The sequence below is a fragment of the Pantoea sp. GCM10028869 genome (genome assembly GCF_042666835.1).
Lineage (GTDB): Bacteria > Pseudomonadota > Gammaproteobacteria > Enterobacterales > Enterobacteriaceae > Pantoea > Pantoea leporis.
The window spans coordinates 1-115,343 of record NZ_JBHTGO010000010.1 but is presented as its reverse complement, the minus strand read 5'-3'; the positions used below and the strand labels follow the sequence as shown (position 1 = coordinate 115,343).

The window sequence follows — 115,343 nt, the reverse complement described above, 5'->3', positions numbered from 1 at the left end:
ACTGGCGGCCATTGAGTCGGTAATCAGCTGATAAGGAATGTTTAGCTCACCCAGCTCCCACGCGGTTAAACGGCCACCTTGCAGCAGCGGCCGCGTCTCATCCACCCAGACATTTTTCACCAAACCTTGCTGGTGGGCATAAGCGATAACGCCGAGCGCCGTGCCGACGCCGGCCGTCGCCAGCCCACCGGTATTGCAGTGCGTCAGCAGCTGGCTGCCCGGTTTTACCAGCGTGCTGCCGGCGCGGGCGATGTTGTCACACAGTTGCTTATCTTCGGCCACCAGACGCAGTGCTTCGCGGCTCAGCGCCGTGACGAAATCACTTTCGGCCAACGCAGTTTTCATGCGATCAAGGTTATTCATCAGGTTCACCGCCGTTGGGCGCGCCGCGCGCAGCACCTCAAGCGCCGTCACTAATTCTGCGCGCGCTGCGCCTTGCTCACCCAGCAGCGCCAGCAGCAAGCTGGCTGAGAGGCCAATCAGCGGCGCACCGCGCACGCGCAAGGCATGAATGTGTTCGACCAACTGCGCGACGCTGTGCGCGGGCAGCCAATTTTGTTGTTGTGGCAGCGCCTGCTGGTCAAGGATCCACAGTTGATTATCGCGGACCTCAAGGCTGGTGGTACGAAGTGTTTGCATGGTGTGAAATCCCTGTTGCGTTAATGCTGGCTATTGTGCCAACATGCGTAACGGATGTATAGACGTCTGAACGGCTTATTACTATCGATAATCGAGGAACAGGCAATGTCGCAATACCGTACGTTCAATGCTGCCGATGCTGTGGAATATGCTCAACAATTTGGCGGCGTGGACGATCCGTCAGCGCTGGTGAGCGCCGAGGAGATCGGGGATGGCAATCTCAACCTGGTGTTTAAAATTTTCGATAATCAAGGCCGCAGCCGCGTGGTGGTAAAACAGGCGCTGCCCTATGTGCGTTGTGTCGGTGAATCCTGGCCGCTCACGCTGGATCGTGCGCGTCTCGAAGCGCAGACGTTGATTGAGCACTACAAACATTGCCCGCAGCACACCGTCAACGTCACTCATTACGATGCCGAATTGGCGGTGATGGTGATGGAGGATCTCTCCAGTCATCGTATCTGGCGGAGCGAATTGGTGAAGGGCGCGTATTATCCGCAGGCCGGTCGTCAGGTTGGCGAATATCTGGCGCAGACGCTGTTCCATACCTCCGATTTCTTCCTGCATCCGCATAAGAAAAAAGCCGAAGTGGCGCGTTTCATTAATCCGGAAATGTGCGAAATCACCGAAGATTTATTCTTCAACGATCCGTTTATTGACCATGAGCGCAACAAATATCCTGCGGCACTGGAATCGCTGGTGGTCAGCCTGCGCAGCGACGATGCGCTAAAAATCGCCGTGGCCGGTCTCAAACACCGTTTCTTCGCCGATGCGGAAGCCTTGCTGCATGGCGATGTACACAGCGGTTCCATCTTTGTCGCCGATGGCAGCCTGAAAGTGATTGATGCGGAGTTTGGTTACTTTGGGCCGATAGGTTTTGATGTCGGCAGCGCGATTGGCAACTTGCTGATCAACTACTGCTGCCTGCCGGGCTTGCTGGCACCGCGTGAGGCAGCAGAAGGGCGTGAACGTCGTCTGAGTGACGTGCAGGATATTTGTAATCAGTTTGCCAGCCGCTTCCTGGAATTGGCGAAAGAGAAAACCCGCGATGTGGCGCTGGCCTATCCCGGTTACGCCGAATCTTTCCTGCGCAAAGTGTGGCGCGATACCTTGGGTTATTGCGGTACCGAGTTGATCCGCCGCACGGTGGGAATGTCTCACGTTGCAGATTTCAAACAGATTGAAGATGAGACCATGCGCACCGAGTGCATTCGCAGCTGTATCACATTGGGACGCACGCTGATTCTGGCTGCCGATCATGTTGCTGATGTGGATGCGCTGATTGCGCGGATTCGTCAGGCGGGTTAATGCTGGCGTATATGAAATAAAAAAGCCTCCATGCGGAGGCTTTTTTGTTTTAAGCGGCTTCACTGGCCCGCGGGTTGGCTTTCGTCTGCGGCTTTGGCTCCGCCAGCGCTTCCGGCGCGAAATCATCGACGTTAATCGCTTTCAGGCGGCTGGCTTCCGCACGGATCAAGACCTGCGCTTCGCTCTCATCAATCCAGCCCGCTTTCAGGCCCTCTTGTGCCAGCGCATCCAGTCGGGTAAATGACAGATGCTTTTTCTGCTGCTTGCATAAACGATCGTGAATCACTTCGGCGGCCATCACATCCTGCAGCGCCTGCTCCAGCTGACCGGCAGGATTATGTGCGCTTGGTGCCAGATATTGGCCGCGGCCCAAACGGGTACGGGTCGCAGAAGGCAGCTGCAGCAGTTTCGCCAGCTTGTGGTCCAGTTTATCTGACGGTGCCGGGCAGTGATGACCACCGGCGAAAATCACCAGTCGCAGCGCACCGGCCACCATGCGGTTCGGGAAGTTACGCAGCAAATCATCCATCGCCACTTCGGCCTGATGCAGCGCATCCTGCACGCCCCAATGTACCAGCGGCAAATCGGCTTCGTTGCGGCCTTCATCGTCATAGCGCTTCAGGGTGGCGGAGGCCAGATACATCTGGCTCAGCACATCGCCGAGACGCGCCGAGATACGTTCACGACGTTTCAGGCTGCCGCCCAGCACCGCCATCGATACATCTGACAGCAGCGCGAGGTTGGCGCTCAAACGGTTAAGGTGCTGATAGTAGCGGCGCGTGGCGTCGCGGGTTGGTGTGGCGCTAGTGCGGCCGCCGGTTAAGCCCAGCCACAGGCTGCGTACTTTATTACTGCCTACGTGGCCAATGTGGCTGAACAGCGCGCGGTCAAAGGTCACCAAATCGTTTTTCGCTGCGGCGTTCATCTCTTCCAGCACCCATGGATGGCAGCGGATCGCGCCCTGGCCGAAGATGATCATGCTGCGCGTCAGGATGTTAGCGCCTTCCACGGTGATGGCGATCGGTGCGCCCTGATAAGCCCGCGCCAGGAAGTTGTTTTCGCCCAGCATAATGCCTTTACCGCCAGCGATATCCATCGCGTCGATAATCGCGCGCTGACCGCGATGGGTGCAGTGATACTTCACAATCGCCGATAGCACCGCAGGTTTTTCACCGAGCATAATGCCGCTAGTGATTAGCGTTGCGGCAGCATCCATCACGTAGGCGTTACCAGCAATGCGTGCCAGCGGCTCTTCGATCCCTTCCATCTTGCCGATAGAGACTTTGAACTGACGGCGGATGTGCGCATAGGCACCGGTCGCCAGTGCAATGCTTTTCAGGCTGCCGGTTGAGTTCGAAGGCAGCGTGATGCCGCGACCGACTGAAAGACACTCCACCAGCATGCGCCAGCCCTGGCCGGCCATGGATGGGCCGCCGATGATGTAGTCGATGGGTACGAAAATGTCTTTACCGCGCGTCGGACCGTTCTGGAACGGCACGTTAAGCGGGAAGTGACGTTGGCCAATCTCTACGCCAGGCGTGTGCGTTGGGATCAGTGCGCAAGTGATGCCAAGCTCTGTAGTCTCGCCCAGCAGATGATCCGGATCGGAGAGTTTGAACGCCAGGCCTAACACGGTGGCAATCGGTGCCAGCGTGATATAGCGCTTGTTCCAGGTAAGACGCATGCCCAGCACTTGCTGACCTTGCCACTCGCCCATGCACACCACGCCGGTATCGGGAATCGCGCCGGCATCCGAACCCGCTTCCGGGCTGGTCAGTGCAAAGCACGGGATCTCATCACCGCGCGCCAGACGCGGCAAGTAATGATCTTTCTGCTCATCGGTACCGTAATGTTGCAGCAGTTCGCCGGGGCCGAGTGAGTTCGGTACGCCAACGGTGATCGCCAGAATGCCGGAGACGCCCGCCAGTTTCTGCAGCACGCGCGCCTGCGCATAGGCGGAGAATTCCAGGCCGCCATACTCTTTCTTAATGATCATGGCGAAGAAGCGATGCTGTTTCAGATACGCCCACAACTCCGGCGGCAGATCGGCCATTTCATGGGTGATTTCGAAATCGTTCGCCATGCGGCACGCTTCTTCGACCGGACCATCGATAAAGGCCTGCTCCTCTTCGGTCAGGCGCGGCTGCGGATAGTTGTGCAGCTTCTGCCAGTCCGGTTTGCCGCGGAACAGGTCGCCTTCCCACCATGTGGTGCCGGCATCGATCGCCTCTTTTTCAGTGCGCGACATCGGCGGCATCACTTTCTGGAAGCTGTGCAGCGCCGGTTTCGAGAACAGGCTGCGACGCATCACCGGCAGGTTAAATGGCAGCAGAATAATCGCCAGCGGCAGCAGCATCCATGGCGTCCATAGGTCAGCGGCCGCCAGCGCGCCGGTCCACAGCAGCAGAATTACGCTGCTCAGCTGAAGCGTAATTTGGTGGTAGAACAACACGCTAAGCAGGATTAGCGTCGCAACGATTGAGGCAACCAACATAATGAACCACTCCATAAGTAGTAAGAGGTCTGACCTGTTATGGGTGTAGGTTTAGAATATGGGGCAAAATTTATCAATCTGTTTACATCGCAATTACAACACATCTCACAAATTCGTTGCACGATGCGCAACAACTGCCAAACTTCCTCGAGACGCCGCGCTTTTCCTTAAGGCAGGCGCTTTGCGGCTTAGCCCCATTCCGTTAAACTTGCCGGGTCAATCTTTCCTCTAAAGGACATCTCTATGTATCAGGACATTATTCGCTCAGAACTCAATGAAGCAGCCGATACGCTCAACACGTTCCTGAGTGACGAAGCCAACATTCACGCCATTCAGCGCGCCGCAGTTCTGCTGGCCGATAGCTTTAAAGCGGGCGGCAAGGTGCTCTCCTGCGGTAACGGCGGCTCGCACTGCGATGCGATGCATTTTGCTGAAGAGCTGACTGGACGCTACCGTGAAAACCGTCCTGGCTACCCGGCGATTGCCATTTCTGATGTCAGCCACCTGTCGTGCGTCAGTAACGATTTTGGTTATGACTATGTGTTCTCACGCTATATCGAAGCGGTAGGCCGTGAAGGCGATGTGCTGCTGGGTCTTTCTACGTCCGGTAACTCTGCCAACATCATCAAAGCCGTGGAAGCTGCGCGCGCGAAAGGCATGAAAGTGATTACTCTGACCGGCAAAGATGGCGGCAAGATGGCAGGTTCCGCGGATATCGAAATTCGTGTGCCGCACTTTGGCTATGCCGACCGCATTCAGGAGATCCACATCAAAGTGATCCATATTCTGATGCTGTTGATTGAAAAAGAGATGGTTAAGTCATGATGCGTTCCTCTCGCCGCGCGCGAGAGGATCTAACTTAAGGCGGTTGCTATGTGCGAATTGCTCGGGATGAGCGCCAATGTCCCCACGGACATCTGTTTCAGTTTTACCGGTCTGGTGCAGCGTGGCGGTGGAACCGGGCCGCACAAAGATGGTTGGGGCATCACGTTCTACGAAGGAAAAGGGTGCCGCACCTTCAAAGATCCGCAGCCGAGCTTTAACTCGCCGATAGCCCGTTTGGTGCAGGAATACCCGATCAAATCGCATTCGGTGGTGGCGCATATCCGCCAGGCGAATCGCGGTGAAGTGTCGCTGGAAAATACCCATCCGTTCACGCGTGAGCTGTGGGGCCGCAACTGGACCTACGCACACAATGGTCAGCTCAAAGGTTATCGTCAGCTGGATACCGGGCCATTTCGTCCGATTGGTGAAACCGACAGCGAGAAAGCATTTTGCTGGATGCTGCACAAACTGACCGAGCGTTATCCACGCACGCCGGGCAACTGGCCAGCGGTGTTCCGCTACATTGCCGAGCTGGCAGCAGAAATGCGTGAGAAGGGTGTCTTCAACATGCTGTTATCGGATGGGCGCTATCTGATGGCGTTCTGTTCGACCAATCTCTACTGGATTACGCGCCGTGCGCCGTTTGGCAAAGCGACGTTGCTCGATCAGGATGTGGAAATTGATTTTCAGCAGCAGACGACGCCGCAAGATGTGGTGACGGTGATTGCTACGCAACCGCTGACGGGCAATGAAACCTGGCACCGGATAGTGCCAGGCGAGTGGGCACTATTTTGCCTGGGTGAGCGCCAGGAATGATTTCGAGGCAGCATCCGGTGTAGCGATCACCGGCGTGCTGTTCACCGCATATTGGCCGGTGGCCGTCACGTTCACGGTAGGCGGCACACGGTACTTAGCGAAGTACGCATAGCCCGGCTGCAGTTCACGCCAGAAGTTAATGTACGTCGAGTATTTATGACGCTGCATATTGCTGTCTGTCATGCGGAACGGATAGATATTGACCTGAATCTCCTGCTGACCATTACGCAGCGCGGCGTTGGTGTAGGCGAAGATCTCATCCATCGATGCATCCGTCATTGCGTAGCAGCCCACTGACACGCAATCGCCGTGAATCATTAAATAGTTACCGTTATAGCCTTTAGCGCGATCGTACTGATTGGGAAAACCGGTATTAATAGCGCGATAAAAACGGCTATCCGGTTTTAACTGGTTCAGCTTAACGTTATAAAAGCCTTCCGGACTTTTGAAATCGCCCTGACGACGTTTAGGTCCTAAACCGCCAGAGAAATTACAGATGCGATAGCTGTCCAGCAGACGATATTCATTCCCGATTTTGCCGTACAGTTCCAGCGTACGCTCTTCCTTGAAAATCTGAATAAAAACGGGGGTGCCAATTAGTTGTTTCTTTAACTCTTTGCTCACCGGAGCCAGCGGTTGCGTAGGCTCGGGGTTCATTGCCCAGCTAAGGAGCGGCATAAGAATCATCGCAAGCGTTAATGCGATTCTGCCCATTCTGTAGATACCTTGATGTGGAGAGAGACGATGACGCTGTGCGTCCGGGTATTGCATTATCGGAAATATCCGCTATCGCAGCGCAACATTAACATTGTCTGGCTTTTAATCAAGCCAGTGTCCGAGAAAATGGCGCGTTCCTAAAAGGAATACGACCACTAATTTGTAAACTTTAATCTCGCTCTCAACAAATATTGCCGATATTTTTCGCTGCTGTATACTTATCCAGTATCTGGGAGGGCGTATGCGCAAAATTATTCATGTCGATATGGACTGCTTTTATGCAGCGGTTGAGATGCGCGACGATCCCTCTTTACGTGATATTCCTATCGCCATTGGCGGCAGCCGCGTGCAACGTGGCGTGATCAGCACCGCGAACTATCCTGCACGTAAATATGGCGTGCGCAGCGCGATGCCGACCGGCATGGCGCTGAAACTCTGCCCGCATCTGCGGCTGCTGCCTGGCCGCTTTGATGCCTATAAAGAAGCCTCCCGCCAGATCCGCGACATCTTCTCACGTTACACCTCGCTGATTGAACCGCTGTCGCTGGATGAAGCCTATCTGGATGTGACCGACAGCCTGCACTGCCATGGCTCGGCGACATTAATGGCGCAGGCTATTCGCACCGATATCCTGCGTGAAACCGGGTTGACCGCTTCCGCCGGCATCGCGCCGATCAAGTTTCTCGCCAAGATCGCTTCCGATCTCAACAAACCCAACGGGCAATATGTGATTACGCCGGACGCGATGTCCGATTTTCTACTGACGCTGCCGCTCAGTAAAATTCCTGGCGTGGGTAAAGTGGCGACTAAAAAGCTGGAAGAGATGGGCTTGCGCACCTGCGCGGATGTGCAGCGCGCCGATTTGGCGCTGCTGCTTAAACGCTTTGGCAAGTTTGGCCGTATTTTGTGGGAACGCAGCAACGGCGTGGATGAGCGCAATGTGGTGGTTGAGCGCGAACGCAAATCGCTCGGCGTTGAACGTACCCTGATGGAAGATATTCACAGCTGGGAGCAGTGTCTGGAAATTATTGATTTTCTCTATGCGGAGTTGGATCGCCGCTTAACCGCCATCAAGCCGGATAAGCAGATCGCCCGGCAAGGCGTGAAACTGAAGTTCAATGATTTCCAGCAAACCACGCAGGAGCACGTTTGGCCGGTGCTAAATAAAGACGACATGATCGCGGTGGCGCGTCAGGCGTGGGATGAACGCAGAGCAGGGCGCGGCGTACGGCTGGTGGGATTGCATGTCACGATGGTGGATCCGCAGTTGGAGCGGCAGTTGGTGTTGGGGTTGTGAGATTGTGCGCGCTGCCCCTCATCCCGGCCTTCTCCCGCCAGCGGGAGAAGGAGTAAAACAAACCGCGCCTATCGGTTCCCTCTCCCGCCAGCATGAAAGCGAGAAGACAACGCCGATCGGTTCCCTCTCCCACATGTGGGAGAGGGTTAGGGTGAGGGAAAACTACTTCTTACCGTACTTCGCTTCCAGCGTTGCAAACCATGGCGCGATGAAATCGTTATTTTCGCCCCAGCCCGGAATGATCTTATTCAGCGACGCCACGTTGACCGCGCCTTGCTGGCTATTCAACTGCTGCTGAGAAATCGATGACGCTTTAAACTCGTAAGTCGCCGGTGTGGTTTCGCCTGCAATCTTGTTCGCCACCAAACGCATATTCACTGCGCCAATGGTTTTCGGATCCACCGCCACGGTTTGTACCCACGGGCTGTTTTTCTCGTGCATCAACTGCAGATCCTGATTGGATACGTCGATGCTATACAGTTTGATCTCGCTACGACCATTCTCCTGCAGGGCTTTATACGCGCCCTGGCTGAAAGCATCCCACGAACCCCAGATCGCATCGATCTTGCCTTTCGGGTATTTCGCCAGAATCGCGCCAATCTTGTTGGCGGTATCGCCCTGTACATCAGATGAAACCGCGCCAATCGACTCCAGCTGATGAATGCCCGGATTCTCTTTCAGCAGCTTCTCATACACCACCTGACGACGATCCATCGCCGGGAAACCGGCCACCCACAGCTTGACGATATTCGCCTTACCGTTGAAGTCTTTGATTAAGCTGCCGAGTGATTCCTGCGCCAGCGAAGCATCATTCTGCGCCGTCACGGTGACGCCCTCTACCGGCGTATTAACCGGCGTATCAAACACCGACAGCTTGATGCCCGCTGCGGCAATACGCTGCACCAGCGCCGTGGAGTAGGGATCTTTACCGTGCGACAGGATAATGCCGTCATATTTCTGGCTAATCGCCTGGTTAACGAAATCCTGGAAGCGCGCATCGTCGCCATTGCTGAGGAAAGTGCTGACCTTAAAGCCCAGCTGGCGGCCTTGCTGAATCGCACCGGCGACAAACTGCGTGGTGTTATCGTCCGAACCCAGGTTGCGGATGATGGCGATGCGTACCGGGCCTTCATGGTTAGCGATAACCTCAGGCACTGCGGCATCGGCGAAGGCGGCGCTGGCGTTGAGCAGGCTAACCGCCAGCAGCGAAAGGGTAATTTTTTTCATTATGATCTCTTTCTGATTAAACGCGCCTTAACGGCGCTGGATGTAAGTCATCGCCAGCGCCAGCGCCAGTACCAGACCTTTAATAATGTCCATCGCGTAATAGGGCACCGACAACATCACCAGCCCGTTCTGCAACACACCAAGAATGATGGCGCCCACCAAGGTACCCAGCGCATTCGGTTTGCCCGAACCGGCCAGCGAGAAGCCGATCCACGCTGCGGCAACGGCATCCATCAGATAACCGCCGCCGGCATTCACCTGCGAAGAGCCGATGCGTGATGCCAGCAAAATGCCGCCCAAGCCAGCCAGCAGCGAGGCAAGCACATACGCCAGCACGCGATAGCGCGTGGTACGAATACCGGAGAGACGCGCCGCTTCAGGATTGCCGCCCAGCGCATACATACGACGGCCATGCTTGGTCAGCGACAGCGCCAGCTGCGCCACAATGGTGACCACCAGCATGATAATCACGATGGTCGGCACCTGGCCGAGCAGGCCAAAGGCGGCAGGAATGGTGCCTTCGGCCATGTCGCCGCTCGGCAGCACCATATTCTCGGTAATGGAACCACCAAAGCTGTAGGTCATCGCCACGCCCTGAATCACAAACAGCGTGGCGAGGGTGGCGAGCATGTCGGGAATACGTAGCACCACAATCAGGAAGCTGTTGAACAAGCCAACCAGCGTACACAGCAGTAGCGTAATAATGATGGCTTCTGTGGTGCCAAAGCCGTGCCAGACGAAAAGCGAAATCACCAGCGCATTGGCCAGCGAAGCGGTGGATCCCACCGACAGGTCAAAGCCGCCAATGGTCAGCGAAATCGACACGCCAATCGCAATCACCGTGACGATGGCAATCGAGCGCAGGATGTTAATGATGTTGGTCGGTTCGAGGAAGCTGTCCGAAGCAAGACCAAATGCGGCAATCAAAATCACCACGGTCAGCAACATGCCCCACTTATAGAGGAAATCAAACAGCTGATGGCGCAGAGAAGGCTGCGAGTTTAGGGATAGTTCTTTGCTGCTCACGCAGGTGTTCCTCCGGTGGAATAAAGCAAAAGTGCCTCTTCTGTGGCGGTGTTGCCCTCCATCTCTGCCACAATGCGCCCATCCCAGAGCACACAAATGCGGTCGCACAGACCGACCAATTCAGAAAACTCGCCCGAGGCATAAATGATGCCTTTGCCCTCACGCGCTAAGCCATCGATCAGCGTGAACAGATCGGTTTTGGCTTTGATATCGACGCCTTTCGTCGGCTCATCAAAAATCAGCACATCGGCGTTGTTGCGTAGCCACTTGCCAATCGCCACTTTCTGCTGGTTGCCGCCCGACAAACGACGCAGGATTTGCCCCGGTCCGGTGGTGCGCACATTCAGGCGCTGAATCACCGCTTCCGCCCAACGCCACGCCTGGCGATGACCAAACAGGCTCCAGCGCGAGAAGCTGTTATCGGCGCTGATGCTCAGATTCATGCTCACCGGTTCATCGATGAAAATGCCCTCTTTGCGGCGCTCTTCCGGCACCAGCGCCATGCGGTTTTCTACTGAATCATGCGGTGAACGCGGTCGCCACGGTTTGCCGTGCAGTTCGCCCTTTGTCACGCGGCTTTTGCTGGCACCAAACAGCGCTTTACACAGCTCGGTTTTACCGGCACCCGCCAGACCAGCAATGCCCAGAATCTCCCCTTTGTGCAGACGCAGCGAAATATCCTGCAGTAGCCGATCGTCGTGTAAGCCTTCCACCGACAGCAGCAGCGGCAGAGTCGCACGGGCGCGACGCGGCGGAAAAACATCATCCAGCCGATGTCCGAGCATTTTTTCCACGATCTGCTCGCCACTCAGCGCCGCCATCGGGCTGCTTTCAATCAGACGACCATCGCGCAGCACCGTTAAGCGGTCGCAAATCGCTTTCAGTTCGTGAATGCGGTGCGAGATAAACACCACGCCAATGCCGCTGGACTGCAAGCGGCGCACCACGGTAAACAGGCGCTCGCTCTCATGCTGATCGAGCGGGGCGGTGGGTTCATCCAGGATCAGAAAGCGGCAGTGATGGGACAGGGCGCGCGCCAGCAGGATTTGCTGCTTCTCTGCCAGCGAGCAGCGCTCCACCAAACGGTTGACGTCGATGTTCACTTCCAGCTGCGCCAGTAACGTACGCGCCTGGCGGCGAATCTCACGCCAGCTGTAGACGTGACCCGGTTCGGCTAAACGATCGAGCAGAATGTTTTCGGCCACGCTGAGCTGTGGCACCAGCGCCACATCCACTTCCTGCTGCACCAGATGAATGCCGAGCTTTTTGGCATCGCGCGGTGAGCGAATAGTGACCGGCACATCATCCAGCAGAATCTCACCGCTGTAATGATCGTGTGCGCCAGCCAGCACCGCCATCAGCGTAGATTTTCCGGCGCCGTTAGCGCCCGTCAACGCATGCACCGAGCCGCCTTCAGTCAGAAAATCCACCTGCGCGAGCGCGGCGAAACCGCCAAAGGCAATGGAGATATTACGCATCTCCAGGCGGTTGATCGCACTCATTGAACCGGGCCTTTAATTAGTTGAGTTGGGGGCATTTTTTCCTGAACCATCACTCTCGGCAACGAACGAAAGGGCATAAGCTAGCACGAAATCTTATTAGCCATCCAGACATCTGGACGTTATGGCGGCTAAATCTGGTTTGATGGAAAGATTTGGGTTAACCGAGAGGTGTAATCGTATTTATTCAGCGGGATGTGCTGTTTGTAGATTTGCGCAATAAATTGCGCCGCTACGGTATTTACAGCGTTTTATTTCCACACCTTTCACACGTCACTTTTGTAGCGGCGCAATTTATTGCGCAATCCTTCGCAGGCATAAAAAAACCCGACCGAAGTCGGGTTCATCGCGAAAGCGCAATCTTACGCTTTTTCTGGCACCACGCTGAGCAGCGCGGTCAGCAGTTTCCAGTACAAGCCCACGCTTTCGATGTGAACCTGCTCATCCGGCGAATGCGGGCCGGTTATGGTTGGGCCAATCGACACCATATCCATGTTTGGATACGGCTTCTTGAACAGACCACACTCCAGACCGGCGTGAATCACCTGAATGTTCGGCGTTTTGCCAAACAGCGCTTCATAAGTTTTACGCGTCAGCGCCATCACCGGTGAATCGGCATCAGGCTGCCAGCCCGGATAGCCGCCTTTAGGTGCGCTTTTCGCCCCGGCCAGATCGGCCAGCGAGGTCAGCACTTCAACTACCCAATCTTTACCGGTATCGATCAGTGAACGAATCAGGCAGATGATTTCGGCATTGTCCTGATCCATGGTCACCACGCCGACGTTCAGCGAGGTTTCCACCACGCCTTTCGCCACGTCAGAGTTACGGATCACGCCGTTTGGTGTAGCGTTCAGCAGATTAAGGAAGCGATCGCGGCTGTCAGCGTTCAGCGCCTGGCCTTGATGCGCCAGCGCTTCGGTGACCACGGCGATGTTCTTCTCTTTAATGCCCAACTCGTTCAACAGCGTCGCCTGGAAATGTGCCGCAGCAGATTTCAGTGCATCAACCTTATGACTGTCGATCGCCAGCGTAGCAAAAGCTTCACGCGGGATGGCGTTACGCAGCGTACCGCCGGTGAATTCGATCAGACGAACATCGAGTTCACGCGCGTGCAGCGCCAGAAAGCGTGCCAGCAGTTTGTTGGCGTTGCCGAGACCATGATGAATGTCGGCACCAGAGTGACCGCCTTTCAGGCCTTTCAGCGTGAGCTTCAGGGTTTCATAGCCTGCAGGAATCGCTTCACGCGTTAGCGGCAGGGTGGTGATGAAGTCGATACCACCGGCGCAACCCATGTAGATCTCACCTTCCTCTTCCGAGTCGGTGTTGATCAGAATGTCGGCCTGCAGCCAGTTCGGCTGTAAACCAAAGGCGCCGTCCATACCGGACTCTTCGGTCATGGTCAGCAACACTTCCAGCGGACCGTGAATCAGGCTGTTGTCAGCCAGCACCGCCAGCGCAGACGCCATACCAATGCCGTTATCTGCGCCCAGCGTGGTGCCGCGCGCTTTCACCCATTCGCCATCAACATACGGCTGAATCGGATCTTTAGTGAAGTCGTGCACCGTGTCATTGTTCTTCTGCGGCACCATATCGAGGTGCGCCTGCAGCGCCACCGGCGTGCGTTTTTCCATACCGGCGGTAGCGGGTTTACGAATCAGGATGTTGCCAACCTGATCGCGCTCAACCCACAAACCTTGCTCTTTTGCCCAGCCGACAACGTGTTCGGCCAGTGCTTCTTCGTGGTAAGAAGGGTGCGGAATGGAACAGATTTTGGCAAAAATATCCCACAGCGGTTGGGGTGAAAGTTGCGACAATTCAGACACCATGCATCTCCTGTGTCAGCGTGGCGGACATACCGCACGCACGCGGGTTTCCAGTAAAAATCGTCGTCAGAAGATCTGACGTGATGGGCCTGAGAATATCACTGTTTCTCGCCGGGTGCGTAATCAGCCGCGCTAAAAACCTGCAACCAGTAAGACAGATGCTGGTTTTTAAGGCGTCAGATCCTTATAATCTCGCGCAACCTTTTCCCCCTTGCATATTTTTTAAGCCAAGTTTCTTGGCCGGGATTCCTTTATATGAGCGAAAAATACGTCGTAACCTGGGACATGTTGCAAATCCATGCCCGTAAACTGGCCCAGCGCCTGCTTCCTGTGGAACAGTGGAAAGGTATCATCGCGGTGAGCCGTGGTGGTCTGGTTCCGGCATCGCTGCTGGCGCGTGAACTCGGTATTCGCTACGTCGATACCGTGTGCATCTCCAGCTACGATCACGATCATCAGCGCGAAATGAAAGTGCTGAAGCGTGCCGAAGGCGACGGTGAAGGCTTCATCGTGATTGATGACCTGGTGGATACCGGCGGCACCGCGCAGGCGATCCGCGACATGTATCCTAAAGCGCGTTTCTGCACCATCTTCGCTAAGCCAGCTGGCCGTGCGCTGGTGGACGACTACATTGTCGATATCCCGCAGAACACCTGGATCGAGCAGCCCTGGGACATGGGCGTGGTCTACATCCCGCCAATCGTCAAAAGCTAATTGATGCATCGCAAACAACGCCCGGTTATGCCGGGCGTTGTGCTTTCTGCGCCTCGCGCGCGTATGACGGGTGCAGTACACTCTTAGCCATCGCCACGTTGTTGGCAGGAGAATAGCTGAGATGTCTGATAAAAACCTGAGCGAAGAACTGTTCAAACCGCGTTTTAAACACCCGGAAACCTCCTCATTAGTGCACCGCCAGCATCACGCCGCCGTGCAGGTGCATAACGCCCTCGAAGGGGATACGCAGCGCGGCTGGTATCGCATGCTGAACAAGCTGCTGTGGACGTGGCGCGGTCTGTCGCCGCAGGAGATCAGCGAAGTGCTGGCGCGTATCGCGGTGAGCGAGTTCGAACGCACCAATGAGGCCTTGCTCGATACCGTGATTGGTTATCGCGGCGGCAACTGGAACTATGAGTGGTCGAAGCAGGCGGCGATCTGGCAGCAGCGCGCGTTAGAGAGCGAAAACCATGACGATGCCGGTCAGCATTGGCTGCACGCCGCCAATCTGTTCAGCCTCGCGGCTTACCCTTACATCAAAGGCGATGAGCTGGCCGATCAGGCGCAGGTGCTGGCCAATCGCGCCTACGAAGAGGCCACGCAGCGTCTGCCGGGCGAACTTAAATCCCTGACCTTCCCAATGAGCGGCGGCAGTCCGGTGACGGGGTTCCTGCATATGCCGGCGCAGGCCGAAGCGCCGTATCCCACCGTGCTGCTGTGCGGCGGCCTTGATTCGCTGCAGAGCGATCACTATCGCCTGTTTCACGACTATCTCGCGCCGCGCGGCATCGCCATGCTGACGCTGGATATGCCATCGGTAGGATTCAGCAGCAAATGGATGCTGAATCAGGACACCAGCCAGGTGCATCAGCAGGTGCTGCGTGAACTGAGCAATGTGCCGTGGATCGATCACACCCGCGTGGCGCTGCTGGGCTACCGCTTCGGAGCCAACGTGGCGACACGTCTGGCCTATCTGGAAGTGCCGCGAGTACGCGCGGTAGCGACGCTGGGAGCCATGGTGCACAGCGTGTTTGTGGATGCGCAACAGCAGCAACAGCTGCCGGATATGTACATGGATATGCTGGCGAGCCGTCTCGGTATGTCCTCAACCTCCGACAGCAATCTGCGCACGGAACTCAACCGCTACTCGCTGAAAGTGCAAGGCTTACTCGGCCGCCGCACGCCAACGCCGATGCTGGCGGCTTATTGGCCGGATGATATTTTCGGTCCGGAAACAGACGCGCAGTTGATCGCCAACTCTTCGTCGCAGGGCAAGACGCTGGCGATTCCCGTCAAGCCGGTTTTTGCCAGTTTTGACAAAGCGCTCAATCAAATTTGTGACTGGCTGGAAAAACAGTTGAAAGGCTAACTGGCGAAATCTCTGAACTCTGCTACTACTTATATCCGGGATTTTCCATTTTTATGTTAATGGAAAGCTGGAAGTGCAATTTAAAGGGTTAAGGGAAAAGAGATGACATTACCGAGTGGTCACCCCCGTAGTCGCCTGCTTAAGCGCTTCACCGAATTGGGGCCGTATATCCGTGAAGGCAAATGTGAAGAGACACGCTTCTTCTTCGATTGCCTGGCAGCGTGTGTCAACGTCAAGCCTGCACCTGAGCTGCGTGAGTTTTGGGGCTGGTGGATGACGCTGGAAGCCTATGAAGATCACTTCACATACGAATATCATTTTGGCCTGTTTGATAAAGCGGGTGATTGGGGCGCTGCGACCATCAAAGGCAAAGAGAACAATGCCAAAGTGGAAAGCACGCTGCGTAATTTCCATGAGCGTCTGAAAGCGATGCTGCTGGAACAGAAACTCGATCTGCGCCCGGCGGAAGGCTTTAAAGAAGAGCCAGTGAAACTGAGCGCCTGATAGACTTTTAAGGGTTTAAAAAGGAAAGAGCCGGTGATGAGCCGGCTCTTTTTTTATAGACACAACGAGGGTAGAGCTCAATCAGAATTGGTAAGTTAAGCCAATGGCCACAACGTCATCGTTGTTCAGGTTCAGCTTGTTGTTGTCATCCAGCTGGTTGATTTTGTAATCCACAAAGGTCGACATGTTTTTGTTGAAGTAGTAAGTCATGCCCACGTCGATGTATTTAACCAGATCCTCGTCACCGATCCCTTCGATGTCTTTGCCTTTGGTCTGGATATAGCCGAGGGACGGACGCAGGCCGAAGTCGAACTGATACTGCGCTACCACTTCGAAGTTCTGCGCTTTGTTAGCAAAACCGCGGGTGCCGATTGGCGTCATGTTGCGGGTTTCGGTGTAGATAGAAGCCAGGTAGATGCTGTTCGCATCATACTTGATACCGGCGCCCCATGATTCCGCTTTATCACCGCTACCCAGTGCCTGCAGCTGCTGCTGGTTAGTACGGTCAGAAGAGGTGATGGCCGACATCAGGCTGATGCCGGTGTCAGCAATGGTGTAACCCAGTGACGCACCGTAACCGTCGCCGTTCTGACGTGACGTATCGGTGATGCTGCCACGGGCGTTGGCGCTGGTGGCGTCGTTTTTGCCCTGATATTGCAGCGCGAAGCGCAGGCCATCAACCAGACCAAAGAAGTTGCTGTTACGGTAAGTGGCTACGCCAGTTGCACGCGCAGTCATGAAGTTATCGGTACGCGCGGTACCGTCACCGCCGAACTCTGGGAATACGTCAGTCCAGGCCTCGACGTCATACAACACGCCGTAGTTACGACCGTAGTCGAATGAACCGTATTGGCCAAATTTCAGACCAGCAAAGCCCAGACGGGTTTTGTTGCCTGCGTTGGCATCAGAACCTTCAGAATTATTCGCGTTGTACTGATATTCCCACTGACCGTAACCGGTCATCAGGTCATTAATCTGCGTCTGGCCTTTGAAACCGATACGCACGTAAGATTTGTCACCGTCGCTTGACGCGTTATCGCTGAAGTAGTGTTCAGCTTTAACACGGCCGTAGAAGTCCAGTTTATTACCGTCTTTGTTATACACTTCTGCGGCGTTTGCGGTGGAAGCCAGTGCCAGCGCTGATACAACTAATGCCAGTGTGCTCTTCTTCATTTTGCTATCAATCCCAATGAGTAAAATTTGTTGTACCCGTGAAAGGTTTTGTAAAACACCGACTTTTTACCGGTTGGTGATGAACGTTTTATGACAGTTTTTCGGCTTTCTTGTTAATCGCGAACTTTTGGTCTACCGCATTGTCAGGGGATTTTTGTGCTTTTCCCCTTGCTGTTGTTGGCTTCCTTGCTCACTCCTGATAAAACGTCCCTTCGCAGATTTTTTTCTTACATGGCAGGAAAAACATGAGTGGCAGTCAGACCCTTGTGGTCAAGTTGGGTACTAGCGTCCTCACCGGCGGTTCACGCCGGTTGAATCGGGCGCACATGGTGGAGTTGGTTCGTCAGTGTGCGCAGTTGCACGCCGCGGGCCATCGCATTGTTATCGTTACCTCTGGCGCCATTGCCGCCGGACGCGAACACCTTGGTTACCCCGAACTGCCGCCTACCATCGCCTCAAAGCAGCTGTTGGCTGCGGTGGGGCAGAGCCGTTTGATCCAGCTGTGGGAACAACTGTTTTCGATTTATGGCATTCACATCGGGCAGATGCTGCTGACGCGCGCTGATATGGAAGACCGTGAACGTTTCCTTTATGCGCGTGACATGCTGCGCGCGCTGCTCGACAACCACATCGTGCCGGTGATTAACGAGAACGATGCGGTGGCCACCGCTGAAATTAAAGTGGGCGACAACGACAATCTGTCGGCGCTGGCGGCGATGCTGGGCGGCGCGGATAAACTGCTGCTGCTGACCGATCAGCAAGGGCTGTTCACCGCCGATCCGCGCACTAATCCGGAAGCGGAGTTGATCAGCGACGTGCACCAGATTGACGATGCGTTGCGCACCCTCGCGGGCGGCAGCGTGTCGGGCCTGGGAACCGGCGGCATGGCGACCAAACTGCAGGCGGCGGACGTGGCTTGCCGCGCGGGGATCGATGTGATCATCGCCGCCGGCAGTCGTCCGGATGTGATCAGCGATGTGCTGCATGGCAAACCGGTCGGCACGCGCTTCCACGCGCAGCAGTCGCCGCTGGAAAACCGCAAACGCTGGATCTTCGGCGCACCGCCGGCGGGCGAAATCACCATCGATGATGGTGCGCTGGCCGCGATGCTGGAGCGCGGCAGTTCGCTGCTGCCAAAAGGCATTCGTGACGTGCAGGGCAACTTCTCGCGCGGTGAAGTGATCCGCATTCGCAACCTGCAAGGGCGCGATATCGCCCACGGCGTCACGCGCTATAACAGCGATGCCATGCGCATGATTGCCGGTCATCACAGCCAGGAAATCGGCGAGATCCTCGGTTACGAATATGGCCCGGTAGCGGTGCACCGCGACGATATGATCGTCAGTTAAGGAGCAGATAATGTTAGAAGAGATGGGTAAAGCGGCGCGCGCTGCGTCGTACAAACTGGCAGAACTCTCCACCGAACAAAAAAATCAGGTGCTGCTCACCATCGCCGATCGTCTGGAAGCGGAAAGCGCGGACATCCTGGCGGCGAACGAGCAGGATTTGGCGGATGCACGCCAAAATGGCATGAGCGAAGCGCTGCTCGATCGCCTGACACTCAACCCGCAGCGTCTGAAAGGCATTGCCGATGATGTGCGTCAGGTGTGTCGCCTGGCCGATCCGGTGGGGCAATTGATGGATGGAGGCCAGCTTGATAGCGGCCTGCGCATTGAACGTCGTCGCGTGCCGCTGGGTGTGGTTGGCGTGATTTATGAAGCGCGTCCTAATGTCACTGTTGATGTGGCATCGCTGTGCCTGAAAACCGGCAACGCGGCGATTCTGCGCGGCGGCAAAGAGACTTATCGCACCAACGCCGCCACCGTGCGCGTGATCCAAAATGCGCTGACCCAGCACGGTTTACCAGCAGGCGCGGTGCAGGCGATTGAAAACCCGGATCGTGAACTGGTGAATCAGCTGCTGAAGCTCGATCGCTACGTCGATATGCTGATCCCGCGCGGCGGAGCAGGTTTGCACAAGCTGTGCCGTGAAAACTCCACCATTCCGGTGATTACCGGCGGCATCGGCGTGTGCCATCTCTATCTCGATGAAACCATGGAGACCGAGGCCGCGCTGGAGGTGATCGTCAATGCCAAGAAGCAGCGGCCAAGCGCCTGCAACTCGCTGGAAACCCTGCTGATCCATCGCGATCAGGCGGACACCTTCATTCCGGTATTCCTGCAACGTATGGCGCAAGAGAAGATTGCGCTGCACGCCGACGAAAATGTGCTGGCGCTGCTGCAAAACGGTGCTGCCGAGGTGGTGGCGGTGCAAGCGGAAAATTATGATGACGAATGGTTGTCCAACGATCTGAACGTCAAGCTGGTGGCGGATATTGATGAAGCCATCGCGCATATCCGTGAGCACGGCACGCAGCACTCTGATGGCATTCTGACGCGCAGCATTGGCAACGCCAATCGCTTCGTCAACCAGGTTGACTCATCGGCGGTATACGTTAATGCCAGCACACGCTTCACTGACGGCGGCCAGTTTGGCCTCGGCGCCGAAGTGGCGGTCAGTACGCAGAAGCTGCATGCGCGTGGTCCAATGGGACTTGAAGCGCTGACCACCTACAAATGGATAGGGTGGGGCGACGATACGCTACGTCGCTAATGTTCGCTCCTGCATGACAATGGGCACCGAAAACGGTGCCCATTTTTTTCGTTTTCGATCCAGTTATTCCAAGAGCTTTTTGATTTATTTCTGTCATCTATGGCGGGCTCGCGGCTTTTCACCCATTTTTTCCTTTAGATGCTGGTCTTATTGCTACAGAACAATCCTGAAAACCCCTGTCAGAACAAGCGATATGGCACTGAACACTGGTTTCGCCCTAACCGAAGGGGATAATGATTGTCCAGCTTCATTGATAAAAGCGGTTGGGTAGTAAACTGCCGGTAATATAAAATGAACTGGTAGCAAAAATGAAAATAACATTCAGTCTTTTACTGAAGGCAGATTATTAACTGATGGTTAAAAAAGAAAGTACGAGACAAGCATTCACTGCCAGGCTGATTGCCGCATGCGAAAGCGCGGGAATTGTCGGACATGGACGGAATAAACAGGTTGCGCTGGCTCTGCAAGAGAGGGGATGCAAGATCTCAACGCCGGGGGTGTGGAAATGGTTTAACGGGCAATCGATCCCCGATGATAATAATTTACTGGCGCTCAGCCAGTTACTCGACGTGCGCGTGGAGTGGCTGCAATTTGGCATGGAAAAACCAGCCGCCTTGCTGACGCAGCGCAGTCTGGTGAACCCAAAACATCTGTTTCGCGTGGAGAGTCTGGATATTGGCCAGCACGGTGTGCGCAGCGGCTCCTCGCGCGATGAACTGGTGGAAACCATTCAAGCCATTGAATATGGGCTGGAAGAGGCGCGGGTGCTGTTTAATGGCCGCCCGGCGGAAAATATTCGCCTCATCGCGCTGAACAGCGATTCGATGGCCGGCACCTTTGCGCCGCGCGATCAGCTGTTTGTCGATATCAGCGTGCATCGCTTCGATGGCGATGGCATTTACCTGTTCACGCTTGACGATCAGCTCTATCTCAAACGCCTGCAACTTCAGCACAAAAAGGTCGCGGTAATCTCCGATAACAAGCGCTATGAAACCTGGTACCTCACGCTGGAAGAAGCCAGGACGCTGCAAGTGGTGGCGCGGGTGATCATGAGCCAGGCGCGGGATTATCAAATCCTGGGCTGATCACAAAACGTCAGATTGCGGCAAAAAAATATTTTGGCTGAAATCATTAATTTAACTGACGGTAAATAAAAAATTAACCATTGGTGTTTGCCAATGCATTAGAACCTGTTAATAATTTGAGCATGGATGGACAACATACCTGCTCACGGATGAGCCCGCTCTTAAACAATTGAGGCGCTGCACAAGCGCGATACATACCATCCAAAGTTAGTGAACTTTGGGATGGGGTGGATACGCACTTTGCAGCGTTGTCAGTTGCCCTCTGATTTTCACTCTCCTCTACTTCACCCTGGCCGCGAAAGCAGCCGGGTAAGTTGACGTCGGGTATTTTCCAGAGGAATAACGAACGCGTCGGCCTCAGCCGAATTGCCGTGCCTGCCACCCCATCGCCAAAGACTCATTAACAGGAGGAGTTATGGCGATTATCCAGTACGGAAAGTCAGTATTTTCAGGCAATGCACGCACGCGCCGCCATCGGCGACGCCAGTCCCTCAGCCTTAAGCGCAGCATCGACAGCGCACTCGGCATCGAATACGAAAACGTCACCTTGCGCACTGCTGAACGCATCTGCCAGCGCCAGACGCTGTCGCGCGTTGACAGCGCCGTGCTAGCGCCCGTTCGTGTTCAGCAGGCACAACCCAGCTTTGATAACTGCTGTCTGCCCCACGTCTATTTGTATGCCGTGCGTTAACCCTGCATCACTTTCCCCAGTTTTAAACGGAACGTTCCATTGTTGCTCACTGTTTAACCATTCTTGAGCGTTTCGCTTATATGAAAACGCGCTCAATGTCGTAAACGATCAGCAGGATTTATGTTTTTTGCCGTTTTGCGCAGCCATTTTCAGGCTGTTGCGCCCCGTCAAAGAGGAATTTCTATGAGCCAGATTATTGCCATCCTGAATTTCGAAGAGGGTTATCGCGAAGCGCCTTACCTCGACTCGCTGGGTTTCCCCACGGTCGCTGGCGGCATTCGCATCGGCCCCAAAGGGGCATCGCTTAGCAACTACATCTTCCAGGTGCCGCGTCCCGTCGGCGATGTGTGGAAGCAGTGCATTGTCGAGGGCAAGGTGCAGCAGATGCATCAGCGTGCGCTAGTGCAGCAGGCGCTGGCCAAATGCAATGAGGCGCGCAGCGATGTACTGATCAGCATGGGATATCAGATGGGGGTGGATGGGCTGGCGATGTTTCGCGGCATGCTCACCGCCATTACGCAGGGCGATTTCAACAGCGCGGCCAACGCCATGCTCGACAGCCTGTGGGCAAGACAAACGTCGGGTCGCGCACGGCGCCATGCCGAAGTGATGCGCAGCGGCACCTACGACATCTATCGGGGGCTGCTATGAATCTGAAACTGCTGATTTTTGTCACCGCGGTGCTGGCAGTGATTGTGGTGGTGTTGGTGATGCAGCGCTTCACCACGCTGGAGTTCGTGAAACATGCGCGGCTGTTATTCAAAACCTGGTCGGTATGGCTGGCGTCGCTCGGTTCGATGCTCAGCGCGTGGGTGCAATCATTTCCCACCGCTGCGCTTGATGCCTGGAACAGCATGCCGCCCGACGTGAAAGCGATTCTGCCGCACAACTATTTGGGGCTGATTGGCGCCTTTATGGTGGCGATGGGCGTGATTGCCCAATTCATCCGCCAGAAAGGCCTCAACCAGCAGAAAAATGCGATGGAGGAAAAAGTATGACATTGCTCATGACATTATTCGGCGCCAGCTGGCACTGGGTTGCCGCGCTGGCGGGCGTCATCGCTGCGCTGGTTGCCAGCTACTTCGGTGGCAAGAAAATCGGCAAGGTGCAGCAAGCATCCCAGGCCGCCGTCGAGCGCGCCGATAAAGCCGCGGCGCAAGCGGTAGCGGTTAACCAACAGCAGCAACTGCTGCGCGAGGAGGCCAAACGTGTGGAAGCCAGCAACCTTAATCTTGATGACGCTGCTGCTCGTGACAAGTTGCAGCAATCGAAGTACCACCAGCCCTGAATCTCCCGTCGTCATCGACTCAGCCTGTACCCTGTTTTCCCCGATTTACACCCACGGCAATGACGCCGAGCGCATGGACGTTCGCACCGTGCGCGCCATCAACAACCACAACGATCTTTGGGATCAGCACTGCGGCCAGCCGGCTCAGTAACGCTGCTCTCATGCATTTGCATTACCTACCCGAAAAGCCGAGGAGGCTATGATGATCGAAGTTAACTCTTATGCAGAACTGCGCACCACTGTACCGGCCAAAAACGGCGATTTGGCATTCTTACGTCGTTACAACGCGGACTCCACCTTCCACGGTGGCGGTGATTTTACCGGTTTTATCGGCACCACCACGGCGGTAGAAGATGGCGGTACGCTGGTGATCGGTAACGGTTTTTACTGGAAACGCGTGATTAACGATCCCACCGAAATCAACGTTTATCACTTCGGTGCCAAAGGCGACGGTTACGCCAACGATACCGAGGCGTTTAACCGTATGCTGGCGTGGACGCAAAGCTACTCAGGCAACATCACCGCATTACCGGTGCGTTTTCCTGGCGGTCGATTCCTGATTAGCCCCATCGACATCAGCGGTACCGAGCGCGCTTTCTTCGGTTTGCAGGGGGATGATGTCGAGCTGGGTTCGCTGCCGCGCACCACCATCATTTCCGACAAAAGCGCCAACACGGTGTTCAAGGTGAAGGCGCGTCGTACCTCAATCCGCGGTATTGCGTGGAACGGCCAGGCATCTGCCGACATCACCACCAACAAAAGCACCATCACTGCCGATATGTGCAGCAACGTGCAGCCGTTCTTCGAAAACACCTGTATCGAAGGCACCACCGTCAATATTTACTGTTTCCGCGCGCAGAATAACGGCGGTACGGTGATTAAAGTGCTGGATACCCTCGACAGTAAATTCGACCAGATTTACACCCTGTATACCTACGGACGCGTGTTTGATGTCGGCTGGTCAAACTCGCCAAAAGGCGCGTGGGATCACTCCACGGCGATTGAGCTGTGTAACTGTAACTTCCAGACCGGTTATGGCGACGCCACGCTCTACATGCCGCGCGTGACGCAGGGGATTATTCGCAACGTGTGGATTGAGCACACACGTAATCCGGGCGATCTCTCTGACGGCGGCTGGACGGTGGATACGCTGAACATTGAGGATTGCGGTACGCCGTTGAATCTCAACAATGCGCGCGTGGTGATCCGTCAGCTCAATCTGCAATCCGGCGCAAAACTCAGCCTGGATGCGGCGGCTGGACGTTGGTTATCCACCTTTGAGTATGGCTACCGTCGCGACGAGAACTACGGCACCTTTATGACCGGATCGCTGCGCGCGGGCTACTTCAGCGGCTACAAAATTACTAATAACACCGATACCGATAACTGGTATCGCGTTGGGCAGCTGTTCTTCCCGAACGCTAACCAGCAGTGGGTAATGGAGTTTATTGGTAAAGCGGATGCCACTCAGCCAACGGGCACTGCCGGTTCACCGGTCAACGTGGCGGCGACCGGCAAAACCTGGGTCAATCTGCAGCGTCTGGAAACGGTGTGGGCCGATGCCTATCACATGGGACAACCTGCGGTGCTGGATATCCGCTACAGCCGCGTCGGCACCACCTATGCGGCGGTGTGGGTAAAACTGCGCGCCAACAGCGGTGACACCATGATGAACCTGAAATGCACCGGCCCTACGCGTTTTGATACCGGTTCCTGCTCGCTGTTTCAGCAGGACTTCTCAGTCGTGACCGATACCACCAAACTGGGCGGTTTCAAACCGGCGGCGCGTTTCGGGCTGCATAACGGTTTGGCCGGTATTGGCGCGAACGAGAAAGGGGTGCTGACCGTCGCGACGGCGGCCGGTACGCCGACCAACAAAACCGCGCCTACGGGCTTTGTGCTGGTCAACATTAACGGTGTCGATCGTAAACTTCCTTATTACGATTGAGGTCCAGCACCTGTTTGGCGAGGCTTCGGCCTCGCCCTTTTTTTGTTTGTGGGGAAAGAGCTCTGGCCATAAAAAAAGCACCGCTGTTTCCAGCGATGCTCTGATTAAAAGAGGCCGATTGCGCTATCAAAAACTGACTTTGACGCCCAGCGTGGCGCTGGAATCGCTGAAGCCTTTACCGCCAACCTGTTGCGCGATGCCGCCCCAGATGCCGACGTGCTGGCTCGGATTCACTTCAAGACCCAGTTTCACTTCGCCGATGTTGCGCGCACCCGCCTGCTCAATCTTCACGCCATCCAGTTTGCTGCCGAAGCGCTGCGTGTTATGCAGCCAGTTCACTTCAGCGTAAGGCTGCGCGGTGGCGGTGTGCATGGTTGCCCGTACGCCGGCGCGGGTTTGCACGTTATTTTTGCCGGTGGCGCTGACGCGGGTGCCGTTCTGCTCGGTATAATCGCCGGTTTTTACGCCCATCCACACCGCCTGCGCTTTCGGCTGCAGGCGATACTGCTGCTGCTCGCCGAAGGCGAAGCTGTAGCCGCCTTCCAGTGACGCTGTCATCCCCTTCGACTTGTAGCTTTCCTGACCGAGACCTTCACCTTTTACGCTGTTATTGAAGGTGTTGTAGGCCAGCCAGCTGTCGACAAAGGCGCCGCTGCGCGTCTGGCTGTCCTGCTGCCAGCCGGCATAGATACCGCCGCTGTAGCCGTTAACCTGGCCTTTGGCGCTGTAGCCGGTGGTTTTCGACAGCGTATTGCTTTTGGCGTTGCCGTAACCCGCCATCACGCCGAGGCTGAAACGGTCGCTGCCATTCAAACTCCATTGTGCGATGTCGCCACCCAGCTGCGTCATGTAGCTGTTGGTGATGCTTTTCAGCTGCGCGGTGCTATCACTGAAGCGCCCGTGCGCGCCTTCGTTGCGCAGCCACAGCGTGGTTTTTTCCACTTTGCCGGTCAGCGCATCACGGTATTCTGTCACGCCCGGACGATCGGCTGCGCTCAGGGTAAACAGGTTGCTGGCCGCCGCAAGGTTAGCAATATAGCTGCCGACTTCCGGACGAGCACGCGGGGTACGTTTCGGTTGCGGCACCTCAGGTGCAATGACGGTACCCGTATCGCCGCCCTCGTCTTTGATGGGATCGACAGGCGTTGGATCAATAATGGGATCGACAGGCGTTGGATCAACGGGAATCGGATCGCTAACCAGGCGCCACTTACCGTTTTTATCCTGCACCAACGCATAATCCCACGCGCCTGCGACAATGCGACCATCCTGCAGGAACTCACCGTTTTGTGTGCCCTCAACGCGAATCAACTCAATGCCCTCCAGCGTGGCAGCACCTTTACCGCCCGCATTGTGCACCTGAACTTTGGTGGTGCCGCTGGAGTTGCCGGCGATATGCAATTTATCGCTAGCCGCATCGTCACCCGCCAGCGCAAGGTTCATCACCAGCTTGGCGTTGTCAGCGTGGTAGTCGCCGTTTACTGTCAGAGTATTAAAACTCTTGGCATCAGGAGTAAAGGCAATGGTGCCATTAGTAATATTGAGATTATCAACGGAAGAATTTCCCGTCATATTCCAGCTGGCGTTATCAATGTTAACGTCGTGTACGCCCCTGATCATACCCATCAATGCGGAACCTGAGGACAGTGACACAGAAGAAGAGGACACTTTGTTGCGATCAATATTAATGTCACCCTTTAAGACAGAATCATTGACCGCGTTGAGTTTCACTTCACGCAATATCCGTTCATCCGCATTTTCGGGATTTCCTGTTTCAATCAACGTATTACCCATTAACGCTGAATGATCGAGGTTGACGGTCAAATCCGCATAATCCATCGCTCTAATGACTGTGCCATGGTTAACAGTGAATGTGGTATTAATTAAATCTAAATCAACTTTATCGATAGCAACCGAAATACCGGTAGCTTTGTCACCCATCAAGTTAAAGCTTGAGTCTTTAAAGCTAACATGAGAATGACTTTTGGTGTAGCCATCAATATTAATGCCAGTAACAGTATTGTCATTTGCATTTTCATTGCTCATGTTAATATGAGTGTCTGATACGTTTAATGTACCCGCACCATGCACCCAAAATGCTTTACCACCTTGATTACTGGTGATACGAGAGTTTTTGACTTCGTTTAATGATTCGTAAAAGCTGGCGACGCCTGTGGCTTGATTTTCAAGTTCAATATATAAATCTTCACTTATGATTTTACTATCTTTCGCATAGGCCTTGACTGCTGCAGCACCTGTGCCACTGACTTTTATTTGACCACTTCTGGCATTTATTAAGCCGCCTTCAGATGCGAATATGGCTGTGCGTGCAATAGTATTCCCAATGATGAAGTTCGTAAGATTAATAATACCGTTATAAGTAGATTTGACAGCGTCTCTTTTTTCTTCGGATGCGGCGATGACGATGTTATTGGCATTGATTAAAGAGTTGCTTGAATAGATTCCTGTTCCACGAGAATCTATTTTAACATTATCAGCATTTAAAATTCCGCCACTTTTAGCAAACATCCCATAACCGGCTTCACCGGTGGTTGTGATGCTGCCACCAAAAATATTCAGTTCCGAACCGGTATTGACCCACGCACCATAGGCACTGTCGCCCGTCGTAATATAGTGGCTATCGATGCTGGTCGTCTTTCCGCCGTTTTCAGCCAGTAATCCGTACGCCCCTTTATCCGTAACGGTGACATGACTGTTGGCCACATTTGCCACGGCTGAGCTGTAGCTATTGATGCCCTGACTGGTAGACACGACGGTCACGCCATCAACATTTACTACGCCACCGCTTTTGGCGAAAATACCGATGCTTTCTTTTCCGGTATTGGTAATGCTGCCACCGATAATGGTGAGTTCAGATCCCTTGTTTGCCCATGCGCCGTAAACGCTGCTACCTGACGTGGTGTAATGACTGTTGGTGCTGGTAACGTAGCCGCCATTTTCAGCCAGCAGCGCGTAGGCTCCATTACCATTCACGTTTACATTGCTGTCGGCAATGACAAGCTCGGTACCTGCACCCAAACCGTAAACGCCATAGGCGTTGGCCTGTACGCTCAGGTTCTTGGCCAGAATGTTGGATCTATCGGCGTAAACGCCCACGCCGGAAGTATTCAGGGTAATATCGCTAGCCATTAACTTGCCGCCATTGCCAGCCGCTAAACCATATCCCTGTGGACCTGTAGTGGTAATTGTACCACCCGTGACATCAATACTTGATCCGGCACCATTAACATAAACTCCATACGCTTTTTTACCGCTGGTCGTGAAGTTCACATTATTGCTGTGCGCGGTGGCGCCTTTTTCAATAAATAAGGCGTGCGCATTGTCATCATTGGTGGCTACGTCCTTATCCTGAATATCAATAATATTGCCTGCGCCAGAAGCATATTCACCGTAGGCGGGGGCGGCCAGCGCTGGCTGGATAATCCCGACGCTGGAAATCGCCATGAAGGCCGTCGCCACGCAGCCTGCGGTGAGGCGACGTGCTGTGCTGGAGCGGGATGATTTCACTTTACCGCGTGCCAGCTCGGAGGTGACAACATAATTACCCTGGCTGTGGTTCCAGATAACCCGATAATTTTTATTCATTTTGACTCTCTGCCTGTAAAAATACATCACGCCGCAATAACACGATGATTCGCACGCGGGATGGTTAAGGGATGGGGATATAACTTGATGGCAGAGAGAATATGAAAGATGCGGCAAAAAACCGGCTAAGACATGTCTTGAATAAAATAAGTACAGAAAGAATTTAATTATTGAGCGGCGTATTTAATAGCAGGAGGTGATGTGTCGCTGTTTATTCTGTTTTAAAAAATTTATTTTTAATGAGGATTATCAGTGAAGAAAGGAGGCGGCTGGCCGCCTCCTTAAACATCAGGATTTCGGGAAAATCCACACATGGTTTTCCGGCAATGCCAGATGGCAGTGCTGCGGATCGCGCACCTCGCTGCCATAAGCGCGAATGACAAAATCATCGCCCTGGGTGCGGAACAAATATTCCCAGCGATCGCCCAGATACATGCTGGTGAGCAGCGGCAGTTCCAGCTGATTTTCGCCCGGCTCCTCGACCAGTTTCACCCGCTCGACGCGGATCACCGCCGTGGCTTCCTGGCCGTTTTGCACGCCTGCGCCCGCCAATCCCCACAACGCCCAGCCTTTGCCCTCGATGCGCGCTTTGCCGTCGCGCAGCTCGGTGATTTTGCCGTGCAGCCGGTTGTTGCTGCCCATAAACTCGGCGGTGAACAGGGTTTTTGGCGAGCCGTACATCTCCTGCGGTGTGCCTTGCTGTTCGATTTTGCCGTTATTGAGCAGCAAAATACGGTCGGAAATCGCCATCGCCTCATTCTGGTCGTGTGTCACCATCAGCGCCGACAAGCCCAGTTTGATGATCAGCTCACGCAGGAACACGCGCGCCTCTTCGCGCAGCTTGGCATCCAGATTCGACAACGGCTCATCCAGCAGGATCACCGGCGGGTTGTAGACCAGCGCACGACCAATTGCCACGCGCTGCTGCTGACCGCCAGAAAGCTGGTGCGGATGGCGTTTACCAAGGTGGCCTAATCCCAACTGCACCAACACATCCTGCACGCGTTGGGTGATCTCCGCCGCCGCTACTTTGCGCAGCTTTAACGGATACGCCACGTTCTCGAACACGGTTTTGTGCGGCCACAAGGCGTAGGACTGGAACACCAACCCCAGATTACGTTCTTCCGCTGGGATCTCACTGCGCGGCGTGCCGGCGTAAACCGTGTTGTTGCCAATCACAATCGTGCCTTGCGTTGGCTTCTCCAGCCCGGCGACCGCACGCAGCAGCGTGGTTTTGCCGCTGCCGGACGGACCAAGCAGAGAAACCACTTCGCCGCGCTGCAAATTCATCGACACGCCTTTCAGCACCGGATTGTCGCCGTAAGTTAAGTGCAGGTTCTCGACCGATAATTCAATCATGTAATTTGACTCCAAATCGCAAGGCAATACCCAAACCGACCACGACCAGCAGGATGTTAATAAACGAGAGTGCGGCGACGATATCTATCGCGCCCGCCGCCCACAGGGAAACCAGCATGGAGCCGATGGTTTCCGTGCCGGGCGAAAGCAGGTACACGCCGGTGGAATATTCGCGCTCGAAAATCAGGAACATCAGCAGCCATGAGCCAATCAGGCCGTAACGGGATAACGGAATGGTGACGTGACGCGTGATCTGTCCGCGCGTGGCGCCGGTGCTGCGCGCCGCCTCTTCCAGTTCCGGCCCGACCTGCAGCAGCGTGGAGGAGATCAGACGCAGGCCATACGCCATCCACACCACGGTATACGCCAGCCAGACGCTGAAGATGGTGCTGCGCAGTGACCGCAGCCAGACGATCAGGTTATCGCGCAGCCACTGCGACCAGACGAAATCAGACAGCCAGCCCGATTTGAGCGAGTTATCCAGCCACATCGGCAGGAACAGGAACACCCAGAGAAACGCCAGGCCGGCCAGCAAGCCCGGCACCGCACGCGGTACCAGCACGCTGTAGTCGAGAAAGCGCGTGGTGTTATCGGGTTTGCGGTGCATGGCGATACCGATAAACAGGTAACACACCACCGCCAGCGCGCCGCCAATTACCCCAATCGCCATCGAGTTGACGATGGCGCGCAGCAGGTTAGGCTGCGCCCAGATGGTCTGGAAAGTTTTGATCGACAGCTCATCCCAGATTGAGACGCCAACGCCCCAGTTTGAGATAAACGCACGCAGCACCACGCCCAGCAGCGGCACGCCAATGGTCACCGTCAGCCAGAAGGCGACAACCGCGCCCGCCACCCAGCGCCATTTGCCCAGCGGCAGCGCACGCGCCTGCGAGGCTTTACCTTTCACGGTGACAAAGCGATTGGCGGTGCGCATCAGGCGGCGTTGCAGCATCACCAGCGGAATGGTGATACAGATCAGCACCACCGCCACGGCGGCCATCAGATGATAAGAAGGCGTGCCGAGTTTATTAGTCAGCTGGTAGAGATAGGTGGCCAACACCATGTTGCCTTCGGGATCGCCCAGCACCAGCATCAGGCCGAACACCTCCAGCCCGAGGAAGAACAGCAGCACGGTGGCATACAGCATCGAAGGACGCACCATCGGCAAGCTCACCGCCGTCATCACCTGTAGCGGTGTCGCGCCCGCAATACGCGCCGCTTCTTCCACATCCGATCCCACGCTGCGCAGCGCAGAAGAGATATACAGATAGGCGTGCGGGACGTGCGTTAGCCCGGCGATCACCACGATGCTCGACATGTCGTAGATATTCCACGGCACAAAACCGAACAGCGATTGTGCCCACAGCGAGAAGAATCCCACCGGGCCCGCCGCCACCACGTAACCAAAGCCGAGTACCATCGGCGAGACAAAAATTGGCACGAGGATCAGCGGCTCAATGATGCGTCGGCCGGGCAGATCGGTGCGCACCATCAGAAACGCCAGAATACCGCCCAGCGGAATGGCGATGATCACCAGCCCGAAGGCGAGAATAAATCCGCTGCGCAGCGCTTTATAGAAGTCGGGATCGGTGAAAATAAATTCAAACGACTCGAGGCTCCACGCTTTCGACGGCGAAAAGAACGGGGCGGACAAGAAACTTTGTATCACGATAAACGACAGCGGAACGTAGATAACCAGCGCGGTTATCAGCACCACAACGCCGCGCGGCAGGCTTTGCCACTTTCTCTGCAATGCACGCATATTGAGACCCTGAATGGCGAATCAGATAACAGAAAGAGAAGCGCGACGCAGCGGCCGCGCTTCGGTACTGCCGTTATTTACCGGCGGCTGTGCGCCACTGTTTGATGTAATCCAGACGTTTTTTCGGTTGCAGATATTCCAGCAGGCTTTCATCAACCGGGATCGGTTTCAGCGCGTTACCTAACATTTTGGTCAAGCCATCAATGTCATTTTTGCCTTCAATATCGTTGCGCAGGGAAGGGATGTCGGCCTGATTGGCCAGGATGGTTTGCCCTTTTTCAGACAGCACGTAATCGAGCCACAGCTTAGCCGCATGGCTGTGTTGCGCTTGCTGGCTGATGAACGAGACGCGTGACAGCACCAGCGTGTAGTCCTTCGGATAAGCGATGCCCAGCGACGGATCGGTTTTGGCGCGCGCTTCGGCGTAAGAACCCAGAATGTTAAAGCCAATCAGGTTTTCGCCGGATGAAACCCTTTCCATCATGGTGCCGGTGGAAGACTGCACGGCTAAACCGCCTTTCGCCACGTCGGCCAGGGTTTTGAAGTAGTTGGGGTCGGCTTTGGCATCCTGTACTGAGAGCATGAAGCCGAGGCCCGATTTCTCAATATCGTAGGTGGTGACTTTGCTCTTGAATTTGTCGGTCTGGCTGGCGATCAGCTTGGCTAACGCAGCGTGCGAATCGGGCACGTCACCGGCCGGGATCATGCGCTTGTTGTAGATAAAGACCACCGGTTCGTAGGTGGTGCCGTACGCCTTGTTATTCCACACCGCCCACTTCGGCAGCTGCGCCAGTTCAGGGGATTTGTACTCCTGCGCGTAGTCGGTCGCCAGCTTCAGGCCGGTATCCATTGAGGAGCTCCACACCACATCGCCGCTGGTGCCACCCGAGGCTTGTTCACTGATAAAACGGTTGTACAGCTCGGTACTGTTCATATCGTTATATTCAACTTTGATGCCGGGATAAGTGGCCTCAAAGCCTTTGACCAGCGGCCCGGCGGCTTTGATGTCGGTGGTGGAGTAGACCACCACTTTGCCCTCTTTGGTGGCGGCATCAATCACGCTTTGGTAGTCCGAAGGGTAACCTTGCGGCGGAGCCGCTACGGCTGACATTGAAACAAACACAGTGGCGGCAATCAGAGACAGAGGGAAAGTGTTCGACATTATAATTAACCTTTTAGTTACATTTGAGGAACTAAAGGTCAACATAGCCGATCGCCTTTTCCACACAAGAGGTGACGGATTGTTATCTTCACGAAGTGTGATTGTTGGCGTCGTTTAGGTAATTAACACCATAAAAACCACAAGTGGCCGCGCGCGGGATTTGCGCAAGATCACAGGATTTTGCGGTACAGCCGTCGCGGGTGGCCGATGTTGCCGTACTGCATCTCGACGCCAATAAATCCGATCTCCACGCAATATTCGAGGTAGCGGCGGCCGGTGGTTTTGCTGATGCCGATGTTTTCTACCACCTGTTCAACCGACCAGCTGCTGTGCGGTGCTGCGTTAAAAAAGCCTTTCACCCGTTCCAGCGTAATCGACTCAATGCCTTTGGTGGATGGCGCGGCAGGCGCGTCACTGGCTGGCAGGTTGAACAGCTTATCCAGCGCCTGTTGATCGACATTCTTCATCTGGCGCAGGGTCTGCACCAGCAGCATGAAGCGCTCCAGCGACGCGCGCAGGCGATGGAAAAACACCGGTTTCAGCAGGTAGTCAAAGGCGCCGCTGCGCATCGCGTGGCTACAGGTTTGCATGTCGCTGGCGGCGGTGATGAAAATCACCGAGCACTCAAAACGCTTCAGCAGCGGATCATCAATCAAGGTTACGCCCTGACCATCCGGCAAATAGTTGTCGAGCAGCAGCAGGCGTGGCTGATGCGCGGCAATCAGCGCGCGCGCCTGCGCCAGCGTGGCGGCAATGCCGACCACGCGCAGATGAAAGTTCTGCTCAATATATTCACGATGCAGATCGGCCAGATGCGGCTCATCTTCCACAATCACCACATCAAGCGGCTTAGCATTATTCATGGGAAAGTCCTGTTAATGCGGCGGGCTGGAACGGAATAAACACCGAGAAGATGGTGCCCTGCGGTGAGTTGTCGCTGATCTCAATGCTGCCGCCCGCCTGCTGTACATAACCTGCCGCCAGATAGAGGCCGATGCCGTGCTCAGCACCGAACATATCGTCGTTGCTGGACGGCTTGCTGGTGACGCCTTGCTCAAACAGATGCGGTTTAATGCTGTCATCGATGCCGCAACCCTGATCGGCCACTTCGATTAACAGCTCCTGATTACGGCCAGAAATATACAATTCTATCGGGGCGGCGGGCGTTATGGCATTGAGCGTGGCGTCGACGGCGTTATCCAGCAGATTACCAATCACCGACATCAACGCCGTTTCACTCAGTGCGGCAGGAATGCGGCTCAGCTGGCAGGCCGGATCAAATTTCAGCTCCACGCCTTTTTCCCGCGCGCTGACATATTTCCCCAGCAGCAGCCCACAGAGCGCGGGCGAGGTGAAGCGCGCCGAGACAAAATCCAGCACCTGCTGCGCGCCAGCTGATTGCGCGTGGATGTAGCGCATCGCGTCGTCGTAACGCTGCATCTGTAACAGGCCGACCAGCGTGGCGGTCCAGTTCAGCTGTTCATGACGCATGATGCGTAAATTATCTGCATAGCGTTTCACCTGGCTCAGTTGGCTGCTCAACGTATTGATGTCGTTTTTATCGCGGAAGCTGCATACCCAACCGCCAGGCTCGCCGGGTTCCAGCTCGATCGCCACCCGGTTAACGATCACCTGACGCTGATTGAGCACGGTAACGTGATCGTGAGTTTTCACCTCATGCTGGCGCAAAAACGCCGCAGGAATCTGCAACACTGCATCCAGCGGTTTTCCCAGCAGTTCACTCTCACTCTGCTGAATATCCAGCAACTCGCGTGCGGCGCGGTTGATGAGAATCAGCTGCCGCTCCGCGTTGACCGCAAACACGCCTTCATACATCGCTTCCAGCAGCGCTTTTTGTTGCAGCACCAGCAGGGCGATATCCTTCGGCTCCAGCCAGAACATCTGTTTTTTCAGGTTGCGACTAAACATCCAGGAAAAAATAAACAGCAGCAACAGCAGCGCCACGCCATACAAACTGGCCTGCCACAGCAGGTTAACGTTGATATTGGCAATATAGGAAGTGAGATAACCCACCGAGACAATGCCGATCACCTGATGCTCGGCATTTAAGATTGGCGCCTTGCTGCGCAATGACACGCCGATGCCGCCTTTGCGCACTGAAATAATGGTTTTGCCCTGCAGCACCTCGGCATTGTCACCGCCAATCATCGGTAAATTGAGGCGCTCCGGTGATTCCGAGTGGTAGAGATGGTGTTCTTGTGTGTCGCCAATCACGATATAGCTGGCATCGCTTTGGTTGCGCAGCGGCTGGATCAGCGCGGCGATGCCGGCGATATCACGGCGCGCTACTTTCTCCGCCAGGCCGGGCATCAGCGCAATTTCACTGGCCTGCACCCGCGCGCGCTGTCCCAAATCGTGATGCAGTTGGCGATCGATAAAATGAAACAGAATGGTGCCCAGCAAGGCGAGTAGCAGGCAGGAAAACAGCACCAGCGACAGGAAGAGTTTTACCTGGAAAGATAATCTGCGTTTCATACAACCTGCAGTAAAGAGAAACTGGAGAGAGGCATGGCTGGAGACTAGCACGCGAAAATGCGTGCCGTGACACGCTATCTTCAGAGTTGTGAGCTGGCTTCAATCCCGGCGCGGCTTAGGCGTTGGTTACTGTTGGCACCATGTCAGCGATATTCCCATCTTATTCCTGGTATTCGCCTGCTGTGGCGCTAATCAATCGGCAAAAAATCAATTCACCACGGCTAATCTATGCGCCGTTATTTAATCCAGCCTTTCTCTGAGTAAATTCCGGTTTGGCCTGGCAACCATTGACCTTATAACCCGGAGTGGTGAGAATGCCGGGAAAAGTTTTGAATTAGATCGCAAATTTTGGGCATTAAGCCCGTTGCAGTGCGACCGCAAGCGTCGCACTGAATTAACGCCACTTGCACTCATCGGAACGCAAAAAGACGCGCCGAAGTAATAAAAGTGCAGGGCACACAGCAAATATCGTTAATGTCGTGACGTTCGTTGAGAAGGCCCGTCTGTTGATGCACCTACTCAGCCCCGGTCGGCATTTCTTGTTTTTGGTGATGAGCGCGATAAAAACGCCAGCGTTTTTTTACGCTCATTACCAGACAGATAAAAATTTAATTTAAGTTCGCCGTGAATGACGTGGTGACGCTATTAAGCCAAATCACCACAAGATAAAACGTAACTGGCTGAAAATTAACTGAACTCTTACGAGCGCAGCGCAGCCTTTTTATGCCTGAAAAATGGGTTTATGCGTAGTCAGTAAACAGGTAGCTGCAAGCCTGGGGCGGTAGCCTGCCTGTTTTACCTGACGAAAGCAGAATAAATCTGCACGGTTTATTTGGCGATTATCTTATTTAGCGATTTTTTTACAGAGAATTAAAGGCCAGTTTTATTTGACCTGAGGAAACTCTGAAATAGACAGGCAATAAATGTTAAGCCGGGCGCAAGCAACGTGCACTGTTAATCACTGCAATGTTCAGCAAATTTTTTTTCCGCCCGCAACTTTTACTCCGACAGAGTCCAGAGGTTATATGCAAAATCCCGTTAACGACGTTTTAATCAGCGTCATCGTGCCGGTGTATAACGCCGCGGCGTATCTGGAGCGATGCATTGATAGCCTGCTACAGCAGGAAGAAAGCCGTTTTGAAGCGATCTTTATTAATGACGGTTCCAGCGATAACTCGCTCGCGATATTACAGAATTACGCCCATTACCCGCATTTTCATATCATTGATAAAACCAACGGCGGCGTTTCGTCGGCGCGCAATCAGGGCATTCACGCCTCGCGCGGCAAACTGCTGTGCTTCTTAGACGCCGATGATTTTCTGCCGGCCAGCGCATTTGCCACCTATGTGCGGCTGATGCAAAACAACATCGCCATGGTGGGTGGGGAATCGCAGCACTTCACGCCGCAAGGCGATCCGCTCGATTTCCCGGCCAACAGCAGTGACGTGCGCCAGCTGACCGCTTCGGCGGCGATTAACGATCTGCTCTATTTCAATCCGCGTCACGGCATCTGCGACAAGGTGTTTCGTGGTGATGTGATTCGTCAGCATCAGCTCACCTTTAACGAAGAGATTTATAACTTCGAAGATCTGCTGTTTGTGGTCAATTACCTGCACCTGCAACAGGATCGTCAGGTGATCTTCACCCAGCAGGTGGTTTATCACTATGTGGAATCCACCAACTCCGCCACGCGATCGGCGTTACGCGAAAAGCATTTCTCCTTTGCACGTTCCTTTAATGGCATGCAGGCGTTTTTATCCGCGCAGCATAGCCGCTGTTATTACCATCTCTATTTAAAAGTGACCTCGTCTTATATCTATAAAGCGCTGCACAGCGACGGATTCAGCCGCGCCTTTATTGATGAATATATTTCGCTCTACCGTCGCAGCTTCAAGTCCTATTTCACATCAGGATTGATGCTCAATCCGTGGAGCCTGTACTTTGCGCTGTTTTTTGTCAGTCCACGACTGGTATCGCGTCTGCGCCGCCTGGCACAGAAATAAACGCTGAGGTTGAGTTGTGAAAGATAAATTAAAAAATTCCCTGTGGATGATCGCTGAAAAGCTGATTGCGGTGTTCGGCCTGATATTTGTCACTTCGTACGTGGCGAAATATGTGGGGCCCACCACCTTCGGCATTATCTCGATTTCGATGCTGGTATTTCAGTTCATCCAAAGCATCGCGCTGATGGGCAGCGATGTGATTCTGCTGAAACGCTTATCGCAAAATCATCACTCCGGCATGCGCTTAATGATGGCGACCTTTCTGCTGGTGTTAGTGATTTACGGCATTCTGGCAGCCAGCGGCATGCTGATTATGGGCGAAGAGTGGAGTGCTGAAGCGCGGGTATTTGTCTGCGCAGCGGCGATTGCCTGTCTGTTTTCTTCGCTCGATCTGGTCAATATCTACAACGAGGCGATGCTTAATGCGCGCCTGAATGTCATCGCCAATCTGGCGGGGCTGGCGATCAGTTTAACCGTGCGCTTCTTTATTTCGTATTACGGTTTGGATCCGCAACTGTTGTCGATTCCGATCGTACTGGCGACCTTTATTCCTTTTGCCATCAAACTGACGATATTCCTGAAATACCATCGTCAGGTACCGATTCCGGCACTGCGCCAGATGAAGAAATATTCCCGCTATATGGTGGCGTCCGGTATTTCTCTGGTGTTTTCCGTGATTGCGGTGGCGATTTATACCCGCGTTAACCAAATCAGCGTGTCGTATTTCCTTGGCGTGAAAGAGGCGGGGATTTTCTCTGTCGCGCTGACGCTCGCCACCGCGTGGGTATTTTTACCCAATGCCTTGCTGGCTTCCTTTTTCCCGGCGTTCTTTGCCGAACGTGACGATCGGCAATCGATTATCAAAGCGCAGAAATTACATCTGCTGGTGATAGGTGTCTCGTCGTTGGTGATTCTGGCGATTTGGTTATTGTCCGGATGGTTTATCCGTGACTTTTACGGTGCGGAGTATCTCGATGCGGTAGCGCCAACGCTGTTACTCAGCGTGGGTGCGATGTGCGCGGTGCTAAGCAGCGTGATGGATCGTTTCATTATTAAGTACAACGGATATCGCTATTTAGTGAAGAAAACCTTCGTGGTGTTATTAATTTGCGTGGCCTCCTCTTTATTGTTGGTTCCTTATTTCGGTTTAAATGGCGCGGCCATGAGCGTGGTATTAACCGAGTTTTTATCTTTCTCCCTGCTTAATTACTTTTTCCCTGCTCAACCCGTAATGCGTATTCATCAAATTTTTATCAATCCCAGGAAACTATGGCTGTTATTTAACAATATCAAAACCTCAGACAGTAAAGAGAGTTTATCATGAATGAAAAACCCCTGTTTAGTCTTATCATTCCCGTCTATAACTCACAAAAAACCATTAAACGTACTTTACTGAGCGTGCTTAAACAGACGTTCAGCAATTACGAAGTGATTGTGGTTAATGATGGCAGCAGCGATTCAACCGCGAATATTCTGCAGGAGTTTAGTGCTTATTCGCAGGTCACGGTAATTCACCAAATTAATGCCGGTGTCAGCGCCGCTCGAAATAGCGGAATGCAGCAAGCCAGCGGTGAATATGTGTTATTCCTCGATGCAGATGATTGGGTGGATGATAACTTCCTGATGATCTTCAAACAGAATCTCGATGCCTGGCCAGCGGAATCTGTCGATTTGATGGTGGGCAACCTCAACGACAACCGCGTGGGCAAAGTGTCGCAGGCGGGCTTCTTCAGTCAGGAGGACATTCCTTATGTGCTCGGTGAGCTGGAGATGAGTGATAACATCGGTTATCTGCATAACAAATGTTATCGCCGTCAGATTATTGAGGAGTTGAACCTGCGCTTTTTGGAAGGTATCTCCATGAGCGAAGATTTGCTATTTAACCTTAAATTCTTCAGCTGCATTAGCAATTTTCTGGTCACGCCGGGCGCGGCTTATCATTATGAAGATGTGGCGGGTTCATTATCGAAGCGTAAAGTGCAATACAGTGAACTGAAAGTACGTAAACAGTTTCTCACCGCACTGTATGATTCGATCATCAGTAAATATCAGGCCAGCGATCTCGACTATTTCCTTAAAGGCATCTCCAAACGTGTGCTGGCGCTGGATATGCAAATCGTGACCGCAATGTATCACTCATCGTTTTCACCTGCGGATATTGCCCAGGAAATTGATCAAATAAAGCGGGGTAAATACTCAAAAGGTATTTTCATCCTGCTGAATAAAAATGAAAAATTGAAGTACATGATTATGAATTTGAATACACTCACAGCGTACTATTTTCTTTATGCACTCTACAGAATGCGCGCATTCTAATTAAATTCTCCCGGCGTTAGCCTCTGGACGCATTTGCTGTATCAGAGGCTAGTGGCCGGGGGAGTTGCTCTTTATGTCATCTGCACTACCCGTGGTAACAGCCCAGCGTTGCCACACCTTTCCACTTTCCTCACGCCTTTCTGCTGACTCCCCGTTACTCCTTCTTGCACTCATTCCGCGTCTCATGTCAAATAGCGCCCCATGCAATCGATTGCGCGCATGTTTCGTGCATTTACTGCGGCGTAAAACATCAGGATGCGTGAATTTCATCTCATGAAGCGTCATCCTTTGCGTTCCGGCCGGGCGGAGCAGCCCACGCCATGATTGGTAGCCATCTTTGTGGCTGCATGTTGATAAAGCTTGAAATTCTGGAGAGACAGATGGACAACTCACAAACCGGTACGCTTGGCACCGTAGATACGGCGGCTAAGGGCTGGCGTAAGAGTGATACCGTGTGGATGCTGGGTCTGTACGGTACGGCGATTGGTGCGGGCGTGCTTTTCCTGCCGATTAATGCCGGTGCAGGCGGGCTGATTCCGCTGATTATCATGGCGATTCTTGCCTTCCCGATGACCTATTACGCGCACCGTGCGTTAACGCGCTTTGTGCTCTCCGGTAAAAATCCCGGCGAAGACATTACCGAAGTGGTGGAAGAGCACTTTGGCGTGGGCGCTGGCAAGATCATCACCTTGCTCTACTTCTTTGCTATCTATCCGATCCTGCTGATGTACAGCGTGGCGATCACCAATACCGTTGATAGCTTTATCGTGCATCAGCTGGGGCTGGTTTCGCCGCCGCGTGCGCTACTGTCGCTGATTCTGATCATCGGCATGATGACGGTGGTGCGCTTTGGCGAGCAGATGATTGTGAAAGCGATGAGCATACTGGTGTTCCCGTTTGTGGCGGTGCTGATGCTGCTGGCGGCTTATCTGGTACCGCACTGGCATGGTGCAGCGCTGGAAACGTTGTCATTAGATGCAAATGTAAGCGGCCACGGCATTCTGATGACGCTGTGGCTGGCGATTCCGGTGATGGTGTTCTCCTTCAATCATTCGCCGATTATCTCCTCTTTTGCTGTTGCCAAGCGCGATGAGTACGGCGCAAACGCGGAGAAGAAATGTTCGCGCATCCTGGCGAACGCCCATCTGCTTATGGTCGTGACGGTGATGTTCTTTGTGTTCAGCTGCGTGCTGAGCCTGTCGCCCGCCGATCTGCAGGCGGCGAAAGATCAGAACATCACTATTCTGTCCTATTTAGCCAACCACTTTAATGTACAGATGATTGCGTGGATGGGGCCGATTGTGGCGATGGTGGCGATCACGAAGTCGTTTCTCGGGCATTATCTGGGGGCGCGTGAAGGGTTTAACGGCATGGTGGTGAAGTCGCTGCGCAGCCGCGGTAAAACCGTCACGCCGCAGCGTCTGAATCGCCTGACCACCGCGTTTATGCTACTGACCACCTGGCTGGTGGCGACGCTGAACCCCAGTATTCTGGGCATGATTGAAACGCTGGGTGGGCCGATTATTGCGATGATTCTGTTCCTGATGCCGATGTATGCCATTCAGAAAGTGCCGGCGATGCGTCAGTACAGCGGGAAAATCAGTAACGTGTTTGTGGTGATCGTTGGCGTGCTGGCGATTTCGTCGATTGCTTATTCGCTGGTCAGCTAAGCATATATATCAGAAAGGTCGCCAGGCATGGCGACCTTGTCATCATTACACCGCAGCCGTTTTAAACACACTCATCGACTGCGCCAGGCGATCTGCCTGTTCCTGCAACGCCTGCGACGCCGCTGAGGCTTCCTGCACCAACGCGGCATTCTGCTGCGTCACCGCCTCCATCTGCGTAATCGCTGAGTTGATCTCGCTAATCCCGCTACTTTGCTCGCTGCTGGCAATGGTGATTTCGCTCATAATATCCGCCACGCTCTTCACGCTGTTGACCACTTCACCAATCGTTGAACCGGCGTGCGTCACCAGACGGCTACCTTCATCCACCTGCGCGACCGAATCCTCAATCAACACCTTGATCTCTTTCGCGGCAGATGCCGAACGCGCCGCCAGATTACGTACTTCGGTGGCTACCACGGCGAAACCACGGCCTTGCTCACCGGCGCGTGCGGCTTCGACCGCGGCGTTAAGGGAAAGTATGTTGGTCTGGAAGGCGATGGAGTCGATCACGCTGATAATATCGACGATCTTCTTCGAAGAGAGCGTAATGGCTTCCATCTTCTCGATCACCTGTTCCATCACCACGCCGCCTTGCTTCGCCACATTGGAGGTGTTGGCCACCAACTGATTGGCTTCCCGCGCGTTTTCGGCGTTGTGCTTAACGGTGGCGGTCATCTGTTCCATCGCCGATGCGGTCTCTTCCAGCGAGCTGGCCTGCTGTTCGGTGCGTGATGAGAGATCGATGTTACCGCTGGAGATTTGATTCGAGGCGACAGCGATGGTATCGGAACCGGCGCGCACATCGGAAACGATAGTGAGCAGATTGTCGTTCATCGCCTGCAGCGCCTGCATCAGCACGGCGGTTTCATCTTTACCGCTGATTTCAATGTGCGAACTGAGATCGCCTGCCGCGACTTTCCCGGCGATTTCCACCGCTTCATTCAGCGGACGCACAATTGAACGCGTCAGCATAAAGCCTAATACGATGGAGGCTGCAATGGCGAGAGCGGAGAAGATTAGCGTCATCTCAATAGCGGATGAGCCGTTATCAATAATCTTCGCGCCTTCTTGCTGTAACTGCTGCGATTGCGAATCGGCAAACGCCACCGCGCTCGCCAGGAAAGCGTTTTGCGTATCGGTAATGGATTTCAGTACATAGGTGCTGGCGGCGTCTGCATCGCCAGCGCGTACCAGCTCAATCAGCTGATGTTTCTCGGCCTCGAATTTGTCACTGGCCGCCAGCAGCCCGGCGATTTTCTTTTTACCCACGTCGGTAACCTGTATCGCTTTGATTTTGTTCATCGCGTTGTTGGTATGCTCAGTGGCTTCGGCGAGTTGCTGATAACGTTTAACGTTATTTTCCGGACGCGTGGTATCAATCACGATGCCACGCAGATATTTAATTTGATCGTTAACACCGTCACGGACGTCAAAACCAAGACGCACTTTCACGTAACGGTCTTCCACAATCGACGTAATACCGGTTTTGATGTTGTTAATTTTGGTAATCGACGTGATGCCGACAATGACTAACAGTGCCACCACTAAACCAAAGGCGATGCCCAAACGGACGCCGACCTTCATATTCTTTAAGCTCAACATTGGTTCTCCCCGTAATGCCAAAAATTGATGTTTTCAAGACGGAAAAGCAGGCAAGGCGCCCGCATCAGGTTGATGTTTTCTAAGGTAAAAATGGTTACGCAGCGTGACAAATCTGGTATGGCAGCACCAGCGCAAGCGCTATCTGTTATCGGTTGTTAATGTTTTAACTTTAATTTTTTAGAGATGCGTCACGGTTTGGTTAATGACGTTAACCTTGATTTTTGACTGGATGGGAAAGTTAGGCGGGAGGATCCTGGTTGAAGGGTCGCCAGGAATGGCGTAATGCCGATCAGTTAAGCACCTTATCAAATCACCGCACATTCCGTAGCGGCGCGATTTATCGCGCAATGAATTGCGCCGCTACAAGGTGTGCTCTGGTAATTAAGGGTTTTCAGGTCTTAACTGACAAGCATTACGCTATGAACGGTGGCATTACGATCATTAACGCGGCTTTTTCAGCACGCCGTGGATTACATTCGACAGCTCGTTGATTTCGAACTTCGCCACGTAACCATCGGCACCGACTTTGCGCACGTGATCTTCGTTGGCGCTGCCGGAGAGTGAAGAGTGGATCACCACCGGAATCTGGCGCAGGTTGTTATCGCGTTTGATGTTGCGCGTTAAGGTAAAGCCATCCATCTCCGGCATTTCGAGATCGGTCAGCACCAGCGCGATCTTGTCGTGGATCGACTCACCGTTTGCAGCCGCTTCTTTCTGCATTTCGTTAATTTTGATCCAGGCTTCCAGACCGGTGTTGTGCATAATCGCCGGGATGCCCATGCTTTTCAGGCCTTGCTCCAGCAGCTGACGCGCCACTTTGGAATCTTCCGCCACAATCGCCACTTGGCCAGGCTTCAGATTGAAGTCTTTGGCGGTCTCTGCGCTTGGCTCAACGCCGCGCACTGAAGGAATGATGTCATACAGAATCTGCTCAACGTCCAGCACCATCGCCAGATTATTGCTTTGGCCGTCGGTATCCAGACAGGCGATGCTGGTGATGTTGCGGCTACCGATGCCCGCTTCCGCCGTGTGTACCTGGCTCCAGTCGAGACGCACAATGTTCTCCACCGATTCCACGGCAAACGCCTGAGTGCTGCGCGCATATTCGGTCACCAGCAGCAGGTTAAGGCCGGTTTCTGGTTTGCAGCCGGTGACGGCGGGCAGATCGATAACCGGAATAAACTGGCCGCGAATACTCGCCATGCCAAGCAGCGGCGATTGCATGCCAGCGGCGCGAGTGATGGTGGGCATCGGCACGATTTCACGCAGTTTAAACACGTTGATGCCGTACAGCTCAGATTTGCCTTTCAGCTGATCGGAACCCAGTCGGAACAACAGCAGTTCGAATTTATTGGAAAGCGCAAGGTTGGCGCGTTCATCGATCTCTTTCTGAAAATTATCCATCATGGCCTCGGAGCAGATCTGGGCTGAGTAAAGGGCAGGGCAATATCGCCATGATTAACTTATCGGCAGAAGAGAAAAAAAATGAAGGGGGAGATAACGGAAATTTTAGCGTGAGAGCGATCGCCCTCACGCGGGTACCCTTTACTTCAGCAGAATGGCGCGCACGCTTTTGCCTTTGATCTTGCCCTCTTTCAGCTTGATCAGCGCTTTCTTCGCCTGAGCGGCGTCGATGGCAACATAGGCGTGGGTGGCGGTCATATCGATCTTGCCGATCTGGTCGCCGCTAAAACCGGCTTCACCGGTCAGCGCGCCGAGAATATCGCCCGGACGGATTTTGGCTTTACGGCCGCCATCAATACACAGCGTCATTTTGGTCGCCGGCAGCGATTTGGCGCTGGTGCCTTTCAGCGAGCTGGAGGAAACCCAATTGAGCTTCTGCTGCAGATACTCTTCCAGCGCATTGGCGCGCACCATTTCGTCGGGGGCGACAAAGCTTACCGCCAACCCTTTCTCACCGGCGCGACCGGTACGGCCGATGCGATGAATGTGCACTTCCGGATCCCACGCCAGCTGGAAATTCACCACCAGCCCCAGCGATTTAATATCCAGACCGCGTGCAGCGACGTCGGTGGCGATCAATACGCGGATGCTGCCGTTGGCGAAGCGAATCAGCACGCGCTCACGATCGCGCTGCTCCAGATCGCCATGCAGCGCTAACGCACTGATATCACGCTCGTTCAGCGCGGCAGCAACGTCGTCACACTCGCGCCTGGTGTTACAGAACACCACGCAGGAGGCCGGTTGTTGCTGGCTGAGCAGCGCGCCGAGCAGGCTGTGGCGCTCTTTGGCGCTGGCTTCAATAAACTGCTGCTCGATGGTCGGTAACTCGGTTTTATCTTCGGTGGCGACCGCCAGCGCATCGCGCTGAAAACGCTGGCTGAGACTGGCGATGGTATCCGGCCAGGTGGCAGAAAACAGCAGCGTCTGGCGTGTTTCCGGCGTAAAGCCGATGATCGCTTCCATATCGTCGCGGAAGCCCATCTCCAGCATGCGATCGGCTTCATCCAGCACCAGCGTTTGCAGCTGGCTGAGATCAAGGTTGTCGCGCTTCAGGTGATCGAGCAAACGGCCCGGCGTGCCGACCACGATATGTGGCGCATGCACTAAGGAATCACGTTGCGCGCTCATCGGCTGGCCGCCGCACAGCGTCAGGATTTTGATATTGCGGGTAAAACGCGCCAGCTGACGCAGCACGTTGCTGACCTGATCGGCCAGTTCACGCGTCGGGCACAGAATCAGCGCCTGAGTGTGGAACTGGCTGTTATCGATGCGGTTCAGCAAACCCACGCCAAAGGCGGCGGTTTTGCCACTGCCGGTTTTCGCCTGCGCACGCACGTCGCGCCCTTCCAGAATCGCGGGCAGGGAAGCGGCCTGAATCGGCGTCATGGCGTCGAAACCCATCTCGCGCAGGTTATCGAGTTGGCTGGCGGGCAGTTGCGTCAGGGTAGAAAAAGCAGTCACGGGAAAGTCTCTAATTGCGGGTAGGATGGCGGCGGTCAGTCTGGCAGAAAGGGGCGTGATCGGCAATGGCAAAAGCGCTTCTGCTGCCTGCCTGAAAACCGTTAGTGTTATAACAGGCTTGTCTCGTTTTTATACGCATACTGTTGCGAAGTTCTAATGCTTTTGTGGTTGATTTTATTCTGCAATGAAGGCGCTAAACCTCGACATATTCAACGAAAAAGGAGAATTAGCGTTATTAAACAAGCATTATCAGGGTTTGTTAATGCTTACTTATAAGTATTGTGCTAATGAATGGCTTCGCTTAGGTAAAATTCTGATTAAAACGAATAGCCGATTTGCTTTATATTTACCCCGCCGTTTGGCTAATCAGTAAATACCCATAATATTTCAGAGGTCATTTCATTGAGTCATTATGTCCAGGGACAAAACGAAGACATTCTGAAAATCGTCGGCCGCGCCGTGTTAACGCTGCATCTGCATGGAGAAACCTTATCTTCGGATAAAGTCAGCTCTATGATTGCCTGTTACGCGGAAGAAGAGCCTGTCAGCGACGATGAAAACCAGCGGCTGTATGCGCTGGCGATTCAGATGCTTTCGTAAAATCCAGCACTCACCGGGTGTGCGCATGCCGCCTGTTTATGTCGTACGTAAAGCCTCCTTGCGGAGGCTTTTTTGTTGGGTGCCTTCAGCCACGCGCCGCTACGGGAATGTGCGATTTTCTGCTTACGCACTGAACACTGGCAATCCGCGGTGGAAGGTGGCGCGGACCGGGGAGATGCGGGCAACGGCTTCGGCGGAGCAGCTGGCCTCGACCAGCATCATGCTGGCTTCATCGTCGACCTTCGGCCACTGACGTTCGCCCTGATTCGACAGCGGCAAAATCCCGCCAGTGGCGATATGCAGCGCGCGGCTCAAACCGAACTCATCGGAACCGCGATACAGCTGCGCGTACAAATTGGCTTTCTCCAGCATGCTGCCGGTGCCAAACGGTGACCAGTGATCGATCACGCTGTCCGTGCCGGTCATCACCGTGATGCCCGCCGCCTGCAACTGCGGCAGCGGCATGGTCAGCTTGCCAATCGGAATGGTCGACGCCACGCTCATCTGCTGCTCGGCCATGCCCGCAATCATCTGATCCAGCGCTTTGCCTTCCAGCGTGCCGAGCGCAAAACCGTGACTCAGCGTCACTTTACCCTTCAGCTGCGGGTTTTTCGCGATGGTATCGATCATGTACTGAATGGCCGCCACGCCGGATGGCGAGGTTTCGTGCAGATGGATATCCACGCCGCGCTGGAAATCGAGGGCGATCTGGAACATCGCATCCAGCGACGCCTGCATCGCGCCATCCACGTTGGTGGGATCGAGCCCGCCGACAAACTGCACGCCCATCTGCATCGCTTCGCGCATCAAGCCATCAACCTTCGAATGCAGCAAACCATGCTGCGGGAAGGCAACGATTTCACACGGGAATTCCGGATGATTCGCCAGCGCCAGCTTGAGATGCTCAAGGCTTTTCAGGCCGCTGACCGGATCGATATTGCAGTGACTGCGCGCTTCGGTGGTGCCTTTGCTGTGCAGCAAACCAATGATCGCTTCGGCACGCGCCTGCGACGTTGGCAGCAGTTGCGGGATCAGCACCTGTTCGCGCGCAATCATATCCATGATGGTTTTGCCCTGACGCGGACGCGGCGCTTCCCACGGACCACCGTAAAAGGTTTTGTCGAGATGGATATGCATATCACGGGTGCGCGGCAGCAGCAGGGCGCCGTGGGCATCCCACTGTGGCAGGGCGGCGTTGCGCGCTTTGCCTGCGGCATCAATCGCCGCGAAAGTGCCGTCTTTGATAGTGATGTCGTACAGTGCGGTGCGCGTGGCGATCACCTCTTTACCGTCGCGCTCAAAGCCCTCTTCGAGGCGGACATTGAGCAGCTGGTAGTGCGCAACGCGCGGTGGCGGCGTGTGCGGCTGTGTGCTGTTAGCGAGCAGCGGTGAAGCGGGTGCAGCGTAGCTGATGCCGGCGGCCAGCAGGCTTCCGGCGGCGGTCAGACTAAGAAATTCACGACGGCTGGGAGAGGTCAGTTGCATCAGAGGTTCCATCAAATGAGAAACGCTTAATCTGGCAAAACTCAACGCAGCGCGCTGCGATATTTGCCACTGGTTAGCAGTGGAAAAATCACTGCCACTGCAGCTGACAAAAGGTCACCAGCGCGGCGGCCAGCGCCTGCTGCAGTTCGTCCTGCGGCGCACGGCAAAATAGCGCCAGTTCAAAATGGTTGATGGTGGGTAAACCATCGGCTTCCCCTAATACGCGATGCTCAGGCAAGCGGCAGCTGGCGGGCAGCAGCGTTAAGCCCAATCCGGCGGCGCTGGCGCTGGCGAGCGCCACCAAACTGGCGCTGCTGTAGCTGATGCGCCAGCTGCGGCCGAGGCTATCCAGCGTCTGCGCCATCTCCTCGCGATATAAACCGAGCTGCGGGAACACCACCAGCGGCACCGGCGTTTGCTCAAAGCAGGGATGTGCGGCGCTGTCCAGCCACAGCAGCGGCTCGGGGCGCGCAGCCAGCGGACGTTCACCGCCCGGCTGTTTGATCAGCATGATATCCAGCTCCTCACGCTGCCAGGCGCGATGCAAATCGACATACATGCCGCTCATCACATCAAGGCGCAGTTGCGGATGATCGCGGCTGAACTCCGCCAGCAAACCGGCGGTCGGCGCGGCGAAATCTTCCGGCACGCCAAGGCGCAGCACGCCGTCGCGCCATTTATCGCTCAGCACGTCGTGCGCTTCGCCGTTTAGCGCGATGATGCGGCGCGCATAGCCCAGCAGCTTCTCGCCCTCTTCGGTGAGCGCCACCTGATGCGATGTGCGCTGTAGCAGCGGTTTACCGATCATCTCTTCCAGCCGACGCACCTGCTGGCTCACGGTGGATTGCGACAGATGCACGCGATCGGCGGCGCGGGTGAAGCTGGCGGTTTCGCACACCGCGACAAAACTCAGCAGTTGCTGCGGGGTGAACATCGGTTGACGATTCATTTTTCCACTGGTCGTTATGGTGTTATTTCATTTCCAAATAGTAACGACTGCTGCGATGCTGACAACCTCTTTGCAGCAGGATTGTGTATGAATCGACATTTCAACGGATTAACGCTCGCCGCTTTGGTAGTGGCTGGGCTGAATATGCGACCGTTACTCACTTCTCTTAGTCCATTACTCGGCCAGCTTCGGCAGACGATGGGACTCTCTTCACTGGCGGCTTCGCTGCTGCCTGCGGTACCGATGGTGATGATGGGCGCGGTCGCGCTACTGAGCGCTTCGCTGATGCAGCGCGTGCCGCTGCAACGCTTGCTGCTGGCCGGATTGACGCTGCTGCTGCTGGCGCTGGCGGCGCGTGGCGTGATCCACGACGGCAGTTGGCTGGTGGTCAGCGCGCTGTTTGGCGGCTTTGGCGTGGGCGTGGTACAGATGGCGATGCCGGGCCTGATTCGTCAGCGCTTTGCACAGCGCAGCGCGCCGGTCACCGGATTGTGGGCCGGTGCGCTGATGGGCGGCGGCGGTTTAGGAGCGGCGTTATCGCCGTGGCTCAGCGATCATTTTGGCGGGTCGCTGGCGCTGAGCGGCTGGGCGCTGCCGGTGCTGCTGGCGATTGCACTGTGGCTTTACGTGCGCGTACCAACCGTCGCCAGCACGGAAAAGGTTGCGCTGCCGTCGCTGTGGCGCACGCCGCGCGCCTGGACGCTGGCAATCAGTTTTGGCCTGGTGAACGGTGGTTACGCCACCTGCGTTGCCTGGCTGCCGGATGCCTATCATCATCTTGGCTGGTCGGCGCAGGCCGGCGGATCGCTGCTCGGCGCAATGATTCTCTGTCAGGTTGCAGGTGCGCTGTTGATGCCGCTGCTAGCGCGTAAGGCGGATCGGCGTCCGCAGCTGATTATCAGCCTGGTTTGTCAGCTGATCGGCATGAGCGGCTTTCTGTTTGCTCCGCTGTTCGCGCCGTGGCTGTGGGCGGCGATTGCCGGATTTGGACTGGGCGCGGCATTCCCGCTGGCGATGGTGCTGGCGCTTGATCACCTGCCGCATCCGCAGGCCGGTGCACGGCTGGTGGCGTTTATGCAGGGCGCGGGCTTTATCATCGCCGGCTGCATGCCGTTTATCGGCGGTCAGCTGCAGGCATTAACCCACAGTTTTTCCAGCGTCTGGCTGATGCAGGCGGCGGTGACGGTCGGGCTGATTTTGCTGAACCTGCGCTTTCATCCGCGCAGTTATGGTCGGGCCTTTGGCCGGACTGCGGCGTAATTGGTCCTACCAAAAGATTCAAATGTGGCCGCGTCGTCACATAACCTGAAAAATCCCGCCTGTTTCGTTGCATCGAAGTAACAAAGCATTAACCATTCTCCTCCATTAAGCCCGCCACGCTGCATTTTGGTCCTACCAATGCAGCAGGGCGGTGGGGCCTTTCTCAGGATAATGCGATGACCGAAAATACGCTGCGGGCGCGGCTCTGCGCCTGGATTACCGAGCATCAGCTGGAGCCGGGCATGCGGCTGCCGTCCGAACGCGCGCTGGCGGCCGAGTTCGGTTCATCGCGATCGTCACTGCGCGAGGCGATCCAGCAACTGATCAGCAGCGGCGTGTTGATCAGTAAACGCGGTGGCGGCACCTGGCTACGTCAGCCGCAGCAACCGTGGTCGGAACAGCGTATCGTAGAGCCGATTCGCCAGCTGCTGGCTGAAGATCCCGATTATCGCTACGACATCCTTGAAGCGCGTCACGCAATAGAGGCCAGCACCGCATGGCACGCGGCGTTACGCGCCACCGAAGCCGATAAAGAGCGGCTGGCTTACGCCTTTGATGCGCTGCTGAAGATTAAGCAGAGCGACGATGCCGATCTCGCGGCGCAGGCCGATCTGCGTTTTCATCTCGCCATCGCCGAAGCCTCGCACAATGTGGTGCTGCTGCAGACCATGCGCGGCTTTTTCGATCTGCTGCAATCCTCGGTGCTGCACAGCCGTCAGCGCATGTATACCCATCCGGTGATTTTTAATCGTCTTAACGAACAGCATCAGGCGATGTTTGATGCGGTGATGGCCGGTGACGCGGAAACGGCGCGCCAGGCGGCGATGGATCATCTCGGCTTTGTTCACACCACTATGAAAACCCTGCATGAAGATGAGGCGCGCCAGGCGCGCATTACGCGTCTGCCGGGCCACCAACCTCAGCACAAGGAAAATAACGGATGATCATTTCTGCTGCCAGTGACTATCGCGCCGCGGCGCAACGCATCTTGCCACCGTTCTTGTTTCACTATCTGGATGGCGGCGCTTACGCCGAGCACACGCTGAAGCGCAATGTCGCCGATCTCTCCGACGTGGCGCTGCGCCAGCGCGTGCTGAAAAACATGTCGGCGTTGAGCCTAGAAACGAAGCTGTTCAACGAAACCCTGTCGATGCCGGTGGCGCTGGCGCCGGTCGGCTTGTGTGGCATGTATGCGCGACGCGGTGAAGTGCAGGCGGCGCGCGCGGCGGCGCTGAAAGGCATTCCGTTTACGCTCTCAACCGTGTCGGTTTGCCCCATTGAAGAAGTGGCGCCGGCCATTAATCGTCCGATGTGGTTCCAGCTCTATGTGCTGCGCGATCGCGGCTTTATGCGCAACGCGCTGGAGCGCGCCAAAGCCGCCGGCTGTACCACGCTGGTGTTCACTGTCGATATGCCGACGCCGGGCGCACGTTACCGTGATGCGCACTCCGGCATGAGCGGCCCCAATGCGCCGCTGCGTCGTTACTGGCAGGCGGCAACCCATCCGCAATGGGCGTGGGATGTCGGTTTACATGGCCGTCCGCACGATCTCGGCAACATCTCCACTTATCTTGGTAAACCGACCGGGCTGGAAGATTACATCGGCTGGCTGGCGAACAATTTCGATCCGTCGATTTCCTGGAAAGATCTGGAGTGGATTCGTGAATTCTGGGATGGCCCGATGGTGATTAAAGGCATTCTCGACGCGGAAGATGCGCGCGATGCGGTGCGATTTGGTGCCGATGGCATTGTGGTGTCGAATCACGGCGGGCGTCAGCTGGACGGCGTGCTGTCGTCGGCGCGCGCGTTGCCGGCCATTGCCGATGCGGTGAAAGGCGATATTACCCTTCTCGCCGACAGCGGGATTCGCAGCGGGTTGGATGTGGTGCGGATGATCGCCCTCGGTGCCGACAGCGTGCTGCTGGGACGCGCGTTTGTCTATGCGCTGGCAACGCACGGTCAGCGCGGCGTTGAAAATCTGCTCAACCTGATTGAGAAAGAGATGAAAGTGGCGATGACGCTGACCGGCGCGAAATCGATCAAAGAGATTACGCAGGCTTCGCTGGTGCAGGCTAACGCGCTGTTGAGCGAGGCGGGCTTGAGTCCGGCGCGTCCACGCGCGGTGAGCTAATCCAGCAGAATGAGTCATGTTGTCTATACTCAATAGCTGTCGAACACAACAGGAGGAATGACATGACCATACATAAGAAAGGATCGGCCCATTGGGAAGGCGACATTAAAGGCAAAGGTACGGTAAGTACTGAAAGCGGCGTGTTGAGCAATCAACCGTACGGTTTCAATACCCGTTTTGAAGGCCAGAAGGGCACTAACCCGGAAGAGCTGATTGGTGCTGCGCACGCCGCTTGCTTCTCAATGGCATTGTCATTGATGTTGGGCAATGAAGGGCATCCGCCAACAAGCATTGATACCACCGCGGATGTGTCGCTGGATAAAAAGGGCGACGGTTTTGCCATCACCAAAATCGCGCTGACCAGCGCCATCGTCTTACCGGGCATTGATGACGCGAAGTTTGATGAGATCATCCAGAAAGCCAAAGCGGGCTGCCCGGTTTCTCAGGTACTGAATGCTGAAATCACGCTCGACTACACGCTGAATAAATAATCGCCCAAATGGGTGACCAGCGTTAGAATCAACGGTGCGCCTTAGGGCGCATCGTTGCTTTCTGTCGTCTGGAGGATGCGTGGCAAAAAAACTGGCTGCAACCAAACACTGGAAAATGATCGTGGTGCTGTTGTGCATCTGCGGGGCGCTGATGCTGATTCGCTGGGCGGCGATGATATGGGGATGAAAGAGTGGATCAGCAGCCACAAGCTTGGCGTATTGGTGATGGTGATTTTGGTGCTGGAGTTACTGCATTACCTGCTTACGGCGTCATGGTTCCCATGGCAGATTGGCTAATCAATCAGGCGAACTCACCGTCTGTCTGGCGTACGTTACGCGCACTGCTGCGCGCAATGCGATACGCCTTGCGTGGATCGCCCGCCACGAACTCAAACGTGGGCGAGAAATAGAATGGCAGCCAGCCGCCGAAGCCGCTTTCCCATTCCCAACGTACGGGGCAGGGCCAGAGAATGCCATCATACAAAATGTAATAAACCCAGCGTCCGTTTGGACGACGGGGGCGAGATGTTTTCATTGGATTCACAACGATGATAGTGAAAAGCAGCTTATATTTTGAACGCTACAACCCATTCTTGCAATGCCGTTTGGCTACTATTTGCGCAACTTTAATCAAGCTGGCACCGAATTAACGGTGCACTTCGCCACAAAGTAAGACCACATTTGGCCGCACTTTATGGATGCGATCGGCCATCTGCTCACAGGCCACTTTGGTCGGATAGATACGCTCCGAAACCGGTAAGGCATCACAGGCATCATGCCCACATGCGCTCACTAATAAAACAAAACCAATCAGCATAATCAGACTCCTTTAACACCTTCTCGCTGGTACGGAATGTGTGGCTGGTCGTTCCCTTTTTTGATCCAGTATAGCTAAACGCGTTGAGAGTCAATTATCACCCTGAGCGGCTTTCTTGTCCGGCTCGCAAGATTATACGCATCGCAGTGCGCAACCGTAGCTCAATCTGGGCTAAACTATGCGGCCCTGATAAAAACGATGAGTGAGTTAACATGTCGAACGAAATTGCCCAACCAGCCAGCAGCCCAAAACAAGCCGCCTTGCAACTGGTGATTGAACTGGTGCGCGCGGGAAAACTGAGCCCGCTGCACGGTGATGCTTCCAACATGATTTCTATCTACGAACAGTTCAAAACCCATTTCGAAGCGGAAAAAGAGTAATTTTTGTGCCAGCGGTCGCCATGAATGGCGGCCCTAGGCGATCTCATCCGTGTGGGTGCGGTCGTACTCTTCCTGCGCGCGTTCCAGTGATGGACCGTGCTCCAGCGCCCAGTCATACAACGCGACAAACGGTTGTTGCAGCGTCTGTGCCAGCGGCGTCAGGCTGTATTCCACACCGATCGGCGCGGTGTTCAGCACTTCGCGATTCACCAGCCCATTACGCTCCAGCCGCTTTAACGCATCCGCCAACGCCTTGTGAGTGATGCCATCCAGCCGACGACGAATCTCGTTAAAACGCGACGGCTTAGTACAAAGCACGGTGAGAATTAAAATCGACCATTTATTGGTGATGTGCTCCAGCACCGGCCGGGTTTTTCCTACATCTCTCAAGCTGTTACCGTCGATCTCTGCCATGGCGATATACTCCGCGATATCTGGTATAAATGAAGTGCGTAATTGTTATTAAGTATAAAATATATACCATCAGCTTTCTACCCAAACAGGAGAGAGCAGATGAGCAGACTGGATAACAAAGTGGCAGTGGTACTGGGCGGCGCAAAAGGAATTGGTCTGGCAATCAGCCAGCGTTTTGCCAGTGAGGGCGCTACCACCTGGTTTACCTCGCGCCGTGACGAGGAGTTACAGACCGCCAGCAGCAGCATCAGCGGCAACGCGCATCCGCTGCGTGCCGATGTGAGCCAGCAGAGTGAATTGACGCGCATTATTGAAACGATCACGCGTGAATCCGGCCAGCTGGATGTGTTGGTGATCAACGCTGGGATGGCGGAGTACGCCACCATCGATGAGATTAGCGCTGAGCATTTTGATCACATCTTCGGCCTCAATGTGCGCTCGCCGGTGTTTGCTCTGCAGGCCGCGTTGCCGCTGCTGAAGCCCGGCGCCAGCGTGGTATTGATTGGTTCGATTGCCGATGTGATTGGCACCGAAGGTTACGGCGTTTACAGCGCCAGTAAAGCCGCACTGCGATCTTTTGCCCGTACCTGGACGCGCGAGCTCTCTGCGCGCGGCATCCGCATTAACGTGGTGGCGCCCGGCCCGATCGATACCGATATGATGCGGGCGGCTTCTGAAGAGGTGCGCAACGGCATCACCAGCACTATTCCGCTCAGCAGAATGGGCAAGCCCGAAGAGGTGGCCAACGTCGCGCTGTTCCTCGCCAGTGACGAGAGCAGTTACATCGCGGGCGCAGAAATCTGTGTGGATGGCGGTTTGACACAGGTGTAAGCATCATACATAGCCATCTTAGGATGGCTGTTTTGCTTTGCTCAGGCGAAATACCAGGCGGGCAGGATAGCGATTAAATTGTTCAGCGTGTGCAGGAAAATCGGTAGCGCCAGGCTGTTGCTGCGCAGGCGCGCGTAGCACAGCAGCATGGAAAACAGCGTTAAAGCAACCAGCGTTTCCCAGTGCACATATTGGGTATGCATCGCGGCGAACAGCAGGGAGGTGAGCAGCATGCAGGCAAAACGGCTTCTCGGCGCCCACAACAGAAAACCTTGCAGTAAAAATCCCCGGAACAGCACTTCTTCAAACACCGGCGCCAGCAGCACGGCGGTGAGCAGCAGAATCAACATCGAGCTGCGTCCCTGCTGCGATTGCGCAATCAGCCAGCCTTCGGGTTGCAGAAACTGCGTCTGCGCCACCATCAAAGCAAACAGTAAACCAATAAACAGCAGCGCCTGCATCGGCCGCACAAAGCCCAGCGGAATGTCGCTGCGACGCTGACAGTAAAAACGGTACAGCGGATAAATCACCGCAAACTCCACCAGGCAAAGCACCGGCATCAGCAAGCCGTTGGTACGCAGCATCCCGTAATTGGGAAACAGCGTAACCAGCATGGTCACAAGGTAATAGACCACAAAGCTACCCACGTAGAACAGCGTTAACGTAACTTTGTCGGATTGGGTGTCCATAGGCGACTCAGCGAGCAGAGGAGAGCGCATAGTAGCAACGCCGATCATCCCTGTCGAGGTGGCGTGCTGCACATTTGCGCTGCTCAAATATTCCACCAACAAGACTAAATCTGCGGCGCTCGGGGCCGATAACCGATCAAACCCTTACAGGGTGGAGATGTGCGCAGTCTGCGTTGTCATCCGCCTTTTTTTGCTGCCTGTATTCTACGAGCAATGCGCATGAATTCTGAGTTTCACCGGCACACGGCACTGGCCGCCAGGACCAATATGGAAGCACACACGGTAAGGCTGACGCGGCGCATTCTGCGCACCTTATCCTCGCTGCTGTTTGGCGTGCTACTTCTCTCTGTGGTGATGGTGTTAGTTATCGCCCATCGACAAAACATCGACTCAATCCAGCAGGATGCCAATCTGATGCGTCAGGCGTGGCAGCAACAGCAGCAACAGATGCTCGTCGATGCGCGCGATTATGCTAACTGGGGCGAAGGCTGGAAAAACCTGCATCTGACGGTCAATAAGGTTTGGGCGTGGGACGAAGAGAACTTTGGTCCGGGGCTTTACAAGGAGTATCACTACGACGGCGTGTTCGTGGTCGATGGCAATGGAAAAACCCGCTATGCGGTGATTAACGGTGAATTATCGGATGCTTCGATTGAGAGCTTGTTAGGCGCACAAAGCAACGTACTGCTAAGCGCGGCGCGCTCACGGCATGACGCCGTTGCAGGCAATGCGCTGGTGGAGAGTAACCCGGCGATTGTCGTGGCCGCGCCGATTACGCCGGGCAAAGGACAGGATTTGCCGACGATGCCCGGCCCCGCTTCGGTCATGGTGTTCGTTAACACTTTCACGCCACAAAAACTGCAAACGCTGGGCAAAGCCCTGAATGTGATTGAACCGCGCATCGCCAGCGATCTAAACGATGCGCTGTTTGAGCCACGGCTGGTGGAGCCGGTGCTGCAGGGCGAACCCCTGGTGCTGCGCTGGCAGCCGAAAAATCCCGGCTTCGGCGTGATGTGGCTGATGATGCCGCTGCTGCTGTTCACCGCGCTGGCGGTGGCGCTGGTGACGCGTCGCGTGCTGCGGCATGCACTGCACAACGCGGTGATCTCCGATCGTCGCTTTGAAATGCTGGCGATCAGTCAGCGTGAGTTGGCCAACAGCGAAGAGCGTTTTCGCGATCTGGCGGAAGCCGCGTCGGACTGGATTTGGGAAGTCGACGCACAGGGCCGCCTCTGTTATCTCTCGTCGCGCTTTGCTGCGGTGACCGGCCATGAAGTGAAAAGCTGGATTGGACGTCCGCTCGATCAACTGCTGAGCCATCCCAGCCATTCGCTGGTCTCCTGGCTGATGCGCCAAGGCGAAGAGGTGAAACATGTGCCGCTGCGCTGCCAGTTTATGTCGGCCAACGGCGAGCGCCGCATTGGGCAGTTAATGGCGAAAGCCATTCGGCGTAACGGCCTGCGCTCGGGTTTTCGCGGCACAGTGTCGGATATCACTCATGAAGTGGACGCCGAAGCGCGCATTCAGTTTCTGTCACGTCATGACATGCTGACCGGCCTCGCGAACCGCATGCAGCTGCAGGAGTATTTAACCGCGTATCTGGAGTGCGTCAGCGCGGATGATCCGCTGTTTGTCATCAGTTTCGATCTCGATCAGTTCAAACCGATCAACGATACGTGGGGCCACGCGGTCGGTGATGACGTTCTGAATGAGATCTCGACACGGCTGAAAAGCTTGCTGGCGCCGAATGAACTGGCGGCCCGGCTCGGCGGCGATGCCTTTATTTTGCTGCTGCGCGAAAGCACGCGGGCGGGTGTGGAATATCGCTGTCGTGCGCTGCAGCGCATGGTGCATCAACCGATCATCAGCGGATCGCATCAAATCAGCCTCACCGCCAGCATGGGCATCGTATCAGCACCGCAGGATGCGGCTCAGCCGGAAGCGCTGTTACGCCTGGCCGATATTGCGCTGGCTCAGGCGCGCAGTGCCGGACGCGATCGGTGGGTTTGGTACTCCACCGATATGGCGAACCATCTGCAGTCAAAACGCGACATGGTGCAGGCGATTGAGGGCGCGCTGCACAATCACGCCTTCACGCTGCATTACCAGCCGCGCTATCAGCTGCAAAGCGGGCAGCTGGCTGGCGCTGAAGCGCTGATTCGCTGGCAGATAGCCGACGACCAATGGATCACACCCGATCGCTTTATTCCATTAGCGGAAGAGAACGGCCTGATCGCTGCGATCAGCGATTGGGTGCTGATGCGCGCATGCGTGGACGCCCGCGACTGGGGCGAACAGCGCTATGTTTCCGTGAATATTTCGCCGGTGGAGTTTCGTAATAACGATCTGGTGCAGCGCGTGGCGCATGCGCTGGAGGTGAGTGGATTACCGGCCACACGGCTGGAGCTGGAGATCACCGAAAACGTCACTTTTGAGAATCCGGATCGCGCATTGGAGATCATGCAAGGCCTGCGCGCGCTCGGCGTGCGGCTGACGGTGGATGATTTTGGTACCGGCTATGCGGCGTTGGGCTATCTGAAAACTTTCCCGTTCAACGGCTTGAAGATCGATCGTTCATGGATGAAGGAGTTCCCGGAATCGCAGCAGGCGCAATCGGTGGTGGCGGGGATTGTCGGCCTGGCGCGCGCGTTTGCGCTGACCATTACCGCTGAAGGGATTGAAACCGAAGCACAGCTAAAGGCGCTGAAAGCGCTGTCGTGTGAAGAAGGGCAGGGATATGTCCTTGGCCGACCCATGTCGCTGGCAGCCTTCAATGCGCGGTTACAGGAAGAGGAAACCGTCAATTGATTTTGCACACATTGTAGCGGCGCAATGCATTGCGTGATAAATCGCGCCGCTACGAAATGTGCGCGGCTTTTTAACGCACTCTGATCGCAACAAACGTCATCAGAGCGGCGAAGCCAACAAAAATTACCAGTTCCATCATTGCCTCCTCGCTAAGAAAATTCTTAGTTAATTGTAGTGGCTGGCGGATTGATTTTTAGACAGTGCGTGCGATTAATCCTAACTTTTGAGAGGAAGATCGCCCTTTTGAGCTGATTAGTGCGACCAATCTGCTGTAAAAATTTCCGTTTCACGGTCACGCTTTGCTACTCTCAAAAACCGGTTGTCTATTTATCCAGGAGGAGAAACTTGTGACCCATTATGGAAAAGCGCTACTGGTAACGGCCTTTTTTGCCCTGACCGCGTGCCAGTCAGCCAGCAAACCTGACGCCAGCGCGGCTGCCAGCCACGATCCGGAAACCGATCAGTGCGGCGCATCGCAATACCAAAACTACGTTGGTCAGCCATTATCGACGCTCGACAACAAACGCTTCGCGGTGCCCGTGCGTGCTATTCCGTGGAATTCAGCGGTAACGATGGATTTCAATCTGCGTCGGATAAATTTCGCGGCGGATCAAAGCGGTAAAATTTCCCGGGTGTACTGCGGATAACAAAAAAACGACATTGCATTGTCATCGGGCTGTCACAGCGCCGGGCGAGGATAACTGCGCACTACGGAGATTTCCTCGTCACTCTCGAATATGCAATGTTCGTCTTATTTCTTCCCGCTGCGGCGGGAATTTTTTTATCTTTCGGCCTGCAAGGCTGATGGAGGAGTGATGATGAGAACGCGTGGAAAATTGCTGCTGTTAACGCTGTTGTTGAGTCCGCTGGCGCAGGCGTCGAGCGAAGCCACATGGCAGCAGAACGACAAAAATATGCAGCAAAGCTGTCTCAAGGCCAGCGGCCTGAAGACAGCGAAAGTGGTGGGTAAGCCGATTCAGTATGATGACAGCGTGGGCTTTGATGCGCTGCTGCTGGAAGGTCGCTATCCGCAAAAGCACATGAAAAATCAGGTCGGACGCGAACTCTGCCTGTACCAGCGTCAAAGCGGCAGGGCATTTGTCAGCGAAGCCGACCATCTGCGTGCGGTAAAATAGTGGCGTGGGCCGCTATTTCTGCGGCCCCGATTCCAGCAGTTTTGCCAGTAAGTTGCGGTAGCTCTGCAGCTGCTGTTCATCCCCTTCAAATTCCAGCTTATCAATCACGCGCGCAATAATCGCTTTGCTGGTGGCAGGCTGTCCGTCATCCATCAGTTCGCGCATGATCGCCGCTAACAGGTCGCTCTCATGCGGTGCATGCCAGGCTGGGCTATTGAAGTAGTCGGTAATCGCCCGACTGGCGCTGTTTGGCTGGGTTCTCATAGCTGACCTCCGCAGAGACAACGATGCCCACCGCCGGATAATGGCAGCATGGGGAAATTGGGTTTAATCATGCGGACTGTCCAGAACAGACAGCGCGTCGCCAGTGATAACTGGTGGTTTTTTAAACATAGATGCGGTGTGGAATATTGTCAGTAACGTGTAGACATATTTTTTCACGTTTGCCTGCCATTGCGATGCGCTTATCTTGCGGCAGGCTGGGTTTCAGCACATAAAGACACTAAAAAACGGCTTTCAGACATGATTTGCTGTGAGCAAAATCACGCTCGACAGTGTAAAACTGCGTTTTTTCGCCCATGCCATGTTTTGCCGTCCGGTAATGTTATGAGATTGTTAGACTGAACTCTCGTTTCATTCTGCTGATGCCCACGCCCATGTTACGCTCCATCGAGTCCTGGAAAGTTAATCTGATATCCGTTTGGTTCGGCTGCTTTTTTACCGGCCTTGCTATCAGTCAGATCATTCCCTTCCTGCCGCTGTATGTGGAAGAACTCGGGATTCGTGGCGGTAACGCGCTCAGCATTTGGTCTGGGCTCACTTTCAGCGTCACCTTCATTGTTTCTGCCGCCGTCGCGCCGTTGTGGGGCAGCCTTGCTGACCGTAAAGGGCGCAAGCTAATGCTGCTGCGCGCCTCTTTCGGCATGGGCGCGGTGATTCTGCTGCAGGCGTTTGTCACTCAGGCCTGGCAGCTGTTGCTGCTGCGCGCGCTGATGGGCCTTACGTCCGGCTACATTCCCAATGCGATGGCGCTGGTGGCGGCGCAGGTACCGCGCGAACGCAGCGGCTGGGCGCTAAGCTGTGTTTCCACCGGGCAAATCAGCGGCGTCATTCTCGGGCCGATGATTGGCGGTTTGCTGGCGGACTGGCTCGGTTTACGCATGGTGTTTATCGTCACCGCCGTGCTGCTGATGGTGAGCTTTCTCGTCACCTTATTTCTGATAAAAGAGACCGGTTATACGCCGGTTAGCAAGCAGGATAAGCTGAGCGGGCGCGACGTGTTTCGCACCCTCGATAATCCGCGCTTAATGATCTGCCTGTTCTTCACCACCATGGTGATTCAGATGTGCAACGGCTCGGTGAACCCCATCCTGACGCTGTTCGTGCGTGAGCTGGCACCGAATGCGCAGAACATCGCGTTTCTCAGCGGGGTGATCGCCGCGCTGCCGGGCGTATCGGCGCTGATCTCCGCGCCACGGCTGGGTAAACTCGGCGATCGTATTGGCACGCAACGCATTCTGCTCGCCACTATGATGGTTTCATTATTGCTGCTGGTGGCGATGTCGTTCGTCACCAGCGCGACGCAGTTGGGCGTGTTGCGTTTCCTGTTGGGGTTTGCCGATGGTGCCATGATGCCGGCGGTGCAAACGCTGCTGGTGCGGCATTCACGCGATAACGTCACCGGGCGCATTTTCGGCTACAACCAATCGTTTATGTACTTGGGTAACGTGGCGGGTCCGCTGCTGGGCGCGGCGGTATCGGCGGCAACCGGCTATCGCTGGGTGTTCTTCGCCACGGCGATGGTGGTGATGGTTAACGTGATCTTCCTGCGCCGCTTCTATCGTCGGCCGAAAACCACGCTGACTCCACCTTTGAGCCAGCGTGAAACCGCAGAAAAACCTACTGACGCAACGTCAGCGCGTAGTGCCAGCGCTGCTGAGAAAGCAAAAACTCCGGGCTAACGCTTGGGCTCCATGAATCATCACCGCCGACGCCCATGTGGAAGCCATCGAGGTGCAGCCAGCACCCATCCTCTTGCTGCAATAAGTGGCGATGCGAGGTGGCACGCAGCTGTTCAAGGCTGAAGCGACTGAGCGAAAAGGCGAAGTCGCCGCTCACCTGCAAGCCATTGCTCTGTAACTGACGCGTGCCACAGCGCAAACCATTTTCACCGGGGAACACATACGCGGTGCTGAGCGCTGCCAGCGGCAGCTGCCAGCGCGAGAACTGCGCCGCCAGTTGGCGATCCGGATAGTTCTCGTGCGGGCCCAAACCGAGCCAGCTCACCTGCTGCGGCGACTTCGCCAGTTGGCAGCGCAGCCCGATGCGTGCCGGCGCCGGCAGACCGGGCGCCTGTTCCACATTGACGCTAATGGACAACTCACCGTTAGCATTAATTTGATAGCGTTTGTGGCTGGTGAAAGCCAGCTGACCGTTGGCCAGCCACTGATGCCAGGTTTCAATCAGCACGCTGTGTTTCAGGCTATCGACCTGCATATCCACCAGCACCGCTTGCAACTCATCGTAGCCCGCACGTTTCCAGCGCTCGACCCACGCATTGGGATCAACATTGGCAGCTTCGCTGGTGCCGATATCGTTATCAATCGGCGCACGAATAAAGCACTCCTGCAGCGGCGTGATCAGCGTTTCTTCATCATCAACAAACCATTGCACCAGCTCGCCGCTGCGGCGCGAGAAGTGCCAGCGCTGCTGCGGCACAACTACCGCCACCAAATCGTGATTGGCAATCAGTTCCGGCGCGGTGGCACCGAGCTCTGCAACGCGCACTGGCAGCGCAGCGGGCAGCGGCCACTGATCCCAGGCGACGCGCGCATCCGCTTCGGACCACGGCGTGGCGTTGATTTGATGCACCGCCAGATTCAGCCACGCGTTGCCCTGCAAATCTTCACTGGCGGGCAGCGTAAAGGTCTGGCTGCCTTGAGCGGCGAGATCGAGCGGCAATTCACCGCTGGCGATGGCAACGCCATCCTGCTCGATTGACCAGCGCAGCACTTCGTTATCGCTGCGGCGGAACAGATATTCGCTGCTGACGGTAAAGCGATACGGCTCGTTAGCGTCCCGCTGAAACTGGAAGTACTGCTGCGCGCGCTGGGCTTCAAACAGCGCCGGATGCGGTGAGCGGTCGGCAAAAACCAGCCCGTTCATGCAGAACTGGCGATCGTTCGGCGTATCGCCAAAATCTCCGCCGTAGGCTTGCCAGGCTTCACCGTTGTCGTCGTAGCGCGTCAGGCTTTGATCGACCCAATCCCAGACAAAGCCGCCCTGCAAGCGCGGGAACTGGCGGAAGGCTTGCCAGTATTTAGCGAAACCGCCAAAGCTGTTGCCCATCGCGTGGGCGTATTCACACAGAATCAATGGCCGCGTCTCGCCCGGCAAACCAATCCACTTTTTCAGCGACCACTTTGGCACCGCCGGAAAAGGCTGATCCTGATCGACGCGCGCGTACATCGGGCAGACGATATCGGTGGCGGCGGTGTTGGCGCCGCCGCCTTCGTACTGCACCGGACGCGTCGGATCGCTGCTTTTCACCCAGTGATAGAGCGCATCGTGCGTGCTGCCGTGACCTGATTCGTTGCCCAGCGACCAGATAATAATGCAGGCATGATTGCGGTCGCGCTGCACCATGCGCGTGACGCGCTCGCTGTAGGCGGCGAACCAGCGCGGATCGCTGGAGAGGCGATTCATGGGCTGCATACCGTGCGTTTCGATATTCGCCTCATCCACCACATACAAACCGTATTGATCGCACAGGCGATACCACAGCGGATGATTGGGATAGTGCGCGCAGCGTACCGCGTTGAAGTTGTGGCGCTTCATCAGCTCGATATCGCGGCGCATGCTGGCTTCATCCACCACCTGACCGTGTTCCGGGTGATGTTCATGGCGGTTCACACCACGAATCAGCAGCGGCTTGCCGTTGAGGCACAATTGGCCCTGTTCAATGCTGACGCGGCGGAAACCGACGTCGTAAGCTTCGGCTTCGAGCACGGCACCGTTTTCATCCAGCAGCGTCACCACCGCGCGATAGAGATGCGGCGTTTCGGCGCTCCACAGTTGCGGCTGGTTGACCGGCAAAATCAGCAGGGCGCGTTCGGGATAATGACCGCGCTCGTCGATAATCGCACTGCCGGGTGCCTGTTCCTGCTCACCAATGCAGCTGTCGCCGCGCCACAAACTGACGCGCAATCGGCACTGCGCGGGCTGACGATCGCCGGCGTGGATCTTGACGCTGACACGCAGATCGCCGCGCAGGTATTCCGGGCTCAGCGCGGTTTCAATCTGCACATCGGCCAGCTGCGTCTCCGGCTTATGCAGCAAGCTGACATCACGGAAGATGCCGCTCATGCGCCACATATCCTGATCTTCCAGATAGCTGCCATCGCACCAGCGCAGCACCATCACGGCTAAGCGGTTCTGGCCGGGCTGCAAAGCGTGAGTGAGATCAAACTCGGCGGGCAGGCGGCTGTCCTGCGAATAGCCGATCCACTGGCCGTTACACCACAGGAAGAAGGCCGAATTTACGCCGTCGAAGATAATGCGCGTTTGGCCCTGTTGCAGCCAGCTAGCATCCACTTTGAATGTGAGCGAGTAGCATCCAGTAGGATTCTGTTGCGGCACCAAAGGTGGCGTTACCGGAATTGGATACTGCACGTTGGTATAAATTGGCGCGTCAAAGCCGTGCAGCTGCCAGTTTGCAGGCACCGGCAGCGCATGTGCGCCAGGCAAATCCTGTAGTAGCCAGCTTTGCGGTACCGCTTCCGGCTGCGTGAAGTAGCTGAAGCTCCATTGGCCGTTCAATAGCTGGCGCGAAGGCGAAGGGCGGTCATCGCGCGCGCTGATTTCGTCGCGCCAGCTGGCAAACGGCGGATGCGCATCCAGTCGATTAAGGCTGGTGATCACCGGATTTTCCCAGTCACGGCGCGCCAGAATTTCACTCAGGGAGACAGCAGATAAGCTCATGATGAGATCTCATTTATTGTAATGCGCTCACATTGCGTGAAATCGCACCGGCTGTAAAGCGATCAACCACGATTTTGCGCAGCGCGTTGGCAGCAATTTATGCCAGCCGTGCAATGTTTTTGCCGCTTTAGTGCCAGTAAATTGTTAAGCGTGGTGAGCAGAGATGAATAGCGCCGGGTTGCGGAGAATTCTGTATTGTCGTGCCCGATGCGGCCTCATACACTCAGCCCGATTTCACCATTCCGAGGTAATTATGGTCCGTATGATTAAAATGGCCGCAGTTGTGGCATTGGTCACCGCGTTGAGCGGTTGTATTTTCCCACCTCCGGGTGGCGGCGGTTGGGGCGGCGGCCATGGTGGCGGTCCGGGACGCGGCTTTATGGGGCCGCATTAATACCCATCATAATTCAGGCTGCAGTTGCGTTGGCTACGTGCATTCACCTTCAGTCACTTAGTGAAGTAAGCTCCTGAGGATGATTGCACTTGCCGCCTTCCTGCACCTCGAATTATTCAGGGCATAGGTGAGCGAAACGTTTCAATAAATCTTTGAACGTCCAGTGAAACGTTTCGCTATTACCTGTTGAAATCTAGCCGGTTTTTTTATTCTGCCGTTTGGCTGTTTTTTCTCTAAAACGGCTTAAAAATCCTTGTTGTTTTATTCAGCGCAATGCTAACGTCTGTTTTTCTTCTCTCATTGAGCTTGTCGCATGAAAAACCTGATTGCGGAACTCCTTCTAAAGCTGGCTGAAAAAGAAGAAGAGTCTAAAGAATTAGTGGCTCAGGTTGAGGCATTAGAGATCGTGTTAACCGCGATGCTGCGCAAACTGAATCCCGATCAATTCCACGACATTGAGGCCGCTATTAAATTAGCCATGCCGCCCGTCGCTCCCGCGGCTGAAACGCCCGATACCACCATGCTGCGTAATTACGTAGAGAAGTTGCTGCATCATCCGCGCGTATAATGGCTATCGCCTGTTTTTGCAGGCAATTGTTATTATCGATTTCTCGTATTTGCTTATTCCGTGCCATGCTTAGAGAGCAATAATGCTACGGAGAATCCGGTAATGAAATCGTGTCTTTTGGCAATAATGACAGCAGGCTTGCTGATTGCAGGCGGAGCGAGTGCGGCAGAGAAAACCGCACAGCAGGAAAAAATGACCCAGTGTAACCAGAGCGCCGGTACACAAAATCTGAAAGGCGATGCGCGTAAAAGCTTTATGAGTGACTGTCTGAAAAAAGACAGCAAAATAGGCAGTATGACGCCGCAACAAATGAAGATGAAAACCTGTAATGCTGATGCGAGCGATAAAAAGCTCACCGGCGATGCACGTAAAACGTTTATGAGTTCGTGCCTGAAGAAAAGCTGATTTAATTAGCGATAATCGTCGCCGTTTTTAAATCACTCATGCGTGAAAAGGAATAAGGGTTCATGTTTAGCGTGAACCCTTTTTTTATTGCTGTAAGCTGCGGCGCAGACATATTCAATTTTACTTATCACGTCAGAGGAAAAACTCATATCAGGATCCTCATCACAAAATCGCACCGATAACGCTGCCAGGATGCTTTAGTCCTAAATGATGACTAATTATTCCATCCGCTCAATCCCCGCGAAGCCAGAGCGTTCGTTGGGCAGCCTTTACCTGTGGAGTCTGCTATGAATGTGCTTGATTATGCTGTGATGGCGCTTTATGCGCTGATGATTGTGGCTATAACCTTGTGGGCGATGCGCAAGGTGGGCAGCACGCGTGATTTCTTTGCGGCTGGCGGCAAAATGCCGTGGTGGCTGTCGGGCGTGTCGCATCATATGTCAGGATACAGCGCGGCGGTGTTTGTCGCCTATGCGGCGGTGGCTTACAACATGGGCATCACCATCTATTTTTGGTGGGCGTTTCCCATCGCGATTGCGGTGTTGATAGGTTCACGCCTGTTTGCGCCGCGCTGGGCGCGCTTGCGCATCTATATGAACATCGAATCGCCGATGGAATATCTCGCCACGCGCTACAACTTGCCAACGCAAATGGTGCTGGCGTGGAGCGGGGTGCTGCTGAAAACTTTTGACGTCGGCGCGAAGTGGGCGGCAATTGCGGTGATCATCAACGTCTTTACCGGACTTGATCCGCTGATTGGCATCTGCGTTTCCGGCGCGCTGAGTTTGTTTTACACCGTGATGGGCGGATTGTGGGCGGATGCCTGCAACGACTTCGGCCAGTTCGTGGTGCAGTTTGTCGCCGCGATTGTGATGGTGGTCGCGGTGGCGGTGCATCTCGGCGGCTTTGCTGAGCTGTTCACCATCTGGCAGCGTTTGCCGCCAACCCACACCCAGATCATTCAGGAGCCGTACAGCATCGGCTTTATTCTCGCCTATTTCGTCATCTACACGCTGAGCTACAACGGCGGCACCTGGAATCTGGCGCAGCGCTTTATTGCCGCGCCCGCCGGCCGCGATGCACGCAAAGCGGCGCGCCTCTCCGCCGCGCTCTATCTCATCTGGCCGCTGATTCTGTTCTGGCCGATGTGGGCAGCGCCGCTGCTGTTTCCCAATCTCAGCGATCCGTCGCGCTCTTATTCGATGATGGCGATGGAGCTGCTGCCGAATGGTCTAGTGGGTTTGGTGCTGGTGGCGATGTTTACTCACACGCTGTCGATGACCTCGTCGGATGCCAACGCCATTACGGCGGTGGTGACGCGCGATATCCTGCCCGGCATGCTGCCGAAACACTTTCAGCGCGGTAAAAGCTCGCTGCTGGTGGCGCGGCTCACCGCTTTTATCTTCATTATCACCACGCTGGTGATTGCCATGAACGCCAGCCACTTCGGCGGCGTGCTGTCGCTGCTGATCATCTGGTTTGGCGGCTTAGTCGGCCCGATCTCCATTCCCATGCTGCTGGGTTTGCTGCCGGCATTTCGTCGCAGCGGCAGCGCTGCCGCGCTGGTGAGTTGGGCGATCGGCGTCGGCACTTTCTTCTGCGTGAAATTTGTCTTTACCGATGTCAGCACCGCCACCGTGGTGGCTGCGCCGGTGATGTCCTCGCTGGTGCTGTTTGTGGTGATGGGCTGGTTACGCCGCGCGCCGGTGCGTCCGGAAGTGGATCAATTGCTAAACGCACTCAATCAGGATCAGGATGCGCCTGCCGCACAGCGCTGGGCGCATAAAAGCAACGTCTCTCAGGAGGGATAACATGACGCTATTACAACAGGGAACCCGAGATCGCTTACGGATCAAACGCTTCGCCAGCCGCGCGGCATTAGGTGCTGCTGCTGCGCAGGATGTGGCCGCGTTTCTGCGTCAACGGCTGAGTGAACAGCATGTGGTGCGCATGGTGTTTGCCGCCGCGCCCTCGCAAAACGAGTTTCTCGCCGCGCTGGTTGCGGCCGCGGATATCGACTGGTCGCGTATTCACGCTTTCCATATGGACGAGTACATCGGGCTGGAGACGGATGCGCCGCAGCGTTTCAGCCACTTTTTACGCCAGAAGCTGTTTGATGTGGTGCAGCCTGGCGAAGTTCACTTGATCCCATCTTGCGGCGATCCTGCCGCGATCTGTGCGGATTACGCGGCAAAACTTACCGCTGCACCGATTGATGCGGTGTGTCTGGGGATTGGCGAGAACGGCCATTTAGCCTTCAACGATCCGCCAGTGGCCGACTTCAACGATCCTATCACCGTTAAGGTGGTGCAACTGGATAATACCTGCCGCCAGCAGCAGGTCAACGATGGCTGTTTCGCCACTGTCGAGGCGGTACCGACGCATGCCGTAACGCTAACGATTCCCGCCTTGATGAGTGGTGCGCGGCTGTTCTGCATGGTGCCGGGTGCCAGCAAACGCGCGGCGGTGCGCGCAACGCTTGAGGATGCGATCTCCACCGCGTGTCCGGCGACGTGTCTGCGCCAGCATGCCGATTGCACGCTCTATACCGACAGCGATGCCTGCCCGGAGGTGACCTTTGACTAACCTGATTTTGCGCGGTCGCGATTACCGCACGCTGCAACCGATTGAGCTGGAGATTGAGCACGGCACCATCAGTGATGTGCGCGCGTTGAGCGAACTGGAAGAGGAGATCATCCTCGCGCCGGGCTTGGTCGATCTGCAGGTCAACGGCTTTCAGGGCGTCGATTTCAACCACTTTCCTTTTAGCGAAGAGGATGTGCTGCACGCCACGTGCGCGCTGTGGCAGCAGGGCGTCACCAGCTTTCTGCCAACGGTGATCACCGCCATGCCGGAGGAAATTGCGCAGGCGATGCAGCGACTCGCCAGCGCCCGCCAGCATCATCCTGACGTGGCACGCGCCGTTCCGGGGTTTCATCTGGAAGGACCTTTTTTGTCGCCTGAAGATGGGCCGCGCGGTGCGCATCCGCGCGAGGCGATTCGCGCACCGGATATTGCGCTGTTCGACAGCTGGCAGCAAGCCGCGCAGCAGCATATTCGCCTGCTCACGCTGTCGCCGGAATGGCCGCACAGCGATGCGCTGATCAAACATTGTGTGGCGCAGCAGGTGCGCGTCGCCATTGGGCATACGTCCGCCACGCCAGCGCAAATTCACGCGGCGGTTGACGCGGGCGCCACGCTCTCCACCCATCTCGGTAACGGCGCGCATCTGCAACTGCCGCGTCATCCCAATTACATCTGGCAGCAGCTGGCGGAAGATGCGCTGACGGCCACGTTGATTGCCGATGGCGATCACCTGCCGGCGGACGTGTTGAAAGTGTTCCTGCGTGCCAAAGGCGAGCAGGCGCTGCTGGTCAGTGACGTCACCTCGTTCGCTGGGCAGCCGCCGGGCATCTACGACACTGCGATTGGCGGCCGCGTGCAGCTTAGCGCTAGCGGACGCCTGAGCATCGCCGATGCGCCGCAGCTGCTGGCGGGATCGGCGCGTGGTTTGCTGGAGGGCGTGAACTTCCTGCTGCGCCATCAGCTGGCGACGCTGGCACAGGCGATTGAGATGGCGTCTATTCGTCCGGCGCGGCAGCTCAATCTGCCACAGCAGCAAGGTTTGGCCTGCGGCGCACCCGCCGATGTGCTGCTGCTGGCTGCTCAGGCGGACGGCGGCGTGGCTTTACGCGGCTGTGTGAAGCAAGGCGCTGTCGTGTGGCGGAATGGTGAAGATTATCTTTAGCGAATAAACAATAACTTACCTACCGTAGCGCGTTGTCGATGCGGACAAATCACCATGCTTTGCCAGGCTTACTCTTTGTAGGGATTTGCTGATTACCTCAAAAACCACAAGAAAGGAGGCCTAACGTGAGCTATCAAACTGTCGTGGAACTCAAGTCGCTGGCACAGCGCAAACCCACCAAATTTACCGTCGGCGACACCGATGTGGTACTGATTCGTGACGATGAGCGGGTGCAGGCGTTTCAGGCCAAATGCCCGCACGCCGGGGCGCCGTTAGAGCAGGGCGCGGTGTGTGGCGACAAGCTGATCTGTCCGTGGCACAAAGCGGTGTTTCAGCTGCAGGATGGGCAGATGTGCGAGCCGCTGGCGCTGGCGAATCTCAAGCGTTATCCGGTGCGCATCGAACAAGGCAAAGTGCTGGTCAGCCCGCAGGCGATGTCGCCCGCCAGTGCGCCCTCCGCACAAGGTGAGTCACCGGTATGCGTGATTCTCGGTTCGGGCGCGGCGGGGAGTGCGGCGATCTGGACGCTGCGCGATGAAGGTTTTAAAGGGCATATTGTGTTGATCGAGCGGGAATCGGCCGCACCTTACGATCGCACCGCATTGAGCAAATTCGTGCCGTCCGGCAAAATGGCGATTGAGGATGTACCCAGGCTGCTGCAGCAGGATGTGCTGGGTACGGTGGAACGGATTCAGGGCGATGTCGAGCAGCTCAAAGCGCTTGAGCAAACGCTGATCCTTAAAGGCGGTCAGCAAGTGAAGTTTGACCAACTGCTCATTGCCAGCGGCGGCGTGCCGCAACCGCTCGATATACCGGGTAACGATCTCGACGGCGTGCATCTGCTGCGATCGCTTAATCAAGCCGATGAGTTACTCAAAGAGGTGGATAAAACCGAGCAGCTGGTGATTATCGGCAACAGCTTTATCGGTATGGAGATGGCAGGTTCGCTGCGTAATCGTGATGTTGATGTCACGGTGATTGCGCGCCAGCCGCTGCCGTTTGCTAAACAGTTTGGCGAAGAGATTGGCCGCCACTTTTACGATCTGCATCGCAGCAACGGCGTGAAGTTTGTCGAAGGCGATCCCGTGGCGCTGGAAGGCGAGGGCAAAGTCACTGCCGTGCGCCTGAAGAGTGGCAAAAAAGTTGATGCCAGCCTGGTGCTGTTTGGCACGGGCGTGGTGCCAGCGACCTCATTCATCCACGACCTGCCGCTGGAGGACGATGGCAGCTTGCTTACCGACAGCCAGCTGCGCGTGGCCGATAACATCTGGGTGGCCGGTGATATCGCCAGTTATCCGTCAGTGCAGGGCCCACAACGCATTGAGCACTATCGCGTTGCGCACCAGCAAGGGCGCATCGCGGCGCTGAATATGTTAGGGAAAAAGATCCTGTATGACCGCGTGCCGTTCTTCTGGACCGCGCATTACGGTACCCGCTATGAGTATCTGGGGCATGCGGAAGAGTGGGACGATTACCGGCTGCTGGGATCGCTGCAGAATAAGCAGTTTATCGCTTTCTATTGTCAGGAGGGGATGATTGCGGCGGTGTGTTCTGCCGGGTTATATACGCTGACAGCAGCGCTGGTGCAGGAGATGCAGCAGCCCATGACGCTGGCGCAAGGTATTGCGCTGTATGAGGCGTACGCAGCGGCCTGATGCCCTCTCCCACAGGAAGAGGGAGACGCAGCCACATGCCCGATCGGACCCCTCTCCCGCATGCGCGAGTTCGCCACATGCTCGATCCGTTCCCTCTCCCGCTTGCGGGAGAGGGTTAGGGTGAGGGGCAAAGCGCACCGATCACTGCTTACTCAACGCCTCTGACTTCGCCATACACTGCTGCATCGCATTAATCACCGCGGCGCGGAAGCCTTTCTCTTCCAGCACTTTCACCGCTTCGATGGTGGTGCCGCCTGGCGAGCACACCATATCTTTCAGCTCGCCGGGATGCTTGCCGGTTTCCAGCACCATCTGCGCCGAACCTTTGACCGCCTGTGCCGCAAACTGATATGCCTGCGCACGCGGCATGCCGCCGAGCACCGCCGCATCGGCCATCGCTTCGATAAACATAAACACATAGGCTGGCGCTGAGCCGCTCACGCCAACCACCGCGTGAATCAGGTATTCATTTACCACCGCCGCTTTGCCGAAGCTTTCGAAAATCCCCACCACTTCATCCACTTCATGCGCTTCCACTAGCACGTTTGGCGTCACCGAGGTCATACCTTCGTTCACCAGTGATGGCGTATTGGGCATCACGCGGATGATTTTGCGATCGTGGCCGAGCACCGATGCCAGAGAATCCAGCGTCACGCCTGCGGCAATCGAGACCACCAGCACATCTTTCTTCAGCTGGCCGGCAAGATCTTTCAGTACTTTGAGAATCACATTGGGTTTCACCGCGCCAAACAGGATATCCACTTCGCGCGCCAGACTTTCCACGCTGTCTGCGGCGGTGACGCCATATTGCTGCGCCATCGCTTGATTGGTGGCGGGCTTACGGTCGAATACCCAGATATTGGCGGGGGCGATCTGCCCGCTGTTGACCAGTCCGCTAATGATGGCTTTCGCCATATTGCCGCAGCCGACAAACCCGATTTTTTTATCCAGCATCGCTTTATCCTCTAAGTGGTTCATTTTCTGTGGGGGTAAGCTTACGTCAGCGAGGATTAATAACAAGGCGGGCGGCCAGCAAAAACAGTTGCCATTCTGCCGTAGCACGGCAAGATCAGCCTCATTGTCTGTGAAAAAGGAGTCATCATGTCGATTTGGGTTGATGCCGATGCCTGTCCCAATGTCATCAAAGAAGTGCTGTACCGCGCGGCTGAGCGCACCAAAGTTACCGTGACCTTTGTCGCCAACCAACCGCTGCGCGTGCCGCCGTCGCTGTGGCTGAAAACGCTGCAGGTTGCTGCCGGGTTTGACGTGGCGGATAACGAGATTGTGAAACGGGTGCAACCCGGCGAGCTGGTGATTACCGGCGATATTCCGCTGGCGGCAGAAGTACTGGAGAAGGGCGCTGCGGCGCTGAATCCGCGCGGAGAGCGTTATTCGACAGACACCATTCGTCAGCGCTTAACCATGCGTGACTTTATGGAAACGATGCGCGCCAGCGGGATTCAGAGTGGCGGCCCGTCGACCTTAAGCCAACGCGACCGCCAACTGTTCGCCAATGAACTAGATAAGTGGTTACGTCAGCGCTGATCAGACGAAGCTATCATCGTCGTCAAAGTCGCCGCCGCTGCCAAAGTCACCGAAATCATTGTTGTCCGCCAGGTTGTTATCCCAGCCCGAGTTATCATTCAGGAACGCATTGTTGCTGTCGTTGCCGTTAAAGGTGTCGAGGCTGTTATCGACCTGCGGCAGCGCCGGTTCGTTGATGATGTTAACGATCTCTTCCGGCTGCGAATGGTGGAACATGCTGGTCAGCATATCCGCCATCACCACGCCGCCCGCCACGCCAACGGCCGTCTGCAATGCGCCGCCGAGGAAGCCGGTGCCGCGTGCCGCCGGCGCAGCAGATTGCTGCTGTGGTGGCGCATATTGCTGTTGTGGCTGCGGCGGTGGATTCCCCCACGCTGGCTGTTGTTGCGCCGCCGGGCGCGATCCGCCACCAAACAGGCTGGAGAGAAAACCGCCGCTGCTCTGCTGCGGTGCCTGTTGCTGCTGCGCCTGCGCCAGACGATTTTCCAGATCCGTAACCTGCGCATTAAGCTTTTTCAGCGCCGCTTCCTGAATCAGGATCGCCTGTGACATGTAGTAAGGCGCGCCGGGCTGATTCTGTAAATGCTGTTTGATTAACTGCTCTGCGCCAGCATCACGCGGGCCGCTTTGCGTCTCAGCCTGTTTCAGTCGGCTGAACAGGTTTTCAATAAGTTGTTGTTCTTCGCTTTGCATGGGGAACCCTCCGTTAAGGTATGCCTCATATATGAGGGCGCGACCGAAGAAAGTAAATCAGCGGCCTGGTAAGGAAATGTTGGCCGCTGTTACATTTGGCCCGATGCACGATTCATGCATTGTTTTTTGCAGCTTAATCAAAGGACTAGCTTAGGATGTGACTGAAATACGCGTAAATCGTGCCTCGCGGGTGGCTGATAAAATAAAATCCAGGTATTATGCGACGCATTATTGACCTGATGACGTTGCCCGTGCGGCACAATTACGGCGGAGGATGAGCCTGGATGTCATTACCCATCTATCTGATCGGCGCACGCGGTTGCGGTAAAACCACGGTTGGCCAGGCGCTGTCGCAAGCGCTGGGCTATGCCTTCAACGATACCGATCACTATTTGCAACTCACTACGCAACGCAGCGTGGCGGAGATTGTCGCATCTGAAGGGTGGGATAGCTTCCGCGCCCGCGAAACGGAATCGCTGCGCGCGGTCACCGCTCCGAATACGGTCATCGCCACCGGCGGCGGCATGGTGCTGGCGGAAGTGAATTGTCGCTTTATGCGCGAACACGGCCAGGTGATTTGGCTGAACGCGCCTTCAGACGTGCTGGCCGATCGTCTGGAACATCAGCCGGAAGCAGCGCAGCGTCCCACCTTAACCGGCCGCCCGATTGCCGAAGAGATGGGCGATATTTTGCGTGAGCGTGCTCATTTGTATCGCCAAACCGCGCATCATGAAGTCAACGCGATGCAATCGCCCGATCGCGTAGTAGAGCAAATTCTGCAATCGCTCTCTTTAGCGCGCGCCAGCTAAACCCTCAGATTTCTCTCTGTTTCTTTGCAGCGATCCTCAGTTGTCTATACTTAGCGTTAGGCAGAGGATCACCGCTGTCTGTGGACAACTGATAGAAGAGGGAAAACAATGCCAACGAAACCACCCTATCCGCGCGTCGCGCGTATTGTCGCCGTTGAAAAAGGTTCGGCGGATCAAACCGTCACCTGGTATGAATTGCGTGCCGACCATCCCAAACCCGATACATTAATAAGCGAACACAAAAGCGAAACCGAAGCGCAAGATGCCAAAGAGCGCTACGAAGACGCTGAAAAAGATTAAGTTTACCCGTCATATTTCAAGCTGCAGGTGCGTTGGCTGCATGTGTTCACCCCAGTCACTTACCTAAGTAAGCACCTGGGGGATTCACCCATTTGCCGCCTCCCTGCAACTTGAACTCTATAGGGTAAATAATTCAGCCGAAAAACTGCAATATTCCAAAAAAGTTACACACTTTCCTGCGGAATATTTAACTCACCTGATTACGTCATTTATTTCCCACCTCACGCCGTATTTTATTCTGCCTTAAATTCCCTCAGAAACGTCCGGCTTAAAATTTGCGCTTGACCGTCAAAGCGTCGCGCTTTACTTTCTGGTTATTGAAAGAGGAACTGTGTTCCATATAGTGAAACCAACGCCATGACCACACTCGAAAATGCCTCCGCTGTACTTAAGCTGTTTCAGCGCTTTGGCGTGACGCAGGGCCATCCCGGCTTGACCTTTACCGAGGTGGTGGATGCGTTAGGCATGCCGAAAAGCACGGTCTCGCGCCTGTTGGCGACCATGGAAAGTGAAGGCTTACTTGAGCGTGACGCCGAGAGCCGCTGCTTCCAGATTGGTCGCGTGCTGCTGTCGGTGGCGGGTCACTATCTGTCGACGCCGCTAGTGGATAGCGCGTCGGCGCCGATGGCGCGCCTGGCGGCCAGCAGCGGTTGCATGGGTTATATCTCGGTGTTGGATGGCGACGATGTGCTGGTGATGCGCATGTATCACGGCCGCTTCTTCACCCAGTTGGTGACGCCGCCGGGCTCGCGCGTTTCATTAACCGGCACTTCGACCGGACGCGTGCTACTGGCGCAGCTCAGTGATGACGAGGTTCGCGAACGTTTTGCCAGCAACTGGCAGGCGGCTTCGATGAACTCGCCGCTGAGCGTCGATGCGTTATGCAAAGAGTTAGCGGTAATTCGCCAGCAAGGCTGGGCACTGGCGCGCAATGAGACGCTGCCGGGCATCAGTTCGCTGGCGGTCGCGGTAACCAATAAACATCGCGGTGAAAGTGCTGCGCTCTGTCTCTCGTTTTTATCGCAAGAAGCGGCGCCCGGATATCCGGAGAGGCTGCTCAGCGAACTACGCGCAACGGCTGCACTGATGGCCGAAAAATACGGCGCATAATCCTGTCCAAAACAGGAAACCCTATTTTAGTTTTGAAGGCGTTTATTCGCGCCACACCAGGGAAATAGCAGGTCTTCGGACCTGCTTATTTCAATAATCAGGGAACGATTAATATAAAAACGTTGATGTCCCGCGTGTCGGGCACTTCGAATTAAAGCGTTTTCTACAGGGTGAAAATACGGGGATCTCATGCGTCAAAATAATCCAATAAAAAGCGTTGGCGTTGCCTTAATGCTGGTTCTGCTGTCCGTTGCCGGCGCCATCATTGGGGTTCAGCTTATTACCACCATTGGGGTAACACCCAATACCTCTATTATCGGCGCGCTGTTTGCCATGCTGCTGGCGCGTATTCCGCTGCAATGGTTTCGTCGCTATCGCTCCATTGAAGTACAAAACCTCGCGCAAACCGCCATCTCCTCTGCCACCTTCGGTGCGGCCAACAGCTTGTTGATGCCAATTGCGGTGCCGTGGGCGCTGGGTGAGCCGCAGCTGGTGCTGCCGCTGTTTGTTGGCGTCAGCGCGGCGATGCTGCTCGATGCTTATTTACTCTATCGTCTATTTGATACCCGCGTCTTCCCGGCCAGCAATGCGTGGCCGCCGGGCGTGGCGGCAGCCGAAGCGATCAAAGCCGGTGACAAAGGCGGTCGTCAGGCTTGGCTGCTGGTGGTGGGGATTGTTGGCGGCATCGTGGGTTCGATGCTGAAGATCCCGATGTCGGCATTTGGCACCGCGTTTATCGGTAATATCTGGGCGCTCAGCATGCTAGGTATGGGTTTCCTCCTGCGAGCCTACGCGCAACCGGTTGCTGGCATTGATATCAACGCACTCTATATTCCGCACGGTGTGATGGTCGGTGCCGGTTTGGTAGCGTTGATTCAGGTGGTGCAGGTGATTCGTAGCCGCCGCAATGATCAGGTCAACGTCAGCCGTAGCGACAGCGAAGTCAAACGTTCGCTGGGTTTCGGCACCGTCGGTTACATCGTCATCTCCACGCTGCTGGCGCTGGCGGGCGGTCTGTGGAGCCAGATGGGCCTGCCGATGCTGGTGCTGTTTATCCTTTACGCCGCCTTTGCTGCCTTCGTGCATGAATTGATTGTTGGTATCGCCGCCATGCACTCTGGCTGGTTCCCGGCCTTTGCGGTGGCGCTGATTACCCTGATTCTCGGTATTCTGCTCGGCTTCCCGCCGTTGGCGTTGTGCCTGCTGTGTGGTTTTACCGCCGCTACCGGTCCGGCGTTTGCCGATATGGGTTATGACCTGAAAGCCGGCTTTATCCTGCGCGGTAACGGTGCCGATGTGCAGCAAGAGCTGTGGGGTCGCCGTATCCAGCTGATCGCCGCGATGATTGCCTTTGTGATCTGTATTCCCGTGGTGTGGTACGCGCACACCATTTTCTTTGCCGAGAATCTGCTGCCGCCGGTGGCGCGCGTTTATGCCAAAACCATTCAGGCCGGTGCGGAGCCGGGGATCGCTGGCAATCTGCTGATGTGGGCGATTCCGGGCGCGGTTATACAGTTGATCGGCGGACCGAAGCGTCAGCTTGGCGTCCTGCTGGCGACAGGCTTATTAATCAACAACGCCGCGGCAGGTTGGGCGGTGATGGTGGGCATCGCACTGCGCATTATCATCCTGCGCGTGTGGGGCGAGCGTGGACGTTCACCGATGGAGGTGATGGCCGCCGGATTTATCGCGGGCGACGCGCTCTACAGCTTCTTCCATTCACTTTTTGCCAGCGGCACTAAAAAATAATCCAGGGAATTCATTATGAGTTTACAGCAGACACTGCAGGTCTTTGAGCTACTCGATAGCGCCTATATTGATGGCCAACAGGTGGTCGATCTGTTCGCGGCCTATCCGGGCGTTACCGCCAGCACCAAACGCGTCAGCGGGCCAAAAGGGCGGACCGATTTCGTCCGCATCGATATCCCCGGCGCGCAGGGCAAAAGCAACGGCGGCAGTGCGCCAACGCTCGGCATTATTGGACGTCTCGGCGGTATCGGTGCGCGTCCAACGCGCATTGGTATGGTGTCTGACGCCGATGGCGCGGTGGCGGCGGTGAGCAGTGCGTTGAAGCTGGCGCAGATGCAGACCAAAGGCGACGTGCTGGCCGGTGATGTGATTATCACCACCCACATCTGCCCGGATGCGCCAACCCGTCCGCACGAGCCAGTCGATTTCATGGATTCGCCGTGCGACGACATCACCATGAATGACAACGAAGTGATCGCTGGTGTTGATGCGATTCTGTCGATCGATACCACCAAAGGTAACCGCATCCTCAATCACAAAGGCTACGCGCTGTCGCCGACGGTGAAAGAGGGTTATATCCTGCGCGTGTCAGAAGATCTGTTGCGCATCATGGAGATGACCAGCGGCAAACCGGCAGTCACCTTCCCGATCACCACGCAGGACATCACGCCATACGGCAACGGGGTTTATCACCTCAACAGCATTTTGCAGCCTTCCACCGCGACGGATGTGCCGGTAGTCGGCGTGGCGATCTGCGCCGAATCGGTGGTGCCGGGCTGCGGTACCGGCGCGAGCCACGAGGTGGATATCGCCTTAGCGGTGAAGTTTGCGGTGGAAGTGGCGAAAGAGTTCGGGCGTGAAACCTGTCACTTCTACGACCCGCAAGAGTACGCTCTGCTGCTCTCTTTGTATGGTAGTCTCAGCCATCTGCGTACCCGGAAAGCCTGATGATGAACATCTCCCTGGTCACACTGACGATAGGTCAATCACCGCGCAGCGACATTCTGCCGCTGCTGCTGGAACATCTGCCCGCCGATCAGGTGGCGCATGCCGGTTTACTCGACGGCCTGACGCTGGCCGAAGTTGAACAGCAGTATGCGCCCGCGCCAGGCGACAAGGTGTTGGTGTCGCGCATGACCAGCGGCGAGCAGGTGCGGCTGTCCGTAGCAAAAGTGGAGCAGGGACTGCAACGTAAGATCAACGCGCTGGAGCAGCAGGGCTATGACACCATTTTGCTGCTGTGCACCGGCGAGTTTGGCGCGCTGAAAACCCAATCCGCCTTGCTGCTGGAGCCCGATCGCATCATCCCGCCGCTGGTACGCGCGATTGTGCAAGATCATAAAGTCGGGATTGTGGTGCCGGTGGAAGAGCAGATTGCCGAGCAAGCCAACAAGTGGCGCAATCTGACCACTCCGCCGTGTTTTGCCGTCGCCAGTCCGTATCTGGCAGAGCAGGCCGATTTGGTGGAAGCGGGCTTGTCGTTGCAGGAGCAAGGCGCGGATGTGGTGGTGCTGGATTGCATCGGTTATCACCAGAAGCACCGCGATTTCCTGCAGAAAATGCTGGGCATTCCGGTACTGCTGTCGAACGTGCTGGTGGCCAAGCTGGCGGCAGAATTGATCGTCTAACGCAGGGAGATCACAAGTTGCGATCTGTGGCGCTAATTCGCGTGACAGATCAGCGAGTTCCTTAGTAATCTGCCAGTCACGATAATGTGCTGTGAGGAAGTAATATGCTCAATACAAGTGAGTATTTCGACGGAAAAGTGAAATCCATTGGTTTCGACAGCGTGACCATTGGCCGTGCCAGCGTTGGCGTGATGGCCGAAGGTGAATACACCTTCGGCACCAATCAACCGGAAGAGATGACGGTGGTGAGCGGCGCGCTGAAAGTGCTGCTGCCGGGCGAAACCGAGTGGAAATGGTACGAAGCCGGCACCAGTTTCAACGTGCCAGGCCAAAGCGAATTCCATCTGCAGGTGGCAGAGCCTTCTTCTTATCTGTGCCGCTACCTCTAAACTCAAGCTTTAGAACATCTTAAACCTGCGACTTCTGTTGAAGCGCAGGTTTTTTTATTGCGCACCCCACGAAAATCCTGCTGGTTTGTCGTGGGGTCACCCTTAATGGCGACCAGGAGCGAGAGGATTAACGCTTCGCTTCGCCGCCTAACGCTTCGACCAGATTGCTGATCAGCGCGGCCAGTTCGCTGGTCATCAGAATAAAATCGGCATCGAAACGCTGGGCGAAATCATCGCGGTCGATGTCATCATTCTGCTCACGCAGCGTGTCGCTGAACTTCAAACGCTTCACTGAAGCATCATCGGCGATGACGAACTGAATGCGTTCCTGCCAGTCAAGCGCTAGCTTGGTGACCACTTTACCGGCTTCAATGTGTGTAGCGATTTCGTCGGAAATCAGATCCTGCTTCTTACAGCGGATCACGCCGCCATCTTCCAGCATGGCTTTCAGCTCGGCTTCATCCATCAGGGCAAAACCGGCTGGCAGCTCACCTGAGCGCACCCATTCGGTCAGCGTCAGCTCGATCGGATTCTCCAGCGTCAGCGGTACCACCGGCAGCGAACCGAGGCTTTTACGCAGCAGCGCCAGCGTGTCTTCGGCTTTCTTGGCGCTGGCGCAATCGACGATGATCAGGTTATTAACGGTGTCGATCCACATATACGTCTGGCTGAAACGGCTAAACGCGCGTGGCAGCAGGCTGTGCAGCACTTCATCCTTCAGCGAGTCTTTCTCGGTCTTCTTCAGCTTGCGGCTCTGTTCCGCTTCCAGCTTGTCGATTTTGGCTTCCAGCGCCTGCTTCACTACCGGCGACGGCAGAATCTTTTGCTCGGTGCGCGCGCAAATCACCATCTGACCGTTGATTTCATGCGTCAGCGCTTCGCTGCGGTTGCCCATCGGTGAAACCCAGCCGGTTTTCGCCATATCCTGGCTGCCGCACGGCGAAAAGGTGAAGGCGTCGAGCTGTTTTTCCAGATCGTCTGCGGACAGCGGAATGTCACGATTCAGACGATAAACCATCATATTTTTAAACCACAACATCGGGATTCCTTACCGTGGGTGCGATCGGGCGCACAAGTCTCAAAGTCAGCGCGCATGATAGCGAAACATCGGATTGGTTTCATTGCCTTTCCCGATTCAGCCTTCTACTGTATTGGTCACCAGAACGAATAATGAGGAATAGATCGTGCGCATCGGGATTGATTTAGGCGGGACCAAAATTGAAGTGATTGCACTGTCTGATCAGGGTCAGGAACTGTTCCGTCATCGCGTTAACACCCCGCGTGACGACTACGCTGCCACGGTTCAGGCGATTGTCGATTTAGTGCTGCTGGCGGAGGAGAAAACCGGCCAGCAGGGCACGGTTGGCATCGGCATTCCCGGCACGATTTCGCCTTACACGCAGCGGGTGAAGAATGCGAATTCCACCTGGCTGAACGGTCAGCCGCTGGATAAGGATTTAGCGCAGGCGCTGAATCGTGACGTGCGCATCGCCAACGACGCGAATTGTCTTGCGGTTTCCGAAGCGGTGGATGGGGCAGGCGCGGGTCAGCCGCTGGTGTTTGCGGTGATTATCGGCACCGGATCGGGCGCGGGCGTAGCGATTGGCGGTGAGTCGCGCATTGGCGGTAACGGCAATGCCGGAGAGTGGGGCCACAATCCGCTGCCGTGGATGGATGAAGATGAACTGCGCTATCGCGCGGAAGTGCCTTGTTATTGCGGGTTGCAGGGCTGCATTGAGACCTTTGTATCGGGCACCGGCTTCGCTATTGATTATCAGCGTCTGAGCGGTAAAGCGCTGAAAGGCGCGGAGATCATCAAGCTGATTGAGCAGCAGGATCCGGTGGCGGAACTGGCGATGAATCGCTACGAAATGCGTCTGGCGAAATCACTGGCGCAGGTAGTGAATCTGCTGGATCCCGATGTGATTGTGTTGGGCGGCGGCATGAGTAACAACGATCGCCTGTACCAAACCGTGCCGGCGCTGATGAAGCAGTGGGTGTTTGGCCGCGAGTGTGAAACGCCAGTGCTGAAGGCGGTACATGGCGATTCGAGCGGCGTGCGCGGGGCGGCGTGGTTGTGGCCGTTGAAAGGGTAGTTTCTGTTACGCACCTCTGTATGTGCTCGCTTTCCCCCTCCTCGGTCCTCCCCCATAAATGGGGGAGGAAGATGCTGCCACATGTCAGTGAGGAAGCTGCATGTGGCAGCGTCTCCTTCCCCCGCTTGCGGGGGAAGGCCGGGATGGGGGACAGCCAGCACTAACCCACTCATTCACCCACTAACATCGAATCCTGCGGCGCGTTATCACGCTGGGCTTTCGTCGCCAGGAAGTAGACATATCCCACCGCCATAATCGCCACAAACAGGCCGCCAATCACCGGGTTAAACCACAGCATCGCCACCAGACACACCAGCGACAGCACCAGCGCAATGCCCGGCACAATCGGATAGCCAGGCGCACGGAAGCTGCGTTCCATCTCTGGCGCAGTGCGACGCAGTTTGAACAGGCTCAGCATACTCATCAGATACATCACAATCGCGCCGAACACCGCCATGGTGATCATCGCAGCGGTCAGCGTCATGCCTTGCAGATTAATGAAACCATCGCTGTAGATGGCGGCGATGCCAATCAAACCGCCGGCGATAATCGCGCGGTGCGGCGTCTGGAAGCGCGACAGCTTCGCCAGACTTTGCGGCAGATAACCGGCGCGGGCGAGGGCGAAGAACTGGCGCGAATAGCCGAGAATAATGCCGTGGAAGCTGGCAATCAGGCCAAACAGACCGATCCACACCAGCATGTGCATCCAGTTGGAGTTTTCACCGACAATCATCTTCATTGCCTGCGGCAGCGGATCGTTGATGTCCGACAGCTTGCGCCAGTCGCCAGCGCCACCGGCCAGCAGCATCACGCCAATCGCCAACACCACCAGCGTCAAAATGCCGGTGATATAGGCTTTGGGAATAGTGCGTTTGGGATCTTTGGCCTCTTCGGCCGCCATCGCCGCGCCTTCAATCGCCAGGAAGAACCAGATGGCGAACGGAATCGCGGCAAAGATGCCAGACATCGCCGGCATGCCGAAATGATCGCTGCCCGCCCAGCCGTTAGCGGCAAAGTTGGCGATGCTGAAGCCCGGCGACACCACGCCCATAAACACCAGCAGCTCCAGAACCGCCAGCACGGTGACCACCAATTCGAACATCGCCGCCAGCTTAACGCCGAGAATGTTCAGCGTCATGAAGACGATATAGGCGCCGACCGCGGCGGTTTTCGGATTGAGATCGGGATATTGCACGTTGAGGTAAGCGCCAATCGCCAGGGCGATCGCCGGCGGTGCGAACACGAACTCAATTAGCGTGGCGAGGCCCGCGATCAAGCCGCCGGTTTCACCGAACGCGCGGCGGCTATAGGCAAACGGACCGCCCGCATGCGGAATCGCGGTGGTCAGTTCGGTAAAGCTGAAAATGAAGCAGGTATACATGGTGGCGATCATCGCGGTGGTGATCAGAAACCCTAGCGTGCCCGCCACGCCCCAGCCGTAACTCCAGCCAAAATATTCCCCGGAAATCACCAGTCCAACCGCAATGCCCCACAAATGCAGGGTGCCCAGCGTGGGTTTGAGCTTATTCGTCATCATCTTCTCCCCGTCGTCATTGTTGGTGCGGCAGCTTCACCGCGCTTTTTTATCTTTGCGCTACAGTGAAGTGATAATGCCGCTGCCGGACGCGGGAAAACTTGACGCGGGCGCAGTGAGTTTTGTCCTCCACGGTCAACTCTAAGGCAAGAAAAGTGCCAGATGCACGCTGCGGTCAACTTTGGGTTATCTGCGGTCAAGCAGTCAGGACGACGTCATCCCATGCTGATACCACTTGCTTGATGCTGGAGATTGATGAATGAGTGCCGAACAGTCCGATACCTTAACCGATACTGAAATCACCCTGCTGGCGCATCAGGCGCTGGCCCGTTATCCCGCGGCACTGCGCGGCGAACTCAAGCTGCTGTGCCGTTCGGAAAATGCCACCTTCCTGTTGCAGGCGGCGGGCAAACGCTACGCGCTGCGTCTGCATCGTCCTAACTATCACAGCAAAGCGGACATTCAGAGCGAGCTGCTGTGGCTGGATGCGCTGCGTGACATTGGCATCATGGTGCCGCAGGCGATCCCGGCCAGTGAGGGTGAGACCGTGCTGACGCTGCTGATGGCAAACGGCGACGAGCGCTACGCCGTGTTGTTCCACTGGATTGAGGGTGACATGCCCACCACCGATGTCGATCCCAAAGCGTTTCAGCAGCTGGGTCACATCACCGCGCGCTTGCATCAGCACAGCCGCAGCTGGCAGAAACCGGCCGGTTTCCAGCGCATCATCTGGGATCATCACACCATGGTCAGCGATCATAGCCATTGGGGACGCTGGCAGGATGCGCCGAACCTCAATCCGGCCGATCACGGCATCGTCGCCGAAGCGGTAGCGCGCGTCGGGCAGGAGCTACAGGGCTTTGGCAAAGGGGCGGATCGTTATGGTTTGATCCACGCCGATCTGCGTCTGACCAACCTGCTGCTGCATAAAGGTGAAACGCGGGTGATCGACTTTGATGACTGCGGACTCGGCTGGTATCTGCACGATCTGGCGGCGGCGATCAGTTTTGTTGAGCACCATCCGCGCGCCGCCGAATGGGTGGATAACTGGATCCTCGGTTACGAAAAAGTGGCGCACATCAGTGATGACGAGATGGCGCTGGTGCCGACGCTGCTGATCCAGCGCCGCATTCAGATGACCGCGTGGATGGGATCGCACGCGGAAACGGAAATGGCACTGAGCCTTGGGCCGCGCTGGGCCGATCACTCGGTGCGCCTCTGCCGACGTTATCTGGAAACCAATCAGCTGCCGGTTGGCGTTTGATGCACCAGCAGTGAGCAGCTTTGCGCTGTCGCGGCGCAGCAAAGGTCGCCATTCATGGCGACCCTGCGACAAAATCCGCAAATCATCCGCCTGGTACGAATATTGCTGGAATCCTCAACCTGTTTCACTCGCGCCACACGCAGAGGTTCCGATGCAATCACTCATAACACCCACTGAAGCCTTGAGCGCCTTGTCCGTCAGCGCCAGCAACCGCGGCGTTTTGGCGGCGGCGGCCACCGGACTGAGCGGGTTTATCACTGACAAAGGCGGCGATGTCGATCGTATTTTTGGCATCAGCGGCATCAACTCCGAACTGCTGGCGAGCCCTACGCTAAGCCTGGGTTTGGTGAACTACTGCCGTGTAATGGAAGAGGCTGCGCGTCATTCCGGTTTTGATAACTTCGGTTTGCATTACGGTAAGCAGTTCAAACCGCAGTCATTAGGCTTGATCGGGTATATCGGCCTCTGTTCGCCCACGCTGGAGCAGGCGCTGCACAACGTGGTAAATGCCTTTCCGTGGCATCAGCACGACACGCTGACGCGGCTGGTGGATAAAGGCGAGTGCTGGCGGCTCGATTATCAGGTGCGCCACGGCGCGATCCTCTCCAGACGCCAGGATGCGGAGCTGACGCTCGGTATGTTTCTCAACTTGATCCGCCACGTTGCCGGCAAAAACTGGGCACCGCGTGAAGTGCACTTTGAACATCCGCGCCCGGAGCAGTGGCACGAGCACTGCAAAGTGTTTGATGCGCCGGTGTGGTTTGATCAACCGTTCAACTCATTACTGATTCCGAAACGCGATCTGCTGCGCAGCATGCCGGAACAAGATCCGATGTTGCTGATGGTGATGCAGGATGCTATCCGCCGCCTGAACAGTTGTGCCAGCCTGCAAAGCGTGGTGGAGCAGGCGCGATCGCAGGTCAATCTGTCACTGATGCAGGGCGAACCAGTGCTGGAAGATATTGCCGAAAAAATGGGCCTGTCGAGCTGGTCGCTGCAACGGCGGCTGCGTGAAGAGGGCATCAGTTTCACGGCGCTGGTGGACAAGGTACGCTGCGAGATGGCGACGCACTATCTGCAACAGAAGCAGCTGCCAATCTCAGAGATGGCGCTGCTGCTCGGCTATTCCGAAGTCAGCGCCTTCTCCCGCGCCTTCCGCCGCTGGTTTGGCATCAGCCCGCGCCAGTGGCGCCAGGATGGCTCGGCGTTGCCGGGGCAAAACCGAACCACGCTGGCTGGCTAGCGTCCGGTGGCGGCGGTAAATCTTTGCTTTGACCAATCAACTGCCAGGCGCGCAGGCACAGCGTTTCGTCGCCTTGCGTCTGCGTCACCGCGTAGCGCCCGCTGTTTTGCCACTCAAGCCGCACCAGACATTGCTGACCGGCATAACGGCGCGCATCGCGGAAATGCTGGTTGAGCTGATGCTGCATCTCATCAGCCCACTTGCAGGATGCGCTGCCCGGCGCGCTCTGCGGCTGACACAGATTGGCGATGCTATCCTGTTGCTTTGGCTCAGAATGCTGACAAGCGCTGAGGCCCACAACAATCATTAACCCGCCCAATAATCCCGCCATTCGATTAATTAAATTCATTAATATGCCTGTACTTTCACTAAAGTTCCTCTCTCTCACTGCCGACAGTCTACAGACCGACTCAACCAATGCTATGGCATTACTCTGACTGTCGGCAGAACCAGAATTTGCCGCAGCCTTGCGGCTTTATCTCCTTTTGATTCATGGATTAGAAATGCAGAAAAAATATGCCCTTGCGGCACTCTCCTTGTTAAGCGCCACGCTGCTCAGCGGCTGCGCGACCGAATCGTCACGCGCCATTGAAGCGCCACAGGTACGTGCGGCCAGCCAGCCCGCGTATCAGGGCGTGCGCAGCCCGATTGCGGTTGGCCAGTTTGATAATCGCTCCTCGTACATGAACGGCATCTTCTCCGATGGCGTGGATCGTCTTGGCAATCAGTCGAAAACCATTTTGGTCACGCACCTGCAGCAGACCAATCGCTTCAACGTGCTGGATCGCAGCAACCTGAAAGAGTTGCAGCAGGAAGCCGGCTTTAAGAAGAGCGAGCAGAACATCAAAGGTGCGACTTACATCATCACCGGCGATATCACCGAATTTGGTCGCAAAGAAGTGGGCGATCAGCAGCTGTGGGGCATTTTGGGGCGCGGTAAGAACCAGATCGCCTATGCCAAAGTCAACCTGAATGTGGTGAATGTCACCACCTCAGAAGTGGTGTACAGCGCGCAGGGCGCGGGTGAATTCAAGCTGTCAGCGCGTGAGATCGTCGGTTTCGGCGGCACCGCCAGCTATGACTCCACTCTCAACGGCAAAGTGATGGATCTGGCGATTCGTGAAGCGGTAGATCATTTAGTGGATGGCATTAACAGTGGCGCATGGCGTCCGGCGAAATAAGGATATTGAGCATGAAAGGGTTGCAACTGAGTGCGGCGCTGATCGCTGCGGGTGTGCTGGCAGGCTGTGCGCCAAAAGGGCCGGAACCGATCTATTACTGGGGCGATTACCAGCAGCAGATCTACAGCTATTACAAAAAAGATAGCGATCCGCAGAAGCAGATCGAAGCACTGAATCTGGATATTGAAAAAGCCAAATCGGTCAACAAACCGGTTGCGCCGGGCCTGCACGCGCAGCTCGGCCTGCTGTACGCCAAAACCGGTGCTACCGATAAAGCCTTCGGCCAGTTTGCCACCGAGAAGCAGCTGTTCCCGGAATCGGCGCCCTATATGGACTTTTTGATGAAGAAAAGACAAGGAGTTGCCCAGTGAAAAAGCTGATTGTGTCTCTAGGCGTGCTGGCCACGCTGCTATTGACCGGCTGCGCGCATAAAAAACCGTACGATTACAGCGCCTTCCGCGCCAGCAAGCCGGCCTCAATTCTGGTGTTGCCTGCGGATAACCGTGCGCCGGATGTGAACGCGGCGAACAGCTTCACCTCGCTGGTGACGCGTCCGCTGGCGGAAGCGGGCTATTACGTGTTCCCGGTGGCGGTGGTGGATGAAACCTTCCAGCAGAACGGATTGACCAACGGCCATGAAATTCAGGCTGTCAGCCCGCAGCGTCTGCATGACATCTTCCACGCCGACAGCGCGCTGTACATTTCAGTGACCGATTACGGCAGCAGTTATCAGGTGATCCAGAGCGTGACCAGGGTGTCGGCGACGGCGCGTCTGGTGGATTTGCGCAGCGGTAAAGAGCTGTGGCAAGGCATTGCCACCGCCAGCGACGCGGAAGATGGCAACAACAATAATGGCGGTATCATTGGCATGTTGGTGTCAGCGGCAATCAAGCAGATCGCCAGCAATGTGTCGGATAAGGCACACACCATCGCCGGTGTGACCAGCGCCCGTCTGCTGGCGCAGAACGAGCAGGGCGGTTTGCTGGCCGGCCCCCGTTATAAGTTGGTGAGTACGCGATAAAAGAACGCAGTGAATCGTAGCGGCGCGATTTATCGCGCTCTTTTCGGATGGGCACCGCCTTAACAAGCGCAATAAATTGCGCCGCTACGAATTGTGCGTTTTTAAGCGAGATCGCCCGGCAACTCCAGCTTGCTGTAACCCAGGCCATTCATCTTGCGGACACGGATCTGCACCGGAATACGCTCTTTCATCGCTTCGACATGGCTGATCACGCCGATGGTTTTGCCGCTGGCGTTGAGGGCATCGAGCGCATCCAGCGCGGTATCCAGCGTCTCGGCATCCAGCGTGCCGAAGCCTTCGTCGAGGAACAGCGATTCGATGCGCGTTTTATGGCTCACCAAATCTGACAGCGCTAACGCCAGCGCCAGGCTGACGAGAAAACTCTCGCCGCCCGATAGCGTGCGCGTATCGCGCGTGGCGTCAGCTTGCCAGGTATCAACCACTTCCAGCTCCAGCTCTTCACTAATGCGGCGCTGCAGCAGATAGCGACCGTGCAGGCGATCGAGCTGACGGTTCGCCAGCCACACCAGATGATCGAGCGTCAGACCTTGTGCGAAGCGGCGGAATTTATCGCCTTTGGCCGAACCCACCAGATCGTTCAGACGCCCCAGTTGCGCCAGTTCCACTTCATCGGTGGCGATTTGCGTCAGCAACGATTGCTGCTGCAAACGCTGTTGCGCATCGCTGTGTAACTGCTGCTGCGCTTCGCCCTGTTGACGGGCATTGTCACGTAACGTCACGCGCAGCTGTTCCAGCTGCTGCTGAATCGTGGCGGCGATCTCGTCGCTAAGTTCCAAAGGCCGCTGCTGCTGATGCGCCGTCCAGCGCTGCATAAGCTGTTCGCTGAGGGTGAGCTGCTGCTGGCGCTGCTGATCGAGCGTCTGCAACTGCTGGCGCAGCTGCTGCACCTCGCGCTCCTCCAGCAGAGCGGCACGCAGCGCGCGCTCATCCGCAAAATCACTCTGCTGCAGCGCGGCGAGGAAGGCGCTTTCTGCGGCGGCAGCGCGCTCACGCAAGGTGTGTTGCTGCGCCGCGATCTGCTCGCACTGGCCATTCAGGCCGTGCAGCATGCTTTGCGCCTGTTGCCACTGCTGAAGCTGCTGCGCCAGCGCCTGTTCACACTGTTGCAGCGCGGCATGCTGCTGCTGCCGGGCTTCTGCCACCAGACGATCGCCAAACAGCTGTTGACGCTGTTGCTGCTGCTGCTGGCGCTGCTGCTGCAAAGCGCTAAGCGTCTGCTGCAGCTCATCCAGCCGCTGCTGTTCACGCGCCAGATTCTGCTGCAGGCTGCTGCGCTCGCTTTCGGCTTTCACCAGCTGTGGCTGCAACTCGCCGTGTAACCGTTCATTTTCCTGCCATGCGGTCCAGCGTTGTTGTAAGGTGCGCAGCCAGCTTTCCCGCTCAGCGACATCTGGCAGGACGAGCTGATGCTGCGTCAGTTGCTGTTCCAGCTGCTGCGCCAGTTGCTGCATGGCGCTGCGTTCGCTGGCCTCGCGCTGGCTGATTTCATCCAGCGTCTGCTGCGTGCTGGCGATCTGCTGCTGCGCCAGCTGCTGCTGATTCTGATGCTGCTGCCACAGCTGCTGCTGTTGCAGATGCGCATCCTTCGCCTGCTGCAGCGCACGCGCGGCGTTTTCCCGCGTCTGCAGCTGCTGTTGCTGCAGCTGTTCCTGCGCATCCTGCTGCTGTTGCCACTGCGCAAAATCGTCCTGCTGCTCCAGCGTGCAGGTAAGTGCCAGCTCACCGCTCAGCGCTTGCCATTGGGTGTTCACCGTCGCCAGTTGCTGATCGTAATCGCTGATCTCCTGCTGCAACGCCTGCTGCTGTTGCAGCGACAGTTTCTGCTGCTCGCCTTTGGCGGTGCCGGACTCTTTTAGCTGCGCCACGCGCGTTTCCAGCGCGGTTAAACGCTGCTGATTGGCACCGGGCTCAAGCTGCTGATATTGCGCAATCGCCGGATGCTGGCACGAGCCGCACAGCGGGCAGGGCTGATCCGGCTGCAGTTTAGCGCGCTCGTCGGCCAGCTGGGCGATGGTGCGCTCCAGCTCGCAGATTTTGCGCACATCGAGCAGCGCCTGATGTTCCCGTTTGTACTCCTCGCGCAGCGCCTGCAACGTCTGTTCCGCGTCCTGATGCTGCTGCTGGAGCTGCGCCAGTTTCTGCTGACGCTGTAACCGCTGCGGTTGCAGCGTGCGCCACTGCGCGGCGAGCAGGTTAAGCTGCTGGCGCGCAGGGCGTTGGGTTTGATGCTGCGTCAGGGCGTCGCGCAGTTGCGCGCTGCCGATCTCCGCCTCAAGTGAAGTCAGTGCTTGCTCCGCTTGCAGACGCTGCTGCGCGGCCTGGGCTTCGGCTTGCTGCAACGGTTGCGCCGCCTGTTCACGCTGAGCCTGCGCCTGTTGATGCTGCTCCAGCTGGCTGCGCTGCTGTTGGTGCTGTGCGATCAGCTGCGTCAGCGTCTGCTCGCGCTCATCCAGCCGGGCAATCTCCGCCTGCCAGCGCGTTAATTCCACGCCCCAATGGGCGACAGCGGCTTCGCGGGCACGAAATTCCTGCTGCTGCGCCAGCTGTTGTTGTAAACGTTCACTTACCTGCTGTTGCTGGCTGAGTGCGGTTTGGCTGGATTGCAGCGCCTGTTGTTGCTGCAGATGCAATCGCTGCTGTTCATCCAGCTGCTGCGAGAGGGTGGTGATGCGTTGATCGAGCGGGATAACCTGCTCGGTGAGCAGCGTTTCAAGCTGCTGCTGATGCTGTAACGCCTGTTCGCGCGCCTGCTGCGCGGCCTGATAATGGTTTTCGCCCTGTTGCAGCGCGGTTTTGGCTTGCTGCCGTTGCGCCTGCAGCTGCTGCGATTGCTGTTTCAGCGCGCGCAGATCGCCCTGCAACTGTTCGCGCTGCTGCAATTTCTCGCGCAGTTTTTCTGCCGGTTCGGCGCGCGCCAGCCGCTGACGATCGCCATCCGCCTGCTGCCAGGCCTGTTGCGCGGCAAGCAGCGTCTGTTCGGCCTGCAGCTGCTCTTGGGTTAGCTGTTGCTGCTGCACCAGCCATTGCTGCTGATGCTGCGCCAGCGTTAGCTGTTCGCTGAGAATTTTCTCCTGCGCACCAAGTTCTGCCAACTGCTGCGTCAATTCTGCCCGGCGTGCTTCATCCAGCAGCGACATGCCACCGGCGCGGGCGCGCAGCGTATCCAGCTCGCTGCGCGCGGTGCGCCAGCGTTCATAGATCTGCACCGAGATTTGTCCGTAGATTTCGGTGCCGGTCAGCTCTTCCAGCAGCTCGGCGCGTTCGCCGGGTTTGGCATTCAGGAAGGCGGCAAACTGGCCTTGCGACAGCATCATTGAGCGGGTAAAGCGGGCGAAATCGAGCCCCGACAGGGTCTCAATCGCTTTTAGCTTGTCGCCAACTTTATCGGCGATGATCTGATTATCAGCGACGCGCGCCAGCTCGACGCGCGGTGCCTGCAGCTTACCGTCGGCTTGGCCGCGCGCGCGGTTCTGGCTCCAGAAGGCGCGCCAGGCTTCGCCTTTGATCTCAAACTCCACCTCCGCCAGACACTCGGCGGTGTCGCGGGTGATCAGCTCGTTCTGGGTTTGCGACAGCGTGCCGAGGCGCGGCGTCTGATGATAGAGCGCCAGGCAAATCGCATCGAGTAAGGTGGTTTTGCCCGCGCCAGTGGCGCCGATAATGGCAAACAAGCCGTTGCTGGCAAAGGGCTCACGACGGAAATCGATAAACCATTCGCCGCGCAGCGCATTGAGGTTCTTAAAACGTAGCGTCAAAATTTTCATGCGGATGGATTCTCCAGCGCGGCAAGCTGGGTGCGGAACAGCTGCGTTAACTGCTCGGCCTGCCCGGCATCCAGCTGATCTTCCTGCGCCAGTCGGCGAGCAAACACGTCTTCCACTTTTAGTTCGCTCAGGGTTTCGTTCTCCAGCCGTTCGAGGCTGCGCTGCCGCTGTTCGCGGCTGCGGCGCACCAGCAGCACTTCGACCGGCAGATTTTCGGTGAGCGCTTCAATGCGACGTTGCAGATCGCTGAGATATTCCTGCGTGGTGATCTCAATATCCAGCCAGACTGGCTGTTCGCTGGCGCTCGCGCTGAACTGCGCCAGCTGATGTTCAATCTCCGCCATCGAGCCTTTCAGCATCTGCATCGGCTGGAAGTGCGGGATGGTTAGCGGCGTAACGGTATCGAGCGTGGTGCTGAATTCCAGCAGGAAGACGCTTTTCTCGCGGCCAAGCTCATCAAAACTGAGCGGAATCGGCGAGCCGCTGTAACGAATGTGCTCGCTGTTGGCGATGCGCTGGGCGCGATGGATGTGACCGAGCGCGATGTAATCGGCGGGCGGAAACGCCTGCGCCGGGAAGGCATCCAGCGTGCCGATATAGATGTCGCGCACTGAATCGCTTTTAGTCACGCCAACGGTGGTGAGATGGCCGGTGGCGATGATCGGCAGCGTAACGTCCTGCGCATCGCGCTGCGCCTGCGCGGCGGCAAAACAGTGCTGATAATGCTGCTCGATCGCCTCCAGCAGCGAGATCTGCTTCTCGCGGCCGGATTGGCCGGCCTGGCTGCGCAGAATGTCGCGCGGACGCAGATAAGGAATGGCGCACAGCAGCGCACCCGGCGCGCCATCACGCTGCTTCAGGGTTAACACCTGCTGTTCGCCCTGCCGCGTGGCGCTGGTGATCACCTGCGTATTCAGGCAGGCCAGCAGCTCGCGCGATTCATTCAGCGTCGCCACCGAGTCGTGATTGCCCGCCAGCACCACCAATTGGCAGCCGCTTGGCTGCAGCGCCACCACAAACCGGTTAAACATTTCACGCGCGTAGCTCGGCGGCGAACCGGTATCAAACAGATCGCCGGCGATAATCAGCGCATCCACCTGATGCTGCACAATCTGATCCAGCAGCCAGTCGAGAAACGCCTGATGTTCCCGCGCGCGACTTTTGCTGTAAAAGAACTGACCGAGATGCCAGTCAGCGGTGTGAATGATGCGCATGTTTGCTCCGTGCTCTGTTTAGCGAAGGCGAATTATAACCACTTAAGATCACAAAGAAAAAAAGCAGAATTTTATTGTGACATTTCTGTTTTTTATCTATCTATCTTAGGGCGGTGTTTTCATAAAAGTGTCACAAAACTGACGCATAATGGCGCCGCAAATCCCAGTGACACGGTGTCACACTAGCAGGAGTTACAATGGCTAAGCGCATTTTGGTTGTGGAAGACGAAGCTCCCATCCGTGAAATGTTATGTTTCGTGCTGGAACAGAATGATTACCAGCCTATTGAGGCGGAAGATTATGACAGCGCGATTGGTAAGCTGATCGAACCCTGGCCTGATTTGATTCTGCTGGACTGGATGTTGCCCGGCGGCAGCGGGATTCAGTTTATTAAGCATTTGAAGCGCGAAGCCATGACGCGCGACATTCCGGTGATGATGCTGACGGCGCGCGGTGAAGAGGAAGATCGCGTGCGCGGTCTGGAAGTGGGCGCGGATGATTACATCACCAAGCCATTCTCACCGAAAGAGCTGATGGCGCGTATCAAAGCGGTGATGCGCCGTATTTCACCGATGGCGGTGGAAGAGGTGATTGAGATGCAGGGCCTGAGCCTTGATCCTTCCTCACATCGTGTGATGTCGGAAACCACGCCGCTGGAGATGGGACCGACCGAGTACAAACTGCTGCACTTCTTTATGACCCACCCGGAACGCGTGTACAGCCGCGAACAGCTGCTGAACCATGTTTGGGGCACCAATGTGTATGTCGAAGATCGCACCGTCGATGTGCATATTCGCCGTTTACGTAAAGCACTGGAATTAACCGGCCACGATCGCATGGTTCAAACCGTGCGCGGAACAGGGTATCGTTTCTCTGCCCGCTACTAAACGTAAACGGAGTGTTTACCGTGCTGGAACGACTCTCCTGGAAGAGATTGTTGACCGAGCTGGCGCTGGTCTGTTTACCTGCGCTGGTGTTGGGTCTGTTGTTCGGATATCTGCCGTGGCTGCTGCTGATTGCGGTGACCGGCGTGATGTTCTGGCACTTCAGAAATCTGATGCGTCTGTCGCACTGGCTGTGGGTCGATCGTTCAATGACGCCGCCCACCGGACGCGGCAGCTGGGAACCGCTGTTTTATGGCCTGTACCAGATGCAATTGCGCAACCGGCGGCGGCGGCGCGAGCTGGGCAATCTGATCAAACGTTTCCGCAGCGGAGCAGAATCGCTGCCGGATGCGGTGGTGCTGACCACCGAAGAGGGCACTATTTTCTGGTGCAACGGCCTGGCGCAGCAGCACCTTGGCTTGCGCTGGCCGGAAGATAACGGCCAGAATATCCTCAATTTGCTGCGTTATCCTGAATTTTCCCGCTATATCCGCCAGCGCAAGTTCGACATGCCGCTGACCCAGATCCTCAATAATCAGCGTCATATGGAATTCCGCGTGATGCCTTACAGCGAAGGTCAGTGGCTGATGGTGGCACGTGATGTCACCCAGATGCACCAGCTGGAAGGCGCGCGACGCAACTTTTTTGCTAACGTCAGTCATGAACTGCGCACGCCGTTAACGGTATTGCAGGGTTATCTGGAAATGATGGACGACTCGGTGATGAACGAGCGCACGCGCAGCAAGGCGTTGCATACCATGCAAGAGCAGACGCGCCGCATGGACAGCCTGGTGAAGCAGTTGTTGACCTTGTCGCGTATCGAAGCGGCGCCAGCCATCGATCTCAAAGAGACGGTGGATGTGCCGGGCATGCTGATGCTGTTGCAGCGTGAAGCGGAAACGCTGAGTCAGGGACGTCACACCATCCATTTCCATACCGATCCGCATCTGAAAGTGTTCGGCAATGATGAGCAGCTACGTAGCGCCATTTCCAATCTGGTCTACAACGCGGTGAATCACACGCCCGATGGCACGCGCATCGACATCAGTTGGCTGCGCACCAAACAAGGCGCGCAGTTTAAGGTGTGTGATGACGGGCCGGGCATTAGCGAGCAGCATCTGCCGCGCCTCACCGAGCGTTTCTATCGCGTGGATAAAGCGCGTTCGCGCGCCACCGGCGGCAGCGGATTGGGGCTGGCGATCGTGAAGCATGCGTTGGGACATCACAACGCGCGGCTGGAGATCACCAGCGTGCCGCATCAGGAAACCTGTTTCAGCTTCCTGCTGCCGCCACGCTTGATTGTGGCTAACGTGATGCAAGAGCGGGTTAATTAAGGTCATGGGATCGCTATTCATGGCGTCATACTTATCAGTTAATAAAGCCTTTTTGGTGCGGGCGCTGACACATCTGCTGCGTCACGGGCCGTCCTCGCGCCGCTAGCGCGGTACCTTCGGCTTCCACGTTGTGCCGACGGACCGTTCGCGGATCGGCCTTCCCTGGCCGACCCCGAACTGCCTCGCGCATCCATGCGCGAGGCTCCTGGCCCAACGTAAAAGCCTCAGCGCTGCGAATGGCCCTTTTGCCGCAGCAGACGCGCCAGCGCCTGAAGCGAATCAGTCCTTTTCAACAACACGCACTGAAGCTTATGAGCAGGCCGGGGGCACTTTTGGGCAGGCAATCCGCAGCGCTGAACGAAGCGAGGAAGCAGGAGAGCCCGCAGGACGCGGGCGAAAGGCGGAGCCGGGACAAGGAAGTCCCGTCTCCGCCGGTCCGTCAGGCAGACGAGCGAAGTGAAGGTACCGCGTAAGCGGCGCGAGGACCGCCGGACCAAAAGTGACACCGGCCTGCGCACTCGTCGTTGGTTTAACTGACAAGCATTACGCCATTCATGGAGACCAATTCCCGCCTCATTAACAACCCATACGCAATGTATTGCGTGATAAATCGCACCGCTCCAGAATAGGCGTCTTACTGAATTGCGGAATCGCCAATGAAATCGCTGTTGATCTCCCTCTTGCTGCTTTGCTCTGCTTTGGCACACGGCCAACAAACCATGCTAACCGGCAATCTGAGCAGCGTTGGATCGGATACGCTGGGTTATCTGATGACATTATGGGGCGAGGATTTCAGCCGCCAGTCGCCGGGCGTCAACGTTCAGGTGCAGGCGGCGGGATCTTCTACTGCGCCGACGGCGCTGGCGGCAGGTGCTGCCCAGCTGGGCGCGATGAGCCGGCCGATGCAGATCGACGAACGTCAACTTTTTACCGCGCGCTACGGCTATCCGCCGCTGGCGGTGCCGGTGGCGATGGATGCGCTGGTGGTAGTGGTTAATCAGGACAATCCGCTGACGCGCATCGCGCCGCAACAACTCGATGCGCTGTTCTCCATCACGCGTCTGTGCGGCGGGCAGCAAGTGCCGCAGCGCTGGGGCGATCTCGGCCTGAGCGAAGGCCAGTGGGCCACGCGCAGCATCCAGCGCTATGGCCGCAACTCGGCGTCGGGAACGTGGGGCTTCTTTAAGCAGCAGGCGCTGTGCAAAGGTGATTTCCGTGCTGATGTCGCTGAATTCCCCGGCTCTGCGGCGGTGGTACAAGCCGTTGCCGCCACACCCAACAGCATCGGTTATGCCAGTTTTGGCTTTCATCTCAGCGGCGTGAAAATGCTACCGGTGGTCACGGCGAACGGCGACAGCGTGATGCCGGATGCCGAATCGATTCGCAACGGCCGCTATCCGTGGTCGCGCCCGCTTTATATCTACGTCAACAAAGCACCCGGCAAACCGCTGCCGCCGCTGGTGAATGCCTTTCTGCATCAGGTGTTATCGCCACAAGGTCAGCGTCGGGTGAGCGAAGCGGGTTATCTGCCGTTGTCAGATAGCCAGATGGCGCAAGCGCGAGCGGCAATTGAGGGAAATTGAAGAACGTGCATCTGAACATGAAATAGTTTCATGTAAGCTGAATTTTCTTCCGTTGCCGAAAGGGTAACGGCGTGGCATTCTTTCTGGACATATAGCCGTCCAGATGGCTGAAATAACCCAGCGAAATTATACCCTGACGCAACTATGCGCTCAGCCAGGAGATAAAATGCCACGTCATAACCCGTTCCGCGCCGATACCGTCGGCAGTTTTCTGCGTCCCGCAGCCATCAAGCAGGCGCGTGTGCAGTTTGCCAATGGCGAAATCAACGCTGATCAACTGCGTCAGGTTGAAGATCGCGAAATCCGCCATGTTGTGGAGCAGCAGCGTGCCAACGGCCTGCAGATCGTTACCGATGGTGAATTCCGTCGCGCTTGGTGGCACTTCGATTTCTTCGGCGATTTGCACGGCGTCGAGCTGTTCGAAGCGGAGCAGGGCATTCAGTTCAACGGCGTGCAGACCAAAGCGCACGGCGTGAAAGTCACTGGTAAAGTGGCTTTTAATCCTCAACACCCGATGCTGGAGCACTTCCGCTTCCTGCAAAGCGTGGCGGGCGATGCGGTTGCCAAGATGACCATTCCCAGCCCAAGCGTGCTGCACTTCCGCGGTGGCCGTAAGGTGATCGATGCCACGGTGTATCCCGATCTGAAAGAGTACTTCGCCGATCTGGCGCAGACCTACAAAGACGCCATCAAAGCGTTTTATGCGGCTGGTTGCCGTTATCTGCAGCTGGATGACACGGTGTGGGCCTATCTGTGCTCAACCGAACAGCAGCAGCAGATCCGCGAGCGTGGTGAAGATCCACAGGAACTGGCGCGCATCTATGCTGAAGTGCTGAATACTGCACTGGAAGGTAAGCCAGAGGATCTGACCGTTGGGCTGCATGTGTGTCGCGGCAACTTCCGCTCAACCTGGATTTCCGAAGGTGGCTATGAGCCGGTCGCCGAAGTGCTGTTTGGCGGCGTGAATATCGATGCTTTCTACCTTGAGTATGACAACGAACGTTCAGGTGGTTTCGAGCCGCTGCGCTTCCTCAAGCCGGGTCATCAGCAAGTGGTGCTGGGTTTGATCACCACCAAAACCGGCGAGCTGGAGGATGCGCAGCAGGTGAAAGCGCGTCTGCAGGAAGCAGCACAGTTCGTGAGTCTTGATCAAATCTGCCTTAGCCCGCAGTGTGGCTTTGCCTCAACCGAAGAGGGCAACAGCCTGAGCGAAGAGCAGCAGTGGCAGAAGATTCGTCTGGTGGTCGATATAGCAAGAACAGTCTGGTAATGCTGTAAAGTTAGCCAAACAGGCGCGTAAATCGCGCCTTTTGTGCATCTGCAGGCTGATTTATGCAAAGAGATCTCTCGCATCGAGGAAACATTTAGCAAATCATCTGAGGTGTTTTGCCGCTATTCCACCGCGATTCACTGCTTTCTTCCACTATCTTGTTATATCCTTCTGGTTTTTCGATCCTGTATTGCCTTTCTTCGCTATAAACGTTCTAATTTGCGCCGTTGTCGATTTATCCCTCTGCGAACAGAAGAAAAGTAGATTAAATCACCTGCGCTTTAACGATTAGTCCCGCATAACACGCTGGTCTTGCCTGATAAGCCCTTGTTTTAGCGCATCCAGAGGACAACACGAACTCAACTTCCACCGCAACATCAGCTACAGGCAGTACAGAAGTTTATGACACATCGTTTAACCTCCAAGGATATCCTGGCGCTGGGCTTCATGACGTTTGCCCTGTTCGTTGGCGCAGGAAATATCATCTTCCCACCGATGGTGGGGATTCAGTCTGGCGAACACGTTTGGATTGCGGCTTTCGGCTTCCTGATTACGGCTGTTGGCTTACCGGTGATCACCGTCATCGCGCTGGCGCGTGTGGGCGGCGGCATTGACGCGCTGAGCTCGCCGATTGGTAAAGCCGCAGGCTTGCTGCTGGCGACCGTGTGTTACCTGGCTGTTGGCCCGCTGTTTGCCACGCCGCGTACCGCCACCGTTTCCTTTGCCGTAGGTATTGCACCGTTGACCGGCGACGGCACGCTGCCGCTGTTCATTTACAGCCTGATTTACTTCGCGCTGGTGATTGGCATTTCACTGTATCCGGGCAAACTGTTGGATACCGTCGGCCACTTCCTCGCTCCGCTGAAAATTCTGGCGCTGATTGTGCTCGGCGTTGCCGTGCTGATCTGGCCGGCCGGTGGCGTTTCGCCGGGCACCGAAGAGTATCAGCGTGCCGCCTTCTCCAGCGGTTTCGTTAATGGTTATCTGACCATGGATACGCTGGGAGCGCTGGTGTTCGGTATCGTCATCGTCAATGCGGCGCGCTCACGCGGTGTTGAAGATGCCAAACTGCTGACGCGCTACACCATGCTGGCGGGCATCATCGCCGGTATCGGTTTGACGCTGATTTACCTGACGCTGTTCAAACTCGGTAACGATAGCGGCGCATTAGTGGCGCAAAGCGCGAACGGTGCTGAAATTCTGCATGCTTATGTGCAGCAGACTTTCGGCGGCATGGGCAGCTTCTTCCTTGCGGCACTGATCTTCGTCGCCTGCATGGTGACGGCGGTGGGGCTGACCTGCGCCTGTGCAGAATTCTTTGCGCAATATGTTCCGCTGTCGTATAAAACGCTGGTATTTATTCTGGGTCTGTTCTCGATGGTGGTGTCGAATCTCGGTCTGAGCCATCTGATTCAGATTTCGATTCCGGTGCTGACGGCGATTTATCCGCCATGCATCGTGCTGGTGGTGCTGAGCTTCACGCTGAAGTTCTGGAACAAAAGTTCGCGTATTATCGCGCCGACCATGCTGGTAAGCCTGCTGTTCGGTATCGTTGATGCCATCAAAACCACCAGCTTTAAAGATGTGTTGCCGCTGTTCAGCCAGCATCTGCCGCTGGCCGATCAGGGACTTTCCTGGTTGCCGCCATCGCTGGCGATGCTGGTGATTGCCGCGGTAGTTGATCGGGCAAAAGGACGTGAGCAGGTCGCGGTTCATCAGTAAGCGACATTGCTGTTAATTCCAACCACGGGCTTGCCCGTGGTTTTTCATTTTCAAGGTACTGAGTGTTATGCAAGAAACCAATAAGCTCAAACGCGGACTGAGCACGCGCCACATTCGCTTTATGGCGCTGGGATCGGCGATTGGCACCGGGCTGTTTTACGGCTCGGCAGATGCTATCAAAATGGCGGGCCCAAGCGTGCTGCTGGCGTACATCATCGGCGGTGCGGTGGCGTACATCATCATGCGTGCGTTGGGGGAAATGTCGGTCAACAACCCGCAGGCCAGCTCATTCTCGCGCTATGCGCAGGATTATCTCGGCCCGCTGGCCGGATACATCACCGGCTGGACCTACTGTTTTGAAATCCTGATTGTGGCGATTGCCGACGTAACGGCTTTTGGTATCTACATGGGCGTGTGGTTCCCCGATGTGCCGCACTGGATTTGGGTGCTGAGCGTGGTGTTGATTATCGGCGCCATCAACCTGATGAGCGTGAAAGTCTTTGGCGAAGTGGAGTTCTGGTTCTCCTTTTTCAAAGTCGCCACCATCATCATCATGATCCTCGCCGGCTTCGGCATGATTATCTGGGGCATCGGCAACGGCGGCCAGCCGACCGGCATTCACAATCTGTGGACCAACGGCGGCTTCTTCGCGCACGGCATTGTCGGCATGCTGCTGTCACTGCAGATGGTGATGTTTGCCTACGGCGGCATTGAGATTATCGGGATTACTGCTGGTGAAGCGGAAGATCCGAAGACCTCGATTCCACGCGCCATCAACTCCGTACCGATGCGTATTCTGGTGTTCTACGTTGGTACGCTGTTCGTCATCATGTCGATTTATCCATGGAATCAGGTGGGCACTTCTGGCAGTCCGTTCGTGCTGACCTTCCAGCATTTGGGTATTGCGGCGGCGGCATCAATTCTTAACTTCGTGGTGCTGACGGCGTCGCTGTCGGCGATTAACAGCGATGTGTTTGGCGTGGGGCGTATGCTGCACGGCATGGCGCAACAGGGCCACGCACCGAAGGTATTCCAGAAGGTTTCGAATCGCGGAATTCCGTGGGTGACCGTTTTGGTGATGATGCTGGCGATGCTGATTGCGGTGTATCTCAACTACCTGATGCCAGAGAAAGTCTTCCTGGTGATCGCCTCGCTGGCGACCTTTGCTACCGTTTGGGTGTGGATCATGATTCTGCTGTCGCAGATCGCCTTCCGCCGCAAGATTGGCAAAGAGCAAGCCGGTAAGCTGGATTTTGCCATGCCGGGCGGTAGCGCTACCGCATGGTTCGGCGTGCTATTCCTGGCCTTCATTATTGGGCTGATTGGTTACTTCCCGGATACGCGCGTGTCGCTGTACGTTGGTTTTGCGTGGATTGCGCTGCTATTACTGGCGTGGCCGCTAGTGAAAAAGCGTAAAAGCTGATGATATTGTAAGGTCGCCATTGATGGCGACCTTTATTATCGATGACGATTAAAAATAATATAAAAAAATAATCACGCTATCCCGAAATAATAAAATGCCAAAAAATATCTCGGCGCATCCTGGCGCCGAAAAGAACAACAAAAAAGGAGAAAATAAGTATTACTAAGGGATGTTTGACTTGCGCAGCATATCGTATTTTTATTGATGCCGGGATGTTTAAGAAAAAAAGAGAAAATTCTCACTTCGGAATAGAATATTACTTACAGCGCGCTTAAGTAATTTTGCATGAAGGTTAAGTTCGCATAAATTAACGAACTTAACCGATTACGGAAATTATAACGATAAATGCCCAGGCAGCAGCGCTTTCAGCTGCGGATAAATCACCGCATTAGCCAGCAGCACCGGATTGCCGTTCTTCAAGCCGTGATTAGCCAGATAATCGTTGGTAATGCCGCCCGCTTCGCGCATCAGCACAATGCCCGGCAAGCCATCCCACGGATTCATATGCGCTTCGTAGTAACCAATTAAGCGACCGGCCGCCGCCCATGCGCTCATCAACGCCCCCGAGCCGTTGCGGATAAACATGCCGCCCTGCGCCAGTAATGCGCTGATAAAAGTGGTAAGCGGTTCAATCGGTTGGCTGTTGGAGCTGCTCAGACCAAGCAATCCCTGATCGAGCTGCTGCGCGCTGTGCGCCTGAATGCGCTTATCATTAACCCAAGCACCTTTGCCGCGGCAGGCGTGAAAGGTTTCATGATGATTGGGATCGCACACCACACCAATCACCGCTTCGTTTTCACAAACGATCGCCAGCGATACGCACCAGTTGTGCAAGCCGTTAAGAAAGCTGCTGGTGCCATCAATCGGATCGAGCACCCAGATAAAGCGTGCGCCAGCAGTATTGCCGCCGCTCTCTTCACCCAACACCGCATCGTCAGGAAAGCGTTCGTGGATCAAATGCTTGACCAATGCCTCAACGTTGCGATCGGCTTCGCTGACCACATCCTGCAGATCTTTCTTATGCTCAACCACTAATTGATGACGTTGCTGATACCAGGATAGAGCCCGGCTGGCGGCGGTTTTGGCAACATCACAGGCGAAATGATAACGTGCGTCGAGTTCGGTAAGCGAAGCTGATGACATCTTTCCCTCTTATGATTTTCAGGCTGGCGAAGCAACAACAGACGCCAAAAATGGCGTATTGGCTGTGTGACGAAGTTAACAAAAGTTAAGAAAGGCTTCATTAAGCCGCAGATGGCTGCGCGTGACAAGAGGGGGAAAAGCCCGCCAGTGAAATTTTTCTTCTTACTGGCGGGTAATACGGGATGAAGCCTTAGTGGCGGGTTCTTACGCCAATTTGACGCATGTCATTACCGGTTGGCGATTGATGGACGCGCAGACCGAAAGTAGGTAGCACTGCGTAAATATGGTCAAAGATATCCGCTTGAATATTCTCGTACTCTTTCCACACCGTGGTGTTGGTGAACACATACACTTCCAGCGGCAGACCGTTTTCACCTGGCGCTAACTGCCGCACCATTAACGTCATCTCTTTGTGAATACGCGGATGCTGCTCCAGCCAGCTCTGCAGCCAGACGCGGAAGGTACCGATATTCGTCAGGCGGCGACCGTTGAGTGGCGAATCTAAATCACAGCCCAGTTGCGCATTCCATGCGGCCACTTCTTCGCTTTTGCTATCCAGATACGGTGCCAGCAGATGCGCACTTTTCAGCTGCTGCATCATGGCATCATCAAGGAAGCCAATACTGGTGGTATCAATATGAATGCTGCGCTTAATGCGACGCCCACCGGATTCCGACATGCCGCGCCAGTTTTTAAAGGAGTCGGAAATTAAGGCGTAAGCGGGAATGGTAACAATGGTGTTATCCCAGTTGCGCACTTTTACCGTGGTTAAAGAAATATCGATGACCGCACCGTCCGCGCCATATTTCGGCATTTCCAGCCAGTCATTCATTTTCAGCATATTATTGGCCGCCAACTGAATACCGGCCACCAGACCCAGAATTGGATCTTTAAATACCAGCATCAGCACCGCGGTCATGGCACCGAGTCCGGTGATCAATACGCCGGGCGATTTACCCAACAGCAGCGAAATAATCATGATTACCATTAAAATGGCGGCGATCAATTTCACGCTCTGGATAATACCGCGCAGCGGCAATTGCTGTGCCAGCATGCTGTTCGCGCTGAGCTGCTGTAGTAAATCGAGCAAGGAGAACAACATCAGCAGGGCGAAGATCATCATCCACAGCTGGGCGAAAATCAGCAGCGCTGCATAGATCTGAGCACTGTCGTGCAGGAAGAGTTCAGTCTGTAATTTGAATAGCACACCTTGCATCAGCCAGACGCTGCGGCTAAACAGGCGACTGTTAATCAGCGCTTTTGGCCACTGACGGCTACTTTTCTCGGTGTATCGACGCAGCAGCGGCAAGATAGCGCGGTGCAGAATGGCGTGAGTAAGCAGTGAGATGGCAAAGATAATGGCAATCACTATCCCCAACGCCAGGATGTGCGTGTAGCTAAGACCGGCTTCTGCGAGCCGGTTGGCAATAAGATGCTGCATGAGATTTCCCTGAGTGTGACGAAGATTAAGGTCACGCAGGGTAGGTGATGGGAAATTTCCCGTCCAACAGACGGGTCTTGAATTACCTAATATTACAATTCCTGCGCGCGCGCGGCGGCCATTAAGCGCGGATAAAACTGGAAGAACAGCGGCTCAAGTTGCTCGTAGTGATCAACAAAATCCTGATAGGAGTCGCGCAGCGCGGCTAAGCGCGGACGGCGATGCGCCATGCCGTTGAGCACGCGTGCCAGCCGCGTTGGTTCGGCATAGTGCTCAAACCAGCGTTCGCGCCACATCACCGCGTTCAGCTCGATGAAACCTTCCGGCGTGCCCGCCAGCTGCGGCACGATGTTTTGTTCAGCCGCCGCGGTAAATGCCACCAGCGACTGCGTTGGGTGGAATTTATCCCAGTGCAGCGCGAGGAAATGGTCCCAAATCACGTCCAGCGTGATGGGGGCCACGCGGCGCGTTTCCGGACGAAACAGCGCACGCGCAATCCGCACTTCGGGCAGGTTATCGGTCAGGACGTCGAGGCGACGATGCATGGCAATGCCATCCACCACCGGTGCAGGCCATTGTGATTGCACGTTGCCGCGCACGAAATCGGCCATGAGATTGCCCAGCAGAGAGCTGTTAGCCAGCTGCGCCAGGTGAAGGTGAGCGAGAAAGTTCATGGCGCATTATATACACGTCATACATCAAGTTACAGGTGCGTGGGCTGCTCTCGTTTGCCGCCTGCCTGCACCTCGAATTATTTTGTGTATTCGCAGAATCACAGAAGCGCAGCCAGTTGTTCAGAATTTGCCGCTTTTCCGCTAGACTATGCCGCCTGATTTTAAGTCCTGAAGAAGTGAAGCATGCGCGTAGCCGATTTTACCTTTGAGTTGCCAGAATCCTTAATCGCCCACTATCCGCAGGCGCAGCGAAGCGGTTGCCGCTTGCTGTCGCTGGATGGTCCAAGCGGCGCGTTAAGCCACGGCGTATTTACAGACGTGATGGATAAGCTCAATCCGGGCGATCTGCTGGTGTTCAACAACACCCGCGTGATTCCGGCGCGCGTCTTTGGGCGTAAAGCCAGCGGCGGCAAAATCGAGATGCTGGTTGAGCGCATGCTGGACGATAAGCGCGTGCTGGCGCACGTGCGCGCCTCCAAAGCGCCCAAGCCGGGCGCAGCGCTGCTGCTGGGCGATGACGAAAGTGTCAAAGCCACGATGGTGGCGCGCCATGACACACTGTTTGAGATCGCATTCGAAGACGATCGCGCGGTGCTGGATATTCTCAACAGCGTCGGCCATATGCCGCTGCCGCCGTATATTGATCGTCCGGATGAAGATGCTGACCGTGAGCTGTACCAGACCGTGTACGGCGTGCGTCCCGGCGCCGTCGCCGCACCGACCGCCGGTTTGCACTTTGACGAGCCGCTGCTGGAAGCGCTGAAAGCCAAAGGCGTCGAGATGGCGTTTGTCACGCTGCACGTCGGTGCCGGGACTTTCCAGCCGGTGCGCGTTGAAACCATCGAGGATCACATCATGCATGCCGAATACGCGGAAGTGCCGCAGGATGTGGTGGATGCGGTGCTGGCGTGTAAAGCACGCGGCAACAAAGTGGTCGCCGTGGGCACCACCTCAGTACGTTCGCTGGAGAGCGCCGCGAAGGCCAGCCAGGATGCGCTGATTGCACCCTTCTTCGATGACACACAGATTTTCATCTATCCCGGCTATCACTATCAGGTGATCGATGCGCTGATCACCAACTTCCATCTGCCGGAATCGACCCTGATTATGCTGGTTTCGGCCTTTGCTGGTTATCAGCACACCATGGCGGCTTATCACAGCGCGGTGGCAGAGCAGTACCGTTTCTTTAGCTACGGGGATGCGATGTACATCACCCGTAATCCACAAGCGCCTGACGAAAGCGTCGGCGCATAATTGAATCAGACTGTTTCTCTGATCAGAGGTTAATGTGAAATTTGAATTAGATACTACCGACGGGCGCGCGCGCCGTGGCCGTCTGGTCTTTGATCGTGGCGTTGTTGAAACCCCAGCATTTATGCCCGTGGGCACTTACGGCACGGTGAAAGGCATGACGCCGGAGGAAGTGAAAGAGACCGGCGCGCAAATCCTGCTCGGCAACACCTTCCACCTGTGGCTGCGCCCAGGTCAGGAGATCATGAAACTGCACGGCGACCTGCACGATTTCATGAACTGGCAAGGACCGATCCTTACCGATTCCGGCGGCTTCCAGGTGTTCAGCCTTGGCGATATCCGTAAGATCACCGAAGCGGGCGTGCACTTCCGTAACCCGATCAACGGCGATCCGATTTTCCTCGATCCGGAAAAGTCGATGGAGATTCAGTTCGATCTCGGTTCTGACGTGGTGATGATCTTCGACGAATGTACGCCGTATCCGGCGGATTGGGATTACGCCAAACGTTCGATGGAGATGTCGTTGCGCTGGGCACAACGCAGCCGCGATCGCTTCGATTCACTCGGCAATAAAAATGCATTATTCGGCATTATTCAGGGCGGTGTTTACGAAGATTTACGAGATGTCTCGGTTAAAGGTCTGGTAGAGATTGGCTTTGATGGGTACGCTGTGGGCGGCCTGGCGGTGGGTGAACCTAAAGAGGACATGCACCGAATCCTGGAACACGTCTGTCCGCAAATTCCGCAAGACAAACCGCGTTATTTGATGGGCGTCGGCAAGCCAGAAGATCTGGTGGAAGGCGTTCGCCGCGGTATCGATATGTTTGACTGCGTTATGCCAACGCGCAATGCGCGCAATGGTCATCTGTTTGTTACCGATGGCGTGGTGAAAATTCGTAATGCCCGGTATAAAGATGACACCGCAACGCTGGATGCAGAGTGTGATTGTTACACCTGTCGCAATTATAGCCGCGCCTACTTGCATCATCTTGATCGCTGTAACGAAATACTGGGCGCACGCCTGAATACGATTCACAATCTGCGCTATTACCAGCGTTTGATGGCCGGTTTACGTAAGGCTATCGAAGAGGGTAAATTAGAGCACTTTGTTAGCGAGTTCTACCAACGGACGGGGAAGGCGGTTCCTCCGCTGAACGTCTGATAATTCATCAATGAGGGAAATTTAATGAGCTTTTTCATTTCTGACGCCGTAGCCGCAGCAGGCGCACCGTCTCAGGGAAGTCCGTATTCTCTGGTGATCATGCTGGTGGTATTTGGTCTGATCTTCTACTTCATGATTCTGCGTCCACAGCAGAAGCGTACTAAAGATCACAAGAAACTGATGGATTCCATCTCTAAAGGTGATGAAGTGCTGACAAGCGGTGGTTTAGTTGGCCGTGTGACCAAAGTGGCAGAAACTGGCTATGTTTCTATTGCCCTGAACGACACCACTGAAGTAGTTGTTAAACGTGATTTCGTGGCCGCCGTTCTGCCGAAAGGTACTTTGAAGGCGCTGTAATTTTTTCTTCCCGAAGGGAACTGCCGTGTTAAACCGTTATCCTTTGTGGAAGTACATCATGCTGGTCGTCGTGATTCTCGTCGGCCTGCTCTATGCGCTTCCTAACCTTTATGGTGAGGATCCGGCCGTTCAGATCACTGGTGCGCGCGGTGGCGCCGCCAGTGAGCAAACGTTGGATCAGATCCAGACCGTATTAAAACAAGACAATATCGAGAGCAAATCCCTCGCTCTGGAAAATGGTGCCATTCTGGCCCGCTTTGCAACGCAGGATGGACAGCTGCGCGCGCGTGATGCACTCACCAGCGCGCTGGGCGAAGACTACATTGTGGCCCTTAACCTTGCGCCGGCAACGCCTCGCTGGCTGAGCATGCTGTCCGCGGAACCGATGAAACTCGGTCTTGATCTGCGCGGCGGCGTTCACTTCCTGATGGAAGTGGATATGGATACGGCTCTGGGCAAACTGCAAGAGCAGAACGCCGACAGCCTGCGCAGCGATCTGCGCGACAAAAGCATTCCGTATACCACCGTTAATAAAATCGCGAACTATGGCGTAGAAGTGCGTTTCCGTGACGGCGCCAGCCGTGATGCGGCAATCAGCTACTTGTCTACTCGCCACCGTGATCTGGTGATCTCAAGCCAGGGCAGCGATGCGCTGCGTGCGGTGATGAGTGATGCGCGTCTGAGCGAAGCGCGTGAATATGCGGTGCAGCAAAACATCACCATTCTGCGTAACCGTGTGAACCAGCTCGGCGTTGCCGAACCGCTGGTGCAGCGTCAGGGTTCTGACCGCATCGTGGTGGAACTGCCGGGTATTCAGGACACCGCGCGCGCGAAAGAGATTCTGGGCGCAACTGCCACGCTGGAATTCCGTCTGGTGAACACCAGCGTGGATCCAACCGCAGCGGCCAGCGGCCGTGTGCCCGGCGATTCGGAAGTGAAGAAAACCCGCGACGGGCAGCCAGTGGTGCTGTACAAGCGTGTGATTCTGACCGGTGATCACATCACTGATTCCACGTCGAGCATGGATGAGTACAACCAGCCGCAGGTGAACATTTCACTGGATGGCGCGGGCGGCAACATGATGTCCAACTTCACCAAGGACAACATCGGTAAGCCGATGGCGACCCTGTTTGTGGAGTACAAAGACAGCGGTAAGAAAGATGCCAACGGCCGGTCGATTCTGGTGAAACAGGAAGAAGTGATTAACGTGGCGAACATTCAGTCGCGCCTCGGTAACAGCTTCCGTATCACCGGTATCAATAATGCAAACGAAGCACGTCAGCTGTCGCTGCTGCTGCGCGCGGGTGCGTTGATTGCGCCAATCCAGATTGTAGAAGAGCGTACTATCGGCCCAACCATGGGTCAGCAGAACATCACACAAGGCCTCGAAGCCTGCCTGTGGGGTTTGATTGCCTCGATCCTGTTCATGGTGGTGTTCTACAAGAAGTTTGGTCTTATCGCTACCAGCGCGCTGCTGTGTAACCTGGTGCTGATTGTCGGCATCATGTCACTGCTGCCAGGCGCGACGCTCACCATGCCGGGTATTGCCGGTATCGTGCTGACGCTGGCGGTTGCGGTCGATGCTAACGTGTTGATTAACGAACGTATTAAAGAAGAGTTGCGTAACGGACGCTCGGTACAGCAGGCGATTCATGAAGGCTATAAAGGCGCCTTCTCCAGTATCGTCGATGCCAACGTCACTACGCTGATCAAAGTTATCATTCTTTATGCGGTCGGTACCGGTTCAATCAAAGGCTTTGCGATTACTACGGCTATCGGTATCGCAACCTCAATGTTTACCGCTATCGTCGGCACCCGTGCCATCGTTAACCTGGTGTACGGCGGCAAACGCATCAACAAGCTGTCTATCTGAGGAGTGCGTTGTGGCACAGGAATATAGTATTGAGCAGCTAAACCACGGTCGTAAAGTCGTCGACTTTATGCGCTGGGATAAGCTGGCTTTCATCATCTCCGGTCTGCTGATTGTGGCATCTATCGTCATTGTCGGTGTGCGAGGCTTCAACTGGGGCCTCGACTTTACCGGCGGAACGGTGATTGAGATTAACCTGGAAAAACCAGCGGATCTCGACGCGCTGCGTGAAGGTTTGGTGAAAGCGGGCTTTGAAGAGCCGCTGGTGCAGAACTTTGGTAGCAGCCGTGATGTGATGGTGCGTATGCCTCCGGCCACCGGCAATGCCGGCACCGAACTGGGCAATAAAGTGCTGGCTTCCATTAGCCAGACCACGCAGCAGAACGCTACCGTGAAACGTATCGAGTTCGTTGGCCCAAGCGTGGGTAGCGATCTGGCGCAGGCCGGTGCGATGGCGCTGCTGTCAGCGCTGATTGCGATTTTGATCTACATCGGCTTCCGCTTTGAGTGGCGTTTAGCGCTCGGCACCGTACTGGCGCTGGCGCACGATGTGATCATCACCTGTGGCATTTTGTCGCTGGCGCACGTCGAAATCGACCTGACGATTGTCGCTTCATTGATGTCGGTCATTGGTTACTCGCTTAACGATAAGATCGTGGTATCCGACCGTATTCGTGAGAACTTCCGCAAGATTCGCCGCGGTTCTTCTTACGACATCACTAACGTGTCGCTGACCCAGACGCTGAGCCGTACCTTGATCACCTCCATCACTACGCTGGCGATGATCATGATCCTGTTCGTGTTTGGTGGTGCGTTGCTGAAAGGCTTCTCACTGACCATGCTGATCGGTGTCACCATCGGTACCATTTCATCGATTTATGTCTCTTCAGCGCTGGCGCTGAAACTCGGCATGAAGCGTGAACATATGCTGGTGCAGAAAGTGGAAAAAGAGGGCGCAGATCAGCCTTCGATTCTGCCGTAACGCGGAGTCAGAAAGTAAACGGGCTGCCATTGGCAGCCCGTGTTTTTATGCCTGTCGATCAGGGCGTGGTTTTCGTCGCTGGAGGCTCAACATCATGCACGCGCACGTAGCCGAGTTGCTCCGGGGTTAACCCGCTGAGTCGCAGCGGCACGCTAACGGAACTGCGTGGCATTAACTGTGCAGGAACCTCGATGGTCTGGCTCAGGCTGCCCGCGTTAAGCGGTTTGCCGCTGGCCGGATCCATTTCGCCCCATACCACGGTCGCGCGCAGTGCCGGAATCGGCTGATCATTGGTTGAGCGGATATTCAGATTGGCGCGACTGCCGCTGGCTTCACCCGCCACCTGCGAGAGTGACAAACGCAATTTACCTAGCTGCGTCTGTAACTCCACCGGCGTATTGGCTTGCGGCAACAGCCACGCGCCCTGGGTGGATTGGCTGTTCAGCTGTCCCTGAATCTCCAGCGCCGTTGCCTGATTGGTCAGCTTGCGCATCTGCTGATTAAGCTGACTCACCTCCTGATGCAACTCTTTAACCTGCGGTGAAACCGGCGTTGAACTGCAACCACTGAGAACCAGCAAAGAGAGTGCTGCCGGAGCCCAAAACGTCCTGATCGTCATGCAATGTCCTTTCTTTATTCGGGAATTCGTAAAACCTGGCCAGGGTAGATCTTATCAGGATGCGTCAGCATTGGCTTGTTCGCTTCGAAAATCTTGTTGTATTCATTAGGATTTCCGTACACCTCTTTCGATACTGCACTCAAGGTATCGCCTTTTTTCACGGTATAGAATTTCGCGGGCGTAGCGGCATCGCTGGCGGTGACCTTGTCATCCACCTTGGTGATGCCCGCGACGTTACCGGCGGCCACCAGAATCTTCTCTTTCAACTCCTGAGAGATGCCATCACCAGTCACAGTAACGGTATCGCCTTTGACATCCACCTTGACCTTATCGCTGTCGGGCAAACCGAGTTTGTTGATGTGATCCTGCAATTTCTTGCTGGCATCGTCGCCGCCGCCACTGACGGCATCCCACAGTTTTTCTCCAGCATCTTTCACGAAATCAAACAGACCCATACATCCTCCAGATTTTTATGATGTTGGCCGCCTTGCTGGCGGCTCTTTAAGCGTAGTGGTTTTTTGCCTGTGGTCATGTAGGTGATGTCTTGCATTTAGCTTAACGTCACAAACGGGGATTCACACATTATGTGCCACACACATACATTTTGTGGCGCGATCGCGCTACACTGTGTGGCCTATTTATCTCGCATCAGGAAGCCTCATGCATTGCCCATTCTGCTCCGCTGTGGACACCAAAGTGATTGATTCTCGTCTGGTTAGTGAAGGATCGTCGGTGCGTCGCCGTCGTCAGTGTCTGGTGTGTCATGAGCGTTTTACCACCTTTGAAGTGGCAGAGTTGGTGATGCCGCGCGTGGTAAAAAGCAACGATGTGCGTGAACCCTTCAATGAAGACAAGCTCAGCAGCGGCATGATTAAGGCGCTGGAAAAACGCCCCGTCAGCGCCGATGCGGTTGAAAGCGCGGTCAATCATATTAAAACTCAGCTGCGTGCCACCGGTGAACGCGAAGTGCCAAGCGCACTGATCGGCAATCTGGTGATGGATGAGCTGAAAAAGCTCGATAAAGTGGCCTACATTCGCTTTGCCTCGGTCTATCGCAGCTTCGAAGATATTCGCGATTTTGGTGAAGAGATCGCCCGCCTACAGGACTAATCCATGACTGACGAACGCTATATGGCGCGCGCGCTGGAACTGGCGCGGCGCGGACGCTTTACCACCACACCTAACCCCAACGTCGGTTGCGTGATTGTGCGCGAGGGCGAGATTGTCGGCGAAGGCTGGCATCAGCGCGCCGGCGAACCGCATGCCGAAGTGCATGCGCTGCGTATGGCGGGCGAACGAGCTGCTGGCGCAACCGCGTATGTCACGCTGGAACCTTGTAGCCACCATGGACGCACGCCGCCGTGCTGCGATGCGCTGATTGCCGCAGGCGTGACGCGCGTGGTCGCCGCGATGCAGGATCCCAATCCGCAGGTGGCAGGACGTGGACTCTACCGTTTACAGCAGGCGGGCATCGACGTCAGTCATGGCCTGATGATGAACGAAGCGGAAGCGCTGAACCGGGGTTTTCTCAAACGTATGCGGACCGGATTCCCGTGGATCCAGCTGAAACTCGGCGCATCCCTTGATGGCCGCACCGCCATGGCGAGTGGCGAAAGTCAGTGGATCACCTCCGCGGCCGCAAGGCGCGATGTGCAACGTTTACGCGCCCAGAGTTCAGCTATTCTTAGCACCAGCGCCACGGTGTTGGCTGACAATCCGTCGCTCACGGTACGCTGGAGTGAATTGAATGAAGAGGTGCGTGCGCAGCTTGATGAAAGCCAGCTGCGTCAGCCGGTGCGCGTGGTGATTGACAGCCAACAGCGCGTCACGCCGCAGCACCGACTGATTGACCAGGCAGGCGAAACCTGGCTGATGCGCAGCGAGCCCGATCAACACGCGTGGCCCGCCAGCGTGACCCAGATTGCGGTGCCGCAGCGTGGTGAACAGCTTGATTTGGTCGCGATGATGATGTTGCTCGGCCAGCGCCAGATCAACAGCGTGTGGGTGGAAGCGGGTGCCGGATTAGCGGGTGCTTTGCTGCAAGCGGGCCTGGTGGATGAGCTGATTGTTTACATGGCGCCAAAGCTGTTAGGGAATGCCGCACGCGGCCTGTGCACGCTGCCCGGACTGGAACAGCTGGCCGATGCGCCGGCCCTGAATTTTAGCGATGTGCGCCTGGTTGGCGATGACCTGCGCCTGACGCTGACGCCGCGCTGAAAGCGCGCGGAAAAGCCTGAGCGCGTCGCCAAAGAGTATGATAGAATCCGCCCCCTTCTGCGGGGCCATAAAACAACCCAAAGGATATGTATGAAAGTTATCGAAGCTCCTGTTGCCACGCCTGATGCAAACATTGCCATCGTAATTGCGCGTTTTAACAACTTCATTAATGACAGCCTGCTGGACGGCGCGATTGACGCACTTAAGCGCATCGGCCAGGTGAAAGCAGATAACATCACCGTTGTCTGGGTTCCAGGTGCATACGAACTGCCGCTGGCAGCACGCGCACTGGCGAAAGCCGGTAAGCACGACGCCATTGTTGCGTTGGGCACTGTCATCCGTGGCGGCACCGCACATTTCGAATATGTGGCCGGTGAAGCCAGCTCGGGCATTGCGCACGTCGCGATGACCAGCGAAATCCCGGTGACCTTCGGCGTGTTGACCACTGAAAATATCGAGCAGGCGATTGAACGCGCCGGCACGAAAGCAGGTAATAAAGGTGCCGAAGCGGCCCTGACTGCACTCGAAATGATCAACGTATTGAAAGCCATCAAAGCCTGATTTTTGTAAGGGGAATTTTGTGAAACCTGCTGCTCGTCGTCGCGCCCGTGAGTGCGCTGTCCAGGCGCTTTACTCCTGGCAGCTGTCTAAGAACGACATTGCCGATGTGGAATACCAGTTTCTGGCGGAACAAGACGTCAAAGACGTCGATATTAGCTATTTCCGCGAATTGCTGGCCGGTGTGGCGACTAACAGCGCGTACCTGGACGGTCTGATGAAGCCTTACCTGTCGCGTCAGCTGGAAGAGCTGGGCCAGGTAGAAAAAGCCATCCTGCGTATTTCGCTGTATGAGCTGAGCAAGCGTTCTGATGTGCCGTATAAAGTGGCCATCAACGAAGGCATCGAGTTGGCAAAAGTGTTTGGTGCTGAAGACAGCCACAAATTCGTCAACGGTGTGCTCGACAAAGCTGCCCCGCAAATTCGACCAAACAAAAAATAGCGTTAAAGGCCGGTTATCCGGCCTTTTTCTCATTGAGACCTGACTTATGTCTTGTGGTGAATTCGAACTGATTGCACGTTACTTTAACCGCGTCACCAGCTCCCGCCGCGATGTGGAGAAAGGAATTGGTGACGACTGCGCGTTACTTAACGTGCCAGAAAAACAGACACTTGCCATCAGCACCGACACGCTGGTTGCAGGCGTCCACTTCTTACGTGATATCCATCCCGCCGATCTCGGCTACAAAGCCGTCGCCGTTAATCTCAGTGATTTAGCCGCCATGGGCGCCGATCCGGCCTGGCTGACGCTGGCATTAACGCTGCCTGAAATTGATGAACCGTGGGTGGCGGCCTTCAGCGACAGCCTGTTTGAGCTGCTGGATTATTACGATATGCAGCTGATTGGTGGCGATACCACGCGCGGACCGCTGAGCATGACGCTCGGCATTCACGGTTTAGTGCCAGTGGGAAGGGCGCTGAAACGTTCGGGCGCGAAGCCAGGCGACTGGATCTTTGTCACCGGCACCTTGGGTGACAGCGCGGCCGGTTTATCGTTGCTGCAGCATCGCCATCGCCTGAACGATCCGGCGGTGCACGAAGCGTTGATCAAACGCCATTTGCGTCCAATGCCGCGCGTGCTGCAAGGCCAGGCGCTGCGGGGGCTGGCAACCTCGGCGATCGATATCTCTGATGGCCTGATTTCCGATCTCGGCCATGTGCTGACCGCCAGCCGCGTTGGCGCTCGCATCAATCTCGACGCGTTACCGCTTTCAGCGGCCCTGCGCGATCACTTCGAGCCTGAACTGGTGCTGAAATGGGCGTTGAGCGGTGGCGAAGATTACGAGCTGTGCTTTACCGTGCCAGAAGTGAACCGTGGCGCAATTGACGTGGCGCTCGGCCATTTTGGTGTGCCTTATACCTGTATTGGGCAGATTGCACCCGAATCGGAAGGGCTGAGTTTGCTGGAGAACGGCAAGCCGCGCAGTGTAGATGTGAAAGGGTTTGATCACTTCGGCGCGAAGTAAATTGCCCTCACCCTAACCCTCTCCCACTGTACAGTCCGGGGACATGGTGAACACTTGTTCGGGGACATGGTAGACACTTACAACTAAGGCATAAGAACCCGTTTATGGAGTCGCTTATGTCCTGGGATGCG

105 protein-coding genes (1 of these 105 running past the window's edge) are annotated in these 115,343 nt (G+C 55.8%); 68 read left to right on the top strand and 37 right to left on the bottom strand.

Annotated elements, in window-relative coordinates; genetic code table 11:
• Positions 1–639 carry the 5' portion of an S-methyl-5-thioribose-1-phosphate isomerase gene (gene mtnA / locus ACFQW4_RS21040; protein ID WP_277974562.1) on the bottom strand. 381 nt of this gene lie to the left of the window's left edge, so 639 of the gene's 1,020 nt are visible here — the first part of the coding sequence; its start codon is at positions 637–639; its stop codon lies off the left edge, out of view.
• 105 nt (positions 640–744) lie between these two features.
• Between mtnA and mtnK the strand changes: the two genes are divergently transcribed.
• Positions 745–1,944: an S-methyl-5-thioribose kinase gene (gene mtnK / locus ACFQW4_RS21035; protein ID WP_101762528.1), complete on the top strand. Its 1,200-nt coding sequence runs from the start codon at positions 745–747 to the stop codon at positions 1,942–1,944.
• 49 nt (positions 1,945–1,993) lie between these two features.
• On the opposite strand, the gene fadE is transcribed toward mtnK, so the two are convergent.
• Positions 1,994–4,438 carry an acyl-CoA dehydrogenase FadE gene (gene fadE / locus ACFQW4_RS21030; RefSeq protein ID WP_377727241.1) on the bottom strand — a complete coding sequence of 815 codons (2,445 nt, stop codon included), beginning with the start codon at positions 4,436–4,438 and terminating at the stop codon, positions 1,994–1,996.
• Positions 4,439–4,681: 243 nt separating this feature from the next.
• On the opposite strand from fadE, the gene lpcA reads away from it, so the two are divergent.
• Both lpcA and ACFQW4_RS21020 read left to right on the top strand, forming a co-directional pair.
• Positions 4,682–5,263, top strand: a complete 582-nt coding sequence (gene lpcA, locus ACFQW4_RS21025) for a D-sedoheptulose 7-phosphate isomerase (RefSeq protein WP_064740353.1) — start codon at positions 4,682–4,684, stop codon at positions 5,261–5,263.
• Positions 5,264–5,311: 48 nt separating this feature from the next.
• Positions 5,312–6,079, top strand: a complete 768-nt coding sequence (locus ACFQW4_RS21020; RefSeq protein WP_008108933.1) for a class II glutamine amidotransferase — start codon at positions 5,312–5,314, stop codon at positions 6,077–6,079.
• Here the strand turns inward: ACFQW4_RS21020 and dpaA are convergent.
• Positions 6,050–6,793 (bottom strand): peptidoglycan meso-diaminopimelic acid protein amidase, encoded by a 744-nt coding sequence (gene dpaA, locus ACFQW4_RS21015; RefSeq protein ID WP_101762523.1) that lies wholly within the window; start codon positions 6,791–6,793, stop codon positions 6,050–6,052. The genes ACFQW4_RS21020 and dpaA overlap by 30 nt on opposite strands.
• A gap of 244 nt (positions 6,794–7,037) precedes the next feature.
• Between dpaA and dinB the strand changes: the two genes are divergently transcribed.
• The gene (gene dinB, locus ACFQW4_RS21010; RefSeq protein WP_222233050.1) at positions 7,038–8,093 is read left to right on the top strand and encodes a DNA polymerase IV; all 1,056 of its coding nucleotides are present in this window, start codon (positions 7,038–7,040) and stop codon (positions 8,091–8,093) included.
• A 162-nt stretch (positions 8,094–8,255) separates the two neighbouring features.
• On the opposite strand, the gene ACFQW4_RS21005 is transcribed toward dinB, so the two are convergent.
• The 4 genes from ACFQW4_RS21005 to pepD all read right to left on the bottom strand — a co-directional run bounded on the left by ACFQW4_RS21005 (position 8,256) and on the right by pepD (position 13,668).
• The gene (locus ACFQW4_RS21005) at positions 8,256–9,320 is read right to left on the bottom strand and encodes a sugar ABC transporter substrate-binding protein (protein WP_192236753.1); all 1,065 of its coding nucleotides are present in this window, start codon (positions 9,318–9,320) and stop codon (positions 8,256–8,258) included.
• A gap of 27 nt (positions 9,321–9,347) precedes the next feature.
• Entirely contained in the window at positions 9,348–10,346 is a 999-nt protein-coding gene (locus ACFQW4_RS21000) for an ABC transporter permease (protein WP_101762520.1), read from the bottom strand.
• Positions 10,343–11,848 (bottom strand): sugar ABC transporter ATP-binding protein, encoded by a 1,506-nt coding sequence (locus ACFQW4_RS20995; RefSeq protein WP_336767227.1) that lies wholly within the window; start codon positions 11,846–11,848, stop codon positions 10,343–10,345. The genes ACFQW4_RS21000 and ACFQW4_RS20995 overlap by 4 nt, the downstream gene beginning before the upstream one ends.
• A gap of 359 nt (positions 11,849–12,207) precedes the next feature.
• A complete protein-coding gene (gene pepD / locus ACFQW4_RS20990; RefSeq protein ID WP_192415435.1) occupies positions 12,208–13,668 on the bottom strand; it encodes a beta-Ala-His dipeptidase in 1,461 nt (486 codons plus the stop codon).
• A gap of 255 nt (positions 13,669–13,923) precedes the next feature.
• Between pepD and gpt the strand changes: the two genes are divergently transcribed.
• The 3 genes from gpt to crl all read left to right on the top strand — a co-directional run bounded on the left by gpt (position 13,924) and on the right by crl (position 16,255).
• A complete protein-coding gene (gene gpt, locus ACFQW4_RS20985; RefSeq protein WP_007887137.1) occupies positions 13,924–14,382 on the top strand; it encodes a xanthine phosphoribosyltransferase in 459 nt (152 codons plus the stop codon).
• Positions 14,383–14,503: 121 nt separating this feature from the next.
• Positions 14,504–15,751: an esterase FrsA gene (gene frsA / locus ACFQW4_RS20980; RefSeq protein ID WP_377727232.1), complete on the top strand. Its 1,248-nt coding sequence runs from the start codon at positions 14,504–14,506 to the stop codon at positions 15,749–15,751.
• 102 nt (positions 15,752–15,853) lie between these two features.
• Positions 15,854–16,255: a sigma factor-binding protein Crl gene (gene crl / locus ACFQW4_RS20975; protein WP_008108946.1), complete on the top strand. Its 402-nt coding sequence runs from the start codon at positions 15,854–15,856 to the stop codon at positions 16,253–16,255.
• 81 nt (positions 16,256–16,336) lie between these two features.
• Here the strand turns inward: crl and ompC are convergent, their stop codons facing one another.
• A complete protein-coding gene (gene ompC, locus ACFQW4_RS20970; RefSeq protein WP_377727229.1) occupies positions 16,337–17,428 on the bottom strand; it encodes a porin OmpC in 1,092 nt (363 codons plus the stop codon).
• 245 nt (positions 17,429–17,673) lie between these two features.
• On the opposite strand from ompC, the gene proB reads away from it, so the two are divergent.
• The 8 genes from proB to ACFQW4_RS20930 all read left to right on the top strand — a co-directional run bounded on the left by proB (position 17,674) and on the right by ACFQW4_RS20930 (position 25,053).
• On the top strand, positions 17,674–18,777 hold the full coding sequence (gene proB, locus ACFQW4_RS20965) for a glutamate 5-kinase (protein WP_008108950.1): 1,104 nt from the start codon (positions 17,674–17,676) through the stop codon (positions 18,775–18,777).
• Between the two features lie 10 nt (positions 18,778–18,787).
• On the top strand, positions 18,788–20,041 hold the full coding sequence (gene proA / locus ACFQW4_RS20960) for a glutamate-5-semialdehyde dehydrogenase (protein WP_222181500.1): 1,254 nt from the start codon (positions 18,788–18,790) through the stop codon (positions 20,039–20,041).
• Positions 20,042–20,394: 353 nt separating this feature from the next.
• Positions 20,395–21,126: a S24 family peptidase gene (locus ACFQW4_RS20955; protein WP_101762513.1), complete on the top strand. Its 732-nt coding sequence runs from the start codon at positions 20,395–20,397 to the stop codon at positions 21,124–21,126.
• A 415-nt stretch (positions 21,127–21,541) separates the two neighbouring features.
• The gene (locus tag ACFQW4_RS20950; RefSeq protein ID WP_110867800.1) at positions 21,542–21,817 is read left to right on the top strand and encodes a hypothetical protein; all 276 of its coding nucleotides are present in this window, start codon (positions 21,542–21,544) and stop codon (positions 21,815–21,817) included.
• A 183-nt stretch (positions 21,818–22,000) separates the two neighbouring features.
• Entirely contained in the window at positions 22,001–22,468 is a 468-nt protein-coding gene (locus tag ACFQW4_RS20945) for a hypothetical protein (protein WP_377727224.1), read from the top strand.
• The gene (locus ACFQW4_RS20940; protein WP_101762510.1) at positions 22,465–22,815 is read left to right on the top strand and encodes a hypothetical protein; all 351 of its coding nucleotides are present in this window, start codon (positions 22,465–22,467) and stop codon (positions 22,813–22,815) included. The genes ACFQW4_RS20945 and ACFQW4_RS20940 overlap by 4 nt, the downstream gene beginning before the upstream one ends.
• The gene (locus tag ACFQW4_RS20935; protein WP_101762509.1) at positions 22,812–23,105 is read left to right on the top strand and encodes a hypothetical protein; all 294 of its coding nucleotides are present in this window, start codon (positions 22,812–22,814) and stop codon (positions 23,103–23,105) included. The genes ACFQW4_RS20940 and ACFQW4_RS20935 overlap by 4 nt, the downstream gene beginning before the upstream one ends.
• A 202-nt stretch (positions 23,106–23,307) precedes the next feature.
• Entirely contained in the window at positions 23,308–25,053 is a 1,746-nt protein-coding gene (locus ACFQW4_RS20930; RefSeq protein ID WP_101762507.1) for a glycosyl hydrolase family 28-related protein, read from the top strand.
• 126 nt (positions 25,054–25,179) lie between these two features.
• Here the strand turns inward: ACFQW4_RS20930 and ACFQW4_RS20925 are convergent, their stop codons facing one another.
• The 6 genes from ACFQW4_RS20925 to ACFQW4_RS20900 all read right to left on the bottom strand — a co-directional run bounded on the left by ACFQW4_RS20925 (position 25,180) and on the right by ACFQW4_RS20900 (position 35,438).
• The gene (locus tag ACFQW4_RS20925) at positions 25,180–28,659 is read right to left on the bottom strand and encodes an autotransporter outer membrane beta-barrel domain-containing protein (protein WP_377727220.1); all 3,480 of its coding nucleotides are present in this window, start codon (positions 28,657–28,659) and stop codon (positions 25,180–25,182) included.
• Between the two features lie 288 nt (positions 28,660–28,947).
• Complete coding sequence (locus ACFQW4_RS20920; protein WP_377727217.1) at positions 28,948–30,018, bottom strand: ABC transporter ATP-binding protein; 1,071 nt, start codon at positions 30,016–30,018, stop codon at positions 28,948–28,950.
• Positions 30,011–31,780 carry an iron ABC transporter permease gene (locus ACFQW4_RS20915; protein ID WP_101762505.1) on the bottom strand — a complete coding sequence of 590 codons (1,770 nt, stop codon included), beginning with the start codon at positions 31,778–31,780 and terminating at the stop codon, positions 30,011–30,013. Before ACFQW4_RS20915 ends, ACFQW4_RS20920 begins: the two co-directional genes overlap by 8 nt.
• A 73-nt stretch (positions 31,781–31,853) precedes the next feature.
• Positions 31,854–32,942, bottom strand: a complete 1,089-nt coding sequence (locus ACFQW4_RS20910) for an ABC transporter substrate-binding protein (protein WP_377727213.1) — start codon at positions 32,940–32,942, stop codon at positions 31,854–31,856.
• Positions 32,943–33,112: 170 nt separating this feature from the next.
• Entirely contained in the window at positions 33,113–33,805 is a 693-nt protein-coding gene (locus ACFQW4_RS20905) for a response regulator (RefSeq protein ID WP_110867792.1), read from the bottom strand.
• Positions 33,798–35,438, bottom strand: coding sequence for an ATP-binding protein (locus tag ACFQW4_RS20900; RefSeq protein WP_377727210.1), 1,641 nt, complete (start codon positions 35,436–35,438; stop codon positions 33,798–33,800). Before ACFQW4_RS20900 ends, ACFQW4_RS20905 begins: the two co-directional genes overlap by 8 nt.
• Positions 35,439–36,463: 1,025 nt before the next feature.
• Here ACFQW4_RS20900 and ACFQW4_RS20895 point away from each other — a divergent pair.
• The 4 genes from ACFQW4_RS20895 (at position 36,464) to ACFQW4_RS20880 (ending at position 41,427) form a co-directional block, all read left to right on the top strand.
• Positions 36,464–37,441, top strand: a complete 978-nt coding sequence (locus ACFQW4_RS20895; RefSeq protein WP_137385232.1) for a glycosyltransferase — start codon at positions 36,464–36,466, stop codon at positions 37,439–37,441.
• Between the two features lie 16 nt (positions 37,442–37,457).
• Complete coding sequence (locus ACFQW4_RS20890; RefSeq protein WP_110867789.1) at positions 37,458–38,765, top strand: oligosaccharide flippase family protein; 1,308 nt, start codon at positions 37,458–37,460, stop codon at positions 38,763–38,765.
• Complete coding sequence (locus ACFQW4_RS20885) at positions 38,762–39,757, top strand: glycosyltransferase family 2 protein (protein ID WP_377727205.1); 996 nt, start codon at positions 38,762–38,764, stop codon at positions 39,755–39,757. Before ACFQW4_RS20890 ends, ACFQW4_RS20885 begins: the two co-directional genes overlap by 4 nt.
• Positions 39,758–40,137: 380 nt before the next feature.
• The gene (locus ACFQW4_RS20880) at positions 40,138–41,427 is read left to right on the top strand and encodes an HAAAP family serine/threonine permease (protein WP_377727202.1); all 1,290 of its coding nucleotides are present in this window, start codon (positions 40,138–40,140) and stop codon (positions 41,425–41,427) included.
• Positions 41,428–41,472: 45 nt separating this feature from the next.
• On the opposite strand, the gene ACFQW4_RS20875 is transcribed toward ACFQW4_RS20880, so the two are convergent.
• From ACFQW4_RS20875 to dbpA, 3 genes are all read right to left on the bottom strand, one after another.
• The gene (locus ACFQW4_RS20875) at positions 41,473–43,029 is read right to left on the bottom strand and encodes a methyl-accepting chemotaxis protein (protein ID WP_222233058.1); all 1,557 of its coding nucleotides are present in this window, start codon (positions 43,027–43,029) and stop codon (positions 41,473–41,475) included.
• A 441-nt stretch (positions 43,030–43,470) separates the two neighbouring features.
• Positions 43,471–44,433 (bottom strand): chemotaxis protein, encoded by a 963-nt coding sequence (locus ACFQW4_RS20870; protein WP_008105989.1) that lies wholly within the window; start codon positions 44,431–44,433, stop codon positions 43,471–43,473.
• 141 nt (positions 44,434–44,574) lie between these two features.
• Positions 44,575–45,954, bottom strand: a complete 1,380-nt coding sequence (gene dbpA / locus ACFQW4_RS20865; RefSeq protein WP_377727199.1) for an ATP-dependent RNA helicase DbpA — start codon at positions 45,952–45,954, stop codon at positions 44,575–44,577.
• Between the two features lie 402 nt (positions 45,955–46,356).
• On the opposite strand from dbpA, the gene ACFQW4_RS20860 reads away from it, so the two are divergent.
• On the top strand, positions 46,357–46,554 hold the full coding sequence (locus ACFQW4_RS20860) for a hypothetical protein (protein ID WP_039333073.1): 198 nt from the start codon (positions 46,357–46,359) through the stop codon (positions 46,552–46,554).
• 123 nt (positions 46,555–46,677) lie between these two features.
• Here the strand turns inward: ACFQW4_RS20860 and ACFQW4_RS20855 are convergent, their stop codons facing one another.
• Together ACFQW4_RS20855 and ACFQW4_RS20850 are read right to left on the bottom strand one after the other, a co-directional pair.
• Entirely contained in the window at positions 46,678–48,039 is a 1,362-nt protein-coding gene (locus tag ACFQW4_RS20855; protein ID WP_101762495.1) for an amidohydrolase family protein, read from the bottom strand.
• Between the two features lie 88 nt (positions 48,040–48,127).
• A complete protein-coding gene (locus ACFQW4_RS20850; protein ID WP_110867784.1) occupies positions 48,128–48,988 on the bottom strand; it encodes a LysR family transcriptional regulator in 861 nt (286 codons plus the stop codon).
• 87 nt (positions 48,989–49,075) lie between these two features.
• On the opposite strand from ACFQW4_RS20850, the gene ACFQW4_RS20845 reads away from it, so the two are divergent.
• The 5 genes from ACFQW4_RS20845 to yniD all read left to right on the top strand — a co-directional run bounded on the left by ACFQW4_RS20845 (position 49,076) and on the right by yniD (position 53,057).
• A complete protein-coding gene (locus tag ACFQW4_RS20845; RefSeq protein WP_377727195.1) occupies positions 49,076–50,248 on the top strand; it encodes a cyanate transporter in 1,173 nt (390 codons plus the stop codon).
• A 176-nt stretch (positions 50,249–50,424) separates the two neighbouring features.
• Positions 50,425–51,192 (top strand): transcriptional regulator LldR, encoded by a 768-nt coding sequence (lldR, locus tag ACFQW4_RS20840; protein WP_101762492.1) that lies wholly within the window; start codon positions 50,425–50,427, stop codon positions 51,190–51,192.
• Positions 51,189–52,379, top strand: coding sequence for an FMN-dependent L-lactate dehydrogenase LldD (gene lldD / locus ACFQW4_RS20835; RefSeq protein WP_101762491.1), 1,191 nt, complete (start codon positions 51,189–51,191; stop codon positions 52,377–52,379). Before lldR ends, lldD begins: the two co-directional genes overlap by 4 nt.
• 62 nt (positions 52,380–52,441) lie before the next feature.
• Entirely contained in the window at positions 52,442–52,870 is a 429-nt protein-coding gene (locus tag ACFQW4_RS20830; protein ID WP_101762490.1) for an OsmC family protein, read from the top strand.
• A 79-nt stretch (positions 52,871–52,949) separates the two neighbouring features.
• Complete coding sequence (gene yniD, locus ACFQW4_RS20825; protein ID WP_021507251.1) at positions 52,950–53,057, top strand: small membrane protein YniD; 108 nt, start codon at positions 52,950–52,952, stop codon at positions 53,055–53,057.
• A 114-nt stretch (positions 53,058–53,171) separates the two neighbouring features.
• Here the strand turns inward: yniD and ACFQW4_RS20820 are convergent, their stop codons facing one another.
• Together ACFQW4_RS20820 and ACFQW4_RS20815 are read right to left on the bottom strand one after the other, a co-directional pair.
• Complete coding sequence (locus ACFQW4_RS20820; RefSeq protein ID WP_101762489.1) at positions 53,172–53,405, bottom strand: hypothetical protein; 234 nt, start codon at positions 53,403–53,405, stop codon at positions 53,172–53,174.
• A 111-nt stretch (positions 53,406–53,516) separates the two neighbouring features.
• The gene (locus ACFQW4_RS20815; protein ID WP_007887091.1) at positions 53,517–53,687 is read right to left on the bottom strand and encodes a hypothetical protein; all 171 of its coding nucleotides are present in this window, start codon (positions 53,685–53,687) and stop codon (positions 53,517–53,519) included.
• Between the two features lie 212 nt (positions 53,688–53,899).
• Here ACFQW4_RS20815 and ACFQW4_RS20810 point away from each other — a divergent pair, with 212 nt between their 5' ends.
• Positions 53,900–54,067 carry a hypothetical protein gene (locus ACFQW4_RS20810; RefSeq protein WP_168197444.1) on the top strand — a complete coding sequence of 56 codons (168 nt, stop codon included), beginning with the start codon at positions 53,900–53,902 and terminating at the stop codon, positions 54,065–54,067.
• A gap of 33 nt (positions 54,068–54,100) precedes the next feature.
• On the opposite strand, the gene ACFQW4_RS20805 is transcribed toward ACFQW4_RS20810, so the two are convergent.
• The gene (locus ACFQW4_RS20805) at positions 54,101–54,481 is read right to left on the bottom strand and encodes a helix-turn-helix domain-containing protein (RefSeq protein WP_192415363.1); all 381 of its coding nucleotides are present in this window, start codon (positions 54,479–54,481) and stop codon (positions 54,101–54,103) included.
• A gap of 99 nt (positions 54,482–54,580) precedes the next feature.
• Between ACFQW4_RS20805 and ACFQW4_RS20800 the strand changes: the two genes are divergently transcribed.
• A complete protein-coding gene (locus tag ACFQW4_RS20800; protein WP_137385239.1) occupies positions 54,581–55,312 on the top strand; it encodes an SDR family NAD(P)-dependent oxidoreductase in 732 nt (243 codons plus the stop codon).
• Positions 55,313–55,353: 41 nt separating this feature from the next.
• On the opposite strand, the gene ACFQW4_RS20795 is transcribed toward ACFQW4_RS20800, so the two are convergent.
• On the bottom strand, positions 55,354–56,001 hold the full coding sequence (locus ACFQW4_RS20795) for a CPBP family intramembrane glutamic endopeptidase (RefSeq protein ID WP_101762487.1): 648 nt from the start codon (positions 55,999–56,001) through the stop codon (positions 55,354–55,356).
• Between the two features lie 219 nt (positions 56,002–56,220).
• Between ACFQW4_RS20795 and ACFQW4_RS20790 the strand changes: the two genes are divergently transcribed.
• The 3 genes from ACFQW4_RS20790 (at position 56,221) to ACFQW4_RS20780 (ending at position 59,945) form a co-directional block, all read left to right on the top strand.
• Entirely contained in the window at positions 56,221–58,809 is a 2,589-nt protein-coding gene (locus ACFQW4_RS20790; protein ID WP_377727187.1) for an EAL domain-containing protein, read from the top strand.
• Positions 58,810–59,156: 347 nt separating this feature from the next.
• Complete coding sequence (locus tag ACFQW4_RS20785) at positions 59,157–59,456, top strand: I78 family peptidase inhibitor (RefSeq protein WP_101762485.1); 300 nt, start codon at positions 59,157–59,159, stop codon at positions 59,454–59,456.
• 171 nt (positions 59,457–59,627) lie between these two features.
• On the top strand, positions 59,628–59,945 hold the full coding sequence (locus ACFQW4_RS20780; protein ID WP_377727292.1) for a hypothetical protein: 318 nt from the start codon (positions 59,628–59,630) through the stop codon (positions 59,943–59,945).
• Between the two features lie 12 nt (positions 59,946–59,957).
• Here the strand turns inward: ACFQW4_RS20780 and ACFQW4_RS20775 are convergent, their stop codons facing one another.
• On the bottom strand, positions 59,958–60,209 hold the full coding sequence (locus tag ACFQW4_RS20775) for a biofilm development regulator YmgB/AriR family protein (RefSeq protein ID WP_192415359.1): 252 nt from the start codon (positions 60,207–60,209) through the stop codon (positions 59,958–59,960).
• A gap of 392 nt (positions 60,210–60,601) precedes the next feature.
• On the opposite strand from ACFQW4_RS20775, the gene ACFQW4_RS20770 reads away from it, so the two are divergent.
• Positions 60,602–61,906: a multidrug efflux MFS transporter gene (locus ACFQW4_RS20770; RefSeq protein ID WP_336767242.1), complete on the top strand. Its 1,305-nt coding sequence runs from the start codon at positions 60,602–60,604 to the stop codon at positions 61,904–61,906.
• Here ACFQW4_RS20770 and ACFQW4_RS20765 read toward each other — a convergent pair.
• Positions 61,845–64,925, bottom strand: coding sequence for a beta-galactosidase (locus ACFQW4_RS20765; RefSeq protein WP_377727182.1), 3,081 nt, complete (start codon positions 64,923–64,925; stop codon positions 61,845–61,847). The genes ACFQW4_RS20770 and ACFQW4_RS20765 overlap by 62 nt on opposite strands.
• 253 nt (positions 64,926–65,178) lie before the next feature.
• On the opposite strand from ACFQW4_RS20765, the gene ACFQW4_RS20760 reads away from it, so the two are divergent.
• From ACFQW4_RS20760 to ACFQW4_RS20730, 7 genes are all read left to right on the top strand, one after another.
• Positions 65,179–65,319, top strand: coding sequence for a hypothetical protein (locus ACFQW4_RS20760; RefSeq protein WP_167391187.1), 141 nt, complete (start codon positions 65,179–65,181; stop codon positions 65,317–65,319).
• Between the two features lie 313 nt (positions 65,320–65,632).
• Positions 65,633–65,887 carry an anti-adapter protein IraP gene (gene iraP / locus ACFQW4_RS20755; protein WP_101762480.1) on the top strand — a complete coding sequence of 85 codons (255 nt, stop codon included), beginning with the start codon at positions 65,633–65,635 and terminating at the stop codon, positions 65,885–65,887.
• A 102-nt stretch (positions 65,888–65,989) separates the two neighbouring features.
• Positions 65,990–66,292 carry a PsiF family protein gene (locus tag ACFQW4_RS20750; protein ID WP_101762479.1) on the top strand — a complete coding sequence of 101 codons (303 nt, stop codon included), beginning with the start codon at positions 65,990–65,992 and terminating at the stop codon, positions 66,290–66,292.
• 287 nt (positions 66,293–66,579) lie between these two features.
• Entirely contained in the window at positions 66,580–68,103 is a 1,524-nt protein-coding gene (locus ACFQW4_RS20745) for a sodium:solute symporter family protein (RefSeq protein ID WP_101762478.1), read from the top strand.
• A gap of 1 nt (position 68,104) precedes the next feature.
• A complete protein-coding gene (locus ACFQW4_RS20740) occupies positions 68,105–68,878 on the top strand; it encodes a glucosamine-6-phosphate deaminase (protein WP_101762477.1) in 774 nt (257 codons plus the stop codon).
• Positions 68,871–70,040: an N-acetylglucosamine-6-phosphate deacetylase gene (locus ACFQW4_RS20735; RefSeq protein ID WP_377727175.1), complete on the top strand. Its 1,170-nt coding sequence runs from the start codon at positions 68,871–68,873 to the stop codon at positions 70,038–70,040. Before ACFQW4_RS20740 ends, ACFQW4_RS20735 begins: the two co-directional genes overlap by 8 nt.
• 125 nt (positions 70,041–70,165) lie before the next feature.
• A complete protein-coding gene (locus ACFQW4_RS20730; RefSeq protein ID WP_377727172.1) occupies positions 70,166–71,695 on the top strand; it encodes an FAD-dependent oxidoreductase in 1,530 nt (509 codons plus the stop codon).
• Positions 71,696–71,836: 141 nt separating this feature from the next.
• Here ACFQW4_RS20730 and proC read toward each other — a convergent pair whose 3' ends face one another.
• Entirely contained in the window at positions 71,837–72,649 is an 813-nt protein-coding gene (gene proC, locus ACFQW4_RS20725) for a pyrroline-5-carboxylate reductase (protein ID WP_110867772.1), read from the bottom strand.
• A 147-nt stretch (positions 72,650–72,796) separates the two neighbouring features.
• On the opposite strand from proC, the gene ACFQW4_RS20720 reads away from it, so the two are divergent.
• Positions 72,797–73,240 (top strand): YaiI/YqxD family protein, encoded by a 444-nt coding sequence (locus ACFQW4_RS20720; protein ID WP_377727169.1) that lies wholly within the window; start codon positions 72,797–72,799, stop codon positions 73,238–73,240.
• Here the strand turns inward: ACFQW4_RS20720 and ACFQW4_RS20715 are convergent, their stop codons facing one another.
• Positions 73,241–73,933: a DUF2076 domain-containing protein gene (locus tag ACFQW4_RS20715; RefSeq protein WP_101762473.1), complete on the bottom strand. Its 693-nt coding sequence runs from the start codon at positions 73,931–73,933 to the stop codon at positions 73,241–73,243.
• Between the two features lie 284 nt (positions 73,934–74,217).
• Here ACFQW4_RS20715 and aroL point away from each other — a divergent pair, with 284 nt between their 5' ends.
• The 7 genes from aroL (at position 74,218) to ppnP (ending at position 79,918) form a co-directional block, all read left to right on the top strand.
• Positions 74,218–74,742, top strand: coding sequence for a shikimate kinase AroL (gene aroL, locus ACFQW4_RS20710; protein WP_110867770.1), 525 nt, complete (start codon positions 74,218–74,220; stop codon positions 74,740–74,742).
• A 108-nt stretch (positions 74,743–74,850) separates the two neighbouring features.
• Complete coding sequence (locus tag ACFQW4_RS20705; protein WP_101762471.1) at positions 74,851–75,042, top strand: YaiA family protein; 192 nt, start codon at positions 74,851–74,853, stop codon at positions 75,040–75,042.
• 357 nt (positions 75,043–75,399) lie between these two features.
• Complete coding sequence (locus tag ACFQW4_RS20700) at positions 75,400–76,152, top strand: IclR family transcriptional regulator (protein ID WP_377727164.1); 753 nt, start codon at positions 75,400–75,402, stop codon at positions 76,150–76,152.
• A 189-nt stretch (positions 76,153–76,341) separates the two neighbouring features.
• Positions 76,342–77,901: an OPT/YSL family transporter gene (locus tag ACFQW4_RS20695; protein WP_377727161.1), complete on the top strand. Its 1,560-nt coding sequence runs from the start codon at positions 76,342–76,344 to the stop codon at positions 77,899–77,901.
• Between the two features lie 15 nt (positions 77,902–77,916).
• Positions 77,917–78,849, top strand: coding sequence for a DUF1177 domain-containing protein (locus ACFQW4_RS20690; protein WP_110867768.1), 933 nt, complete (start codon positions 77,917–77,919; stop codon positions 78,847–78,849).
• Positions 78,850–78,851: 2 nt separating this feature from the next.
• Positions 78,852–79,529 carry an AroM family protein gene (locus tag ACFQW4_RS20685; protein WP_377727289.1) on the top strand — a complete coding sequence of 226 codons (678 nt, stop codon included), beginning with the start codon at positions 78,852–78,854 and terminating at the stop codon, positions 79,527–79,529.
• 104 nt (positions 79,530–79,633) lie between these two features.
• Positions 79,634–79,918, top strand: a complete 285-nt coding sequence (gene ppnP, locus ACFQW4_RS20680; protein ID WP_101762466.1) for a pyrimidine/purine nucleoside phosphorylase — start codon at positions 79,634–79,636, stop codon at positions 79,916–79,918.
• Between the two features lie 127 nt (positions 79,919–80,045).
• Here ppnP and rdgC read toward each other — a convergent pair whose 3' ends face one another.
• Positions 80,046–80,957: a recombination-associated protein RdgC gene (gene rdgC / locus ACFQW4_RS20675; RefSeq protein ID WP_008106069.1), complete on the bottom strand. Its 912-nt coding sequence runs from the start codon at positions 80,955–80,957 to the stop codon at positions 80,046–80,048.
• A 145-nt stretch (positions 80,958–81,102) separates the two neighbouring features.
• Here rdgC and mak point away from each other — a divergent pair, with 145 nt between their 5' ends.
• Positions 81,103–82,014, top strand: coding sequence for a fructokinase (gene mak / locus ACFQW4_RS20670; RefSeq protein WP_377727156.1), 912 nt, complete (start codon positions 81,103–81,105; stop codon positions 82,012–82,014).
• Positions 82,015–82,183: 169 nt separating this feature from the next.
• Here the strand turns inward: mak and eat are convergent, their stop codons facing one another.
• Positions 82,184–83,548: an ethanolamine permease gene (gene eat, locus ACFQW4_RS20665; RefSeq protein ID WP_377727286.1), complete on the bottom strand. Its 1,365-nt coding sequence runs from the start codon at positions 83,546–83,548 to the stop codon at positions 82,184–82,186.
• A 259-nt stretch (positions 83,549–83,807) separates the two neighbouring features.
• Here eat and ACFQW4_RS20660 point away from each other — a divergent pair, with 259 nt between their 5' ends.
• Positions 83,808–84,812 (top strand): phosphotransferase enzyme family protein, encoded by a 1,005-nt coding sequence (locus tag ACFQW4_RS20660; protein ID WP_192236726.1) that lies wholly within the window; start codon positions 83,808–83,810, stop codon positions 84,810–84,812.
• Between the two features lie 151 nt (positions 84,813–84,963).
• Positions 84,964–86,055: an AraC family transcriptional regulator gene (locus ACFQW4_RS20655; protein ID WP_110867764.1), complete on the top strand. Its 1,092-nt coding sequence runs from the start codon at positions 84,964–84,966 to the stop codon at positions 86,053–86,055.
• On the opposite strand, the gene ACFQW4_RS20650 is transcribed toward ACFQW4_RS20655, so the two are convergent.
• Positions 85,985–86,404, bottom strand: coding sequence for a cell envelope integrity TolA C-terminal domain-containing protein (locus ACFQW4_RS20650; protein WP_192414000.1), 420 nt, complete (start codon positions 86,402–86,404; stop codon positions 85,985–85,987). The two genes, ACFQW4_RS20655 and ACFQW4_RS20650, sit on opposite strands and share 71 nt — an antisense overlap.
• A gap of 154 nt (positions 86,405–86,558) precedes the next feature.
• Between ACFQW4_RS20650 and ACFQW4_RS20645 the strand changes: the two genes are divergently transcribed.
• The 3 genes from ACFQW4_RS20645 to ACFQW4_RS20635 are packed head-to-tail and all read left to right on the top strand — an operon-like array spanning position 86,559 to position 88,257.
• Positions 86,559–87,236: a CsgG/HfaB family protein gene (locus ACFQW4_RS20645; protein ID WP_377727151.1), complete on the top strand. Its 678-nt coding sequence runs from the start codon at positions 86,559–86,561 to the stop codon at positions 87,234–87,236.
• 11 nt (positions 87,237–87,247) lie between these two features.
• Positions 87,248–87,607, top strand: coding sequence for a DUF4810 domain-containing protein (locus ACFQW4_RS20640; RefSeq protein ID WP_377727148.1), 360 nt, complete (start codon positions 87,248–87,250; stop codon positions 87,605–87,607).
• Positions 87,604–88,257 (top strand): DUF799 domain-containing protein, encoded by a 654-nt coding sequence (locus tag ACFQW4_RS20635; RefSeq protein WP_137385252.1) that lies wholly within the window; start codon positions 87,604–87,606, stop codon positions 88,255–88,257. The genes ACFQW4_RS20640 and ACFQW4_RS20635 overlap by 4 nt, the downstream gene beginning before the upstream one ends.
• Positions 88,258–88,358: 101 nt before the next feature.
• Here ACFQW4_RS20635 and ACFQW4_RS20630 read toward each other — a convergent pair whose 3' ends face one another.
• Positions 88,359–92,042, bottom strand: a complete 3,684-nt coding sequence (locus ACFQW4_RS20630) for an AAA family ATPase (RefSeq protein WP_377727145.1) — start codon at positions 92,040–92,042, stop codon at positions 88,359–88,361.
• Complete coding sequence (sbcD, locus tag ACFQW4_RS20625; RefSeq protein WP_377727142.1) at positions 92,039–93,256, bottom strand: exonuclease subunit SbcD; 1,218 nt, start codon at positions 93,254–93,256, stop codon at positions 92,039–92,041. The genes ACFQW4_RS20630 and sbcD overlap by 4 nt, the downstream gene beginning before the upstream one ends.
• 197 nt (positions 93,257–93,453) lie before the next feature.
• Here sbcD and phoB point away from each other — a divergent pair, with 197 nt between their 5' ends.
• The 6 genes from phoB to proY all read left to right on the top strand — a co-directional run bounded on the left by phoB (position 93,454) and on the right by proY (position 101,472).
• Positions 93,454–94,143, top strand: coding sequence for a phosphate response regulator transcription factor PhoB (gene phoB / locus ACFQW4_RS20620; RefSeq protein ID WP_007887040.1), 690 nt, complete (start codon positions 93,454–93,456; stop codon positions 94,141–94,143).
• A gap of 20 nt (positions 94,144–94,163) precedes the next feature.
• Entirely contained in the window at positions 94,164–95,474 is a 1,311-nt protein-coding gene (gene phoR, locus ACFQW4_RS20615; protein ID WP_101762454.1) for a phosphate regulon sensor histidine kinase PhoR, read from the top strand.
• A 656-nt stretch (positions 95,475–96,130) separates the two neighbouring features.
• Positions 96,131–97,057, top strand: coding sequence for a PstS family phosphate ABC transporter substrate-binding protein (locus tag ACFQW4_RS20610; RefSeq protein WP_377727138.1), 927 nt, complete (start codon positions 96,131–96,133; stop codon positions 97,055–97,057).
• Between the two features lie 166 nt (positions 97,058–97,223).
• Positions 97,224–98,327 carry a cobalamin-independent methionine synthase II family protein gene (locus ACFQW4_RS20605; RefSeq protein WP_137385256.1) on the top strand — a complete coding sequence of 368 codons (1,104 nt, stop codon included), beginning with the start codon at positions 97,224–97,226 and terminating at the stop codon, positions 98,325–98,327.
• Positions 98,328–98,729: 402 nt separating this feature from the next.
• Positions 98,730–100,049: a branched-chain amino acid transporter carrier protein BrnQ gene (gene brnQ / locus ACFQW4_RS20600; RefSeq protein ID WP_101762451.1), complete on the top strand. Its 1,320-nt coding sequence runs from the start codon at positions 98,730–98,732 to the stop codon at positions 100,047–100,049.
• Positions 100,050–100,116: 67 nt separating this feature from the next.
• A complete protein-coding gene (gene proY / locus ACFQW4_RS20595; protein WP_377727134.1) occupies positions 100,117–101,472 on the top strand; it encodes a proline-specific permease ProY in 1,356 nt (451 codons plus the stop codon).
• 333 nt (positions 101,473–101,805) lie between these two features.
• On the opposite strand, the gene ACFQW4_RS20590 is transcribed toward proY, so the two are convergent.
• The 3 genes from ACFQW4_RS20590 to ACFQW4_RS20580 all read right to left on the bottom strand — a co-directional run bounded on the left by ACFQW4_RS20590 (position 101,806) and on the right by ACFQW4_RS20580 (position 104,730).
• A complete protein-coding gene (locus ACFQW4_RS20590; RefSeq protein WP_377727131.1) occupies positions 101,806–102,615 on the bottom strand; it encodes an inositol monophosphatase family protein in 810 nt (269 codons plus the stop codon).
• Between the two features lie 190 nt (positions 102,616–102,805).
• Positions 102,806–104,056, bottom strand: coding sequence for a mechanosensitive ion channel family protein (locus tag ACFQW4_RS20585; protein WP_217547405.1), 1,251 nt, complete (start codon positions 104,054–104,056; stop codon positions 102,806–102,808).
• A 92-nt stretch (positions 104,057–104,148) separates the two neighbouring features.
• On the bottom strand, positions 104,149–104,730 hold the full coding sequence (locus tag ACFQW4_RS20580; RefSeq protein WP_101762447.1) for an ACP phosphodiesterase: 582 nt from the start codon (positions 104,728–104,730) through the stop codon (positions 104,149–104,151).
• Between the two features lie 183 nt (positions 104,731–104,913).
• Here ACFQW4_RS20580 and queA point away from each other — a divergent pair, with 183 nt between their 5' ends.
• The 5 genes from queA to secF are packed head-to-tail and all read left to right on the top strand — an operon-like array spanning position 104,914 to position 110,352.
• Complete coding sequence (gene queA, locus ACFQW4_RS20575) at positions 104,914–105,984, top strand: tRNA preQ1(34) S-adenosylmethionine ribosyltransferase-isomerase QueA (protein ID WP_210081249.1); 1,071 nt, start codon at positions 104,914–104,916, stop codon at positions 105,982–105,984.
• Positions 105,985–106,018: 34 nt separating this feature from the next.
• Positions 106,019–107,143: a tRNA guanosine(34) transglycosylase Tgt gene (tgt, locus tag ACFQW4_RS20570; protein WP_061717469.1), complete on the top strand. Its 1,125-nt coding sequence runs from the start codon at positions 106,019–106,021 to the stop codon at positions 107,141–107,143.
• Between the two features lie 24 nt (positions 107,144–107,167).
• Positions 107,168–107,500 (top strand): preprotein translocase subunit YajC, encoded by a 333-nt coding sequence (yajC, locus tag ACFQW4_RS20565; protein WP_008103990.1) that lies wholly within the window; start codon positions 107,168–107,170, stop codon positions 107,498–107,500.
• A 25-nt stretch (positions 107,501–107,525) separates the two neighbouring features.
• Entirely contained in the window at positions 107,526–109,373 is a 1,848-nt protein-coding gene (gene secD / locus ACFQW4_RS20560; RefSeq protein ID WP_101762445.1) for a protein translocase subunit SecD, read from the top strand.
• Between the two features lie 10 nt (positions 109,374–109,383).
• Positions 109,384–110,352 (top strand): protein translocase subunit SecF, encoded by a 969-nt coding sequence (gene secF, locus ACFQW4_RS20555; RefSeq protein WP_101762444.1) that lies wholly within the window; start codon positions 109,384–109,386, stop codon positions 110,350–110,352.
• Between the two features lie 58 nt (positions 110,353–110,410).
• Here secF and ACFQW4_RS20550 read toward each other — a convergent pair whose 3' ends face one another.
• Complete coding sequence (locus ACFQW4_RS20550) at positions 110,411–110,971, bottom strand: DUF3251 domain-containing protein (RefSeq protein ID WP_280172522.1); 561 nt, start codon at positions 110,969–110,971, stop codon at positions 110,411–110,413.
• 14 nt (positions 110,972–110,985) lie between these two features.
• A complete protein-coding gene (gene lysM, locus ACFQW4_RS20545) occupies positions 110,986–111,426 on the bottom strand; it encodes a peptidoglycan-binding protein LysM (RefSeq protein ID WP_101762442.1) in 441 nt (146 codons plus the stop codon).
• Positions 111,427–111,631: 205 nt separating this feature from the next.
• Here lysM and nrdR point away from each other — a divergent pair, with 205 nt between their 5' ends.
• The 5 genes from nrdR to thiL all read left to right on the top strand — a co-directional run bounded on the left by nrdR (position 111,632) and on the right by thiL (position 115,212).
• Positions 111,632–112,081: a transcriptional regulator NrdR gene (gene nrdR / locus ACFQW4_RS20540; protein WP_008103978.1), complete on the top strand. Its 450-nt coding sequence runs from the start codon at positions 111,632–111,634 to the stop codon at positions 112,079–112,081.
• A gap of 3 nt (positions 112,082–112,084) precedes the next feature.
• Positions 112,085–113,188, top strand: coding sequence for a bifunctional diaminohydroxyphosphoribosylaminopyrimidine deaminase/5-amino-6-(5-phosphoribosylamino)uracil reductase RibD (gene ribD / locus ACFQW4_RS20535; RefSeq protein WP_377727121.1), 1,104 nt, complete (start codon positions 112,085–112,087; stop codon positions 113,186–113,188).
• A gap of 90 nt (positions 113,189–113,278) precedes the next feature.
• A complete protein-coding gene (gene ribE / locus ACFQW4_RS20530; RefSeq protein WP_007887008.1) occupies positions 113,279–113,749 on the top strand; it encodes a 6,7-dimethyl-8-ribityllumazine synthase in 471 nt (156 codons plus the stop codon).
• Positions 113,750–113,768: 19 nt separating this feature from the next.
• On the top strand, positions 113,769–114,188 hold the full coding sequence (gene nusB / locus ACFQW4_RS20525; RefSeq protein ID WP_007887007.1) for a transcription antitermination factor NusB: 420 nt from the start codon (positions 113,769–113,771) through the stop codon (positions 114,186–114,188).
• A gap of 46 nt (positions 114,189–114,234) precedes the next feature.
• Positions 114,235–115,212: a thiamine-phosphate kinase gene (thiL, locus tag ACFQW4_RS20520; RefSeq protein WP_101762440.1), complete on the top strand. Its 978-nt coding sequence runs from the start codon at positions 114,235–114,237 to the stop codon at positions 115,210–115,212.
• Positions 115,213–115,343: the final 131 nt, after the last annotated feature.

Bases quoted from the DNA above. Each gene is read 5' to 3' on its own strand.
- mtnK (WP_101762528.1), top strand. From the start codon at position 745: ATGTCGCAATACCGTACGTTCAATGCTGCCGATGCTGTGGAATATGCT.
- fadE (WP_377727241.1), bottom strand. From the start codon at position 4,438: ATGTTGGTTGCCTCAATCGTTGCGACGCTAATCCTGCTTAGCGTGTTG.
- lpcA (WP_064740353.1), top strand. From the start codon at position 4,682: ATGTATCAGGACATTATTCGCTCAGAACTCAATGAAGCAGCCGATACG.
- ACFQW4_RS21020 (WP_008108933.1), top strand. From the start codon at position 5,312: ATGTGCGAATTGCTCGGGATGAGCGCCAATGTCCCCACGGACATCTGT.
- dpaA (WP_101762523.1), bottom strand. From the start codon at position 6,793: ATGGGCAGAATCGCATTAACGCTTGCGATGATTCTTATGCCGCTCCTT.
- dinB (WP_222233050.1), top strand. From the start codon at position 7,038: ATGCGCAAAATTATTCATGTCGATATGGACTGCTTTTATGCAGCGGTT.
- ACFQW4_RS21005 (WP_192236753.1), bottom strand. From the start codon at position 9,320: ATGAAAAAAATTACCCTTTCGCTGCTGGCGGTTAGCCTGCTCAACGCC.
- ACFQW4_RS20995 (WP_336767227.1), bottom strand. From the start codon at position 11,848: ATGAGTGCGATCAACCGCCTGGAGATGCGTAATATCTCCATTGCCTTT.
- gpt (WP_007887137.1), top strand. From the start codon at position 13,924: ATGAGCGAAAAATACGTCGTAACCTGGGACATGTTGCAAATCCATGCC.
- frsA (WP_377727232.1), top strand. From the start codon at position 14,504: ATGTCTGATAAAAACCTGAGCGAAGAACTGTTCAAACCGCGTTTTAAA.
- crl (WP_008108946.1), top strand. From the start codon at position 15,854: ATGACATTACCGAGTGGTCACCCCCGTAGTCGCCTGCTTAAGCGCTTC.
- ompC (WP_377727229.1), bottom strand. From the start codon at position 17,428: ATGAAGAAGAGCACACTGGCATTAGTTGTATCAGCGCTGGCACTGGCT.
- proB (WP_008108950.1), top strand. From the start codon at position 17,674: ATGAGTGGCAGTCAGACCCTTGTGGTCAAGTTGGGTACTAGCGTCCTC.
- proA (WP_222181500.1), top strand. From the start codon at position 18,788: ATGTTAGAAGAGATGGGTAAAGCGGCGCGCGCTGCGTCGTACAAACTG.
- ACFQW4_RS20955 (WP_101762513.1), top strand. From the start codon at position 20,395: ATGGTTAAAAAAGAAAGTACGAGACAAGCATTCACTGCCAGGCTGATT.
- ACFQW4_RS20950 (WP_110867800.1), top strand. From the start codon at position 21,542: ATGGCGATTATCCAGTACGGAAAGTCAGTATTTTCAGGCAATGCACGC.
- ACFQW4_RS20945 (WP_377727224.1), top strand. From the start codon at position 22,001: ATGAGCCAGATTATTGCCATCCTGAATTTCGAAGAGGGTTATCGCGAA.
- ACFQW4_RS20940 (WP_101762510.1), top strand. From the start codon at position 22,465: ATGAATCTGAAACTGCTGATTTTTGTCACCGCGGTGCTGGCAGTGATT.
- ACFQW4_RS20935 (WP_101762509.1), top strand. From the start codon at position 22,812: ATGACATTGCTCATGACATTATTCGGCGCCAGCTGGCACTGGGTTGCC.
- ACFQW4_RS20930 (WP_101762507.1), top strand. From the start codon at position 23,308: ATGATCGAAGTTAACTCTTATGCAGAACTGCGCACCACTGTACCGGCC.
- ACFQW4_RS20925 (WP_377727220.1), bottom strand. From the start codon at position 28,659: ATGAATAAAAATTATCGGGTTATCTGGAACCACAGCCAGGGTAATTAT.
- ACFQW4_RS20920 (WP_377727217.1), bottom strand. From the start codon at position 30,018: ATGATTGAATTATCGGTCGAGAACCTGCACTTAACTTACGGCGACAAT.
- ACFQW4_RS20915 (WP_101762505.1), bottom strand. From the start codon at position 31,780: ATGCGTGCATTGCAGAGAAAGTGGCAAAGCCTGCCGCGCGGCGTTGTG.
- ACFQW4_RS20910 (WP_377727213.1), bottom strand. From the start codon at position 32,942: ATGTCGAACACTTTCCCTCTGTCTCTGATTGCCGCCACTGTGTTTGTT.
- ACFQW4_RS20905 (WP_110867792.1), bottom strand. From the start codon at position 33,805: ATGAATAATGCTAAGCCGCTTGATGTGGTGATTGTGGAAGATGAGCCG.
- ACFQW4_RS20900 (WP_377727210.1), bottom strand. From the start codon at position 35,438: ATGAAACGCAGATTATCTTTCCAGGTAAAACTCTTCCTGTCGCTGGTG.
- ACFQW4_RS20895 (WP_137385232.1), top strand. From the start codon at position 36,464: ATGCAAAATCCCGTTAACGACGTTTTAATCAGCGTCATCGTGCCGGTG.
- ACFQW4_RS20885 (WP_377727205.1), top strand. From the start codon at position 38,762: ATGAATGAAAAACCCCTGTTTAGTCTTATCATTCCCGTCTATAACTCA.
- ACFQW4_RS20880 (WP_377727202.1), top strand. From the start codon at position 40,138: ATGGACAACTCACAAACCGGTACGCTTGGCACCGTAGATACGGCGGCT.
- ACFQW4_RS20875 (WP_222233058.1), bottom strand. From the start codon at position 43,029: ATGTTGAGCTTAAAGAATATGAAGGTCGGCGTCCGTTTGGGCATCGCC.
- ACFQW4_RS20870 (WP_008105989.1), bottom strand. From the start codon at position 44,433: ATGGATAATTTTCAGAAAGAGATCGATGAACGCGCCAACCTTGCGCTT.
- ACFQW4_RS20855 (WP_101762495.1), bottom strand. From the start codon at position 48,039: ATGCAACTGACCTCTCCCAGCCGTCGTGAATTTCTTAGTCTGACCGCC.
- ACFQW4_RS20850 (WP_110867784.1), bottom strand. From the start codon at position 48,988: ATGAATCGTCAACCGATGTTCACCCCGCAGCAACTGCTGAGTTTTGTC.
- ACFQW4_RS20845 (WP_377727195.1), top strand. From the start codon at position 49,076: ATGAATCGACATTTCAACGGATTAACGCTCGCCGCTTTGGTAGTGGCT.
- lldR (WP_101762492.1), top strand. From the start codon at position 50,425: ATGACCGAAAATACGCTGCGGGCGCGGCTCTGCGCCTGGATTACCGAG.
- lldD (WP_101762491.1), top strand. From the start codon at position 51,189: ATGATCATTTCTGCTGCCAGTGACTATCGCGCCGCGGCGCAACGCATC.
- ACFQW4_RS20830 (WP_101762490.1), top strand. From the start codon at position 52,442: ATGACCATACATAAGAAAGGATCGGCCCATTGGGAAGGCGACATTAAA.
- ACFQW4_RS20820 (WP_101762489.1), bottom strand. From the start codon at position 53,405: ATGAAAACATCTCGCCCCCGTCGTCCAAACGGACGCTGGGTTTATTAC.
- ACFQW4_RS20815 (WP_007887091.1), bottom strand. From the start codon at position 53,687: ATGCTGATTGGTTTTGTTTTATTAGTGAGCGCATGTGGGCATGATGCC.
- ACFQW4_RS20810 (WP_168197444.1), top strand. From the start codon at position 53,900: ATGTCGAACGAAATTGCCCAACCAGCCAGCAGCCCAAAACAAGCCGCC.
- ACFQW4_RS20805 (WP_192415363.1), bottom strand. From the start codon at position 54,481: ATGGCAGAGATCGACGGTAACAGCTTGAGAGATGTAGGAAAAACCCGG.
- ACFQW4_RS20800 (WP_137385239.1), top strand. From the start codon at position 54,581: ATGAGCAGACTGGATAACAAAGTGGCAGTGGTACTGGGCGGCGCAAAA.
- ACFQW4_RS20795 (WP_101762487.1), bottom strand. From the start codon at position 56,001: ATGGACACCCAATCCGACAAAGTTACGTTAACGCTGTTCTACGTGGGT.
- ACFQW4_RS20790 (WP_377727187.1), top strand. From the start codon at position 56,221: ATGAATTCTGAGTTTCACCGGCACACGGCACTGGCCGCCAGGACCAAT.
- ACFQW4_RS20780 (WP_377727292.1), top strand. From the start codon at position 59,628: ATGAGAACGCGTGGAAAATTGCTGCTGTTAACGCTGTTGTTGAGTCCG.
- ACFQW4_RS20775 (WP_192415359.1), bottom strand. From the start codon at position 60,209: ATGAGAACCCAGCCAAACAGCGCCAGTCGGGCGATTACCGACTACTTC.
- ACFQW4_RS20770 (WP_336767242.1), top strand. From the start codon at position 60,602: ATGTTACGCTCCATCGAGTCCTGGAAAGTTAATCTGATATCCGTTTGG.
- ACFQW4_RS20765 (WP_377727182.1), bottom strand. From the start codon at position 64,925: ATGAGCTTATCTGCTGTCTCCCTGAGTGAAATTCTGGCGCGCCGTGAC.
- ACFQW4_RS20760 (WP_167391187.1), top strand. From the start codon at position 65,179: ATGGTCCGTATGATTAAAATGGCCGCAGTTGTGGCATTGGTCACCGCG.
- iraP (WP_101762480.1), top strand. From the start codon at position 65,633: ATGAAAAACCTGATTGCGGAACTCCTTCTAAAGCTGGCTGAAAAAGAA.
- ACFQW4_RS20750 (WP_101762479.1), top strand. From the start codon at position 65,990: ATGAAATCGTGTCTTTTGGCAATAATGACAGCAGGCTTGCTGATTGCA.
- ACFQW4_RS20745 (WP_101762478.1), top strand. From the start codon at position 66,580: ATGAATGTGCTTGATTATGCTGTGATGGCGCTTTATGCGCTGATGATT.
- ACFQW4_RS20740 (WP_101762477.1), top strand. From the start codon at position 68,105: ATGACGCTATTACAACAGGGAACCCGAGATCGCTTACGGATCAAACGC.
- proC (WP_110867772.1), bottom strand. From the start codon at position 72,649: ATGCTGGATAAAAAAATCGGGTTTGTCGGCTGCGGCAATATGGCGAAA.
- ACFQW4_RS20720 (WP_377727169.1), top strand. From the start codon at position 72,797: ATGTCGATTTGGGTTGATGCCGATGCCTGTCCCAATGTCATCAAAGAA.
- ACFQW4_RS20715 (WP_101762473.1), bottom strand. From the start codon at position 73,933: ATGCAAAGCGAAGAACAACAACTTATTGAAAACCTGTTCAGCCGACTG.
- aroL (WP_110867770.1), top strand. From the start codon at position 74,218: ATGTCATTACCCATCTATCTGATCGGCGCACGCGGTTGCGGTAAAACC.
- ACFQW4_RS20705 (WP_101762471.1), top strand. From the start codon at position 74,851: ATGCCAACGAAACCACCCTATCCGCGCGTCGCGCGTATTGTCGCCGTT.
- ACFQW4_RS20700 (WP_377727164.1), top strand. From the start codon at position 75,400: ATGACCACACTCGAAAATGCCTCCGCTGTACTTAAGCTGTTTCAGCGC.
- ACFQW4_RS20695 (WP_377727161.1), top strand. From the start codon at position 76,342: ATGCGTCAAAATAATCCAATAAAAAGCGTTGGCGTTGCCTTAATGCTG.
- ACFQW4_RS20690 (WP_110867768.1), top strand. From the start codon at position 77,917: ATGAGTTTACAGCAGACACTGCAGGTCTTTGAGCTACTCGATAGCGCC.
- ACFQW4_RS20685 (WP_377727289.1), top strand. From the start codon at position 78,852: ATGAACATCTCCCTGGTCACACTGACGATAGGTCAATCACCGCGCAGC.
- ppnP (WP_101762466.1), top strand. From the start codon at position 79,634: ATGCTCAATACAAGTGAGTATTTCGACGGAAAAGTGAAATCCATTGGT.
- rdgC (WP_008106069.1), bottom strand. From the start codon at position 80,957: ATGTTGTGGTTTAAAAATATGATGGTTTATCGTCTGAATCGTGACATT.
- eat (WP_377727286.1), bottom strand. From the start codon at position 83,548: ATGACGAATAAGCTCAAACCCACGCTGGGCACCCTGCATTTGTGGGGC.
- ACFQW4_RS20660 (WP_192236726.1), top strand. From the start codon at position 83,808: ATGAGTGCCGAACAGTCCGATACCTTAACCGATACTGAAATCACCCTG.
- ACFQW4_RS20655 (WP_110867764.1), top strand. From the start codon at position 84,964: ATGCAATCACTCATAACACCCACTGAAGCCTTGAGCGCCTTGTCCGTC.
- ACFQW4_RS20650 (WP_192414000.1), bottom strand. From the start codon at position 86,404: ATGAATTTAATTAATCGAATGGCGGGATTATTGGGCGGGTTAATGATT.
- ACFQW4_RS20645 (WP_377727151.1), top strand. From the start codon at position 86,559: ATGCAGAAAAAATATGCCCTTGCGGCACTCTCCTTGTTAAGCGCCACG.
- ACFQW4_RS20640 (WP_377727148.1), top strand. From the start codon at position 87,248: ATGAAAGGGTTGCAACTGAGTGCGGCGCTGATCGCTGCGGGTGTGCTG.
- ACFQW4_RS20630 (WP_377727145.1), bottom strand. From the start codon at position 92,042: ATGAAAATTTTGACGCTACGTTTTAAGAACCTCAATGCGCTGCGCGGC.
- sbcD (WP_377727142.1), bottom strand. From the start codon at position 93,256: ATGCGCATCATTCACACCGCTGACTGGCATCTCGGTCAGTTCTTTTAC.
- phoB (WP_007887040.1), top strand. From the start codon at position 93,454: ATGGCTAAGCGCATTTTGGTTGTGGAAGACGAAGCTCCCATCCGTGAA.
- ACFQW4_RS20610 (WP_377727138.1), top strand. From the start codon at position 96,131: ATGAAATCGCTGTTGATCTCCCTCTTGCTGCTTTGCTCTGCTTTGGCA.
- ACFQW4_RS20605 (WP_137385256.1), top strand. From the start codon at position 97,224: ATGCCACGTCATAACCCGTTCCGCGCCGATACCGTCGGCAGTTTTCTG.
- brnQ (WP_101762451.1), top strand. From the start codon at position 98,730: ATGACACATCGTTTAACCTCCAAGGATATCCTGGCGCTGGGCTTCATG.
- proY (WP_377727134.1), top strand. From the start codon at position 100,117: ATGCAAGAAACCAATAAGCTCAAACGCGGACTGAGCACGCGCCACATT.
- ACFQW4_RS20590 (WP_377727131.1), bottom strand. From the start codon at position 102,615: ATGTCATCAGCTTCGCTTACCGAACTCGACGCACGTTATCATTTCGCC.
- ACFQW4_RS20585 (WP_217547405.1), bottom strand. From the start codon at position 104,056: ATGCAGCATCTTATTGCCAACCGGCTCGCAGAAGCCGGTCTTAGCTAC.
- ACFQW4_RS20580 (WP_101762447.1), bottom strand. From the start codon at position 104,730: ATGAACTTTCTCGCTCACCTTCACCTGGCGCAGCTGGCTAACAGCTCT.
- queA (WP_210081249.1), top strand. From the start codon at position 104,914: ATGCGCGTAGCCGATTTTACCTTTGAGTTGCCAGAATCCTTAATCGCC.
- yajC (WP_008103990.1), top strand. From the start codon at position 107,168: ATGAGCTTTTTCATTTCTGACGCCGTAGCCGCAGCAGGCGCACCGTCT.
- ACFQW4_RS20550 (WP_280172522.1), bottom strand. From the start codon at position 110,971: ATGACGATCAGGACGTTTTGGGCTCCGGCAGCACTCTCTTTGCTGGTT.
- lysM (WP_101762442.1), bottom strand. From the start codon at position 111,426: ATGGGTCTGTTTGATTTCGTGAAAGATGCTGGAGAAAAACTGTGGGAT.
- nrdR (WP_008103978.1), top strand. From the start codon at position 111,632: ATGCATTGCCCATTCTGCTCCGCTGTGGACACCAAAGTGATTGATTCT.
- ribD (WP_377727121.1), top strand. From the start codon at position 112,085: ATGACTGACGAACGCTATATGGCGCGCGCGCTGGAACTGGCGCGGCGC.
- ribE (WP_007887008.1), top strand. From the start codon at position 113,279: ATGAAAGTTATCGAAGCTCCTGTTGCCACGCCTGATGCAAACATTGCC.
- thiL (WP_101762440.1), top strand. From the start codon at position 114,235: ATGTCTTGTGGTGAATTCGAACTGATTGCACGTTACTTTAACCGCGTC.